Below are 87,411 nucleotides of genomic sequence, written 5' to 3'. Positions count from 1 at the left end.
GCGGGCGGCTGCGCGGGCGACGGGACGTGGGCCGGCGGCGGGACATGGGCCGGCGGCGGCGCCGCGGCCGGGGCCGGCGCCCCGGCCGGCGGGTATCCGACCGGCGCCGTGGGCGGCGCGAACGCCGCGTACGGCGACTCGGACACCGGGGTCTCGTCCGCGTACGGCGCGTAGCGGTCGTCCACCGGCTCGTCGCCGGCGGGGGCGGGTTGCCCCATGGCCGAGGAGACCGTGCGGAAGCTGCCCGTACCGAAGTCGGCCGCCTGGCGCTGCACCGGCAGGCTCGGGGCGGGTGCCGCCTCGGCGAGCCCCAATTGGTCCAGGACGAACGCGTGCACCTCCGACTCGTAGCGGTAGAGCGCGTACCGGCCGGCCGGGCCGGCGTGCGCGGCGGCGCCCAGTTCGACCCGGAACAGGATCGGCCCGTCGCCCTCGGCCGCGTTCGCCCGCAGGCGGGCCACCCACTTCGCGGGCTCGTGCACCATGACGCGCGCGTCGTGCACGGCGCCCGTGACGAACAGCGCGGGTCGCCGTCCGCGGTGCCGCCGGCCCCGGTGGGTGTTCTCATACGGCGAGTACGCCGCGAGCAGCCCGAAGATCTCCGGTACCTGCGGGTCGCCCCACTCGTCGCGCTCGTTGATCGACAGCGGCATCGTGGGGTCCAGCATCGTGTTGAGCACGTCGACGAACGGCACCTCGGCGACGACCGCGCGCCAGCGGTCGGGCCGGGTCGCGAACGCGGCGCCCTGCAACAGGCCGCCCGCGGAGCGGCCGCGGGTGACGATGCGGTCCGGGTCGACCAGCGCCGGCTGGTGCGGCTGCACGCCGGCCAGCCAGTCGGCCACCGCGGCGTGGTCGGCGAACGTGTTCGGCTTGGCGGTCAGCCGGCCGGCCTGCCACCAGCCGCGTCCGAGTTCGCCGCCGCCGCGCGGGTGGGTCAGCGCGAACACGACGCCCCGGTCGAGCAGGCTCGGCAGGGCCATGTCGAACGACGGGTCGTCGCACGACTCGTACGCGCCGTAGCCCCACATCACGCAGGGCGCGGTGCCGTTGAGCGGGGTGCCGTGCCGCCAGGCCAGCGTGACCGGCACCTGCGTGCCGTCCGGGGCTTGGGCGTGGCGGCGCTCCGTGTGGTACGCGTTCGGGTCGTACCCGGGCACGTAGGTCATCTTGCGCAGCATCCGCTGCCCGGTGCGCAGGTCCACGTCGAACCAGCGCGGCGGCTCGATCAGCGAGTCCACCTGGATCGTCACGCTCGTCGCCCGGTACTCGAACTGGGTCGCGAGCGTGAGGCGCCCCGCGGCCGTCTCCGCGTGGATCTCGCGCTCCTCGCCGGAGGCGCGGTCGACGATCCGCAGCAGGGGGAAGCCGTCGCGGCGCAGCTCCAGCAGCAGGAAGTTGGCCAGCGCGTGGCACGCGACGAGGCGCTCGCCCGGCCGCGAGGGGGCGACCTCGCGCCACTGGTTGCGGTGCGCGGCCGCGACCGGCGCGCGCATGAGGCGGAACTCGGGCGCGCCGTCGTTGGTGACGATGTAGAGGTGGTGGTCGGCGTGGTCGACCCGGTACTCGACGCCGCGGCGGCGGCCGGCGAGCAGGCGCGGTGCCCCGGTCGGGGTGTCGGCCGGCAGCAGCCATGTCTCCGTGGTGTCGCGGCTCGCCGTCTCGATGAGCAGGTACGCCCCGCTCGTGCTGGCCCGGACGGTCACCTCGAAGCGCGCGTCCGTCTCCGTGTAGACCAGCATGTCCGATGTCGACGGCGTGCCCACCTGGTGGCGCCACACCTGGTACGGGCGCATGGCGTCGTCCGGCACGACGTAGAAGAAGTGGGTCGAGTCGCTGCTCCATGCGCCGCCGTAGTACGCCCGCGGCACCTCCTCGACGGAGCCCGCCACCTCCAGGTCGTCGGCCCCGGTCAGGTCACGGTCCGGCGACAGGTCGCGGAAGCGCAGGGTGAAGATCTCGTCGCCGGTCGTGTCGAACGCGTACGCGAGCAGGCGCCCGTCCGGGCTGACCTCGCGCACGCCCAGGCTCACGTAACCGGCCGCGTCGACGTCGTGGTCGCGCTCGTCGCGGTCGCCGTCGCGCGCCAGCTCGGCCTCGTCCAGCACGACCCGGCCCGCCACGGCGGGGTTGCGGGTCGACATGAACTGCCCGTACTCCTCGCCGGCGACCGTACGGCTGTAGTAGAAGAAGGCCCCGCGCTTCCAGCTGACCGACTCGTCCGTCGGCAGGACGCGTCGGTCCACCTCGCCGAACACCGTCTCGGCCAGGTCGGCCAGGTGCGCCACGGATTCGTCGTAGAAGCGCCGCTCGGCGCGCAGATGCTCGATGACGTCGGGATTGTCGCGATCGCTGAGCCACGCGTACTCGTCCACCCAGGTCTGCCCGTGCAGCGTGCGCTGGGTCGGAATGGTGGCGGCGACGGGCGCGACGGGGCCGACCTCAGCCGGTTCCTCGGTCTGCGTTTCGGCGGCGTTGGGGGTGACGTCGTGGGGCATGGCCGGACGTTATCGTGTCGCACAGAGTTTTCCAACGGGTACCGGATCGCGCCGCCCGCCGCTGTCGGGCAGCTGACGCGTCCTACTGGCGGAGGAACTCCTGCCGGTAGGTGAAGGTGTTCTTCGAACCGTCCTCGTTGGTTGATTCGCCGCCGCCCGTGGCCGACAACTGCGCCGTGCGGCACGTCACCGTGTCGCTGGTCAGGGGGCCGCCGTCCTCGGTGGCGGACTGGTCGGTCTGCCCGGGCGTCTTCCAGGTCCGGGTGACCTGGCCCACGGCGTCGGTGTAGTCGATCCGGTCGCCGGTCCGGGCCCACCTATAGGTGATCTTGCCGGTCTGCGTGTAGGACGAGCCGCCGCCGAGGTCGAACTCCATCTGATCGGTCTGCATCGAGCCCGTGCCGTCCTCGTTGAACGTCACGATCATCGAGCCCTTGCCCGTGTACTTCACGGTCTGTGCCGGGTTGGTGTAGACGATCGTCTCGGTGGTGAGCTGCCACACACCGACCACGCAGTCGGGGTCCTTCTTGCCCAGGGTCTGCACCGCGACGAACGCTCCGGTGCCGGCCAGGAGGGCGAGCACGGGCGCGGCGATGAGCAGCACGATCAGCCAGGTGCGCCGCGGCCTGGCCGGTGCCTGCGGCGGCCAGGGCTGCGGGTACGCCGGCTGGTAGCCCTGCTGCGGCCAGCCGGGGCCGCCGGACACGGGGCCGGCCTGCCCGGGCCAGCCGGGCGCCCCCGACGCCGGGCCGGGTTGCGCGGGCCAGCCGGGCGCCGGCGGGCCCTGGTAGGCCGGCGGCCCGGACGGCACGGGCGGTGCCGACTGCGCGGGCGGTCCTGAGTGCACCGGCGGTCCCGGATGCACCGGCGGCGCGGACTGCGCGGGCGGTCCGGAGTGCACGGGCGGTGCGGCCAGCGGCGCGTCAGGCGAGGCCCACACGTTGTCGGCCCCGGTGCCGGGCGTCGCGGCGGCCGGCGGCACCGGGTCTGCCGGGGCCAGCCCCAGCGCCCGCGCGTACGTGCCGACCACCCAGTCGGCCGCACTCGGCGTCAGGGAGTACTCCTCGCTGAGGATGCGGGACACGTTGGCGACCGCGGTGGACACGGGAGTGCCCTGGCCGACCTGGGTCGTGAGCCGGCCCCCCACTCCGGCGCCCGCCGCGGCCTCGACGATGCGTCGCTCCCGCGGCAGGTCGGCGAACAGGTCGGGCAGCATGTTGTCCAGGGCCGTACGGTCGTCGAGCACGCGCGGGCCGAAGTCGTTCACGAGCGAGCGCAGGTGCTCGGCGGCGTCGCCGGAGGGGTTGGACAGCGAGTCGGTCACCGTGCAAGTCTGCGGTGCCGGACCGTGCGCCACAACGGTCAGTGATCGATCAGGAGATCACGCTCGGGTCACAAAGCGGCAACCTGCCCGCACGGCCGGTGCGGCGCGCGCTCGCGGCGGTTTACGCTTCACCCGCTCGCGCGTCCGGGCAACACCATCGATGCGACGTCGGTGGATCCCCGGCCGTGCGGCACGACGCCGCCGTCGAAGCCATCTCGGCGGACAGTCCGGCGGTCGCGATGACCGCCGGGTGGTCGGCGGCGGGAGTACGGTTCGCCAGCTCGCAGACGGGAGCGCTCCTTGGCGTGCTGGTCGTGCTCACCGCCGCCCGCCAGATCCTTCGTCCCGTGTGGCCTGACCGGTCACGCGCGGGCGCTCGCGTGGGGCCAGGGCGCCATCGGCTCGAAGTCCTCACCCCGTTCGGCGGCCACCCACCAGCCGGTGTCCTCCACGTAGTGGGTGAACCAGGCGGCCAGGCTGGGCGCGTCGACGTACCAGGCGAGGTCCGGGTCGCCCGGGTTGGGCTCGAAGAGCAGCACCGTGGCGTCGTCGCTGCGGCAGTCGACGCACGCGTACATCCCGCAGCCCCACGTCATGATCGGCAGGACTCCCTCGGGCCACGCCCACTCGGAGCCCGCGTAGGTCTCCCGGAAGTCGAGGTAGGTGCTCACCACCGATCCCTCACCGTTGAGGGGGAGCAGGCACTCCTCCGGGCCGAAGCCGCCGTCGCCCACCTGCCGGTACGCCGCGGCGAGCAGGTCGGGCAGCGCGAAGCCGAGCCGCGTCCGCGCCGTCTCGATGGCGGCCGCGTCGACGCCGGGGGGCACGTCGGGGTCGTCCTCGGCCGCGCGGTGGGCGACCCGGGTCAGTAGTTCGGTGTCGTCGGTCACGGCGACATCGTGGCACCGGGCACCGACACGAAGTGTCGGGGGACCTTTCTAGTGTGGGCGCACACGAGGGGAGCAGGGCATGGCTGGTTCGGTGGTCGTGGACATCACGATGTCCGTGGACGGGTTCGTGGCGGGACCCAACGAGGGGATGGGCCGCGGCCTGGGCGAGGGCGGCGAGCCGATCCATAACTGGATCATGGGCGGCGAGTGGTCGTACGACAACGGCCCCACGTTCCAGGCGTCCGGCGCCGACCGGGCGGCCGTCGAGGCCCTGCACACCCGGTACGGCGCCGTGATAGTGGGCCGGCGCATGTACGACGTGGTGGACGGTTGGGGCGACGAGGTCGCCTTCCCGCAGCCGGTGTTCGTGGTGACCTCGCGCCCCCATCCGCGCCGTGAGGTGGGCACGTCGTCGTACACGTTCGTGACCGACGGCATCCAGGCGGCGCTGGAGCGGGCGCGACAGGCGGCGGGGCAGCGCCCCGTGGTGATCGGCGGCGGCGCGCGGGTCGTCCAGCAGTACCTGGCGGCGGGCCTGGTCGACGAGATCGCGCTGCACATCGCGCCGGTCCTCATGGGCGCCGGACGTCGCCTGTTCGAGCACATCGGCGACCACGTGCGCCGCCTGGAGATCGTCCGGGTGGCCGAGTCGCCGAACGCCACCCACCTGCACTACCGCGTCGGTCGGCCCTGACGGGGCGGCCGGCGCGGCCATGCACACGGCCGTCAGTGGTGGAACGCGGGCGACTGGCCCTCGGTGGGCAGCGGTCCGGTCAGCGCGTCGAGATAGTCCGCTTCCATCTTCAGGTCGGCCAGGAACGCCGAGGCCAGGTCGCGACTGAATCCGTTGCGTACCACCACGCGCTGCACGGTCAGCGAGGTGAGGTCGTCGGGCATGGGGTAGGCCGGGATGAGCCATCCCTTGCCGCGCAGCCGATCGGAGAGGTGGTAGAGGTTCCACTTGTCGGTGTGGCCCTTCTTCAGGCTCCACGCGAACACCGGGATGTCGCTGCCGTCGTTCCACAGGTCGAACTGCGGCAGTTTGGCGATCTCGGCCGACAGGTAGGTCGCCACGTCGTGCGAGGCCTGCTGCACCCGTTGGTAGCCGTCGAACCCCAGCCGCAGGAACAGGTAGTACTGCAACAGCACCTGGGCGCCGGGCCGGGAGAAGTTGAGGGCGAAGGTCGGCATCTCACCGCCCAGGTAGGACACCCGGAAGATGAGGTCCTCGGGCAGCGACTTCAGGTCACGCCACACCACCCAGCCGAGACCGGGATACACCAGACCGTACTTGTGCCCGGAGGTGCTGATGGACGCCACCCGGGGGACGCGGAAGTCCCAGTTCAGGTCGGGTTGGATGAACGGCGCGACGAACCCGCCGGACGCGCCGTCGACGTGGATGGGGATGTCCAGGCCGGTGGACTCCTGGACGCGGTCGAGGGCCGCGGCGATCTCGGCCACCGGCTCGTACATGCCGGTGTAGGTGACGCCCATGATGGCCACCACGCCGATGGTGTTCTCGTCGACGTACTTCTCCAGGTCGTGACCGTCGAGCACCTTGTGCTCCAACGAGATCGGCACCTGTCGCATCTCGACGTCGAAGTAGTTGCAGAACTTCTCCCAACACACCTGCACGGCGGTGGACATCACCAGGTTGGGCTTGTCGGTGGGCTGTCCGGCGGCCCGGCGCCGTAGCTGCCAGCGCCGCTTGAGGGCCAGCCCGCCGAGCATGCAGGCTTCCGACGACCCGATGGTCGAGGTGCCGATGGTGTTCTTCGCGTCAGGCGCGTGCCACAGGTCGGCGAGGATGGTCCAGCACCGCGTCTCGACCTCAGCGGTCGCCGGGTACTCATCCTTGTCGATCATGTTCTTGTCGAACGCGTCGTTGTAGAGCTTGCGGGCGTGGTCGTCCATCCACGTGCCGACGAAGGTGGCCAGGTTGAGTCGCGAGTTGCCGTCGAGCATCGCCTCGTCGTGCACGATCTGATACGCCGTCTCCGGCAGGGACTCGCTGGCCGGCAGCGAGTACCGCGACAGTTCCGTGGCCTCGCCGGGACGCGCGAAGACCGGATTGAGTTCGACGGTCTCGCGGGCGTCGACGTTTTCCAGGTGCAGGGTTACCGCCATGTCGCACTCCCGGAATAAGGGCAGCGATGGGTTCGGACTTTCGTGCTTCTCTTGAGGCTAGACATGCCCCGGGTGGGCACGCGGAAAAATCGACCGACGTCATTCATGGGCGAGGCTGGCTCTGTGACCTGCTCAGACACCGGTACCGGCCACGCTCGACGGCGGGTGCCGGGCGGTCCGGGCCGTGGTCGGCAGGTTCGGCGAATCGCGTCCTGGCGGGGCCGGCCGCACTAGGCTCGACATGTCAATGGCACTGCCACACCCGGCCGCTCGAGAAAGCGGGTCAGTTTCTTCAGCGACCTCCCGCCGAGGGCAGGGGAGACGGCACGGGGGTAGGTCATGTCCGATGTCACCACGTCCACCGGGTCGAAAACGCCCTCGACGGCGAAGATCACCGTCATCGGGCTCGCGCTGCTCAACATCGTGGCGGTCGTGAGTCTGCGTGGTCTGCCCGCCGAGGCCGAGTACGGCCTGTCGTCGATCTTCTACTACCTTTTCGCGGCCGTGTTCTTCCTGGTCCCGGTGTCGTTGGTGGCCGCCGAACTGGCGACCGGGTGGCCGGAGAAGGGTGGCGTGTTCCGCTGGGTCGGCGAGGCGTTCGGCGGCCGGTGGGCCTTCCTGGCGATGTTCATGCTTTTCATCCAGGTCACCATGTGGTTCCCGACCACGCTGACATTCGGTGCGGTGTCGCTGGCCTATACCGGCCCCAGAACCAGCTTCGACGAGAAGCTCGCCGGCAAGCAGTTGTTCGTCCTGGTCGCCGTCCTGGCCGTCTACTGGCTGGCCACCGCGATCGCCTGGCGCGGCGTCGGCGCGTTCGCCCGCATCGCCAAGTGGGGCGGCATCATCGGCACCATCATCCCGGCGATCATCCTGATCGTGCTCGGGTTCAGCTACCTCATCGCCGGCAACAGATCCCAGATCCAACTGGGCTGGGGTGACGTGATACCGGACTTCTCCAAGTTCAGCAACGTCGTGCTCGCCGCGTCGATCTTCCTGTTCTACGCCGGTATGGAGATGAACGCCATCCACGTCAAGGAGGTCCGGGATCCCACCCGCAACTACCCGATCGCCGTCATGATCGCCGCTACGGGCACGGTGATCATCTTCGTCCTCGGCACGCTGGCCATCGCCTTCGTCGTGCCGCAGGCCGACATCAACCTGACCCAGAGTCTGCTGACCGCCTACGACGACATGTTCACCTGGGCCGGCATCTCCTGGGCCGGGCCGATCGTCGCCGCGGCGCTGGCCGTGGGCGTGCTGGCCGGCATCGTCACCTGGGTCGCCGGACCGTCCAGCGGTCTGCTCGCGGTGGCCAAGGCGGGCTACCTGCCGCGCTTCTTCCAGGTCACCAACGCCAGCGGCATGGCCACCCACATCCTGTTGTTGCAGGGCCTGGTCGTCACCCTGCTCTCGGTGCTGTTCGTGGTTCTCCCGTCAGTGCAGGCCGTCTATCAGATCCTCAGCCAGCTCACCGCGATCCTCTACCTCATCATGTACATCCTGATGTTCACCGCCGCGATCTACCTGCGGTACAGCCAGCCCAACCGGCCCCGACCGTACCGGGTGCCCGGCGGCAGTGCCGGCATGTGGATCATCGGTGGCGCCGGGCTCATCGCCTCGCTGATCGCCTTCGGGTTCAGCTTCATCCCGCCCGGCCAGATCAATGTGGGCAGCCCCGCTCTCTACGTGGGACTGCTCGTCGGGCTGACCGTGATCGCCGTGGTCATCCCGTTTGTCATCTACGCCAAACGCAAAGCCCACTGGCGCGACCCCGACGCGAACTTCGCCCCGTTCACCTGGGAGGCCGAAGGAGTCCACCCGGGCATCCCGAACGACTCGGCCACCGAAACCAGCAAGGCCGTGACCGCCACCGCACCCGACCGGCACGCCGCCGGCGCGGCCTGAGCCGGCGGGGTCAGGCCGCCTGACCCCACCGGCGAGAGGTGTGGGTCAGCTGAACGCGGCCTGCGAGTGGGATCATCCTGGCATGACGGTGGCGGAGGATTTCGTGGCGGCGGTCGCCGCCGGCCGCGCGGCGGACACACCCCAGGAGTACGCCCGCGTCCGCGATCTGGCGGCGGCCGGCCCGCAAGCCCTGTCGCTGGCCGTCGCGCACGTCGCCGACCCCGACCCGGTGGTCCGGTCCACGGCCTGCCGCCTGCTGGGCGCGGTCGCCGAGCTGCACGACGACCTGCGGGCGGACGCGGCCACGGCGCTGCTCGACCGGGCCCGCGTGGAGATCGAGCCCGCCGTGCTGTGGTCGCTGGCCCGCGCGCTGGGCGACACCCGCGACGCCCGGGCGGTGCCCGTCCTCGTGGACCTGGCCGCACACGGCGACACGGACGTGCGCTACATGGTGGCGACGGCGCTGCCGTGGGTCCTCGGCGACGACCCCGACCCGGCCGGGCTGGCCGCGCTGCTGGCGCTCTGCCGCGACGACGAGGTCAGCGTGCGCGACTGGGCCACCTACGGGCTGGGCCAGGTCAGCGCGGCCGACGGCGCCGCCGTGCGCGCCATGCTGTGGGAGCGCGTCGCCGACGAGGACGAGGACGTGCGCGCCGAGGCGGTGCGCGGGCTCGCCCACCGCCGCGATCCGCGCGCCGTGCCGCTGGTCGCCGACCTGCTGCGGGAGCCGGAGTTCAACGTGTTCAACACGATCGCGGCCGGCCTGCTCGGCGACCCGTCGCTGGCCCCGCTGCTGGTCGCCTACGCGCCGGACGAGGACAGCGTCGCCGACCACCTGCGCGAGTGCGACCCGGACCGCCGTACCCGACGGGATGATTTTGCTTTTGATCTTTTTGACGCCGTCGCCGCCGGTCGCGGCGGCGTCGCCCTCTACGGGCGGCGCTGCGAGATCGGCCTGACGCTGGCGGTCGGTGAACGGACATGGTCGGTCGAGGAGCTGCTCGACGACACCGGCGGGGACTGCGGCCGGGCGGCCCGGCTGGTGCTCGACGAGCCCGCGACTTGACGATCTTATGCGACGATTCTACCGTTGACAGTATGACGCGACGGATCAGCATCAGCCTGCCCGACGACGTCGCCGCTGAGCTGGACCACGTGGACAACGCGTCGGCCTACATCGCCGAGGCGATCCGCCAGCGCCGGCGCCGCGAATCGGTGCGCCGGGTCGTGGCCGAGGCCGGCTACGAGATCACCGAGGACGGCATCGCCCGCATGCGGGACACGGTCGCGCGGCTTGAGGCCCGTCGCCGGTGAGCGAGGTCCGCCTGGTCCTCGACACATCCGCGCTGATCGCCTACGCCACCCTCACAGGCGTGGCCGTCGGCGAGCTGCTCAGCATGGTCGGCGAGGACGGCGGAACGGTCGCCGTGCCGGCCGCCTGCGTGCTGGCCGCGCACGCCGCTCTCGACGAGGACGGGCGTGGCCGACTGGCACGCCTGGTCACGGAGACCGACGTGGTGGCCGTCGTGCCGCTGCTGGGGGCCGACGCCCTCGACGTCGCGCGGCGCACCGAGGTCGTGTCGCCGCGGGTCGGCGGGCACGCCGTGCTGGAGGCGCAGCGCCGCGACGTGTTCCTGGCCACCTGCGCGGCTGCCGAGGCCGCCAAGGTGCTCGGCGGCGACGCCATCCTGGATCTCGGGGCGACCTGACCGCCCCATGATGGTCTGCGCGGCGCTCGGAATGGGTATGACGCCGGGCATGGAACTCGGTCTTGACCTCGATGGATACCGGGTTGTCGACGATGATGACGACGACCCCATACTGTTGCGCGCCGACGGCGGGGAGGTCGACACCTGGCGCGAGAGCTACCCCTATGACGAGCGCCTTTCCCGGCCCGAGTACGACCGGCACAAGCGCCTGCTCCAGATCGAGCTGCTCAAGCTCCAGAAGTGGATACGCGCCAGTGGCGAGCGGCTCATGATCGTGTTCGAGGGCCGGGACGCCGCAGGCAAGGGCGGCACGATCAAGCGCTTCATGGAGCACCTCAACCCGCGCGGGGCCCGGGTCGTGGCGCTGGAGAAGCCCAGCGAGCGGGAGGCCACCCAGTGGTACTTCCAGCGCTACATCAAGCACCTGCCCGCCGCCGGCGAGATCGTGCTGTTCGACCGGTCCTGGTACAACCGGGCCGGCGTCGAGCGCGTCATGGGCTTCTGCGACCGCCAGGAGTACCTGGAGTTCATGCGCCAGGCGCCCGAGCTGGAACGGATGTGGGTCCGCTCGGGCATCCACCTGGTCAAGTTCTGGTTCTCCGTGTCGCACGGCGAGCAGCGCACCCGCTTCGCGATCCGCCAGGTCGACCCCGTACGGCAGTGGAAGCTGTCGGCGATCGACCTCGCCTCGCTGGAGAAGTGGAACGACTACACCGAGGCCAAGCAGGCGATGTTCTTCTACACCGACACCGCGGACGCGCCGTGGACGGTGGTGAAGAGCAACGACAAGAAGCGGGCCCGGGTGGAGGCGATGCGGTACGTGCTGAGCCGCTTCACCTACGACGACAAGGATGACGAGGTCGTCGGCACACCGGACCCGCTCATCGTCGGCGAGGCCAGCCTGGCGGTGGACGTCAACGAGGCGCCCACCGTGTTCCCCACGCTATGAGGTGTAGACCGGCGCGGGCGCGCTGTCCTCGTTCGGCATGAGCAGCCACAGGATCGGGTAGATCAGGATCTGGCTGCCCGGCACCACCATGAGGATCAGCACGAACAGCAGCCGCGCGGGCCACGGGTCGATGCCGAACCGGCGACCGAGGCCGGCGACGACGCCGGCGAGCACCCGGTCGTGGCGGGGTCGCACGAGGCCCTTGGTCCGCATGGTGGCGTGCACGTCGTTCATAGCTCTGCGCTCCTTCGTTTCGCGTACCTCTACGGTGCGCGACAGGTGCGCCGAGCGGCATCGGGGAACGCCCCTGGTAGGACCCCGAACCGGCGGCCCGGAGATCCCTCCGGGCCGCCGGGCCCGTCAGCTCAACGTCGGGTAGTCGGTGTAGCCGGTGTGGTCGCCGCCGAACGCCTTGCTCAGGTCGGGCTCGTTGAACGGCCCGCCGACCCGCAGGCGTTCGGGCAGGTCCGGGTTGGCCAGGAAGAGCGCGGCGTAGGAGACGAGGTCGGCGGCGTTGCGCTCGATCAGGCCCAGGGCCTCCGGGCTGGTGTAGCCGCCGGGCTTCGACGGGTTGAGGATGAACGTCGAGCGCCAGCGCCCCCGCAGGATCGGGGCGAACTCGGGGTCGGCGGCCGCCACGACGTGCAGGTACGCCAGACCCAGCGGATTGAGCGCGTCGACCAACGCGAGGTACGTGTCCCGGTGGTCGGCCTCGACGATGTCGTTGTACGCGTTGCCGGGCGAGACGCGCACCCCGACCCGGTCGGCGCCGACCGCGTCGGCGAGCGCCGTGCTCACCTCGACGAAGAACCGGATGCGCCCGGCCACGTCGCCGCCCCACGCGTCGTCGCGCAGGTTGGCGTTGGTGGACAGGAACTGGTGCGGCAGGTACCCGTTGGCGCCGTGCAGTTCGACCCCGTCGAAGCCCGCCTCGATCGCGTTGCGGGCCGCGGCCGCGAAGTCCGCGATGGTGGCCCGGATGCCGGCCTCGTCCAGGGGGACCGGCGTGGGCAGCTCCCGGGGCCCGTTGTGGGTGTAGATCGTGCCCGCGGCGGCGACCGGCGAGACACCCACCGGGGTGAGGCCCTCCTGCCCGTACTGGTCCGGATGGCCGATGCGGCCGGCGTGCATGAGCTGGGCGAAGATGAGCCCGCCGCGCTCGTGCACGGCCGCGGTGACCTTCTGCCACGCGGCGACCTGTTCGGGCGTGTGCAGGCCGGGGGTGTCGGGGTACCCCTGCCCGACCGCGGACGGCTGGGTGCCCTCGGTGATGATGAGGCCCGCGCCGGCGCGCTGCGCGTAGTAGGTGACCATGAGGTCGGTGGGGGTGGCGCCCGGCCCGTACGCGCGGCTGCGCGTCATGGGGGCCATCACGATCCGGTTGCGGGCGGTGTACCTGCCGACGGCGACCTGATCGAATGCGGTGGTCATGGCGACTCCTGTCCGGCTGAGCCTTTAGCTGTCCTGAACAGCTAAAGGCCGCGGGCAGTACGCTTATTGCTTGCTTTCTATGTGATAGGTAACACGATGACCGAGACAGGTATTCTCGCCAGGATGGAGGGTTCCGAGGAGCGTGGGCGCGAGCCGTGCGCGGCGCGCTACGGGCCCATCAGCCACGTGGTCTTCCGGATCGCCAAATGCCACCGGGCCCTGGCCGGCGCCCTGCTGCGCGACGTGGGCCTGCATCCCGGTCAGGAGCTGCTCATGATGTTCCTGTGGGACTCCGGCCCGCAGCGGCAGGCCGACCTGGCCGCCGAGTTCAACACCGACTCGGCGAGCATGACCCGCACGGTGCAGCGCCTGGAGCGCGCCGGCTACGTGCGCCGCGTGCCCGACCCGGAGGACGGCCGGGCCACCCGCGTGGAGCCCACGCCGGCCAGCCTCGTCCTGCGCGAGAAGGTGGAGCGCCTCTGGGCCGACCTGGAGGCGTGGACGGTGGGCGACATGTCCGGCGCCGACCGGGTCGCCGTGCTCGCCGCCCTGCAGCGCATCGAGGACAACCTCAACGCCGCACCGTGCCGCCGGTCAGCGGACCAGCAGGTTGAGCCCGACCGTCAGCAGCACGGACAGCACTAACGACACAAGAATCATCGCGAGGCACCCGAGCCCACCACCGAGGGGCCGCACTTCCATGTTCCCGATCCGCATACCCCCTGGTACCCCGCCGCTTACGCGGCTACTCCCGGCGGCGCCGTGGGTCTGAGTCCGGACGGGAACGCGCCGCCGGCTACACGAGCTGCCGGCGGCGCGTTCCTGAGCGGTTACCGGGCGAAGGTGAACCAGTTGACGTTGACGAAGTCGGCCGGCTGGCCGCTGGTGAACCGCAGGAACACCGTGTGCGTACCGGTCACCGCCGAGACGTTGCCCGGCACCGTCTGCCAGCTCTGCCAGCCGCCCGTGTTGGCGATGGCGAAGCTGCCGATGGGGGCGTTGCTGACGCTGTCGAGGCGTACCTCGACCAGGCCGCTGATGCCGCCGGCCGCCCCGGAGGCCACCCGCGCCGAGAAGGTGCGCGGCGTGGTCGACCCGAAGTTGACGTTGTCGAAGCGGACCCAGTCGCCGTTGGCGAGGTAGGCGATGTTCTGCCCGCCGCCGGTGTCGCTGGTGGCCTCCACGACCACGCCGGACTGCGCGTTGAAGCTCTCCGCCTGGATCGTGGCGTAGGCGTCGCGCCCGGTGCCGCTACCGGTCGTCACCGGGGCCGACGTGGGCGGCCGCGTGGTGGGCACGGCCGTCGTCGGCGTCCGGGGCGTCGGCGCGGCCGTCGTGGTCGGCGCGCCCGTCGTGGCCGGGCCGGTCGTCGGGCTGGTCCCGCCGCCCGCGCTGCCGCCGCTCCACGTGTACGCGCCGGAGGCCGCCGTGCGACCCGCCGGGACCGACAGGGTGGCCCCGTTGGAGAACGTCACCGTGAGCGCCGAGCTGGTGATGTTCGACGCCACGTACGTGCGGGCGCCGTTCTTGACGAACACGGCCGCGAGCGGGTGGTTCGCGGTCACGGAGGTGTCCACCGTGCCGAGCGCGGCCAGGTTGCGGATCCAGTGGAAGGTGTGCGCCTTGCTCTCGCCCTCCTCGGAGGTGAACCCGCTGTTGTTGCGGAACGCGGCCAGCGCCGCGTCGCCGTCGCCCAGCGCCCGGAACTCGCCGATGATGTCCTGCCACACGGTCGGCGCGCCGCCGTTGTTGGTGACCAGCTTGTTGTAGTTGGCCACCACGTACGACGGCGAGTACCCCAGGTAGAGGTGCCCGCCCGTGATCGGCAGCATGTTGATGCCCTGGATCATCTCCGGCTCGGCGCTGAACCAGGTGGCGTACGCCCCGCCGTCGCCCCACACCATGCCGACGGAGTTGTGCCCGAAGGCGGCCGGGAAGTTGGCGTCGCGCACGTCGAACCAGTACTCCTGGATCGCCGCCGCCTGGGTCGTGTAGAGGAAGATGCCGGCGTCGCGCACGGCCGCGTTGCCGGTGGCCTGGCCCCACTGGATGAGGGCGTTGGCGAAGTTCATGCCCTCCGAGGAGGACTCCTGGTTGTTGCCCGCGCCGAACGCCCCGTGCCCGCTGGCCCAGTCGTGGCCGGCGTAGATGTCGAAGTCGCGCAGGTACGGGAACCGGGTGTCGCCCCGGTCGTAGTTGTTGGCGTCGCGGATCAGCAGGTCGATCATCCCGCCGTACTGGCCCGACGACGCCCACGTGCGGTCGAACTTGGCCAGCGTGGCCGCCGCCGCGACGAAGTACCCGTAATGGAAGTGGTGGTCGTTGAGTTCCTGGTCGGACCCGTACGAGGCCGGGTAGCCGATCAGGGTGCCCCAGGTGCTGTTGTAGTAGAACAGCCGCGCGGTCTCGCCGGAGCTGGCCGTCAGCCAGTCGGTGAGCTTGGACCTGATCGCGCTGAGCGCCGCGTCGCGCACGGCCGTGTTGCCGACCTGGTCGGCGATCTCGGCGAGCCGGGCCGCGCGGCCCAGCGCCTTGCCGGTCCAGTACGTGTCGTCGCCGCGGATGTCGAGCGGGTTGCCCTGCGCCGCGTTGAGGTAGTTGGTGAGCGTCGTGAAGTCGGCGCCGGAGCTGTCAGCGACGGCCGGGATCTCCGGCAGCACCCCGTGGAACTTCATGACGGTCTGGAACTGTCCGACCCCGGCGAGGATCCGCATGGTGCCGCGCGGCGAGACGTAGGTGTTCGCGATCGGGGTGGCCCCGGACAGGGCGTTGGCCTGGTGCGGGTAGAGCGCCACGACCGTGCCGGTGGCGCTGCCCTCCCGGGCCGTGGTGGTGAACGCGTACGTGGTCGTGACCGTGCCCGCCGACTGGTTGTACGCGTACGACACCCGGGTGCCGGTCACGTGGGCGTGCGCGTACGCGCCGTAGGTGTTGGCCAGCGCGGCCCGGTCGGAGCCGGTGGGCAGCAGCGCGACCGAGAAGTACCCCTTGCCGGCCAGGGTGGAGGTGATCGTGGAGCCGCTGACCGTCCAGGTGGCGTTCGTCGGGGCGTACGCCACGTAGTCGTGGCCGCCCGCCGTGAAGCCGATGCGCGCGCCGGAGTTCGACCACACGCTCGGGGTGCCCGATACGGTGATCTGCGCGTTGCCGCCGGTGGCCTGGAAGTAGGCGAACGGCAGGCCGTGCCCGATGGTCGCCCTGAGCGTGCGGGTGCCGTCCGACCAGTACGGGGTGACCGTCCAGTCGCTCCAGCCGTCCACCTTGACGTCGGGGGAGTTCAGCCCGGCGACGCCGACGAGGAGGTCCTGCGTGTACGGGTAGTGGAACTCGCCCACGCCGGTGGCCGTGCCGCTGATGGCCGGCGTGGTGGTGTAGGAGAAGCCCAGCCCGCCGGGCAGCGTGTCGTACGCGGTGGGGTGCGCGTGCAGCGGCTCACCGAACGCGCAGTCGTAGCGCTTGTAGAGGATCGACGACCACCAGTCGTTCGTGGGCACCGGCCCGGCGGGCGCGTTCGCCGTGACGTACTGGCGGGGGTTGGTCGACAGCGAGCCGCAGCCGGTCGGCAGCGCCGCGCCCGCGGGCAGCGTCTCGGTGTAGCTGCCGGCGCCGACCGTGGCGGCGTCGGCGGCGCGGGCCAGGGCGACGGCGACACCGGCGGCGGCGAGGGTGGCCGCGGTGACGATCGCGAGGCCGCGCCAGCGGGCCGCGGGTCGGCGTCGGGTGGGGGAGGGGTCGCTGGCGCCGCGTCTGCCGCGGCGCCCGACGGTGAGGGCCATGATGACTCCCGGAGAGGCGGGCGGCCGGGCCCGGGAGGAACCGGGTGTCGCCCGTGGTGGACGGACGGTCGGAGCGGACGTCGGGCGCTCCGGTCGGGACGGACGACCCTGAGAGAGCGCTCTCTCAACCGCGAGAACCATAACGGTGCCCTTCGGGTTGCGTCAATGTCTCGATATGTCGATGGCGGTCCCGGCAGGGACCCGGGAGGTGCGGAAAACGGCTACGCGGATTCGCGGATGACGAGTTCGACCGGCAGGATCACCGGTTCCACCGGCCGGGTGGTCACCGCGAGCACCAGCCGTACGGTCTGGCGGCCGATCTCGACCACCCGCTGCCGCACGGTCGTCAGCGGCGGTTCGGCGTACGGGGCGGTGTCGTTGTCGTCGAAGCCCACGACGGCCACGTCGTCGGGCACGCGGCGGCCGGCCCGGCGCAGGGCGCGCAGCGCCCCCATCGCCATCATGTCCGAGGCGACGAACACCGCGTCGATGTCCGGATCGTCGGCGAGCAGCTGGCGCATGGCGTGCACGCCCGACTCCCGGGTGAAGTCGCCCACCGCGATGATCGGACGGCGGTCGTAGCCGCGCAGCGCGTCGCGGTAGCCGGCCAGCCGGTCGATGCCGGCCACCATGTCCTGCGGACCGGCCACGGTCGCGATGCGCCGCCGGCCCTGGGCCAGCAGGTACTCCACCGCCATGGCCGCCCCGCCCCGGTTGTCGCTGTCCACGTAGGGCAGATCGAGCTGCGCTGACATGGGCCGGCCGTTGAGGACCACCGGCACCCCGCTGCGGGTCAGCGCGGCCGGCATCGGGTCGGCGCCGTGGATCGACGCGATGATCACCCCGTCGACGTGCTTGGCGGTGGCGTAGCGCTCGATGCGCTCGTGGCTGGCCGTGGATCCGGCGAGCATGAGGACGAGCTGCTTGTCGTTGGCCTCCAGCTCCTGGCTGACGCCGCTGACGATGCCGGGGAAGAAGGGGTCGTCGGAGAACACCCGGGCCGCCGACTCGGGCAGCACGAGAGCGATCGAGTCGGTGCGCTGGGTGACCAGCGACCGGGCGGCGAGGTTCGGCACGTAACCCAGCTCGCGGATGGCGCGCTCCACCACGTCGCGCAGCTCGGGGGCGACCGTGGGACTGTTGTTCACCACCCGGGACACGGTGGCCCGCGACACGCCGGCCCGCTCCGCGACCATCTCCAGGGTGGGCCGAGGACCACTCACGCCGCGCAGTGTAGCCCCAAGAGCGCTCTCTCGGAGGCCGCCCGCAGGTTGGCCGCACCGGCCTCGCCCGTTGCGGTCGCCGCCGGTCTCGCCACCCGGTGGCTGTTGGCCCGGACCCGGTGACCGAGCGTCATCCGGCCCGTGGTGATCCCGTTTCCTGGTGGCCGGCCGTTGGCGCACGTCGCTAGCATGCGGGCGACGACCTTGAACGACGTGAAGGTGGACCGATGAGCCAACCCGAGCAGCCGCAGGGGATCGCCTCCCCGTACGCCGCGCCGAAGCGTGGCCTGGATCCGGCGGTTGCCCGGGTCATCGGACTGGCGCTGCTCGTGCCGGCGCTGATCGCGCTGATGCTCGCGTACGCGGCGCCGACGGTGACGTCCGTTGTGGACAGCTTCTACCGTAAGCAGCCGTTCCGTGATGTTCAGTCGGAGTTCGTCGGCCTGGACAACTACGAGCGCGTGTTCACCCAGGGGTTCGGGTCGGCGCTGGGGATCACCCTGCTGATCACACTTCCGCTGCTGTTGACGCTCCTGGTCGGCGGCCCGGTCGTCGCCTGGTTGGCGCACCGCTCCGGCGAGACGGGACGGCGGTTGACCCGCGTCGTGCTCGTGCCGCTGCTGGTGCTGTTCAGCCCGGTCGGGGTCGCCGTGGCCTGGTACGCCGACCGGCGCACCGACATGCTTCGCGACTACCCGCGGCTGGGCCTCACGTGGACCACCTGGCTGATCCTGTTCGGCGCGGTGCTCGCGGTCAGCGTCACCGTGTTCCTCGCGGTGCTGCGCCGCCGCGCTGACGAGCCCCGGTCCGTCACCGCCGCGCTTGTGGTGGGTGCCCTGCTCGGCCTCGGCGGCCTCGCGTACGGGCTGCAGTTCTTCGACCTGCCGTACATGCTGGCCCGCGGCGGACGGAACACGGCGACGCTGATGAACGTCGCGTTGCAGGGCACGTTCATGCGTGTCGACCTGGGCGCCGGAGCGGCCCTGCTGACCCTCGTCGGCATCCCGCTCGCCCTGCTCGGCGTGGCCGCCGTCCTGATCGTCGCGCTGAGCGGGCTGCGGGTGCGGTGGGTGCCGGACGCGGGCCGGCGGGCGCCGTCGGCCCTGGCCACCGTGGCCGTGATCGTGCTGCTGGTCGGCTGCCTCGCCGTCGTCGCGTACGTGCTGTGGCCCTGGTTCGGCCAGTTCGGCCAGTTCGACGAGCCCGCTGGTCCGCGCGGCCGCCTCGACACGGGCCCGATCGCCATCAACACCTGGGTGCCGCCGCTCCTGTCGGCCTTCGTCGGGGTCCTCCTCGCCGCGCTGGCCGGGTTCGGCATCGGGGCACTGCGGCCGTTGGGCCGCTTCAGCGAACTGCTGCTCCTGCCGTTCGCCCCGTGGCTGTTCGTCACGCCGACGATGCAGGCCTTCGACGCGTTCAACTCCCTGGGCGCGTCGGGCAACCTCAACACGACGGCCAGCCTGATCCCGCCGGTGTGGATCAACATTCCGGCGCTGGTGCTGTTCGCTGTGCTGTTCCGCGGGCTCAGCGAGGACTGGCGGGCGGGCCGGCGCTCGATCCACACGGCACTGCTGCCCGCGTTGCCGATGGCCGCGCTGGCCGTGCTCGTCACCTGGCTGGTCAACGCCCAGTCGTTGATGTGGCCCATGGTGTTCGCCAACAAGCCGGAACTGTTCACCGGCCCGGTCGCGCTGGTGCAGCTGTGGCAGTCGATGCGGGTGGACGGCCTGCCGGTGAACCTGGCGCTGCCCGTCGCGGCCATCGTCGGCTTCGCCCTCGCGGCGGCCGCCCTGCAGTGGTTCTACCTGGACAAGCTCTCCATCCGGGCCGGCAAGGACGAGGACCTGGCCCCCGCCGACCGGGCCGCCACCGGGTAGAGTGCCCAGCGTCGCATACATCGGAGGACATCCATGTCGCCTGGCTTCGCCCGTACTCCAGAGGATTTTGACCCCGCCGTCCGGGCGCACCGCGTCGCGGACGTGACCGTCACGGTGGTCGCGGACGGCGTGCCGCTCGCGGACGCCGAGGTGGTGCTCGCGCAGCGCAACCACCGGTTCCTGTTCGGCAACATCGGGTTCGAACAGATTCCACTGGCCAACGGGAAGCTCGACGGCGAGGCGCGCGAGCGCGCCGAGCAGATCGCGGACCGGTGGCTGGCCCTGTTCAACGCGGCGACCCTGCCGTTCTACTGGGGGCAGTTCGAGCGCGAGCGCGGCGCCCCCGCCACCGAGCCGCTGCTCGCCACGGCGAGGTGGTTCAAGGAGCGCGGCTGCGTCGTGAAGGGGCATCCGCTGGCCTGGCACACGCTCGCGCCGGCGTGGCTGCGCGACCTGCCCGTCGAGGAGGTGGCGCGCGAGCAGGTGGCGCGCATCCGCCGCGACGCGGCCGCGTTCGCCGGGGTGCTCGACGCGTGGGACGTCATCAACGAGGTCGTCATCATGCCGGTGTTCGACAAGGAGCCCAACGGGCTGACCCGGCTGTGCCGCGAGATCGGTCGCATCCCGCTCGTGCGGATGGTCTTCGACGCCGCGCGCGAGGCCGACCCGTCGGCGACGCTGCTGCTCAACGACTTCGACATGTCGACGGCCTACGAGTGCCTCATCGAGGGGGTGCTGGAGGCCGGCATCAAGATTGACGCGCTGGGCCTGCAGAGCCACATGCACCAGGGCTACTGGGGCGAGGAGCGCACGCTGGAGACGATCGACCGGTTCGCCCGCTACGGGCTGCCGCTGCACTTCACCGAGACCACGCTCGTGTCGGGGCACATCATGCCGCCGGAGATCGTCGACCTCAACGACTACCAGATCCCGTCGTGGCCGAGCACGCCCGAGGGGGAGCAGCGCCAGGCCGAGGAGGTCGTGCGGCACTACACAACGCTGCTGTCGCACCCGGCCGTCGTGTCGGCGACCTACTGGGGCCTCACCGACGGCGGGTGGCTGGGCGCGCCGGGCGGGTTCCTGCGCGCCGACGGCACCCCCAAGCCGTCGTACGACGCGCTGTACGCGCTGGTGAAGGGCGATTGGTGGACGGCGCCGACGCCGCTTCGCACCGACGCCGCCGGCCGCCTGCGGTTCGCGGGTTTTCTCGGGGCGTACGAGCTGGGTGCGGGGGGCCAGACCGCGGCGTTCGACGTCTCCTTCCCCGGTGAGACGGCCGTGACGGTCTCGATCTGACCCCCCGGTGGCACCGACTAGGTCAGGGCGTCCACCAGATGTTCGGGTTGAGCTGGCGCGTCCAGTTGAAGACGGCCATGTTGTCCCACTCGTTGCCCGTACCGTTGATGTTCGCCGGGTCCCAGCCGTTGCCCGCCATCGCGGTCCACGTCGGCTCCCAGTAGAAGACGCCGATCGCGCCCGCGTTGCGTGCGGTGTTCTGCACGTGGGTGAAGTTGGTCGCCTGACCCACCCACGTCGCGGGGTAGCCGGAGCAGGTGCTGTTCACCGAGTTGGCCTGGCCGTCCGCGTTGTTCAACGTGAACGGGTAGGCCGTCTCGGCGAGGATCACCGGCTTGTTGTAGCGGGTGCGCACGTCGACGATGACGTTGTACAGGTTCGCCAGGTCGCCGTGCCACATGCAGTAGTACGACAGCGCCGTGATGTCCCAGTTGACGCCCTTGGCCTTGATGCCGTCGTAGAACCACCGCGCGTTGGCCATGCTGTTGGCGTTCGCCGTGTGGATGATGACCTGCGTCCCGCCGTTGCACGCCTTCACCGCGTTGTACCCCTGCTTGAGCAGGAGGCTCGCGTTGGTGAAGTCGTTGTTGACGACCTTGCCCTCGTTCCAGAGCAGGCCCACGTTGATCTCATTGCCGATCTGCACGGAGTCCGGCGTGGTGCCCTGGTTCTTCAGGCTGTTGCAGACGTCGAACGTGTGGTTGTAGACATCCGTCTGCAACTGGGAAATGTTGTGACCGTTCCAGGCCGCCGGCTTGAACTGCTTGCCGGGGTCGGCCCAGGTGTCGGAGTAATGGAAGTCGACCATCAGCTTCAGACCCTTGGCCTTGATCGCCGCCGCCTGCGTCAACACCTTTGCCTTGTTGTTGTAGCCGCTGGCGGGGTTGAGCCAGACGCGAAGGCGAGCGTAGTTCACGCCCCGCGACTTGAGGATGTCGTACGGGTTCTGGGCCGTACCTGAAGCGTTGTAGTACGTCGCGCCGAGATCGAGGCTGCGCTGCAGGGACGACACATCGGCCCCCAGCATCGTCAGCGGTGCCGCCGACGCGGGGGAGGCGGTCACGAGCAGGGTCGCGACCACCGTTGCCGAGGTCAACGCAGCCAGGATTTTGGTACGTGGCATCCGGTCTCCTTCACGGGTGTACGGAGGTTCCCCCGTGGGCGGATCTCTGTGAGCGCTCACGCGCCCGGTCCAGGTTGGAGGAGACATGCGCCGATAACAAGGCCGAAACTTCCTGGCCATTCGTCATGGAAAACCGCCAAGAGGTCTGGGAGCGCTTACAGCGAGCAGCTCACCGGACGGCGAGATCGACGCTGGTGACTACCTTGCGGGGTGATCCGGTCACCTGCCGGGTGGGTACTGTGGGCGGGAGGAGGACGTCATGATCGTTGGTATCGACATCGGTGGCTCCGGCATCAAGGCCGCGCCCGTGGACCTGGACAAGGGTGCCTTCGCCGCCGATCGGCACCGGGTGGAGACGCCGCAGCCCGCCACGGTCGACGACGTCGTGGCGGCGGCCGTGACGACCGCGGCGGTCTTCGGCGACGCCGAGCGGATCGGGATCACCTTCCCCGGCGTGGTCCAGCACGGGGTCGTGCGCACGGCGGCCAACATGCACTCCTCGTGGATCGACGCGCCCGCCGAGCGGCTGTTCGCCGAGGCGCTGGGCCGGCCGGTGGTCGTGCTCAACGACGCCGACGCCGCGGGCGTGGCCGAGATGACCTACGGCGCCGGCCGCGACCACCGGGGCGTGGTCATCATGCTCACCTTCGGTACGGGCATCGGCAGCGCGGTCTTCGTCGACGGGCGGCTGCTGCCCAACACGGAGTTCGGCCACCTGCACCTGCGCGGCGGCGACGCGGAGGACTACGCCTCCGACCGGGCCCGGCAGGTGCACGATCTGGATTGGGACAAATGGGCCCACCGGGTGCAGACCTACCTTCGCCATCTCGAAGGCCTGCTCAACCCCGACCTTTTCCTCGTGGGTGGCGGGGTCAGCAAGAAGGCCGACCGGTTCCTGCCGCACATCGAGATCCGTACGCCGATCGCGCCGGCCACGCTGCGCAACGACGCGGGGATCATCGGCGCGGCACTGGCCGCGTCCCGGATACCGCTCGCGGTGCCCTGACCGGTCGTTGACATGACGGCCCGTCGCCAGGTGGCGGCGGGCCGTTCTGTGTGCCCGGGAGAGGTTGCAAAGAATTCTTTGCAAAGATATCTTTGCGATTATGTCAGCGAACGAGCGCGTTTCCCTCACCGCCAGCACCCTCAAGGGCATCGCCCACCCGCTGCGCGTGCGCCTGCTCGGGCTGCTGCGCTCCGACGGGCCCTCCACCGCCACCAGGCTCGCCCAGCGCGTCGGGCAGTCCAGCGGGGTCACCAGCTACCACCTGCGCCAGCTCGCCCTGCACGGGTTCGTCGAGGAGGACCCGGAGCGGGGCAGCGGGCGCGAACGCTGGTGGCGGGCCGCCCACCGCGTCACGGAGCTTCGAGCCGAGAGCGCCCGCCAGGCGCCCGGGGACGCCGAGGCCTACCTGCGCGCCATCGCCACCACCTACGCCGACCGGGTCTCCGCGTGGCTGGACGGCATGGCGGGCCTGCCGCGCGAATGGGACGAGGGCGCCACCCTGTCGGACTGGTCCCTGCGCCTGACCGCCGCCGAGTCCGCCGGCTTCATCAGGGAACTGGAGGCCCTGGTCGACCGGTACCGCGCCGACCGGCCCGACGCGGCGGCCCCGGCCGGCGCCGAGCGGGTGATCGCCCAGATCCAGGTCCTGCCGTTCGTGGCGGGCACCGCCGGGGACGAGGTGTCGTCATGAACCGCCGCCCCCTCATCGGTCTGCTCGTCGCGGAGACCATCTCCGTGCTCGGCAGCCGGATGACCATGGTGGCGCTGCCGTGGCTGGTGCTCGTCACCACCGGCAGCGCCGCGCGCACCGGCCTCGTCGCCGCGGTCGAGATCCTGCCGTACGTGCTGGCCAGCGCCCTGGGCGCCCCGCTCATCGACCGGCTCGGCGGCCGCCTGGTCTCGGTGGTCGCGGACGCGGGCAGCCTCGTCGTCGTGGGCGCCATCCCCCTGCTCGCCGACACCGGCCACCTGGCCTTCGGCGCCCTCCTGGCGCTCGTCCTGGTGGCCGGCGGGCTGCGCGGCTTCGGCGACTCCGCCAAGCGCGGCGCCATGTTCCCGCAGGCGGTGGCCGCCTCCGGCATGGAGATGACCCGCGCGGTGAGCCTGCACGACGGGCTGTCGCGCGGCGCGGGCCTGCTCGCCGCGCCCCTGGCCGGCGCCCTCGTGCTCGGCCTGGGCGGCGCCGCCAACGTGCTGCTCGTCGACGCGGTGTCGTTCGGGGTGTGCGCCGTGCTGGTCGGCGTGCTGGTGCGGACCGCTCCGGTCAGCGGCGAGGCACCGAAGCGGGAGCGTTACGGCGCCGCGCTGTGGGCCGGGCTGGCGTTCGTCCGCTCCGACCGGCTGATCCTGGGCCTGCTGCTCATGATCTCCGCGACCAACCTGCTCGACCACGCGTTCGGCGCCGTGCTCGTGCCGCTGTGGGCTCGCGACATCTTCGGCTCGCCCCTGGGCATCGGCCTGGTGTCGGCCGCGTTCGGCGCCGGCGCGGTGCTCGGCAACGTCGGGTTCACCTATCTCGCCCCGAAACTGCCGCGCTGGGCCCCGTACACCCTGGGTTTCCTGATCTGCGGGGCGCCGAGGTTCGTGGTGCTGGCCATGGACGGCGGCGCGTGGGCGGTCGGGGTGGTCAGCTTCGCGGCCGGCCTCGGCGCGGCCGTGCTCAACCCGATCCTGGGGGCGGTGTTCTACGAGCGCATCCCGGAGCGGCTCATGGCCCGGGTGCAGGGGCTGTCCACGGCGGTGGCGTTCGCGGGCATGCCGTTGGGCGCGCTGGCCGGCGGGTGGCTGGGGGAGTACGGGGCGCGGACCGGGCTGCTGGTGGTCGGCGGGGTGTACCTGCTGGTCACGCTCGCGCCGCTGGTCGGCCGGTTCTGGCGGGACATGGATGTGCGGCCGGCGCCGCGGGCTGAGCCCGTTCTCGTCGCAGCGCGCTGAACCCGGATTGTCAACTTGTCCACAGGGGACCGTGTTGTCCACAACCGGCCCTCCCGATCCCCATCGATGTCTATCGTCGGGTGTGGCGGTGGCGTCGGCGGCGGGGGAGCGCGATGGACGGGTGGGACAGGTACGACGAGCGGGTCACCGCGGTCGTGCGCCGGCACGGGTGGTTCGTGCAGTACGTGCTGGGGGACACCTGCGCCTCGCCGGAGTGCGGGTGCGCGAAGACCGGCCAACCCGCGTACGCCTACTCGATCGGCCTGCATGGCCTGGGCCACCCGGAGCTGCTCATCTTCGGGGTACCGCCGGAGACGGCGGGCGGCGTCATCAACGTCCTGGGCCGGCGCGTCCGCGCGGGCGAGATCCTCATCCCGGGTGAGCTCGTGACGTTCGACGAGTGGACGCACCGGGTGCGCCCGGAGGTCGTCCCGGACGCGGAGGGGATCGTGCTCGGCGCGAACCGGTACTACCGCCGCCCACCGGGGCGGTCGGTGCCGGTGCTGCAGCTCAGCTACGACGACCGTGCGGGACTGTTCCCGTGGGAGCCCGGCCACGCGGCCCCGTCCCTGCAACCCCGGCCGGGCACCTTCCCACCACCATCATCCTAGGACGCTCTAGGGGGTGTGGCGGCCTCGCGGAGTCGGGCGAACTCGGCCGCCAGGGTGCCGACGGTGAAGTGGGCGTTGAGCCCGCTCGGGTTGGGCAGTACCCACACGCGCGTGGTCCCCAGCTTGCCCGGTTGCTCGCCGAGGGCGGCCGTACGGTCGGCGAACGCGACCCGGTACGCCGTGACGCCGACGACCGCCAGCCACGCGGGCCGGTTGGCGGCGATCTTGTCGCGTAGCGCCTGGCCGCCCAGGACGAGTTCGGCGGGGGTCAGCTCGTCGGCGCGCGCTGTGCCGCGGGCGACCAGGTTGGTGATGCCGAGGCCATAGGTGAGCAGCTCGGCCTGCTCGTCGGGACGCAGTTGGCGCGGGGTGAACCCGGACCTGTGCAGCGCGGGCCAGAAACGGTTGCCGGGGCGGGCGAAGTGATGGCCGGTCGCGGCCGACCACAGGCCCGGATTGATGCCGCAGAACAGCACGCGCAGCCGCGGCGCGATGACGTCGGGAATCGCCCGCCCGTGCGCCGCGGCCAGGTCTTCCTTCGTGGGTCTGCTCATGCTGCCCTCATACCCCGTCCGACAAGCGTGATCAACATCCGGCACGGTGCGCACTTCGGCGGTTACCCGCGCCGCGATGACCGCCAAAGTGCGCACCTTATCGATCGCGGTCAGGCGCCCCCCCGCAACACCTACAACCTAGCGTCCTAGGACGGCATAGAGGTGGTGGCTTACGCCACCACAGGCAGACATTCAACGGCAAAGACGGCCGCCCGGGCGGTCAGCGACGTGGACAACCCGCAGCGGGAGGGACGTTCAGGTGACGGGCGCGGGTTCGGGGGTCTTCTCGCTGTCGTCGGCGGTCACGCGGTCGCGGGTGCGCCAGGCGCTGGCGAACACGACGACCCAGAGGGCGCCGAGGAGGGTGGAGGCGAGGATCTCGCTGGGCCAGTTCCAGCCGACATAGACGCGGCCGGCGCTGACCAGGATGACGATCGTGGCGGCGGTGACCCAGGCGGCGACGCGTACCTCCCAGCGGGGGCGGCGGCGGGTGATGAGCCAGGCGACCATGCCGAGGCTGGCGGTGACGAGGGTGACCTGGTTGGGGAAGAGGGCGTCCGTGCCGGCTTCGCCGGCGGTGCCGGGGCGTACCCAGTCGGCGGCGACGGCGAGGATGACCAGCGGGAGGAAGGCGCCGACGGTGCCCAGGACGCCGAGGACGTCGGCGCGCCACCGGTCGGGCCAGGGGCTGATGAGCAGGCCGGCGACGCCGGTGGCGATGACGAGGTAGGAGCCGCGCAGGACGGACAGGAGGGTGACGGTCGGGTCGGTCAGGGCGGGGTTGCGCAGGGTGGCGATCCAGTCGGCGATGGTGCTGTCGATGAGGGGCAGTCCGCTGGTGGCGATGAGGGCGTCGATGGCCCAGGTGAGTCCGGCGCCGACGGCGAGGACGAGGCCGACGCCGAGCAGGAGGCTGGCGGCGACCGCGCCGCCGACGCCGACGTGGGCGGTGAGCCAGCGGAAGCCGGCGTCGTAGGCGCGGTCGAGCAGGCGCAGCGGGCCCCAGTTGCCGATGCGGTCGCCGATGGCGGTGACGGGGTCGGGATGGCGGCCGAGGTAACGGCCGAAGGCGACCATGGCGCCGACGATGAGCAGGAGCAGGAGTACGGCGCCGGTGGCGCGGCCGAAGACGTGGGCGAGCTGTTCGTAGGAGGTACCGGCGAGGTAGCCGAGGGCGAGGGCGCCGCCGACCTGGGTCGCGATGCCGGCGAGGTTCCAGGGGAGCAGGCGCCGGTAGGGCAGGCCCGCGATGGCGGCGAGGCGGGGCATGAGGGTGCGGGCGAACGCGACGTGGCGGCCGAGGAGGATGGCGCGGCCGCCGTGGCGGGCGAAGAGGGCGTCGGCTTTGCTCCAGCGGTGGTCGCCGACCCACCGGCCGAGGCGGCTGGCGCGCAGGCGGGGGCCGTTGCGGCGGCCTTCGGCGTAGCCGATCGCGTCGCCGGCGACGGCGGCGGCGATGAGGACGATGGCCGTGGGGACGGGGCGTAGGACGCCGGTGTAGGCGAGGAAGCCGGCGGCGACGAGGGTGACCTCGCCGGGGAGGACGAGCCCGATGATGAGCGCGGTCTCGGCGGCGACGAGGACGGCGGCGACCGCGTAGATCGCGAGCGCGGGGAGTCCGTCGAGCCAGGCCATCACCATGTCCACGCTGAGATGTTCTCAGCGTGCGTACGGGGGCCGCATCGGGGATAAACCCGATGCGGCCCCCGTACCGTCGGTTACTGCGCGGCGGCGGAGATGATGTCCACGACGAAGCGCAGGGGGCCGGTCGGGCGGCCGCCGCTGGCGTCGTCGCCGTAGGCGAGGTTGGACGGGATGTCGAGCTGGACGCGGCTGCCGACGGGTACGCCGACGAGGCCCTGGTCCCAGCCCTGGATGACCTGGCCGACGCCGATGCCGAACGTGGCGGGTTCGTTGCGCGACCAGGAGGAGTCGAACTCCTCGCCGGTCTTGTAGGACACGCCGACGTAGTTGACCGTGATGCTCTGGCCGGCGGTGACGGCGGGGCCGGTGCCCTTCACCAGCGTCGTGACCTTGAGCTCCGTGAGGTCGCCGGTGCCCTTGGTGACCGTGGGCTTCTTGGCCAGGGCGGGGTCGAGGGAGACCTGTGGGGCCGCCGGTGCCCCGGCGCCCGCGCTGGCACCCGCGGACGCCGACGGGGAGGCGGCGCCGGTGTTGCTCTTGTCGTCGGTGAAGACGCCGGAGATGGCGGCGGCGACGAGGGCGACGGGGATCAGGGCGAGCAGCACGGCGCCGGCGGTGCGCAGCTGCTTGCGGCGGCGCTTGGCCTTGGCGCGGCGGGCGGCCGCGGCCTTGCCGAGGGCGCGGCGTTCCGACTTGGGAGGTAGGCCCAGGCCGGACGGGCCGGGGGCCTTTTTGGGATTGACGCGTGTGCTCACGGCGGGAAGCTTAGCGGCTCTCGCGGACTCGGTGCGGGGTGCGAGGTCGTGTCGGGGCTATAGTGGCTTGCGATTTGGGAGTCGCCACAGGCTGAGGAGGGTGCGGTGGCGCGTCAGCCGGGGGAGTCCGCGTCCCCTGCGCCGCAACCGCGCGGCAGCGCGGTGTGGACTGTTCCCAACCTCATCAGCTTCGCGCGCCTGTTGGGCGTTCCGCTTTTCCTGTACCTGCTGCTGGTGGCCGACGCGGATGTGGCGGCGATCGTGGTGTTGGCGATCGGTGGGACGACCGACTGGGTTGATGGTTACCTGGCGCGTCGCCTGGGGCAGGTGAGCCGGCTGGGTGAGTTGTTGGATCCGCTGGCTGACCGGTTGTACATCCTGGCGACGTTGTTGGCGTTCACGGTCGACGGGGTGGTGGGCTGGCCGTTCACGGTGGCGTTGCTGGCCCGGGAGGCGGTGTTGCTGGCGAGCCTGGGGGTGCTGCGCCGGTACGGGTACGGGCCGCCGCCGGTGCACTACGTCGGTAAGACGGCGACGTTCATCCTGCTGGTGGCGTTCCCGACGCTGTTGTTGGCGACCGTCGGTGGGACGACGGGGTCGGTGGCGCACGCGGCCGGTTGGGCGTTGGCCTGGTGGGGTCTTGTCCTGTACTGGGTGGCGGCGGCGTTGTATGTCGGTCAGGCGGCCGCGCTGGTGCGCGCGGTCAGGCGGGCTCCCGCGACGTCATGACGGGTCAGGGGCCGCGGTTTCAGCCGGATCTGTTGACGGAGATGTTCCGCAATCCGCTGGATCCGGGGTATGCCGACGCGGCGGAGCGTCGGGCGTCCGGGCCGCCGAAGCCGGCGTGGCGGTTGGCGGGGGCCCGGGGTCTGCGCCTGGTGGTGCTGGTGGCGATCGGGTTGCTGTTGGCGGTGGCGTACCGGCATGTGGTGGCGGGGGAGCCGGAGAGCGCGCGGGCGCACGCGGGCCTGGTGGACGAGGCGCGCGGGGCGCAGGAGCGTACGGACGAGTTGCAGGCGCAGGCGGACGCGTTGCGTCAGGAGGTCGCCGCGTTGCGGGCGCAGGCGCTGGGTGCCGGCAGCGGGGAGTTGCGGGCGTTGCGGGAGCAGGAGGCGGCGACGGGCCTGGCGAAGGTGGTCGGCGACGGGGTGATCGTGACGGTGTCCGACGCGCCGGCGCAGGTTGATCCGACGACGGGTAAGCAGGTGACGCCGGAGGGCGGCCGGGTGCTGGATGTGGATCTGCAGGATGTGGCGAACGGGTTGTGGGCGGCGGGCGCGGAAGCGGTCGCGGTGAACGGGCAGCGGTTGACGGCCACGTCGACGATCCGGACGGCGGGCGGGGCGATCCTGGTGGACTTCCGGCCGGTGACCAGCCCGTACCAGGTGACGGCGATCGGGCCGGAGAACATGTTGGACTCTTTTCTGAAGGGCCCGTCGGGGGCGCAGTTGCGGGGCCTGAAGGCGAAGTACGGCATTCAGTTCTCGACGTCGCAGCGCGATGACCTGACGTTGCCGGCGGCCGGTACGGACGTGCCGTTGCGGTACGCCCGCCCGGATGTGTCCCCGTCGCCCACGCCCACCGGAGGTGGCCGATGATCGCGGTGTTGTTCCTGGTCGTCGGCATCGGTCTGGGTGTCTGGTTGGAGCCGACCGTGCCGTTGGCGTTGCAGCCGTATCTGCCGATCGCGGTGGTGGCGGCGTTGGACGCGGTGTTCGGTGGGGTGCGCGCGAAGCTGGACGGGGTGTTCGACGACAAGCAGTTCGTCATTTCGTTCATTTCGAACGTGCTGGTGGCGGCGTTCATCGTGTATCTGGGTGACCAGTTGGGGGTGGGCGGTCAGCTGTCGACCGGTGTGGTCGTGGTGCTCGGGGTGCGGATCTTCGGCAATGTGGCGGCGATCCGTCGGCACCTGTTCCGGGCGTGAGTGCCGTGCCTGACGCGTACCCGCAGCTGACGCCCGCGGACGGTGAGCGGCACGTGGACAGCGGCCTGGGTTGGCCGCAGGTCCCGGAGGCTTCGGCGGTCGAGCCGGCGCCGGAGGCAACGCAGCCGGAGGAGGTGCCGGCGGAGGAGGTCGGGCCGGAGGAGGCGCCACCGGTCGGCGAGGCGAGCGGTGCCGGTCGTCGGCGGTTGTCGGCGGCCGGGGCGGTGATCGGGCTGCTGGTGGGCCTGCTGGGGTTCGCGCTCGTGGTGCAGTTGCGCAGCAACACCGGTGACGCCCAGTTGCAGAACACCCGGCCGGAGGACCTGGTGCGGATCCTGTCGGATCTCAACGCGCGGGAGGAGCGGCTGCGGTCGGAGATCGGCAACTTGCAGCTGACGCGAAGCCAGCTCGCGTCGGGTGCGCAGGGCCGGGAGGCGGCGCTGGCGGAGGCCCGTCGTCGTGCCGATGAGCTGGGCATTCTGGCCGGTACGTTGCCGGCGGTGGGGGAGGGTCTGCGCATTCAGCTGGTACCCGACCGGGATGACCCGATCAAGGCGGCGACCGTGCTGGACGCGGTGGAGGAGCTGCGCGGCGCGGGGGCGGAGGCAATGCAGATCACCGGGAACAACGGGGCGAGTGTGCGCATCGTGGCCTCCACGTACTTCGTTGACTCCTCTGCGGGGCTCACTGTGGACGGAACGACGCTGACCGCCCCGTACACGATCACGGTGATCGGTCCGGCGCAGACGATGAGCACGGCGTTGACGATTCCCGGCGGGGTCGCTGACGCTGTGCAGCGCGACGGCGGTAACGTGATCGTCGACAACTCGGGGGAGGTCCATGTGGACGCGCTGCACTCCAGCAGCCCGTTGCGGTGGGCCCAGCCGGTGTCATGAGTTGCCAGCCACGAGTTCACGAGGACGAGATACGTGATCCCTGAGGACCTTCGCTACACCGCCGAGCACGAGTGGGTCGGCGCGGTGGGCGGCGCGGACGCGCTGCGGGTGGGCATCACGGATTTTGCCCAGGATTCGCTCGGCGACATCGTCTTCGTTGACCTGCCGGAGGTCGGGACGAGTGTCGAGGCCGGTCAGCCGTTCGGTGAGGTCGAGTCGACCAAGAGTGTTTCGGAGCTGTACGCTCCCGTCACCGGCACGGTGGTGGCCCGCAACGACCAGCTCAACGAGGAGCCGGAACTGGTCAACACCGATCCGTACGGCGCCGGTTGGCTTATCGAGTTGGCCCCGGCGGCGGCGGACGACATCGATGAGCTGCTCGACGCGGTGGCGTACGCCGCGCTGACCGAGCAGTCGTAGGTCCGGGCGCCGCGGGACGTCGCACAGCGTCGTGTGGCGCGTCCGGTTGACCCTGTGTGAAAGCCATAGCTAGGCTCGCCCAGTCGACTAATGATCCGTGAGGTGGTCCGATGACGCGCCCAGACGACGAGTACCCCCCGCTCGACGTCACTTCGACGCTGCACCTCGGCGGACTCGACGAGGTCCTAGAGACGCCTGCCGACACTGATGTGGTGCCGAGCCGGGTGGCGGGTTCGTTGCCGCCCGGGATGGCGCTGCTGGTGGTTCGGCGGGGCCCGAACGCGGGGGCCCGGTTCCTGTTGGACCACGATGTGACGACGAGTGGCCGGCACCCGGACAGTGACATCTTCCTCGACGACGTGACCGTGTCGCGTCGCCACGCCGAGTTCCACCGTGACGGGGGCACGTTCACTGTTCGTGACGTGGGCAGCCTGAACGGCACGTATGTCAACCGGGAGCGGGTCGAGGCGGCCACGTTGTCCAACGGTGACGAGGTGCAGATCGGCAAGTTCCGGTTGGTGTTCATCGCGGGGCCCCGGCCAGACGACGTGGCGTGACGGCGGAGGCGGCGGCGCGCGGCCGGCCGCGCGAGCAGACGGCCACCACGGGTGCCACGGCGCCCGTGGTGGCGACGATGAGCATCGGTGAGGTGCTGTCGCGGCTGCGCCCGCAGTTCCCGGACGTCACGATCTCGAAGTTGCGGTTCCTGGAGGCCGAAGGGCTCATCGAGCCGCACCGGGCGCCGTCGGGTTACCGCAAGTACAGCGTGGCCCACCTGGACCGGTTGCGGTTCATCCTGTCGGCGCAGCGTGACCGGTACCTGCCGTTGCGGGTCATCCGGGAGCAGTTGGCGGCGTTGGACCGGGGTGAGCGGGTCGTCGGGGTGAGCGTGGCGCAGCCGTCGGACGGGCCGGCTGCGGACGTCAGCGCGGGCGCGGTGGAGGTGCGGGTCAGCCGCGCCGAACTCACCGAGCGGGCCGGCCTCGACGCCGAGTCGGTGACGGCTCTGATCGAGTACGGGTTGCTCGTGCCGGGTTCTGACGGGTCGTTCGACGCGGAGGCGCTGGCGGTGGCCCGGGCTGCGGCGCAGCTGGCGGCGTACGGCATCGGGGCGCGGCATCTGCGGGCCAGTCGTGCGGCGGCCGACCGGGAGGTGGGGCTGTTGGAGCAGATCGTGACCCCGATCGCCCGCCATGGTGGGCCGGGTGGGCGGGCGCAGGCGCTGGAGACGGTGCACGAGCTTGCGGCGTTGACGGCGCAGTTGCACGCGGCGCTGGTTCGGGCCGGGTTGCGTCGTGGGCTGGGTGTGTAGTCACAGCGGTATCGGGCGTCACACCCGTTGTCATGATCACGGCAGGACGGAAGCGGACGGCATGGTGGGCGGACGTGTACCGTGCAAAGGAGAGCAGGCGCCAGGGGGCGGAAGGGGCGGGGACTACGGTGCGCGAGCTGAGCGTCGTGGGCGTCAGGGTCGAGCTGCCGGGCAACCAACCGATCGTGCTACTGCGCGAGGTGGACGGTGATCGGTATCTGCCGATCTGGATCGGTGCTGTGGAGGCCACGGCGATCGCCTACGAGCAGCAGGGCATCAAGCCGACCCGGCCGCTTACCCATGATCTGCTGCGGGATGTGCTGGCCGCGTTGAAGGCGCCGCTGCACGCCGTGGAGATCATGGAGATGAAGGAGAACATCTTCTACGCCGAGTTGTTGATCGGGGACGGGTTGCGGATCTCGGCGCGGCCGAGTGACTCGATCGCGTTGGCGTTGCGGGTGGGTGCCCCGATCCGGTGTACGGATGAGGTGCTCACCGAGGCGGGGATCATCATTCCCGACGAGCAGGAGGACGAGGTGGAGAAGTTCCGGGAGTTCCTGGAGCAGGTCCGCCCGGAGGACTTCGCCGGCTAGCCTGCAAGAGGGCTGTGCCCGGTCGTGGGACGCTCGGCGTGTCGTGCGTGACGTTTCCCGGCAACCCTCAACGCGAGCTATAGGGTGGCCCCAAGACAGCACCGCGGCGGGAGGTAGGCACAATGCGGGAGCCTGCGAGTCCGGGCCTGACCGACGATCCTCAGGTGACTCAGTCACCGGAAGGATCGGGCGACTCCGTCGGCTACCGGGGTGTCACCGCGTGCGGTGCCGCCGGCATCAGCTACCGCCAGCTCGACTACTGGGCCCGCACCGGGTTGGTGGTTCCGGGGGTGCGCGACGCGTCCGGTTCGGGCACCCAGCGGCTGTATTCGTTTCGCGACATCGTCGTCCTGAAGGTCGTCAAGCGGCTGTTGGACGCGGGCGTGTCCCTGCAGAACATCCGCAAGGCGATCGACACGTTGCGCCAGCACGGTGTGGAGGACCTGGCGGGCATCACCCTGATCTCCGACGGCACGTCGGTGTACGAGTGCCGTTCCGCGGAGGAGGTCGTTGACCTGCTGCAGGGCGGCCAGGGGGTGTTCGGCATCGCGATCTCGGGCGCGTTCAAGGAGATCCAGGGGTCGTTGGCGCACCTGCCGGTCGCCGGTGAGGGCGCCCCGGAGCAGCCTGTCGAGGCGTCCGGGGAGCCGGCCGCGGGGCAGGGCGACGAGTTGGCCGCCCGCCGTGCCCGCCGCCGCGTCGGCTGACCCGCCCGCCGCTCAGGATTCGGTGGCGTACCTGTCGATCTCGGCCAGTTCCTCCGCGGTGAACGTCAGGTTCGTCAATGCGCCCAGGTTGGCTTCCAGCTGTGCGACGCTGGAGGCGCCGATGATGAGGCTCGTCATGCGTTCGTCGCGCAGCGCCCAGGCCAGCGCCAGCTGGGCCAGTGTCTGCCCGCGCCGGGCCGCGATGCGCCCCAGCTCCCGCACCTTGGTCATGGTCGCGTCCGTCAGCGCGCTCTCCGACAGGAACCGGCTGGTCGCGATGCGCGAGTCGGCGGGTACCCCGGTGAGGTAGCGGTCGGTGAGCAGGCCCTGCGCGAGCGGGGAGAACGCGATGCAGCCGGCGCCGACGTCGGCGAGGGTGTCGAGCAGCCCGTCGCGCTCCAACCACCGGTTGATCATCGAGTAGGAGGGTTGGTGGATGAGCAGCGGCGTGCCCAGGGAGCGCAGGATCGTGGCCGCCTCACGGGCCAATGCGGACGGGTAGTTCGAGATGCCCACGTAGAGGGCCTTGCCGGCGCGCACGGCCGCGTCCAGCGCGCCCATGGACTCCTCGAGCGGGGTGTGCGGGTCGGGGCGGTGGTGGTAGAAGACGTCGACGTAGTCGAGGCCGAGGCGGGCCAGCGACTGGTCCAGTGAAGCGAGCAGGTACTTGCGGGACCCGAAGTCGCCGTACGGGCCGGGCCACATGTCGTAGCCGGCCTTCGTGGAGATGATGAGCTCGTCACGGTACGGGCGCAGTTCGCGGCCCAGCAGCCGGCCGAAGTTCTCCTCTGCCGCCCCGGGCGGGGGCCCGTAGTTGTTGGCCAGGTCGACGTGGGTGACGCCGAGGTCGAACGCCCGGCACACGATGGCGGCCTGGGTGTCGAGGGGGCGGGCGTGACCGAAGTTGTGCCACAGGCCCAGCGAGATGGCGGGCAGGCGCACCCCGGAGCGGCCGCTGCGCCGGTAGGTCATGGTTTCGTAGCGGTCAGCAGCCGCGGCGTACGTCACGTGATCACCCTAGCGTTGCGCGGACCTTGCGCAGCATCTCCTCCCGGGCGGCGGGGTCGTTGAGCAGGTTCGCGTCGAGGCCGTGCTCGCGCAGGGAGTGCAGGACGGCGGCCACGGTCGTGGAGCGGGCCGCGAGCAGGTGCACGAGGCGGTCCACGTCGGTGGCTTCCTCCCAGGTGAGGCCGATGCGGCGCAGGGACAGGGCGAAGTCGGAGTCGGCGACCATGTTCATTCGCCGGTTGGCGTCCAGGGCCGGCACGAACGAGCCGGGCACGAGGGTGCACGCCCGGTAGGCGCAGGTGAGCAGGGGCAGCCGGTAGCGGTACATGCGGCGGGCGCGTTCGGTGAGCAGCAGGGTGTGCAGGCCCCACTGTTCGACCCGGCGCGACTGGCGGCGGATGTCACGGCCGCGCCGGTCGTCGCGTTCCACGTGGTCCATGGCGGAGGCGCGGTCCCACAGGGCGGCGAACCGGTCGGCGAGGTCGGCGTCCAGCGCCGACCAGTGCCGTACGGGGCGGCGGGTGTAGTCGTTGAGGCTCTCGGTGAAGCTGTCCTTGAGGAAGTGCCACAGGCCGCGGCGGGCGCGGCCGGTGCCGCCGTCGTAGATGCGCCGGAAGTCGCGGGAGCCGAGCCGGCCCCGGCGAAACGACAGGGCACCGAACAGGGACAGGGCCACGAGGGTGGCGCCGCCGACCAGTGCGCTGGCGGTGCCGGCCCATTGGGCCAGGCGCAGCCCGCCGCCGAACAGGGTGACCCACCCGGGTTCGACCGTGAGGTCGTCGCGCGCGTCGGAGGGTTTCATGTCGACCAGCGCGTCCAGGACGGTGACGACCGTGATGAGGGCCAGCACGACCGACAGGCGGAAGTTGGACTTCTGCAGGGCGTCGGATTCGCGTACGCGCCGCTCGTCGAACGCGTACGTGATGGCTTTGAGCAGGTCCTCGTAGTCCTGTTTGACTTCGGCGACGTCGCGCAGCGTCTGGTCGCCGAGGCGGCGGACCTGGCGGACGAGCACGGAGGAGGCGATGGCGGTGCGCAGGTTGTGGTGGCGCCGTTCGGACAGGGTCACCTCGAACGTGGCGCGGTAGGTTTCGACGAGTTCGTCGATGCTGGCGAGCGACTCGCGGGTGAACGTGCCGAGCTGGGCCAGGTCGGCGACGCCCTGCAGCAGGATCTGGTGCAGCAGTTCCACGCCGCGGTGCACGCGGCCGAGCCGGAACCAGCGGCGTACGGGCAGGTGGGTGGACAGGCCGTCCCACAGCCGGAAGCCGCGTTCGGCGACCGCCCGGTACACGCTGAGGTGGTTCTTCCAGATTTCCAGGTCGGACTGCACCTGGTTGAGGTGGGCGCCGAGGCGCGCCTCGACGTCGGTGAGCGCGGTGATGATCGTCGCGTTGGTGATCTCCTGGGCCTGGGCGGCGCTGTTGGCCCGGGGCACGCGCAGGCCGGGCCGGGCGGGCAGGATCAGGTACCGGGGGCGGAAGTCCGTGCCGGGGGCCAGTTTGCGTAGCACGAGGGAGCGGGCGTTGATGACGGTCTGGGTGACGCCGGCCTCGCGGGTGTCGTACCCCTCGAGGAACCGGTTGAGTAGCCGTCGGGTCAGGTCGGCGCGCGGCGCCGTCAGGTAGTCGTCGGGTTCGGCGGGCAGGTCGGTGGGCACGGCCACCCAGAACACGGGCAGTTCGTAGCGGGCGCCGAAGACCCGGAACTCGCGGGTGCGCAGGTGGGTGGCGAGCAGCCGGTGGGCGCGTACGGCGATGTCGTTGTCGAAGTACGCGGCTGTGCGGTCGAGGTCGAGGTCGACCGTGCCGTGTTCGGCCTCCCACCGGCGGTGCAGGTCGGGCAGGTCGGGTGGGCAGTAGCCGGGGTGGGCGGGCGGCCCGCTCCACACGGACACCCCGATCTCGCAGACGGGGGCGCCGGCCAGGTGGTCGAAGCGCAGTTCGATGACGACGTGGAAGGGCGGTACGCCGGGTGGGAGGACCGGCCGGCGGCGGGCAGGTCCGTCCGGTTCGGTGACGGCGAGGAAGCGTTGCGCGTCGAGGACGACGCGGTGGCGCAGCGCGGCCAGCCGCCGGCGGGGCTGGGCCTCCTCGCGGGGCAGTTCGGCGCGGCTGAGGGCCTGCCACGCGGCGCGCACCTGTTCCTGCAGCCATTCGAGCAGGTCGGCGGCCGCGTCGTCGCGCAGGTGACGCAGCGGGTCGGTCGGCGCGTCCGGCAGGGCGGTGTCGGGTTCGGGGTCGACGCGCAGCCACGCGTGACCGGGTCGTACGCAGCCGGGCTCCTGGTTGAGCAGGCGGCGCAGCAGCGCCCCGTGGCCGGGTTGGGTGTCGCTGGACGGCAGCCGCCACAGGGAGGTCGTCACGAGGACGAGCCGGTTGAACTCCGCGACATGTCCCCGTGGATCCATGAACGTATTCATTCATGGGTGGCATGGTCGTGTCGATCGGCCGGCAGGCCCACTGTGGAGAGTTTTGGCCGCTGACAGTACGGGTAAACGCCCTGGTGGACAGTGATGCGACTGGTGAGGAGGCGGCCATGAGCCGAAAGCGGACCAAGGAGGTGTCGCGTCTCGTCGACCACGCGTGGGGCAATCTCACGTCGGCGGCGAGCTCCGGCGGTGACAAGGCGAAGTCGTACGGTGAGAAGGTCAGCGCCGGTTCCAAGGAGGCCAAGCGGCGTGCGGACGCCGCGATGAACGCCTTGGCCGGCAGGAAGCCCAAGCCCCGGTGGGGCTGGCTCGCCGGCGCCGCGGCGCTGGGTGTGGCGTTGGGCTGGCTGGCGACCGCGGTCGGCCGTCAGGCCGTGACCACGGCGCAGCAGAAGCTGGTCGAGGAGCCGGACGACCTGCGGCTTTACGCCGACGAGGTCACTCCCGCGCACTGACCGCGCGGTCGCCGGCCGGGCGTGGGGTCCTGTGGGATCCCCAACACTCCCGGCCGGCGACCTACGGGCGTACCGCCGACGCTGGTAGCGTGACCGGTGCCGACAAACCCACACGGGAGAGTCCGGCGCGGGTGATCAAGGCCCGGGTCGGCGCCGAAGGGGCAATTCCTCCCCGGAACCTCTCAGGCACCCGGACCGTGCGGGCAGGCAGTCTGAAGCGCCGCGTGGCGTGACAGAGGGGGAGGAAGGCCACACGCCAACCTCACCCCGCCTGGAGAGTCCGTGAAGCCGTCCGAGTTCGCCGACCGTCACATCGGCACCACCACCGACGCCCAACGGCGCATGCTCGACGTCATCGGCTTCGGCGGTGTCGAGGAGCTGATGGACGCCGCGATCCCCGAGGTGATCCGCTGGCACGGGGCCCTGGACCTGCCGGGCGCCGCCAGCGAGGCGCAGGTGCTCGCCGAGCTGCGCGAGCTCGCCGCCGCCAACACGAGCGCCGTCTCCATGATCGGCCTGGGTTACTACGGCACCCACACCCCGGGCGTCATCCGCCGCAACGTGCTGGAGAACCCGGCCTGGTACACGGCCTACACCCCGTACCAGCCGGAGATCTCGCAGGGGCGGCTGGAGGCGCTGCTGAACTTCCAGACCGTCGTGGCCGACCTCACGGGGCTGGCCACGGCGAACGCGTCCATGCTCGACGAGGGCACGGCCGCGGCCGAGGCGATGACCCTGGCCCGGCGCGCCAGCAGGAGCGCGAGCAACGTGTACGTGGTGGACGCGGACACCCTGCCGCAGACCATCAACGTGATCGCGACCCGGGCCGAGCCGCTGGGCATCGACGTGCGCGTCGTCGACCTGGCCGACGACCTGCCGGAGGCGTACTTCGGCATTCACCTGCAGTACCCGGGCGCGAGCGGCGCCGTGCGCGACCACACGGGCGTGATCGACGCCGCGCACGCGGCCGGGGCCCTGGTGAGCGTGGCCGCCGACCTGCTGGCGCTGTGCCTGCTGCGCGCCCCCGGCGACATCGGGGCGGACATCGCCGTGGGCAGCGCCCAACGCTTCGGGGTCCCGATGGGGTTCGGCGGCCCGCACGCCGGCTACCTGGCGGTGCGCGCCGGGCTGGAGCGGTCCCTGCCGGGCCGGCTGGTTGGGGTGTCGCGTGACGCCGACGGGGCACCGGCGTACCGGCTGGCGTTGCAGACCCGCGAGCAGCACATCCGCCGGGAGAAGGCGACCAGCAACATCTGCACCGCGCAGGTGCTGCTGGCCGTCATGGCCAGCATGTACGCCGTGTACCACGGCCCGGACGGGCTGCGCGCCATCGCCGCGCGGGTCCACGACCGGGCGGCGACCCTCGCGGCCGGGCTGCGCGCCGGGGGTGTCGAGGTGGCGCACGACGACTTCTTCGACACCGTCCTGGCCGTGGTGCCCGGCCGGGCGGCGCAGGTCGTGGCCGCGGCCGAGGCGGCCGGGGTGAACCTGTGGCACGTCGACGACGACCGGGTCGGCATCTCCTGCGACGAGACGACCACCCGCGCGCACCTGCAGACCGTGTGGTCGGCGTTCGGGGTCGCCGGCGTCGACGACGTCGCCGGGGAGGTGGCGCTGGCCCGTACGAGCGGGTTCCTGACCCACCCGGTGTTCTCGGCGTACCGGTCGGAGACGGCGATGCTGCGCTACCTGCGCTCGCTGGCGGACAAGGACTACGCCCTGGACCGCGGCATGATCCCGCTCGGGTCGTGCACCATGAAGCTCAACGCCACCACGGAGATGGAGCCGGTGACGTGGCCGCAGTTCGCCGACGTGCACCCCTTCGCGCCCAGGAGCCAGACCCGGGGGTACGAGCGGCTCGTCGCCGATGTGGAGACGTGGCTGGCGGAGCTGACCGGGTACGACGCGGTGAGCGTGCAGCCCAACGCCGGCTCGCAGGGTGAGCTGGCCGGGCTGCTGGCCATCCGGTCCTACCACCGTTCGCGGGGCGAGGCGCACCGCGACGTGTGCCTGATCCCGTCGTCCGCGCACGGCACGAACGCGGCCTCGGCCGTCATGGCGGGCATGCGGGTCGTCGTGGTGGCGTGCGACGCCGACGGCAACGTCGACATGGCCGACCTGGACCGTCGGGTGCAGGCCCACCGCGACGACCTCGCCGCGATCATGGTGACGTACCCGTCGACGCACGGCGTGTACGAGACCGGCATCGCCGAGCTGTGCGCGAAGGTCCACGACGCGGGCGGGCAGGTGTATGTCGACGGGGCGAACCTCAACGCCCTGGTCGGGTACGCGCGGCCGGGCACGTTCGGCGCCGACGTGTCGCACCTGAACCTGCACAAGACGTTCTGCATCCCGCACGGCGGCGGCGGTCCCGGCGTCGGTCCGGTCGCGGTGCGCGCGCACCTCGCGGAGTTCCTGCCGGGCGACCCGCTGCGCGGGGACGGGCACGCGGTGTCGGCGGCCCCGCACGGGTCGGCGGGCATCCTGCCGATCCCGTGGGCGTACCTGCGGCTGATGGGCCCCGACGGGTTGGTGCGCGCGACCGGCGCGGCCGTGCTGGCGGCCAACTATGTGGCCGTACGGCTGCGTGAGCACTACCCGGTGCTGTACACGGGCGCGAAGGGCCTGGTGGCGCACGAGTGCATCCTGGACCTGCGGCCGATCAGCAGGGCCAGCGGGATCAGCGTGGAGGATGTCGCGAAGCGGCTCATCGACTACGGCTTCCACGCCCCGACGATGTCGTTCCCGGTGGCGGGCACGCTCATGGTGGAGCCTACGGAGTCGGAGGACCTGGCGGAGCTGGACCGCTTCATCGACGCGATGATCGCGATCCGCACGGAGATCGACAAGGTGGCGGCCGGCGAGTGGCCCGCCGGGGACAACCCGCTGGTCAACGCCCCGCACACGGCGGTGTCGGTCAGCGCCGACGAGTGGCGTCACCCGTACCCGCGGTCGGTCGCGGCCTACCCGGACGGGGTGGACGCGGCACGCAAGTACTGGGCACCGGTGCGGCGGGTCGATGGCGCGTACGGAGACCGGAACCTGGTCTGCGCGTGCCCGCCGCCGGAGGCGTTCGCCGAGTAGAGGATCAGGCCGCCCCGCGTCGGTGCGGGGCGCTCGGCCTGCCGTGGTGTCGCGTGTTCAGCCGATGAGCGCGTGCCGGGCGGGGCCCCGGTGGGGGGCCACCAGCTTGCCGTCGGGCAGCAGCTCACCGGTGTCCTCGAACACGATGACACCGTTGCAGAGGAGGCTCCATCCCTGCTCAGGGAAGGCAGCGATGATCCGGGCGGCGTCGTGGTCCACAGCGGCGGCGCCCGGGCATGGGGGTTGGTGCTTGCACTGTTGCATCGTCGATCTGCTCCGGGGTGGAACGGTTGTTACCTAGGTCACTTGACCAGTGATGCACGCTACTCCGAAAAGCGGTGCACACCGGAGCACGTGACCCCGGCTTGCCGGCAGAATCCACCCTTCGTAGGAATGTAGTCCGACTAAAAGGCTACTTCCGGTAGGGCGCGCCGCCGATGCGACTCGGCCGTTAGTGGGAGCGCTCCCGAAAGAAAACTTCAGATCACCTGAACGTGCGGTGGGTCGTGGCGCAGGAACTGCAGATGTGAGATGTCACGTCCGTACGCCCCGGCGCGGCCCAGCACGATCAGGTCCCCGGCCCGCACCGCGCCGAGGTCCTGGTCGCGGGCCAGCACGTCCCGCGGGGTGCACAGCTCGCCGACCACGTCCACCGGCCCGTCGGCGGCCGGGCGCGGGTACGGGTGCGGCCACTCGTCGACCGCGATCACCTGGCACGGGTGGCTGTACCCCCACGCGGCCGGTAGCCGGAAATGGTGCGTGCCACCGCGAACGACCGCGAAGCGGCGCCCGTGGGTGACCTTCACGTCGACCACCTCGGCGGCGTACCAGCCGGCGTCGGCGACCAGGAACCGGCCCGGCTCCAGCACCAGCGACGCGCCGCCGGGCAGTTCGGCCGCCGCGCGCGCCAGCCCGGCCGCGAGGACGTCGAGGTCCAGGCGCGTACCGCCGGTGTAGTCCACGCCCAGCCCACCACCCAGGTTCACGTACCGCAGGTCGATGCCCTGGCGTGCCGACCAGCGGGCGGCCTCGACGGCGAAGCGCCCGTACTCGGCCGCGTCGAGGCTGTTGGACACCGCGTGCAGGTGGAACCCGATCAGCCGCAGGCCCGGCGCGGCGCGCGCCAGGGCGACCGCGTCGGGCACGTCGGCCTCGTCGAGACCGAACGGGGTCGCCACGCCGGTCATCTGGTGGCTGCCCGACACGGCCGAGGAGGCCCGGTTGACCCGCAGCGCCACCGGCACCCCGGCCGGGCCCGCGACGGCCGGGTCCGCGACGGCCGCCAGCCGGCGCAGCTCGTGTAGCGACTCCACGTGCACGGTCACCCCGGCCGTCGCGGCGGACAGCAGCTCCGCGTCCGTCTTCGCCGGGCCGCTGAACGCCACCTCGCCGCCGCCCGCGCCGGCCACCAGGTCCAGCTCGCCGCCCGAGGCCACCTCGAAACCGTCCACCTCGCCGGCCAGCGCGGCCAGCAGGGCGGGATGGCCGTTGGCCTTCACCGCGTACAGCAGGCGCCCTCCGGGCGGCAGGGCCGCCCGGACCGAGCGGGCGGCCGCGATTGCGGCGGCGGTGTCGTACACGTAGGCGCAGCGCGGCCGGGGCAGGCCGAGCAGCGCGTCGCGGACGCGGTCCGGGATCACGCGCGGTGCAGGGGGTTGTCGACCGGCACGTACCGGTCGCCGCCGGCCGGGTCCAGCCGCATGCGCAGCAGCGCCTTGTGCGGCATCGTCGGCGCGGTCAGGAACGCGTGGTCGGCCGCCGCCGCGGCCGCGTACGGGCCGCCCGCCAGGTCCGCGTACACCTCGTCGATGACGTCGCGGACCGCCGACCAGGCCGCGCCCTCGTCGAGGCCGTGGGACAGCACCAGCCGCAGCACGACCTCGCCCAGGTGCGCCTGCAGCGCCGTGTACCCGAGCTTGGCCTGCATCGTGGTCACCTCCGGGGCCTCGATGACCGAACCCGGCCACAGGCGCAGCGGGCGACCCAAGCGCGCCGGATGCACCCGCAGGCCCGCGAAGTCGCGCAGGGCCAGCCGGTGCGGCACCCCGCCCACGAACGTCGGCACGCAGTTCTGCAGGTGGGCCTCCAACCCGATGCCGTGCCGGGTCGCCAGCCGCAACGCCGCCGGCAGCAGCAGGCGCGCGTACTCGGCAACGAAACCCCGCGCGGCCTGGGCCCGCTGGCGCAGGCCGCGCGTGACGGCGTAGCGGTCGACCAGCTCGGCGACCACGCTCGCCCCGGTCAGCGGGGACGTGGAGTACAGGGCGATGCCGGGAATCGCGACCTCGCCGGGGCCCAACCGTCCCGTCAGGCCGGTGCGCACGATCGCGGCCAGGTCACGCTCGCGGTCGCCGCCGGCCGCCATCGCCGACCCGGCCACCTCGTCGAACAGCACGATCCGCGCCGCGTCCGGGTCCTCGTCGAGCAGGGTGCGCAGCAGCGCCGAGATCGTCGGCCCGTTGCGGGTGCTCGCGACCGAGATGCTGCGCCGCGTCGAGGTGACCTGGATGTCCAGCGACAGCTTCAGGTAGCGGCGTTGGCCGGCCCGGTCGGGCGGCAGCAGCAACGTGCGCAGCGCGGCCGTCGGCAGCGCCGGCAGCCGGGCGTCCGGCAACACCACCAGCCCGCCGTCGGCGAGCAGGTCGGCGTAGCGGGCGGGCAGCAGCCGGTCGAGCTGCCACGCGTGCACCGGGGTGACCGCGTAGCGGGCCCGGTCGACCCGGTGGGCCAGTTCCGGGTACGCGTCGGCGAGCGTCTCGCCGATGTCGTCGCCCAGGTGCAGGTCGCGGCGCACCGCCACCAGGCCCAGGCCGGTGCCGGGCGACTCCAGGTCGTGGCGCAGCACGTCGGCCACGTCCCAGCCCAGCCGGGTGCGCCCGCACGGGTGCAGGTTGTGGCCCTCCGTGGCCAGCCGCTCGAAGAACACGCACTGCCCGTCCGCGTCGAGCGTCGCGGCCAGGTCGAGGCTGTCGCGGGCGCCGGTCGCGCGGGCCCGCTGCCGGGTCACCGCGTCCGACCAGGTGCGCCGCGCGTACGCGACGGCCAGGTTCGCGGTGGCGTCGGCCAGCTCGACCGCCACCCGGTCCGCGCCGTCCACCAGGGTGTACGCGAGGCGGGCCGGGTCGGGGCCCTCGGGTGACAGCGGCATCAACGCGCGACCGAACCCGAACCGTTCGGCGCGCGGATCCGGTTCGGCCAGGCCCTCGCGCCACGCGGCGGCGAGCAACCGGTCGCGCACGACGGCCATGGCGCGCGGCAGGTTCGACGGGAACCGCTCGTGCAGGTCGGGGGAGAGGGCCGCCAACTGGCGCCGCACGGCGTGGGCCGCGTCCGCCGTCGTGGCCGGCGCCGGCCGGGTCGCGGTGGCGCTGCTCATGCCGGCACCCGCGCCGCGTCACGGCGCCGCCGCGACATCCGGGGGGTCATGCGCCCGCCATGGGGTTGGGCACGTGGGTCCACACGTCGTCGAGCGGGTCGGCCGCCAGGCGCATCGTCGTCATCGCTTTCATCGGCAGCGGGTCGCGCCACACCTGCGCGGGCGCCCCGGCGGCGCGTACGGCCGCCGCGACGCGGCCCCACAGCGGCCCGGTCGGCAGGTCGTACTCGCGGGCGAGCAGCGCGATCAGCTCGCCGACGACCGTGGTGAGGAACGCGGCGACAAGCTTGGTGCGCAGCTCGTCGGCGTCGTCGGTGACGAGGTCGCCGCGCAGTTCGGGCATGGCCGCGCCGAGGCGGGCGGGGCTGACCCGCACCCCGCCGACGTCGCGGTAGAGCAGGCGCACCGGTCGGCCGTCACGCAGCACCACGAGGGTGTTCTGCCCGTGCGCCTCCAGGGCCACACCCCGGTCGAGGAGGGCGAACAGGGGTGGGCAGGCGATGTCGAGCAGGTCGGCGAGGAACCGGGCCGGGTCGTGCGGGGCGACGACGTCGCGCAGCAGCGGACGGCCGTCGGCCGGCGACGGGGCGGCCAGCGCCGCCAGCGGCACGGCGACCTCGCCGGGGGGCAGGGCGGGGAACCGGCGTACCACGTACGACAGGCCGCGCTGGGGTTCGCCGTCGACGAGCACCGCGCCGGCGGCGGTCTCGGGCAGGACGTCGAGGGTGGGCATCGCGGCGGTCAGCCGGGCCAGCAGGGCCGACATGACGGGGCCGTTGTGCACGGCGGCCGGCGACACGATGCGTACGGCGCTGGTCATCTGCACGTCCACGGCCGTCTTCACATGGATCGTCGGGTCGTCCACCAGGGCCAGGGTGCGCAGCGACATCAGCGGCCGGGCGGGCACGGTCCGGCCGGTGGGGGTGAGCCACGGGTACGCCCCGGCGGTATGGCGCGCCTGCCAGGGGTGCAGCAGCAGGCGGGGTGGCAGGCCGGCGCCCGTGGACAGCCAGCGGCTCGCCGGCACGGCCACCTCGACGAGGGCGACCGTGGGGAGGTGCTCCGGGGCGTACGCGAGGACCTCGGCGGTGGTCATGCCCAGCCGGGTGCGGCAGCACGGGTGCAGCGGATGCCCGTCGACGACCAGCTGTTCGACCGTGGCCAGGTCGGTGGTGCGCGGCGACGGCCGCGCCGGTCGGTTGGCGCGGGCCAGCGCGAGGTTGTGCACGCTGTTGTCCAGCTCGGTGGCCAGCCGGTCGACGGCGCCGGGCAGGCGCAGGGCCCGCAGCGCGGCGGCCGGGTCGGTATGGGCCACGCCGGCCACCTCGACGGCCAGCCCGGGCTGCGCCACCGCGAACGCCCGCGCGGCGGCCGGGTCGCCGGACAGGCGGGCGTGGTCCAGACCGGGCACGTTCTCGCGGTTCAGGGCGCCCCACAGGCGGGCGAGCACGCTCGCGCGGGCGCCCGGCAGGGCGGCGGTGTAGGCCGCGCGCAGGTGCTGTGGGACGTCGTCGACCGGGGCCGCCGGCCGCGGCGCGGCCGTGAGCTGTTCAGGCACCCGTCGACCTCCCCAATCGTTGCCCTGACGTCTCAGGCTAGTCGTTTCGATCACGCCCCGCCGGGCGCGGCACGCGTGGCGCGTCAGAGTGTTTAACGCTAATTGCCAGATAATCGCGCTATGTCAGAGTTAGGCCGATCTACCGGTCGCGTCATCTCCGCCGGGCGCCCCGCCACACGCAGCCACCCCGGGCCGGCGCCCCGCCGCCACTTCACCACCCCGGCCGACGCCCACCACGCCGTCCAGCAGGTCGTCACCGACACGCTGGAGCGCCGGGCGCACCCACGCGTCCTCGAGGCCGGCGCCGGCAAGCGCACCCGGTTCGACGTGCCATCCGACGCGTACGTCATCGGCGTCGACACCGACGACCTCGCCATGTCGCGCAACCCCCGCCTCGACGAACGGGTCGTGGCCGACCTGGCCGCCTACGCCGCGCCCGCCGCCAGCTTCGACCTCATCACCTGCTGGTACGTGCTCGAACACGTGCCCGACCCGGCCGCCCTCGTCGACCGCTTCGCCACCTGGATCGCGCCCGGCGGGCTCGTCGTCATCGCCGTACCCAACCTGCACAGTCTCAAGGCCCTGGTCACCAAGGCCACCCCGCACGCGTTCCACGTGTGGTTCCGCCGGCACGTGCTCGGCCACCCGCAGGCCGGGCGCCCCGGCCACGGCCCGTACCCGACAACCCTGCGCCGCGCCATCGCCCCCGCCGCGCTCGTCGGCCGGTCCGGCGCCCGCGGCCTCGTACCCGTCTTCGAGGGGTACTTCGAGGACGCCAAGCAGGTCGCGTTCCGCGAACGCATCCGCCTGACCGGCAACCGCTGGCGCGCCGCCGAACGGCTCGTGCGCCGCGCCAGCCTCGGCCGCCTCGACGCGGCGCGCAGCGAGTACGTCGTGGTGTTACGCAGGGTGTGAGCTCAAGCGCTCGTGGGCACTACCTCCACGAAGGAGGAACGTGCCATGACAGCCACCCAGATCGTGATCACCGTCATTGTTGTTCTCGTCGTCGTGGCCGCGGTCATCGCCGGTGTGCTGACGGCGACCCGTTGGTCACTGCGCCGACAGTTCGGCCCCGAGTACGACCGGCTCGTCGCCGAGCGCGGCGGTCGCGTCGAGGCCGAGCGTGAGCTGCGCGAACGTCGCCGCCGCCACGCCGCCCTGTCGCTGCGGACCCTCGACGACGAGGCCCGCGACCGCTACGCCAGCCGGTGGGCCGACATCCAGGCCCGCTTCCTCGACGAGCCGCAGGCCGCCGTCGCCGACGCGGACGCCCTCGTCGCCGACCTGCTCACCGAGCGCGGCTACCCCGAGTCCGACGTGGACGAGCGGGTCGCCCTGCTCAGCGTCGAGCACGCCGGCCGCATCGAGGACTACCGCACCGCGACCGGTGTCGCCGCCACCGAGCAGGCGACCACCGAGCAGCTGCGCCAGGCGATCGTGCACTACCGCACCGTCATCTCCGACCTCATCGGCGGCGAACCCCTCCAGCTCGCCGGCGACCCCACCGAAACCACCCCGTCCACCCGTTAAGGAGCCCACCCCATGATCTTCAAGCACGACACCCGTTCCGACGCCGAGGTCCGCGACGAGGAGCTGCGCGACGGCGACCGTCGGGTCGTCGACGGAGACGTCGTCGACGAGTACGACCGCGACGGGCGCCCCGAGGACCCCACGACCGCCGACACGATCGTCACCGACCACGACGGTCGCCTCGCGGACACCGATGGGCGGGTCACCCAGCCCGACGGCCACGAGGTGACGGACACCGACGAGCGCGTCGACGACCCGGACGGCCACCTGGTGCACGACCCGGACGACGACGTCGACGAGACCACCGACGACGACACCCCCGACGCCCCCGGCCCCGACGGCCCCGACGCGGCGACCACGTTCGACAACGCGGCCGACGATGACGACGACACCGTCGACGAGCCGACCGACGTCACCGACGACGATCTCGATGACGACGTGGACGACGACCTGGCCGACGAGCGCGACGCGCGCGCCGCCGCGGACGCCCCGTTCACCCCGGACGGGCACGTCGACGCCGACCCGGACGCCCAGCCGGCCGGCGCCTACGACACCGTCCCGGCCACCGGCGACGGCCCCGTGCCGGTCGACGAGCCCGCCGCCGCGGCCCCGGTCGACACCCCGGCCGAGCTGGTGCCCGGCGCGGTCACCTCGGAGCCGGCGTTCGCCGGCTGGCAGGACCAGGACGGGCAGGCGTTCCGCGACCGGTGGCGCGACGTGCAGCTGCGCTTCGTCGACGACCCGCGCGGCGCGGCCGCCGAGGCCGGCACCCTGGTCGGCGAGGCCGTCGACGCGTTCACCGCCGCCCTGGCCCGCCAGCGCCAGGAACTCGACGCGTGGCAGTCCACCGAGGGCGACGACACCGAGATCTTCCGCGTCGCGGTCCGTCGCTACCGCGACCTGCTCGACAAGATCCTCGCCGGTTGACCCTCCCCAGGGGAACGACAGCAGCTGCCTCCTAGAGGCGGCTGCTGTCGTATGTCGAGACACCGCTCTTGCGCGCGTTCGCCGGCAGGCGGCGGCGGGCGGCCGCGTCACCGTAGAGGGTGGCCCGCCAGAAGTCCGTCGTCGTGGCGTTCACCTGATCGAAGCCGCGGTTGCCCGGACGCAGGTAGTCCCCGTGACCCTGGCCGGTCAGCGTCAGAAACCCCTTAGGCCAGGACAACTTCTGGTACGCCGTACGCGCCCCCGACAGAGCCACCGTGCCGTCGTCGGACCCGTGCACGAACAGCACCGACGCGGCCGGTCCCGCGAACGTACCGCCCAGCGACGCGCCGGCGATCACGATCGCCGCGTCGACGCGCTCGTCGCGGGTGGGCGCCGACAGCATGCCCAGCGTCGTGAACCCGCCCGCCGAATGGCCCGCCGCCCCGACCCGCCCGGTGGCCAGGCGCCCGCGCAACGGGTCGCCCAACTTCGTGTCCAGGCCGCGCACCTTGCTGATCACGGCGGCCGCGTCCAGTGGCTGCTGGCCCACATCGGTCACGTCGAACGGGTCGGCGTGCGCGTTCGTCCCCGGGTACGCCGGGGCGGCCACCACGAAACCGGCCGCCGCCCACCGCGTCGTCAGGGCGGCGTAGTAGTCCGGCAGGCCCCGCAGCCCGTGGCTGAACACCACGATCGGGAACCGGCCCGCCGCGACGGGCACGCCGGAGCGCGCGGCACCGCCGGTGGCCCCGGTCGCCGGGTACCACAGTGTCGTCGGCAGGCGCCGTCCCTCGCGTACCACGGTGATCTTCCGGACGCCCACGGCGAACGAGCGCGCGGGCGCCGCCGTCGGCGCTACCGGCGACGGCCGGGCGGGCGCCGCGTCCGCCGACGGCCGGGTCGTACCCGCCGCCCCGCCGGCGACCGTCGGCGAACCCGGCGCGGCGCCCTGCGGCGGCGCCGCGGCCGGCCCCCCTCCGGCGGAGCACCCGCCCACCAACCCGCCGATCAGCACCCCCACGACAAGCCGGCCGAGCAGGGGGAACCGGCGTGCGACAGACATCCGCCGAGTATGGCCGCCCGCCCCGCCCTCTGCCCACCACCCACGCCCACCCCACACCGCCACCCGCCCGCAAGGCCGCCCCGCCCCGCCCACCCGCCCCGCCGCTAAGGGCCCGCCCCGCCCAGCCCCCGGCGCGAAGGGCCCGCCCCGCCCCTCCGCCCGACGTTTGGTCGATTCCGCGTGAAATCACAGGCCGGTTTGACACGCGAAACCGCCCAAACGTCGGGCGGAACGCGGCGCGCGGCGCGGAACGTGGCGCGCGGAACGTGGCGCGCGGAACGTGGCGCGTAAAACGCGGAGCGCGAGGCGCGGAGTGGAGGCGGGGAGCGCGGGGTGGGGAGGGGAGCGGGTGGGTTATGTGACGTGGCGTAGCCAGCGGCGTTGCCAGGGGGTTTCCACCGCGCGGCGGTGGTAGTGGGTGCGGACCCAGGTCACCGCCGCGGGCGCGGCCAGGCCGTCGAGGATCGCCAGCGCCGACAGGGCGGTGCCGGTGCGCCCGACCCCGCCGCCGCAGGCCACCTCGACCCGTTCGCCCGCGTGCGCGCGCCGGTGCGCCTCACGCAGCGCGGCGACGGCGTCCGCTGTGTCGCGGGGGGTACGGAAGTCCGGCCAGTCGACGCGCCGGTACGCCCACACCGGGACCGGCCCGGGTGCCAGCAACAGGGCGAAGTCCGCCGGGCAGACGGTGTCGCGCACCCGGCGCCCGCGCACGCGTACCCCGCTGGGCAGCGTCAGGACCCCCGCGTCGTCATCCCATGGTGTGCCGGTCATCCGTTCGATTATGGCGCGACGTGTTCAATGGGAGGCGTGGCTATCGAGACCGATGTCTGCGTCGTCGGGGGCGGCCCGGCGGGCCTCGTGCACGCCCTGCTGCTCGCGCGCGGCGGCATCCGCGTGACCGTGCTGGAGAAGCATCCCACGTTCCTGCGGGACTTCCGCGGCGACACCGTGCACCCGTCCACGCTCACCCTGCTCGACGAGCTGGGCCTGGGGGAGCGCGCCGAGGCGCTGCCGCACCGCAAGGTCTACGACCTGCGCGCGGCGTTCGCCGACGGCGTCTACGAGGTGGCCAGCTTCCGCGGGCTGCGCATGCCCCACCCGTACATCATGTTCGTCCCGCAGTGGGACTTCCTGGAGATGATCGCGGACGCCGCCGCCGACCACCCGACGTTCACGTTGCTGCGCGAGCGCGAGGTCACCGGGCTGTTGTGCGAGGACGGTGTCGTGCGCGGGGTCGTGGCGCGCCACGGCGACGAGCGGGTCGAGGTCCGCGCGCGGCTCACCGTCGCCGCCGACGGGCGCCATTCCGCGGTACGCCGCGAGCTCGGGTGGCAACCCCGCGAGTACGGGGCACCGATGGACGTCCTGTGGTTCCGGCTGCCCCGGCGCGAGACGGACGGCTCCGGCCTGGACCTGAAGGTCGCCGCCGGCCGGCTGATGATCCTCATCGACCGGGGGGATTACTGGCAGATCGCCTACGTCATCCCCAAGGGCGGCTACGACGCCGTGGTCGCGCGAGGGCTGCCCGCGTGGCGCGACTCCGTCGCCGCGATCACCCCGATGTTCGCCGACCGCATCGGCGAGGTCACCTCCTGGGACCAGATCGCCATGCTGACCGTGCGGGTCAACCGCCTCAACACCTGGCACGCGCCGGGCGTGCTGCTCATCGGCGACGCCGCCCACGCCATGTCCCCGATCGGCGGGGTCGGCATCAACCTCGCCGTGCAGGACGCGGTGGCCGCCGCCCGGATCCTGCTGCCGCCCCTGACGGCCGGGCGGCTGCGTGAACGCGACCTGGCCGCCGTACGCCGGCGCCGCCGCTTGCCGACCGCCGGTACCCAGCTCGTGCAGCGGGTCCTGCAGCGCGGCATCCTGGCGCCGGTGCTCGGCTCCACCGAGCCCATCCCGGCCCCGTTCTTCCTCAAGCTCATGCGCCGGGTGCCGGCCCTGCGCCGGGTCCCGGCCCGGTTCATCGGCACGGGCCTGCGCCCCGAACACGCCCCGCCCGGCTGACTCACACCCGCCAGACGGTCACGGCCTTCGTGTCCGCGTCCTCCAGGGCCCGGTCCACCGGCACCCGGTAGTCGGCCACCCGGGTGAACCGCTCGCGCGGCAGGTACGCCCGCCCCGGGTCGCCCACCAGCACCCGCGCGCCCCGGTCCCGGGCGCGTTCGAGAAAGGCCAGGAACCGCTCGGACATGGCCCGGGAGTAGAACACGTCCCCGGCGAACACCACGTCCGCGCCGCCGCCGTCCCCGTCGAGCAGGTCACCGTGCACCACGTCGACCCGCACCCCGTTCGCGTCCGCGTTGAGCGCGATCGCCGCCGCCGCGTACGCGTCGATCTCGTTGGCCACGACGGTGGCCGCGCCCGCCGCGGCGGCGGCCACCGCGACCAGGCCGGATCCGGAGGCCACGTCCAGGACGGCCCGGCCGGCCACCAGGTGCGGGTGCTCCAGCACGTAGCGGGCCAGGCCGTGGCCGCCGGCCCACGCGAACGCCCAGAACGGCGGCGGCGTGCCCGTTATCCCCTGGTGGGCCTCGGTGGTCTCCCACAGGTCGATCGCGTCATCGGCCTGGTGGAGGCTGATGGACGGCAGCCCGTCGACCGTACGCAGGGTGGTGTGCGCGCGGACGAAGTCGCCGGCGGCCAGTGTCGTACCCACGCCCCCGCACGCTACTGCCCCGCTCACGCCGGCCTCAGCCGCCCAGGGGTAGGTCGGCGGTGTAGTGGCCGATGGCCTCACCGTTGTGCCGCGTGACCCGGCCGGTGGCGGTGAACCCGTGGCGCAGGTACAGGCGCTGGGCGCGGACGTTGCTCTCGCCGGTCCACAGTTGCAGGCGCGTGTAGCCGGTCGCGGCGGCCGTGTCCGCCAGGCCGCGCAGCACCGCCCCGCCGACACCCCGGCCCCACCGGTCGGGGCGCACGAACACCATCGCGACGTGACACAGACCGGGCACGGGCGCGCCGTCGCCGTCGTCCTCGCGGGCCGGCACACCGACCGCCATCGCGACCACCTCGTCGACATCGACGGTCACGGCGACGAGGCTGTCCGCGGCGCGCAGCTTCGCGGACACGTCGGCGATCCGCGCCGGGCTCACGTGCTTCCCGCGGGCGGCGTTGGCCAGCCGCCACACATCCAGTGCGGCGGGCAGGTCGGTGTTCGTCGCGGGTCGGGTCAGCATGCGGCACACCGTACCGCGTCAACTCGGGGTTGACGGTGGCGGTTCGTCAACCTATGGTTGACGGTATGGCAGACACCGCGCAGATCCGCCTCGATGACCTCATCCAGGGGATCAAGAAGTCCCACCCCGACGTCCTCGACCAGCTCTCCGGCGCCGTCGTCGTCGCCGAACACCTCGGCGACGTCGCCGACCACCTCGTCGGCCACTTCGTCGACCAGGCCCGCCGCTCCGGCGCCTCCTGGACCGACATCGGCCGCAGCATGGGCGTCACCAAGCAGGCCGCCCAGAAACGCTTCGTACCCAAGGCCGACACCGACGCCAGCCAGGGCTTCGGCCGGTTCACCGACCGGGCCCGCCACGTCGCCTTCGCCGCCCAGGACGAGGCCCGCACCGCCGGCAACGCCACCATCGGCACCGCCCACCTCGTCCTCGGCCTCACCGCCGAACCCGACTCCCTCGCCATCAGGGTCCTCGCCGCCCAGGGCGTCACCGTCGAGGCCCTGCGCGAGGCCGCCACCGCCACGCTGCCCCCGCGCGCGGCGGACGTACCCGACGCCATCCCGTACGACGCCAACGCGCAGAAGGTCCTGGAACTTACCTTCCGCGAGTCACTGCGCCTCGGGCACAACTACGTCGGCACCGAACACATCCTGCTCGCCCTGCTCGAACTCGAAGCCGGCGACGGCCTGCTCAGCGGCCTCGGCGTCGACAAGACCCGGGTCGTCACCGACGTCGACACCGTCCTCGACGCGTACCGGAATCTGGCCGGCAACCTCGACACGATCGCCGCCGAGGCACAACGCACCGAGTAGCCGGTGGCGCGGATAGGTGCGCGTGCGGATTATCTAATCCATGAGCCGGTCCGTGACCATCGAAGACGTCGCGCGCCGGGCGGGCACCTCCCGCGCCACAGCCTCGCGGGTGCTCGCCGGGTCCGCGTCCGTGTCCGACTCCGCCCGCGACCGGGTGACCCGTGCCGCGGCCGACCTCGGCTACGTGCCCAACGCCCTCGCCCGGGCGCTGGCCAGCGGGCGCGGCGACCGCATCGTGCTCGGCATCGTCTCGCCCCAGCCCGTACTCGCGGTTGATCTCTATCTGGGGCGGGCGGTGACCGCCGCGACCCAGGCCGCCAACGCCGCCGGGGTCGGCGTCAGCGTCCGGGTCCTGCCGATCGGGGCACCCGACCCGCTCGCCGACCTCGCCACCGACCGCACCGTGTGCGGGGTCATCCTGTTCAACACGACGTACGCGCTGCTCAAGTCCGTACCGAGAGCGCTCACCGGACGGGCCGTGTCCATCGGCGTGGGCAGCGACATCGTGCCGTCCGTCGATGTCGACAACGGGGGAGCGGCCCGGAAGATCACGGACTACCTGTACGCGACGGGGCACCGCGAGATCGCCATGATCGGCGGACCGGAGTGGATGCCGTGCACGGCCCGCGCCCGGCGCGCCTACTCGGAGGTCATGGCGTCGCTCGGGCTGCCGGCCCGCATCGTCTACAGCGACTTCTCCGCCACCAGTGGGCGCGAGGGCGCCGCCCGGCTGCTGGCCACCTGGCCGGAGACGGACGCCATCTACGCCGTCTCCGACACCCTCGCGCTCGGCGTGCTGTCGCTGCTCGGGGAGCGGGGGATCGACGTGCCCGGCGCGGTCGCGGTCGTCGGCTTCGACGACATCCCGTACGCCGAGGTGGGTTGGCCGCCGTTGACCACGGCCACGCACCCGGTGGAAAGCATCGTCGAGTACGCCGTGCAGACGGTGCTCGCGGGACGCCCGGGCCGGGCGGAGGACCGCCTCTTCGACTCCCACCTGGTGCTACGCCGCAGCGCCTGATAACGCTCAACTTGACATAATGTCGATTATCGACGTCGGCGGTCCTGGATGCGTGATTGTGGGTTCTGAACCAGATGTGCGTCCACAGGCACCACACTGGTTCACGATTGATGTTGACGGCGGGAGGGTTCGTGGGCGACGCGCGGCTGCGGGCGGATTGTGCGCGGTGCTTCGGGTTGTGCTGCGTGGCGCCGGCGTTCGTCGCGTCCGCGGACTTCGCGGCCACCAAGCCGGCCGGCACGCCCTGCGCCAACCTCGGCGACGGGTTCCGCTGCGACATCCACGCCGACCTGCGCGGCCACGGCTTTCCCGGCTGCGTCGTCTATGACTGCTTCGGCGCCGGCCAGCAGGTCGCCCAGGTCACCTACGACGGTCGTGACTGGCGGGCGGCGCCGCACACGGCCGGGCAGATGTTCGCGGTGTTCGCCGTCATGCGTGACCTGCACGAGCTGCTGTACTACGCGACGGAGGCGCTCGGCCTCGACGCCGCCGCGCCGGTGCATGGCGACCTGCGCGCGGCCGTCGAGGAGCTCGACCGGCTCACCGCGGCGCCGCCGGAGGCCCTCCTCGCGGTGGACGTCGGCGAGCGCCGCGCCGCCGTGAACCCGCTGCTGTCGCGGGCCAGCGAGCTGGCGCGCTCGGCGGTGCCGAGCCGTCGGCGCGACCACCGGGGCGCGAGTCTGGTCGGTGCCCGGCTGGCCGGTCAGGACCTGCGCGGGGCGAACCTGCGCGGCGCGGTGCTCGTCGGTGCGGACCTGCGCCGGGCCGACCTGCGGCTGGCCGATGTGACCGGAGCGGATCTGCGGGGTGCGGACCTGCGCGGGGCCAATGTGAGCGACGCGCTGTTCCTGGTGCAGTCGCAGCTGACGTCCGCGCGGGGGGACGCGCGGACCGTCCTGCCGGCGGCCCTGGCCCGCCCGGCTCACTGGCGCGCGTAGTCTTCCGGTCGGGAAGGTCGCGGATGGAGGGCGGACGGCGATGGCGCGCAGGCTCGCGGTCGGCGACGTGGTGGACGACTTCGAGCTGCCCGACCAGACGGGTACGCCGCGGCGGCTGTCTGAGTTCCTCGCCACCGGGCCGGTGGTGCTGTTCTTCTACCCCGCCGCGATGACGCGTGGCTGCACCGCCGAGAGCTGTCACTTCCGCGACCTGGCCACGGAGTTCGCCGAGTTGGGCGCGGTGCGGGTGGGCATCAGCCGCGACAGCGTCGAGCGGCAGAAGCGGTTCTCCGACCGGTACGGCTTCGACTATCCGCTGCTGTCTGACGTGGACGGGGTGGTCGCCGACCGGTTCGGGGTGCGGCGGCGGATTCCGTTGGGGCCGCTGAGCATGCGCCGGCTGACGTTCGTGATCGGCACGGACCGCGCGATCCTGGGCGTCCTGGATAGTGAGTTGAACATGGCCGCGCACGCCGACGGGGCCCTCGCGGTCCTGCGTGGGCGCGCGTCGTAGCCTCCCCTGGGCGGCGCGCCCGTTCGAAAATGTCGCCGCTTCCTGATACAAAGACACAATCAAACAGGTGTACGAAAAGGAGGGCCCCATGGCGGCCACCCGCAGCCCGGCCCGCTCCCAAGGCTCGGGACTGTCCACGCAGGAGCTCGAGACGATCCGCGACACGCTCGCCAACGGCCGCAAGCCCAAGGTGGTGTTCACGGAGAACGCCGGCCAGATCGCCGGCCAGACGGGGCAGATCGTCGAGCTGACCGACCCGGAGGTGTCCGACGAGTGGGTGGTGGTCCGGTTCGGCCGCGACGAGCTGCCCTTCTCCCCCGCCGACCTGGCGATCCCGCCCAAGGCGCAGCGTGGCGCGGCCCGGTCGGCGGCGCCGGAGTTCGAGCCGGAGCAGGCTCCCCCACCGTTCATGATCACCCGTGACTCGAAGCCGGCCCCGGTGCCGGCCCCCCGCCAGGAGGAGACCGTGGCCCAGACCACCACCGCCGAGCCGGCCGCCCTCGCCAAGGGCGCCGACGTGCCGGAGCAGGGCGCCGAGGCGAAGCCGGCCGCCCGCAAGGCCGTCAAGGCGGCCAAGCCCAAGCCGATCCCGGCGCTCACGGTCACCTTGGCGTACGCGGAGGGCGAGTGGACCGTCGGGGCCAACCAGGGCACGAAGGCGGTCGCGAAGCCCTATGTGATCCGGCCCACGGAGGCGCTGAAGATGGTGGCGCTGCTCGACGTGCCGGCTGTGCACGAGGCCGTGGAGCAGATCCTGGCCGCGGAGCGGGCCGAGGCGGAGCATCAGGCGCAGCGGTTGCGGGCGGAGTTGGCGGAGGTCGAGGCGAAGCTCGCCGATCTGAACACGCGTTGACACGCCGCCGGTTTGGCGGATCGGGCTGGAGACGGTACTGTGTCGGACGTGGTTCACCGGTATTGGCGCTTTACGTTGGCTCTGGTCGGAGCCGACGGTCGCATGCGCTGACCGACACCGAACCAGAGCCAGCAGGGCAGGGAGATGACTCCCTGCCCTTTGTCATGTGAACCGGCGGGCTGGCCTGGGACAAGACGGGCGGCCTGCCACAAAAGGACAGGTGCCCGAGATGACCACACAACCCGCTCAGGCCGACGCGACCGGCAACGATACCGGCGCCGGGTCTGCCGGCCAGACCAGCGACCTGCACGTGTCCGGCTTCCAGCCGCTGATCTCCCCGCGCGAGCTGCTCGAGGAGCTGCCGCTGGGTGAGCGCCGTGCCGCGCTGGTGCGCGACTCCCGCGACGCGGTGCGCCGCGTCATGGCCGGTGAGGACGACCGCCTGCTCGTGGTGGTCGGCCCGTGTTCGGTGCACGACCCGGCCGCGGCGCTGGACTACGCGCGGCGGCTCAAGGCGTTCGCCGACGACAACCGTGACGAGCTGGTCGTGGTGATGCGGGTGTACTTCGAGAAGCCGCGTACCACGCTGGGCTGGAAGGGTCTGATCAACGACCCGGGGCTGGACGGCACCTACGACATCCACCGGGGCCTGCGCACGGCGCGGCAGTTGCTGCTGGACATTCTCGACATCGGGCTGCCGGTGGGTTGTGAGTTCCTGGACCCGACCAGCCCGCAGTACATCGCGGACACGGTGACGTGGGGGGCGATCGGGGCGCGGACCACGGAGAGCCAGGTGCACCGGCAGTTGGCGTCGGGCCTGTCGATGCCGGTGGGCTTCAAGAACGCCACCGACGGCGACGTGCAGGTCGCGGTGGACGCCAGCCGGGCCGCGCGGAGCAACCACGTGTTCTTCGGCATCGACGACGCCGGGCGGGCGGCGATCGTCACGACGACCGGCAACCCGGACTGTCACGTGATCCTGCGCGGTGGCACCCGGGGCCCCAACTACGGCGACGGTGATGTGGCCGACGCGTTGAAGCTGCTGGAGAAGCACGGCCTGGTGCAGCGGCTGGTGATCGACGCGAGCCACGCCAACAGCGGCAAGGACCACGTGCGTCAGGCGGTCGTGGCGGCCGAGGTCGCCGAGCAGGTGGCGGGCGGGCAGGCGGGCATCGGCGGGGTCATGCTCGAAAGTTTCCTGGTGCCGGGCCGGCAGGAGATCGGCCCCGACATGACGTACGGGCAGAGCGTCACCGACGCGTGCATGGGTTGGGACACCACGTCCGGTGTGCTGGACGCGCTCGCGGACAGTGTCCGCGAGCGCCGGGCGACGGCCGGCGCGTGATTCGTCGGTGCCCCCGGCGCCGGGACGCCGGGGGCACCGATCACGGGGGTTACCCACCTCCCGGCGGAGGGTATGTCGTCGATATGGCTATCGATGTGATGAGCAGATGTCCCGTATGTGAGGCCCGGGTTCACGTGAACGCGGGTTCCCCGACGCCGCCGCACCTCGCGGACGACACCGCCAAACCCTGCCCGGGCGAGGGCCAGCCGTCCCGCTGAGCACCCCACTGCCCACTCGCCGCGACCCGCCCACTCAGCGCGCGAGATTGGCCTTAGGTACGCAACTGCGTGCGGCGATGCGTACCTAAGGCCAATTTCGGAGATGGGGCGGGGCGGGTGGGGTTACGTTTCCGGGATGTCGGCGGTGCCGAGGCGCTTGCGGAAGACCCAGTACGTCCAGCCCTGGTAGATCAGGACGATCGGGGTGAAGACGACCGCCACCCAGGTCATGATCTTCAGGGTGTACGCGGTGGATGAGGCGTTGTCGATGGTCAGGCTGTTCGCGTCGGAGATCGTCGACGGCATGACGTTCGGGTAGAGGGCGGCGAACAGGCACGCGACCGCGAGCGCGATGGCCGCTGCGGTACCCAGGAACGCCCAGCCTTCGCGGCGTACCCGGTTGGCGAGCAGGCCGCCGACCAGGGCGAGGGCCGCGACGACGGCGAGCACGACGGCGGCCGGGCTGCTGCGCTGCGCCAGGGTCCAGACCAGGAAGGCCACGGCCAGCACGGCGGCGACGAGGCCGACGCGGCCGGCCAGCGCGTTGGCGCGATCGCGGACCTCTCCCCTGGTCTTGAGGGCCAGGAAGATGGCCCCGTGGGTGACGAACAGGGCGAGGGTGGTCAGGCCGCCGAGCAGCGCGTACGGGTTGAGCAGGTTGAAGAACCCGCCGACGTATTCGAACTCGGCGTTGATCGGCACGCCGCGCAGGATGTTGGCGAACGCGACGCCCCACAGCACAGCCGGCAGGAACGAGCCGACGATGATGCACCAGTCCCAGCGGCGCTTCCAGCGCGGGTCGTCGCGCTTGCCGCGGTACTCGAAGGCGACGCCCCGGATGATGAGCGCGGCGAGGATGAGCAGCAGCGGCAGGTAGAAGCCGGAGAACAGGGTGGCGTACCACTCGGGGAACGCGGCGAAGGTGGCCCCGCCGGCGGTGAGGACCCACACCTCGTTGCCGTCCCAGACGGGTCCGATGGTGTTGATGAGCACGCGGCGTTCCTTCTCGCCGCGGCCGAGGACGCCGAGCAGGATGCCGACGCCGAAGTCGAAGCCCTCGAGGACGAAGTACCCGATCCAGAGGACGGCGATGAGGACGAACCAGATGGTGGTCAGCTCCACGGTCGGCTCCTAGTAGGCGAAGGCGAGGGGGCGGTCCTCGCCCTCTTCGTCGACGGGCGGGGCGGAGACGTCGGGCAGGCCCTTGCGGATGAAGTGCAGCAGCAGGCCCACCTCGACGACGGCGAGGCCGCCGTAGAGCAGGGTGAACAGGGTCAGCGAGGTGATGACCTCGCCGGTGGTGGTGCCGGGTGACACGCCGGAGGCGGTGAGGAGCTGGCTGAACACGATCCAGGGTTGGCGGCCCATCTCGGTGAAGATCCAGCCGAAGGAGTTGGCCGCCAGCGGCATGATCGGCAGGGCGATGGCCGACCAGAGCAGCAGCTTGGAGGTGGGCGCGCGGCCGCGGCGGATGGCCCACAGAGCCCACAGCGCGACCAGGGCGGCGAGAATCCCGAAGCCGATCATGAGGCGGAAGCTCCAGTACGCGACCGGGATGTTGGGTTTGTAATCGCCGGGGCCGTAGGTGAGCTGGTACTCCTTCTGCAGGTCGTTGATGCCGCGGACCTCGCCGTTCCAGGTGCCGGTGGCCAGGAACGACAGCACGTGCGGGATCTTGATGGCCCAGACTTCCTCGCTGCCGTCGAGGGTGCCGATGGTGAGGATGGAGAACGAGGCCGGCTGTTCGTTCGTGTAGAGGGCCTCGGCGGCCGCCATCTTCATGGGCTGCACCTCGGTCATGATCTTGCCTTGGACGTCGCCGCTGATGGCGACGGCGGCCAGGCCGACGATCGTGGTCCACGCGCCGATCTTGAGGGCGGAGCGGAACGGGGCGGTGTCCACGCCGGGGCGGCGGATGAGGTGCCATACGGCGACGGCGGCCACGAGTGCGCCGGCGGTCATGAACGCGGCCGCGATGGTGTGCGGGAACGTGACGAGGGTGACCTTGTTGGTGAGGACGGCCATGAAGTCGGTGAGTTCGGCGCGGCCCCGCTCTTCGTTGTAGGTGAACCCGACCGGGTTCTGCATGAACGAGTTGGCGGCCAGGATGAAGTAGGCGCTGAGCAGGGTGCCGATCGCGGCGGCCCAGATGCACGCGAGGTGGATGCGTTTGGGCAGCCGGTCCCAGCCGAAGATCCACAGGCCGAGGAACGTGGACTCCAGGAAGAAGGCGACCAGGGCCTCGATAGCCAGCGGGGCGCCGAAGATGTCGCCGACGAAGCGGGAGTACGTGCTCCAGTTCATGCCGAACTGGAACTCCTGCACGATGCCGGTGACCACGCCCATGGCGAAGTTGATCAGGAACAGCTTGCCGTAGAACTTGGTGAGCCTGAGCCACTTCTCGTTGCCGGTACGCACCCAGGCCGTCTGTAGTGCGGCGACGATGAACGACAGGCCGATCGTCAGCGGTACGAACAGGAAGTGGTACACGGTCGTGATGCCGAACTGCCACCGCGCAATGTCTAGTGCGTCCATGCCCCTAGTCCGATGTCCAATTTAAACGTGTAGGCATACAACGTATCGCGCCGGTCACTGTGGTGCACCGTGACCCCGGTAATGTCTGCGCCCGGCGACCATGAGATCGCCTCCGACCCGGACCCCGACACGGCAGAACGGCCCCCGATGCAGAGTCCTCAGTCCCGTTGGGTGCCCCCGCTCATCTGGCGGCTGCTGTTGCGCCTGGCCAGCCTGGCCATCCCGCTGCTGTGCCGGTTGCGGGTCACCGGCGACGTGCCGGACGCCCTGCGCGCCGGGCCGATGGTCCTGGCCGGCAACCACATCGGCAACTTCGACCCGTTCGTGCACGTGGCCGCGTGCGCCAGGCGGCGGATCGCGCCGCGCATGATGGCCACCGGCGGGCTGTTCGCTCCCCCGGTCGTCGGGCACGTGATGCGGGCCAGCGGCCACATCCCCGTGTACCGGGGCCGCGCCAACGTCGGCGACGCGGTCGCCCACGCCACCGAGGCGCTGCGGCAGGGGTCGGTCGTGTTCATCTACCCCGAGGGCCGCATCGGGCTCGACCCCGCGATGTGGCCCGAACGCCCCAAGACCGGCCTGGCCCGCATGGCCCTGGCCACCGGCGCGCCGGTGGTGCCCGTGGCGGTGTGGGGAACGCACGAGGTGATCGCCTACCACGGGGCGGGCGCCATGGCCCGTACCGCGTTCACCGCGATCTTCCGGCGGCCCGTCGTGCGGGTGCACTTCGGTGAGCCGGTCGACCTGTCTGACCTGAAGTTGGGCGGTGTCGGGGCCGCCCAGCGCGCCTCCGACCGGATCATGGACGCGATCACGGCCGCGCTCACGCCGCTGCGCGCCGGCGAGCTTCGCCTGCCGCGCCACGTCGACCCGACCAGGCCCTTGAGTACGGCGCGGGTGCGCCACCCTCCGCGGCGCGGGCATACGGCCTGAAGTTCCGTACGCACGCGGCGAGGTCGGCCGCGGGCGAGTGTGTAAATAAACTTTGACACGGTGTCGGCACCGCTTTACATTTGGTGTGTCAGCTTTGTTTTACATGAGGAGCCGGACGTGGCCTTCGAGGAGAAGCGCGCCTGGGTGATGATCGTGGTCACCGTGGGCGCCTACGCGATCTATGCCGCGACCCTGCTGCGCCGGGCCGGAGAGGGCCCGCTCGCGGAGGTCGCCTACGTGGGCGCCCTGCTGTGGACCATCGGCGGCGCCATCATCGTCACGATCGTGGCGCACATCGCGATGGCCATCGCGGGCGGGCACGGCGCCGACCGTACGGACGAGCGCGACCGTGAGATCAACCAGGTCAGTGAGCGCATCGGGCAGTCGTTCGTCGTCATGGGCGGGCTCGCCGCCATGGTCATGGCCATGGCCGAGCTGCGCTACTTCTGGATCGCCAACGCCGTCTACCTGGCGTTCGTGCTGTCCTCGGTGCTCAGCTCCATCGCCAAGATCGCGGCGTACCGCAAGGGCGGCTTCCAGACGTGGTGAAGCCGACGCGGGTCACCAACGCGATCCGTGCCCTGCGGTTCGCGCACGACGAGATGACCCAGGCCGACCTGGCCGACCGGGTCGGCGTCACCCGCCAGACCATCATCGCGATCGAACAGGGTCGCTACTCCCCCTCGCTGGAAATGGCGTTCCGCATCGCCCGGGTGTTCGGGGTCGGGCTCGACGACGTCTTCCAGTACCCCGACACCGAAGGAGACCCCTCATGAAAGCGATCGTCCAGGACGAGTACGGACCGCCGGAGGTGCTGCGCCTCGACGAGGTCGAGACCCCGCGACCCGGCGCCGACGACGTGCTCATCCGGGTGCGCGCGGCCGGCGTCGACTACGGTGTGTGGCACATCATGACCGGGCTGCCGCTCGTCGGCCGTCTCGGCTTCGGCCTGCGCCGGCCCCGCCACCGGGTACCCGGCATGGACGTCGCCGGGGTCGTGGAGTCCGTCGGCGCCAACGTGACCGCGTTCCGTCCCGGCGACGAGGTGTACGGCGCGGCGACCGGAACGTACGCCCAGTTCGCGCTCGCCCGCCCGGCGAAGCTCGCCCGCAAGCCCGCCAACCTCAGCTTCACCGAGGCGGCCGCCGTGCCCGTGTCGGGCGTGACCGCGCTGCGCGCGGTCGGGCGGGTCGCCGCCGGTGAGAAGGTGCTCGTCATCGGCGCCGGCGGCGGGGTGGGCAGCTTCGCCACGCAACTCGCGGTCGCCGCCGGCGCCCACGTCACCGGTGTGTGCAGCACCGCCAAGGCCGATCTGGTCCGGTCCCTGGGCGCTGGGGCGGTCATCGACTACACGCGCGAACCGCTCACCGGCACGTACGACCTGATCATCGACATCGCCGGCAACCGGCCGCTGGCCCAGCTGCGCCACCTGCTCGCCGAGCGCGGCCGCCTCGTCCTCGTCGGCGGCGAGGGCGGCGACCGGTGGTTCGGCGGGCTGCTCGGCCGGCCACTGGCCCTCCGGTTGATCAACCCGTTCACGCGTCAGCGGCTGAGCGCGCCGATCGTGCTGACCCGCTCCGCCGACCTGGACGCGCTGCGCGACCTCATCGAGGCCGGCGCGGTGCGGCCCGCCGTCGGACGCACGTACCCCCTGGCGGAGGCCCCCGCCGCGATCGGCGACCTGGCCGCGGGCAACGCGCCCGGAAAGCTCGTCATCGCGGTCGCCTAGCCGCGGTCCTCCATGTCGCGGGCCAGTGGCGAGGCCATCCGGTCCTGCGCGTCCTCCGCGCCGTCCGATGCCCCGCCCGGATCGACCACACCGTCGTAGGTGTAGACCGCCATGCCCTCGCGGGCCTGCGTGGTCGGGATGTAGCGGTGGACCATCTCCTCGTATTCGAGTTCCACCAGGCCGGCCCCCTCGGCCTCGAACGTCGTGCCGTCGCCCGGCCCGCCCACCAGTACCGCGTCGTTGTCAGTCATGACGGCCGACTACCCGGCGGCCAGGCGGCTAAACGGATTCCTCATGCGTTCGTCGGGTTACATGATCTTGTATGTGGCTGGCATCATGCCGATCACCACTCATCCGTCGAGAGGGACGCCCGGCATGACCGCCCCCACCGCCGAGGACCAGACGAGCACCCGCAGCGAGCGCGTCGGCTGGTACATGTACGACTGGGCCAACAGCGCCTTCTCGACGACCGTCATCTCCGTGTTCCTCGGACCGTACCTGACCTCCATCGCCCAGACGGCGGCGAACTGCCCCACGAACGCCGACGGCGACGTGGAGTGCGGCGAGCGGGTGATCTCCGCGCTCGGCATCCCGATCGCCCCCGGCTCGCTGTTCTCCTACGCGCTGTCGCTGTCGGTGATCCTGCAGGTCGTCGTGCTGCCGGTCGTCGGCGCGATCGCCGACCGGTCCGGGCGCAAGAAGGAACTGCTGGCGATGTTCGCCTACATCGGCGCGGCCGCCACGGTCGGGCTGCTGTTCCTCACCGGCGACCGGTTCCTCGTCGGGACGCTGCTGTTCGTGCTCGCCAACATCGCCTTCGGCGCCAGCATCGTCGTGTACAACTCGTTCCTGCCGCAGCTCGCCCCGCCCGACAAGCGCGACGCCGTCTCGTCGCTGGGGTGGGCCATGGGTTACGTCGGCGGCGGCCTGCTCCTGCTGCTCAACCTCGTGGCCGTCATCGTGCTGGAGGACACCTACGGCAAGGGCGAGATCGCCCGGTGGAGCATCGTGTCGGCTGGCCTGTGGTGGGCCGCGTTCACGACCATCCCGCTGATTCGGCTGCGCAACCGACCGCCTGTGGCCGGCCCCGCCCGCGGCAACCCGCTCACCGACGGGTTCAAGCAGCTCTGGCACACCCTCAAGGAACTCAAGACGTACCCGCTGTCGCTGTTCTTCCTGCTCGTGTTCCTCGTCTACAACGACGGCATCCAGACGGTCATCGGCGTGGCCAGCATCTACGCCGACCAGTACCTGAAACTCGACCAGGCCGTGCAGCTGCAGACCATCCTCATCGTGCAGTTCCTCGCCTTCGGCGGGGCGCTGCTGCTGGGCCGCGTCGCCAGGACGTACGGGGCGTGGAAGACCGTGCTGGGCAGCCTCGTGCTGTGGACCATCGTGCTCGGCGTCGCGTACTTCCTGCCCGTGGGCAACGCGGGCGCGTTCATGATGCTCGGCGCCCTGCTCGGCATCGTGCTCGGCGGCAGCCAGGCGCTGAGCCGGTCCCTGTTCAGCCAGCTGATCCCGAAGGGCAAGGAGGCCGAGTACTTCGGCATCTACGAGATCTCCGACAAGGGGACGAGCTGGCTCGGGCCGCTGCTGTTCGGCATCACCTACCAGGCCACCGGCGAGTACAAGATCGCGATCATCTCGCTGATCGCGTTCTTCGTCATCGGGTTCGTCGGCCTGGCCGCCGTCCCGATGCGCCGCGCCATCGTGGAGGCCGGCAACACCCCGCCGAAGGTGCTCTAAGCTGCCTGTCCGTGACCCCAGACGAGTCCGCGCTGTCGCCCGTGTACCCGGCGGCCGGTGACCGCCGGCTGCGCGACGGCGCCCAGCTGAAGTTCTTCTACGGCCCGATGGACTGCGGCAAGTCCACCCTCGCGTTGCAGATGGACTACAACCACGCCCGGCAAGGCCGGCGCGGGCTGGTCCTCACCCGGTACGACCGGTCGATGGGCGCCCGGGTGAGCAGCCGCATCGGGCTCAGCCGCGAGGCGATCGAGGTCACCGACGACCTGGACCTGCGGGACCTCGTGCGCGAACAGTGGCGCGACGGCCAGCGGGTCGACTACCTCATCTGCGACGAGGCGTGCTTCTACACGGTCGCGCAGATCGAGCAGCTGGTCGACCTGGTCGACGTGCACGACGTCGACGTGTACGCCTTCGGGCTGGCCACGGACTTCCGCTCCGAGCTGTTCCCGGCCGCGCGGCGGCTGTTCGAACTCGCCGACGAGGTGACCCGGCTGCAGGTCGAGGTGCTGTGCTGGTGCGGGCGCGAGGGACAGCTCAACGGCCGGATCGTGGGCGGGCAACTGACCCGCGAGGGCGAACAGGTCGTCATCGGCGACACCGCCCCCGACGACGGGGACACCCACTACCAGGTGCTGTGCCGGCGCCACTACCGCGCCGGGGACCTCGGCCCACGACCGGTCGGCTAGGCCCGGCGGCGGGTGCGCGCCGTCCAGATCGCGTACGCCGGGTCGCGGTCCAGGTTGTGCCGGTCGCGGTCGTAGCGGCGGGTGGTGCGCGGATCGGCGTGACCCATGGCGTCCTGCACATCCTCCAGCGGCACACCCTCCTGGCGGGCCGTCGTGGCGAACGCGTGACGCAGCGAGTGCGGCGACAACCGCGCCCAACTCTGCACCCCCGCATCCCGGGCCAGGTGGCGGACCAGCCGGAACACGGCGTGGCGGTCCAGCCGGGCGCCCGAGGCGGTCACGAACAGCGGGCCATCGTCCGGATCGCCGCGTTCGGCCAGGTACGCGTCGAGCGCCGCCACGCACGCCGGGCTCAGCGCCCGCCGCCGGGCGACGCCGCCCTTGCCGGTGAACCTCAGGCTGCGGTGCCCGCGCTCGGCGCCCAGATCGGTGACATCGAGGCCGACCAGCTCGCCGACGCGCAGGCCCAGATCGGCCAGGACGGTGACGACCGCGAGGTTGCGCGCCGCGAGCGGACCCGTCGCAGCGGTCGCGGCGGCCAGCAGCGCGTCGACCTCCTCCGGGCGCAGGCCGACCGTGGCGGAGTGGTCGCGCGACACCCGGGGCCGGTCGGCGCCGTCGACCGGGTTGGCGCGGATCGCGGCCAGCCGCACCAGGAACGCGTACCAACTGGACAGGCCCGACAGCTTGCGGGCCACCGTCGCGGCGCTCAGCGTCCTGCCGGTACGCGCGTCCACCGTGGCGTCCAGCTCACGCGCGTACGCGTTGACGTGCACGAACGTCGCCGCGAGCGGGTCGAGGCCACGCTCGGCGCACCACGACAACCACGCCGTCACGTCCCGGCGGTACGCGTCGCGGGTGTGCGCCGACAGGCGCCGGTTGGCCAGCCACGCCTCCGTGACGTCGAGCGGGTCGGCCGCCACCGGCGCGCCGGCGGCCGTACGCGAGACCAACTCCGCACCATGCAGCCCGGACAACGGCCCTCCCCAGGTCGTACGCTCGCGCGATGCGGCGTTCGGTCAAGTATCGCGTGGTGAGCACCGCGGAGCGCGCCAACAACCGGCTGACCCGTGCCGACGTCTTGACCAGGGCAGATAGAGTGGGGCTAGCCGATATCGGAGTGCGATAGTAAGGCGGGGCCGATGGACGCTGGGCTGTTACGCGGCAACCTCGAACTGATCCTGCTCGCCGCGATCGGCGACCGGGAGGCGTACGGGTTGGAGATCGCCAACCGCGCCCGCATGCGCTCGGCCGGCTACTTCACCTTCTCGGTCGGCAGCCTGTACCCCGCGCTGCACCGCATGGAACGCGACGGCCTGGTCACCATCCGCACGGGTCCGGCGCCCGCGGGCGGCGGGGTGGTGAAGTTCTACCGGCTCACCGACGCGGGCCGCCGGGCGCTGGCGCTGCGGCGGCGCGAGTTCCGCCGGTTCAGCAAAGCGCTGCTCGCCCTCGCCACGGACGCCGCGCCCTAAACATCGACGGCGCACCCTCCTCGGGGGTCCTCCGTTTCGCGTGAAGTTCGTCATATAGTCCACCGCATGGGCGAAGGAAGCGAGGACGCGCCACCACGGCCGCGCCGGTCGAGCCTGCTCGCCTCCATCGGCGAGGTGGAGAACCCCGCCGAGGCACGCCCCCGCGGCGAGTCGCGCAATGTGGCCCAGGAGGCTGCGCCAGCCGCAGAGGCGGGCGGCAAAGCGCGCGCGAAGCCCGAGCTGATGAACGACGGCGAGCGGCTCGTCGCGTTCGACCCCGTCGACGCCGACGATCGGCCCGCCACCGGTGAGCCCGGCGAACGCAAGCCGCCCACGGACCCGTTCGCGGAGTTCGAGGCGGCGCTCGCACAGGCCTTCCCGCCGCCGGTCGCCCCGACCCCGCCGCGGCGCGCCGCGATCAGCGGCCGCCAGGCGAAATGGATCGCGGGAGGGGCCGCGCTGATCCTGGTGGTGGCCGCGCTGATCGTGGTCGGCTGGCCGGGCCGGGCCTGCTGCGGCCGGCTCGACGCGCCGCCCGCCGCCCGACCGACCGGCGCCCCCGGCATCGGTCCCGGCGCACCCGGCGCCGGTAACGCCGGGCCGAGCAACCCGCCGACCAACGCGTCCGGCCAGCCGACCGGTGCTCCGCAGGCCAGCCCCCCGCCCGCTGCCGGGGCGCCCGCTGCGCCCCAGCCGTCGAGCGCCCGCGGAGGAGCGGCCGGCACGGCGGCGGCGCCGACGTCCGGCGCCGCCCCGCAGGCCGACACGGGCGGGCTGACCGCCACCTACCGCACGAGCAAACCGTCGCTGCTCGGGCTCCTCGGCTACCAGGGCGAGATCACCGTACGAAACCCGACGTCCGCTCCGCGGGGCTCGTGGACGGTCGTCGTCGAACTCGCCGGCGACAACCAGGTACGTCGTGCCTACGGTTCGGTGCAGTGGCGCACGTACGGCGACGGGCGGTACTGGTTCGGCCCCCTGGACGAGGGCACCATCGAACCCGGCGGGTCGTACACGTTCGCGTTCGACGTCGAAGGCCTGTTCACCGGCCGGCCGGTGTCGTGCACGGTCGACGATTCGCCCTGCGGTTAGGACACCGCGCTACGGGGCGGCGACGCGAGCGCGCTGATGAGCGACAGCAGTGCCACGCCGAGCAGGATGAGCACCACGCCGATGCCGGCCGCCATCGCGGCGACGCCGAACGCGACGACCGAGGTGAACAGCGACGCGCGCAGGAACGATCCCGTCATCGCGGTCTGGCGCGCCGGGTCGTCGCGGCCGAGTTCGGCGTAGGTCTTGCCGCCCGTCGCGTCGAGGGCATGCTTCTCGATGACATTGGCCTCGGTGTACGCGGTGAGTGGCCCGTCAACGGGCTGCCCCGCGAAGCGTTCCGCGTCGTCGGAGACCGTGATCTTCTCGTTGGCGAGCTGACCCTGGACGGAGAACCACGTGACAGCGCCGGCCACGATCATGATGGCGCCGGCGACGATGACGATGATGGACAGCACGCGTGCGGTGGTCGTCGAGGCGGACCTAGCCATGGGACAGCCCTCCTGATCTTGGCATCCCCCTGACCGTATACCCACTACAGCCCTTTATGGTGGCAAAACCGGCAAACGGCCGAAGGGTTGAACTCAACCGTCCAGCAGGGACCCGAACCGGTCGTCGGCCCCGGCCAGACCCTTCGGCGAGTCGGGATCGCGGGCCCCCTCCGGGCCACCCTCCAGCTGGTCGGCGAAGGAGACACGGCTGTGCTCGCTGGCGAAATCCGGCTCGAACTCGGCGGCGCTGTCCGCCACCAGCTCCACGACGAGCCCGAAGTCCGCCGGCGGCGGATCGATGGTCTGGGACATGTCGCCTCACCCCCCGGTCAGCCCGACTGTACCCGGCCCAACCCCCGCAAATCCCGCCGTCGCGTAACGCGGGTGCCCGCCAGCGCGGCGAGCAACCCCGCCACCGCGTCCAGCGAATGGGCGCTGACCACCTCGTCGCAGTACGGCCACGCCGCGGCCATCCCGCGCACCTTCGGCTCGTAGCGCGGGCTCCTCGTCCGCGGATTCGCCCACACGATCCGGTACGCCAGGCGCGACAACCGCGCCATCTGCGCCTCGACGAGCGCCGGGTCACCCGTGTCCCAACCGTCGGAGACGATCAGGACCACCGCGCCGCGCGCCACCCCCCGGGCCGCGAAGTCGCGGTTGAACCGGGCCAGCGCCGACCCCAGCCGGGTACCGCCCGACCAGTCCGGCGCCGCCCGCCCCGCCCGCTCCAGCGCAACCTCCGGACGCACCCGGGCCAACGCCCGCGTCAGGCGCGTCAGCCGGGTCGCGAACGTGAACACCTCCGCGCCCTTCGCCCCGGCGGCGCAGTACACCAGTTGCAGCAGCGCCCGGGCGTACGGCTCCATCGAGCCCGAGATGTCGCAGAGCACCACCAGCCGGCGCGGCCGGTCGCGGCGCCGCCGGGTCACCAGCCGCACCGGGTACCCGCCGCCGCGCAGCGCCGCCCGCAACGTGGCGCGCAGGTCGACGTGGGTACCGCCCGCCCCGGCGCGCAGCCGGCGGCCGCGCCGCAGTGGGGTGGCCACCGCGAGCTGTCGCATGAGGACCGACAGCCGCGCCAAATCAGCGGCGTCCAGCGCGCCGAAGTCGCGACCCGCGAGCCGCTCCACGTCGGCGGCCAGCGCGGCCACCGGCCGCTGCTGGTCCGGTTCGTCGGAGTCCGCGGTACGCGGCCGGGTCGACCATGACCCGCCCGCCATGACGCCCGCCGACGGCGGCGTGACCCCGACGCCCTGACCCGACGTGCGCGGCGGCCCGGACGCCAGGTCGAGCGGCGCGTTGGCCTGGTCGCCCCGGAACGCGGCCGGGTCGGCCATCCCGCCGAACACCAGCGCGAGGATCCGGTCGAGCCGGGCGATGTCCGCCGGGTCCGCGATCAGCGTGGCCAGGGCCAGATCGCGCAGCTGCCGGATGGTCTCCGGCCGGGTGAGCGTCACCGCCGCGGCGAACCGGGCCGTGCGATCGGGCCCGACGGCCAGGCCGGACTCGCGGGCCAGGGCGCTCAGGCGGGCCGCGACGGCGGCGAGGTCGGCCGTCATCGCGGCGCGTCCCGCGTCATTCGGCCAGCAGCGAGCCCAGGCCCGCGGTCACCGCCACCGCGCGGTCCTCGTCGTACTTGAGGACCGCGCCCAGCGTCGGGGCGACCGTTTCCTCGGTCAGCTCCGTGATGCCGAGGACCTCCAGGGCGCCCGCCCAGCTGATCGCCTCCGCCACCCCCGGCGGCTTGGTCAGGTCCAGCGCCCGCAGCCGGGACACCCCGACGGCCACCCGTCGGGCCAGGTAGTCGGCCACGCCCGGCACCCGCCGGCGCACGATCTCCGCCACCCGGTCGGCGTCCGGGTAGCCGATCCAGTGGTACAGGCACCGGCGCTTGAGCGCGTCGTGCAGGTCGCGGGTTCGGTTCGACGTCAGGATCGCCACCGGCGGCACGACCGCGTGCCGGGTGCCCAGCTCCGGGATCGTCACCGAACCCTCGGCGAGCAGCTCGAACAGGTACGCCTCGAACTCGTCGTCGGCCCGGTCCACCTCGTCGATGAGCAGTACCGCCGGGGCCGGCCCCGGATGCTGCAACGCGGCGAGCAGCGGCCGGGGCAGCAGGAAGTCCGGGCCGAACAGGTCGGCCTCGGCGAGTTTCTCGCCCCGCGCCTCAGCCAGCCGGATCGCCAGCAGCTGCCGGGGATAGTTCCACTCGTACAGCGCCTCGGCCGAGGTCAGGCCCTCGTAGCACTGCAGCCGGATCAGCCGCGTGTCCAGGGCCGCGGCCAGGGCCTTCGCGGCGGCGGTCTTGCCGACGCCCGGCTCGCCCTCCAGCAGCAGCGGCTGCCTCATCCGCACGGCGAGAAACAGCGCGGTGGCGAGGGTGTCATCGGCCAGGTAGCCCGCGCCGGCGAGCCCGCCACGCAGATCCGAGATCGTCACGCCGTCACCCCGCGAGCGGCACCCAGGTACCGCCCCGGGTCGGCCTCGAAGCGCTTCTTGCAGCCGGGCGCGCAGAAGTAGTACGTCTGACCCTCGTACTCGGTGTGCAGGCTGGACGGCACCGCCGGCACCTCCATGTGACAGATCGGGTCGATCGCCACCGACGGGGCGACCGTGGGCAGCAACAGGCCACCGTCCGAGGGCACGGTCGTCAGCGCGGGCAGGCGGCCGGCCCGGGCCGCGACCAGCTCCGCCAGGATCGTCACGGCGACCTCCATGGGCGTACGGGCGCCGAGGTCCAGCCCCGCGGGGGTCTTCACGCGGGCGCGCTGCCCCGCCGGTACGGGAAGGTCGGCGACCACCGCGCGGCCGCGCTTGGGGCTGGCCACCAGCGCCACGTACGGTACGCCCGCCGACAGCGCCGCGACCAGCACCCGCTCCTCGTCGCGGCCGTGCGCGGCGACCACCACCCCGGCCGCGTCGTCGGCGACCTCGCCGTCCGTGGCGACCTCGTACCCGGCCGCCCGGGCCAGGCCGGCCAGCGCCGTCGCGATCGGCGCGTCCCCGTGCACGTGCAGCAGCGCGGCGGGCAGCACGGGTTCGAGGAAGATGTCCAGCGTCCCGCCGGACAGGCACGGGTTGGCGACCACGACCAGGCCGTCCTCGTCGGTCATCGCCGTCTCCACCGCCCCGTCAGTCGGGGTGATGCGCAGCAGCGTCGACTCGCCCGAGCCGAGCAGCGCCAAACCCTGCGCCCGCACGGTCGTCTCCGCGCAGACGCCGCCGACGAAGCCCTCGATGGACCCGTCGGCCAGCACGATCGCCCGGTCGCCCGCCTTGGCGCTCGTGGGACGCCGCGCGCGGACAACGGTGGCGAGGACGAACGGCGTGCGCTGGTCGCGCAGCCGGTCCGCCCTCGCCAACACGTCGGTCTGGTTCATCGAGCTACAGGGCCAGGTCCGTACGCAGCGGACGACCCTGCGTCAGCGACCACACGTTCGCCGGGGTGAGCGGCATGTCGGCGTGCGTGACGTCCCAGGGCTTGAGGGCGTCGAGCACCGCGTTGACGATCGCCGCCGGCGACCCGACCGTGGCCGACTCCCCGACACCCTTGGCGCCGATCGGGTGGTGCGGTGACGGGGTCACCGTCTCGCCGAGCTCCCACGACGGGCACTCCAGCGAGGTCGGCAGCAGGTAGTCCATGAAGGACGAACCCAGGTGGTTGCCGTCCGTGTCGAACGCCATGACCTGCATGAGCGCCATGCCGATGCCGTCGGCCAGGCCGCCGTGGATCTGACCCTCGACGATCATCGGGTTGATCCGGGTGCCGCAGTCGTCGACCGCGATGAACCGGCGCACCTTCACCACGCCCGTACCCGGGTCGACGTCGACGACCGCGATGTACGCCCCGAACGGGTACGTCAGGTCCGGCGGGTTGTACACGCAGGTCGCGTCGAGGTGACCCTCCACGCCCTCGGGCAGCTCCAGCGCCCCGTGCGCGGCCATCGCGATCTCCGCGATCGTCTTGCCCTGCTCCGGGTCGCCCTTGACGAACCAGCGGCCCTGCTCCCACTCCAGGTCCTCGTGGCTGACCTCGAGCATCGCCGCCGCGACCAGCTTGGCCCGGTCGCGGACCTTGCGGGCCACCACGGCCGTCGCCCCGCCGGAGACCGGCGTGGACCGCGAACCGTAGGTGCCCAACCCGAACGGGGTCTGGTCGGTGTCGCCGTGCACGACCTCGATGTCGAGGGTCGGGATGCCCAGCTCGTGCGAGACGATCTGCGCGAACGTCGTCTCGTGACCCTGGCCCTGGCTCTGGCAGCTCAGCCGCAGCACCGCCTTGCCGGTGGGGTGCACCCGCAGCTCGGCGCCGTCGGCCATGCCCAGGCCGAGGATGTCCATGTGCTTGCGGGGGCCCGCGCCCACACCCTCGGTGAAGAAGCTGATGCCGACACCCGTCAGGGTGCCGCTGCGGTCGCCGGCCGCCCACCGCTCCCGCTGGGCGCGCTGCTCCTCGCGCAGCTTCTCGTACCCGGCGATCTCCATCGCCTTGCGCATCGTCACCGGGTAGTTGCCCGAGTCGTACGTCCAGCCCGTCGGCGTGGTGTACGGGAACTGGTCTTCCTGGATGAAGTTGCGCAGCCGCAGCTCCGCCGGGTCCATGTCCAGCTTCGCGGCCAGCGCGTCGATCATCCGCTCCACCAGGTACACGGCCTCGGTGATGCGGAACGAGCACGCGTACGCCACGCCGCCCGGCGCCTTGTTCGTGTACACGGCCGTGACGTTGCACCACGCGGCGCCGTAGTCGTACGAGCCGGTGAAGATGTGGAAGAAGCCGGCCGGGTACTTGGTCGGCTGCGCCACCCCGTTGAACGCGCCGTGGTCGGCCAGCACGTTCACCTTCAGGCCGAGGATCTTGCCGTCGGCGGTGGCCGCGATCTCCCCGGTCATGTGGTAGTCCCGCGCGAAGGCCGTACTCACGAGGTTCTCGGAACGGTCCTCCATCCACTTCACCGGCTTGCCGGTGACGATCGTGCCCACGACGGCGAGCACGTACCCGGGGTAGATGCCGACCTTGCCGCCGAAGCCGCCGCCGATGTCCGGCGAGATGATGCGGATCTTCTGCTCGGGCAGCCCGGCGACGATCGCGTAGAGGGTGCGGTGGGCGTGCGGAGCCTGGGTGGTGGTCCAGACGGTGAGCTTGCCGGTCGCCTTGTCCAGGTGCGCCACCGAACCGCAGGTCTCCAGCGGGGCCGGGTGCACCCGGGGGTAGAGGATCTCCTCCGAGACGACCACGTCGGCGGCGGCGAACGCGGCGTCGGTCTTGTCCTTGTCGCCGGCCTGCCAGTCGTAGATGTGGTTGTCGGCCTTGCCCTCCTTGTCGTCGCGGATGACCGGGGCGCCGGGGTCCAGCGCGGTCTTCGCGTCGGCGATGACCGGCAGCGGCTCGTACTCCACCTCGATCAGTTCGAGGGCGTCGCGGGCGGAGTACCGGTCCTCGGCGACGACGAACGCGACCTCCTGGCCCTGGAAGCGCACCTTGTCGGTGGCGAGCACGGCCTGCGTGTCGTAGGAGATGGTGGGCATCCAGGCCAGGCCGAGCGAGTCGAGGGTGGCGCCGGTGACGACGGCCTTGACCTTCGGGTGCGCCTCGGCGGCGCTCGTGTCGATGGACACGATCTTCGCGTGCGCGTACGGGCTGCGCAGGATCGCCAGGTGCAGCATGCCGGGCAGCTGCACGTCGTCGACGTAGGTGCCCCGGCCACGGATGAACCGCGCGTCCTCGACGCGCCGCATCCGCCCGAAGCCGACCTTGACGTCTTCCTCAACGGGCGCCGTCATGCCTTTACCTCCTGCTGCTCGGCGGTCTGCTCGGCGGCCCAGCGCACCGAGCGCACGATGTTCTCATAGCCGGTGCAGCGGCACAGGTTGCCCGAGATCGCCTCGCGGATCTCCGCCTCGGTCGGGTCCGGGTTCTGCTTGAGCAGCGCCTTCGTGGTCATCAGCATGCCGGGGGTGCAGAAGCCGCACTGCAGGCCGTGGCAGTTGATGAAGCCCTGCTGGACGGGGTCCAGCTGGCCGTCCTGCTCGAGGCCCTCGACCGTGGTGACCTCACGGCCGTCGACCATGACCGCCAGGGTCGTGCACGACTTCACGGGCGTACCGTCCACCTGGACCGTACAGACACCGCAGTTGGAGGTGTCGCAGCCCCAGTGGGTACCGGTCAGGCCCAGCTCGTCGCGGAGGAAGTGGACCAGCAGCAGCCGCGGCTCGACGTCGCGGGTGTACTCGTCGCCGTTGACACGTACAGTGATCTGCATCAGGCCTCCTCGACCCTGGCGCGCGAGGCCGCGCGGCGCAGCGCGCGCACGGTCAGCTCCTTGGCCAGGTGTCGCTTGTAGTCAACCGGCCCGCGCTGGTCGGCGGCCGGGTTGCAGGTGCGCGCGGCGATCTCGCCGGCCTCGGCGAAGTTCTCCTCCGTGGCGAGCTTGCCGCGCAGGAACTCCTCGGCTTCCGGCACGATGTAGTGCTCCGCGCCCACCGCGGTCAGGCCCAGGCCGACCTCGTCGATCGAGTACCCGGCCACGCCGCTGGTCAGCCACAACGCGGCCGCGGCCGCCGCGGCGCCCCAGTCGCCCGCCCGGCGCTCCACCTTCTCGTACGCCGACGAGCCGCCGGGGCGGAGTGGGATGCGCACCTCGGTGAGCAGCTCACCGGGCCCGACGACGGTCTCATAGGGACCGACGTGCAGCGCCCGCACCGGCACGGTACGCGAACCGTCGCGGTTGCGGATCACCGCCGTGGCGTTCAGGGCCACGAGGGCTGCGGGCAGGTCCTCGGCCGGGTCCGCCTGGCACAGCGAGCCACCGACGGTGCCCCAGTTGCGCACGATCGGGTCCGCGATGACGCGCTCCGCCTCGTGCAGGACGGTGAAGTGTTCGCCGACCACCGGCGAGGAGAGCACGTCGACATGACGGGTCAGCGCGCCGACGGCGAGCTCGTCGCCCTCCACGCGCAGATACGCCAGGTCGGTGAGCCCGTTGATGTCGATGAGCGCGTCCGGGCGGGCCAGGCGGAGCTTCATCATGGGAATCAGGCTGTGCCCGCCGGCGACGACCCTGGCCTCGGGTCCGTGCTCGGCGAGCAGCGTCAACGCGTGGTCGACACTTGTCGCCTTCGCGTAGTCAAAAGGTGCAGGCACCTGCATGCGCCCTCCAGGTGGGGAAGAGTTGCCGGCTCGCACCGGCATGGGAAGGCCAAACTCAGTTGGAGAGTCTGACGAAGGGCGCCGGAACAATCAATGGCCCGCGATCATCTGTGTGCGGACTGTGAGGGACAGTAATTGTCTACTGGTGACAAATCAGCTGAGTCCCGCGACGAGAAGCGCCGACACGAGCAGCGCGCCCTGGTGCAGCGCCTGGTCGGCGACGTACATGCCGCACACCGGCGTGGTCACCTCGGCGAAGCCCGGTGAGCCCGTGGCGCGCAGCAGGGCCCGCACCGGCCAGCGCCGGTCCAGGAAACCGTGCGTGGCGGCGGAGAACGCCAACCCGGCCGTCACGCCGGCGACGCTGAGCGGCAGCCCGAGGACGGCCGCCGTCCCCACGAGCACCACGGCCGCGGTCAGGTGGTAACCCAGCAGGTGCCGCGCCAGAGCGGCGGCGCCGGCCCGCCCGGCCGACGCCTTGTTCAGCGCCTGCCGGTCGGTCTGGAACACGTGGTCGCCCAGTTGGTGGCCCACGAGGAGCGCGACGAGCGCCACCGCGAAGATCACGGAGCGGTACAGCACTTCGGGGTCGACATCGGAGGGCATGGTTCCATGGTTCCCGCGCCGGGCCGCGCGGTCTGCGTCGAAGGCGACAAAATGGGCGTGGTCGTGCTCACCGCGTTCCGGCGGCGACCACGCGTCTGGCCAGGTCAACCACATCAGGCGTACGGCGGTGTGACAGCCGTCGCGGCCACACCAGATACACCGGTACGGGTGCCACGCCGGTCAGCGGAACGAACCGTACCCCCGGATGGGTGTGCGTGTGTGCCGTCCCGGCCGGCGTCACCCCGACCGCCCCGCCCGCCGCGATGAGGGTGAGCCACTCGTCGACGTTGTTCGTCTCCACAAAGGCTTGTGGCCGCACCTCGGCGGGCCACAGGTCCGGACTGGTCGTCGCGGTTTCCGTCTCCACGAGCCCGATCGTCTCGTGGCGCAGGTCGGCCAGGTCCAGCTCGGAGCGGTCGGCCAGCGGGTGACCGGCGGGCAGCACCGCGTGGCGCCGTTCGTGGTAGAGCACCTCCACGTGCAGCCGCTCGTCGTCGGGCACCGTGCGCAGCACGGCCACGTCCACGTCGCCGCGGGTCAGCCCGGCCGTACGGTCGTCGATGCGGTGCACGTGCAGGGGCACCTGCGGGTACGCGGCACGCCAGGCGCGCAGCAGCGGGGTGGTGTGCTCCCCCAACGCCGCCCACACGTACCCCAGCCGCAGCGGTCGCGGGCTGGCCGCCGCCTCGGCGAGCGCCTCGTCGACGGCGGCGAGAATGGTGACCGCCCGCCCGTGGAACACCTCCCCGGCCGGGGTGAGCCGCAGGTGCCGCGTGGACCGTTCGACCAGGTGCGCGCCGACGCGCTGCTCCAGCTGGCGCAGGGTCCGCGACAGGGCGGGCTGCGTCATCCGCAGCCGGGCAGCGGCACCGGTGATCGTCCCCTCGGCCGCGATCGCGACCAGGGCCCGGAAGTGCCGCAACTCCACATCCATGCCCGTAGAGCATAATCGGGCGCATGGATGCGCTGGTCGGTCTCGCCGTGGCGCACCCTCCTCATCAGGAGTCCAGCCGCGCGCCCAGGGCCAGGAACACCACGCCGACGAGAGCGAACAGCACCCCGAGCCCGGCGACCAGGGCGGTGATGTGCCAGGCCTGGTACGCGCCGAGCAGGGCACCGCGCAGCGCATTGCCCATGAATGCCATTTCCCGCAGCTTGCGCAGGCCGTCGTCGGTACGCCCGCCCGCCTGCCACTCATCGGTGATCTGCGCGTACGTGCGGCCCTTCGTCGCAGCGGTCACGTGCGTGGCGATGATGTCGGAGAAGGCTCTCGCCTGCGGGCCGGTGCTGACCCGCGCTCCGGCGTAGCGGGCCAGGTCGGCTGGCAGGTCCTCCGTCGGGAAGCCGATGTGCTGCTCGGACAGTTCCCGCCTGACCTGGCCGCGGCCCATCCACCCGGCCACGATCATGATTGCTCCGGCGACCACCAGGACGGCCCCGACCATATACAGCAGCACTGATATCACGGTGGCGAGCCTTCGGCATGCCACCCGTGCCGGCACAGGGCAGAACGCCACCGTGCGCCCGTGCCGAAGGTCCCGTCGAGCGGTCATGCGCGTGCGGCATGACCGTGTCACCGTCGGCATTTCCGTCGCGCCCGCCCGCTACCTAGCGTCATCACCATGACGACCGCGACGCTCAGCGAGCCCGCCACCGACCTGCGCCGTGGACTGCAGGGGGTCGGGCTGATCCTGGTCGGCGTCTCGTCGCTGCAGTTCGGGGCCGCGCTCGCCGCCACGCTGTTCCCGCAGGTCGGCCCGCTCGGCGTGGTGACTCTCCGGCTCCTGGCCGCCGGGGCCGCCCTGCTGGCCGCGGGTCGCCCGCGCATCAGGGGTCGCAGCGGCGCCGCCTGGCGTACGGTCCTGATCTTCGGGGTTGTCACCGCGGCCATGAACGCGTCGCTGTACGTGGCGATCGACCGGCTGCCGTTGGGCGCGGTCATCACCTTCGAGTTCCTCGGACCCCTGACGCTCGCGTTGGCGCTGTCGCGGCGCTGGCTCGACGTGATGTGGGCGGCGTGCGCGGGTGGCGGGGTGCTGCTGCTCGCCGAAGGACTGCGCGACCTCGACCTGGTCGGTGTCGTGTTCGCGCTGGTCGCGGCGGCCTGCTGGGCAGGCTACATCGTGCTCAACCGGCGGCTGGGCGGCGCCGGCCGCGGTGGTGTGGCCGACCTGGCCCTCGCGGTGGCGTTCGCTGGTGTACTCGTCGCGCCGCTGGGCATCGTGCAGGGCGGCGCCGGGCTGCTCGACCCGCACGTACTCCTGCTCGGGGTGCTCGTCGGGGTGCTCAGCTCCGCGGTGCCCTACAGCTTCGACCTGCTGGCGCTGCGCCGGCTGCCGGCGCGGGTGTTCGGGGTGCTGTGCAGCGTGCACCCCGCCGTCGCGGCCCTGGCCGGCCTCGTCGTCCTGCACCAGCACCTGTCCGGCAGCCAGTGGCTGGCGATCGGCCTGGTCATCGTGGCGAGCGCCGGGGTCACCCTGACCGCGCGGCCCGCCTGACGAGGCTGGCGCGGGGTTATGGATTCCTTGGCCGCTATGGCGACCCATTGAATCCACAACCCCGCCCGACACCTAGCCCTTGACGCAGACGACCTGCTTGAGGTGGGCCACCACCTCCACCAGGTCGGACTGGCGCTCGATGACCTCGCCGATGTCCTTGTACGCGCCAGGGATCTCGTCGACCACGCCGGGGTCCTTGCGGCACTCGACCCCGGCCGTCTGCTCCTTGAGATCATCGACCGAGAACGTCTTCTTCGCCTTCGCCCGCGACATCTTGCGGCCCGCGCCGTGGCTGGCCGAGTTGTACGCGTCGTCGTTGCCGAGGCCACGCACGATGTACGACCCGGTGCCCATCGAGCCCGGGATGATGCCCAGGTCGCCGCGGCCGGCCCGGATCGCGCCCTTGCGGGTGACCAGCAGCTCCACGCCGCCGTACGTCTCCTCGGCCACGTAGTTGTGGTGGCACGAGATCGGCTCGTCGAACGCGACCTGCGGGCTGATCTCGCGGATGACGCCGCACAGCAGCGCCATCATGAGGGCCCGGTTGCGCCGCGCGTACTCCTGGGCCCACCACAGGTCGTGCCGGTAGGCCGCCATCTCCGGCGTGCCGGACAGGAACACCGCGAGGTCCCGGTCGGGCAGGTCGGCGTTGTGCGGCAGCCGCCGCGCCACGCCGATGTGCCGCTCCGCCAGTTCCTTGCCGATGTTGCGCGACCCCGAGTGCAGCATGAGCCACACCTGGCTGTGCGTGTCCAGGCAGACCTCGATGAAGTGGTTGCCGCCGCCCAGCGTGCCGAGCTGCCGCGACGCCCGGTTGGACAGCTGCCCCACCTTGGCGGTGAGGTCGTCGAAGCCGTCCCAGAACGCCTTCCAGCCCCGCTGGTCCAGGCCCGGCACCCGCTTCGGATTGACCGGCTCGTCGTGCATGGTGAACCCGACCGGGATCGCGTCCTCGATCGCCCGGCGCAGGCCGCCGAGGTCGTCGGGCAGGTCCTCGGCGCGCAGCGACGTGCGCACCGCGCTCATGCCGCAGCCGATGTCCACCCCCACGGCCGCGGGCGCCAGCGCCTGGCGCATCGCGATGACCGACCCGACCGTCGCGCCCATGCCGTAGTGCACGTCCGGCATCACCGCGACGCCGTCCACCCACGGCAGGGCCCCGATGTTGCGCAGCTGCCTGGCAGCCTCGGGCTCGATGCCCCACGGGTCCGTCCACACCCGTACGGGCGCCTTCGTCCCGGCCAGCAGCTCGTAGCCGCCCATAGTTCAGTCCTCCGTCAGAAAAAGTCTAGCTTGAGCACGAAAAAGCCGCCCTGTCCCGGTCCGGGAGGGCGGCGAGGCGAGCGCGAAAGGACGCGTCAGCGCAGCCGGTGACACCGGAGGCGGAACAGTTTGCCGAGTTGACGGGGCACGTCGTCCGCCTCCCTTCGCATGATCGTGTGTGGTCACGGTAGATGAGCCGAATAGAGCCGGACAACTGAATTCGCGGCACTAGCGTTGACCTTGTCCCTGGGGCAGGGCCCAGCATCAAGGCCAGCCGGGCGCATCCGCGCCGGCGCGAGGAGGGCGGCATGGCGCTGCTGACGATCGGGGCGTTCGCCAGGGCGGCGCGCCTGTCGCCGAAGGCGCTGCGCCTCTACGACGAGCTCGGCCTGCTGCGGCCCGCCGCGGTGGACCCGGCCACCGGGTACCGGTTCTACGACCCGGCCCAGCTGGACCGGGCCCGGCTGGTGGCGTGGCTGCGCCGGCTGGGCATGCCGCTGGCCGACATCCGCGAGGTCTGCGACCTGCCCGGCCCGGCCGCCGCCGAACGTATCGGCGCGTACTGGGCGCAGGTCGTCGCCGAGACCGCCGCACGCGGACAGCTCGCCTCCTTCCTCGTCGACTACCTGTCAGGGAAGGGCAGCTCCATGTCCGACACCACCCCCACGCTGGGCATCCGCTACGCGGCGCGCACCGACGCCGGCAAGTCCCGCCCCCGCAACCAGGACACCGCGTACGCCGGCAGCCGGCTCCTGGCCGTCGCCGACGGGATGGGCGCCGACGGCGGCGAGCGGGCCAGCGCCGCCGCCGTCGAGGCGCTCAAGTCACTGGAGGACGCCGCCGTCGCGGCCGGCGACCTGCTCAACGTGCTCGCCGAGGCGGCCACCGCCGCCGAGGGCGCGGTACGCGACGCCGCCGACGGCGACGCGGGCACGACCCTGACCGCCCTGGTCTGGTCGGGCGCCCAGCTCGGCCTCGTGCACATCGGCGACAGTCGGGCGTACGTGCTGCGCGACGGCGAGCTGTTCCAGATCACCACCGACCACACGTACGTGCAGTCGCTGGTCGAGTCCGGCCAGCTGAGCGCCGACGAGGCCGCCTCGCATCCGCAGCGGGCCCTGCTCGTGCAGGCGCTGACCGGTACGGGCGCCATCGGGGCGCCCGACCTGTCGCTGCACGAGGCGCTCGCCGGCGACCGGTACCTGCTCTGCTCCGACGGGGTGTCCGCCGTCGTGCCCGGCGAGGCGCTGCGCGGCGCGCTCGCCGGCGGCGCCAGCCCGGATGACGTCGCCGACGAACTGGTCCGGCTCGCGTACGAGTTCGGCGCGCCCGACAACATCGCCTGCGTCGTCGCCGACGTGGTCACCCTGTGAGGGCGGGGTCCTACACCGTCGACCGTCGCCCGCTGGCCATCCCGGCGTTTCGCCGGCTGTGGCTCGCGTCCGTGGTCACGGCCGTCGGCGGCTCGTTCAGCCTCATCGCGATCCCCACCCAGCTGTTCACCATCACCGGCTCGTCGGCCACGATCGGGGTCTCGGCGATCGTCACGTTCATGGCGCTCACGGTGTCGGCGCTGTGGTGCGGCGCGCTGGCCGACCGGATGGACCGGCGCCGGTTGCTGCTGTTCGGGCAGTGCGGCCTCGCTGGCACGTACCTGCTGCTGTGGGCCCAGGCCGCCGTCGGGCTGGGGTCCGTGGCGGTGCTCATGGTCCTCATCGGGTTTCAAGGCGTGTCGTACGGGGCGACGATGGCCACGATGGGCGCGGCGGTGCCCCGGGTCGTGCCCGCCGAGCTCCTGGCCGCGGCGAACAGCCTCAGCTCGCTCGTGCGCTACCTCGGTGCCGTCCTCGGGCCGCTGCTGGCCGGCGTCCTGCTGCCGCTGGTAGGCCTGAGCACCCTGTACCTGTTCGACTCCGTGGCCCTGGCCGCGGTCATCTGGGCGGTGTGGCGGCTGCCGTCCATCGAGCCGCCGCCCCGCGCGGCGACGCGAACGAGCGCGCGGGCGACCGTCCGGGAGATCGTCGACGGCTTCCGGTACCTGCGGACCCGGCCGGTCCTCGTCGCGGTGCTCGGCGTCGACCTGGCCGCGATGGTGTTCGGGCTGCCCGTGGCGCTGTTCCCGGAACTGGCGGAGCGCACCTTCGGCGGCCCGCCCGGCGGAGGGGCGGTCCTCGGCCTGCTCTACGCCGCGTACCCGGCCGGGGTGTTCCTCGCGGGCCTGTTGTCGGGCACGTTCACCCGGGCCCGCCGGCACGGCGTCATGCTGACCGGCGCCGCGCTGGTGTGGGGTGTCACGGTGGTCGCGCTCGGGGTCGCGCCCGGCGTGGCGGTCGCGGTCGCCGCGCTGGTCGCCGGCGGCGCGGTCAACTTCGTGCTCAGCACCTTCCGCAACACGATCACCCAGGCGCACAGCGACGACGCGCTGCGCGGCCGGGTGCAGGGCACGCTCACGGTCGTCCTGCTGGGCGGCCCGCAGGTGTCGGTACTGGTGCATGGGCTGCTGTCCGCCGCCGTCGGGCCGCGCTGGACCATCGTCGCGGGGGGCCTGCTCACGGTGGCGACAGTGGCTCTCATCGCGGGTCGGGTGCCGAGCCTGTGGCAGTACACGGTGCGGTCGCCGGCCGTGGCGCGCCAGCCGGCGTGACCTGGGCCCACCGGGTCGGTCGTTAGCCGTACAAGCATGGTTTTATCGGATTTATGCTGGCACCGATACGACCAGAGGAGGCAGCGATGAACGCACGAATGATCAAGGCGGTTGCCGGCAGCGTCCTGGTCGCCGGCACACTCACCGTGGCCCAGAGCCCGGCCAACGCCACCACGACCACGGCGCCCGCGCCGGCCACCGCGACCACCAGCGTGGCTGTCGGGCAGCCGTTGACCAGCCCGCGCGACTACCGGCAGGGTTACCGGGACGGCTTCCGCGACGGCTGGCGTATGGCCCGCGAGGACTGCAACCGAGGCTGGCGGACGTTCCGCGGCGGCTCAGGCAACCGTGACTACGAACGCGGCTACAACCGTGGCTTCTCGTCCGGGTTCGCGGCGGGCTTCCGCGAGTACTGCCGGTAGGTCACCCGGCGAGGCGACGGTCCAACTCGGCCTCGTCCGCCACGAACCACAGCTGCCGGCCGCGGTTGGCCTCGGTGACGAAGTCGCGCAGCGCGTCGCTGCGAGCGACCTGCGCGGCGATGTCACCCACGATGACCAACCGCAGCCGGTAGTTCACGAACTTCTGCGTGACCTCCCCTGCGAAGCCGGTGCGCAGGACGAAGAAGTCGTCCGCCAGCCGGTCAGCCGGGATCACCACCGCCTCGACCTCGGTGCCGTACGTCTCGCCGATCAGGTCGATGACCGCAGGGACGGTGGACAGTACCGGCCCGTCCGACGGATAGGTGAAGATCTTCACGCGGGGTGATGCTACGCGGGCCGCGCGACCCGGTCGCCTGGGTTTCGGTCATAGTGGTGGCGTGCCTAACGTGATCATCCGGCCGGCGCGGGCCGACGACGCGGACTTTCTCGCCGACATGGTGGTGGCCGCGGTGAACTGGTCACCGTCGGACGCGCACTGGACCCGCGAACGGGTCCTCGCGACCCGCGAGCTGGCGCACTACGTCGTCGGGTGGCCCCGCCCGGGCGACTTCGGCGTGGTGGCGCTCGCCGACGGCGAGCGGGCCGGGGCCGCCTGGTTCCGCGAGTTCCCCGCCGACGACCCGGGCTACGGCTTCGTGCGCCCCGGCGTACCCGAACTCACCCTCGCCGTGACCGAACCGTGGCGCGGGCGCGGCGTGGGCCGGAAGCTGCTGCACGGCCTGCTCGCCGAGGCCCGCGCCCGTGGCCTGAGCGCCGTCTCGCTGAGCGTCGCGTCCGGCAACCGCGCCGCACGCCTCTACGTCCAGGCCGGCTTCCGCGTCGTCGGTGCCTGTGGTGACTCCGACACCATGCTGCTGACCTGGCCGGACAACGCGCCCGGGCGCGGCGCGGGCCCGGACTGAACCGGTCGGCCACCCGCCCACTTCGGACGGACCTCCATCCGCCCGTAATCCGCACCCGCAACGGCCGGTCCGGGTACGGTGGCGTTTATCGCCGATCTCATGGGATTTGTCATAGTCCCATGCCTGGAAGGACACTCATGAACACGCGCGTGATCAAGGCGGCGGCCGGCTGCCTGGTGGTGGCGGCCGCACTGCTGGCCACCCAGGACCCGGGCGCGGCGGCGCCCCTGCCGGCATCAGCACCCGTGGTGACCACCGTGGACATCAACCAACCGGTGGCCTCGCGGGGCGACTACCGCCGCGGCTACCGTGCGGGTTACACCTACGGCTACAACCACGCCCGGGCGGAGAACTGCGGCGGCTCCTGGCGTCGCGTCGGTAACCCGCCCGATGCTGGAGTCGACGATCATCAATATGGCTTCCAGGCCGGCTACAACGAGGGTTACGCCGCCGGCGAACGGTGCCGGTGAAGCCGTAGGACCACCGTAATGCGCTCGCGGCACGGCCGGCCGACCCGCGAGACTGCACGGTATGACCCCGACCGAAAGCTGGTTGCCCGCCGAGTTCCCGCCCGGTAACTGAGCACTGTGGCCGACGCCTGGCGCGCCGACTTCCGGCGGCTGTGGCTCGGCACCGCTGTGTCCACCGTGGGCAACCAGGTCAGCCTCCTGGCCCTGCCGCTCACCGCGGCCGTCGTGCTGGGCGCCGGGCCCGTCGAGATGGGCGTGCTCACCGCCCTCAACCGGGCGCCCTACCTCGCGCTGGGCCTCGTCGTCGGCGTGTGGGTCGACCGGATCCCCCGGCGTACCGTCCTCGTCGCGGCCGCTCTGGGGCTCGCCGCCACGCTCGGCGCGATCCCGACCGCAGCCGCCCTCGGCCGGCTGAGCCTGCCCCTGCTGTACGCCACGGCCCTGCTCGCCGGCACGCAGATCATCTTCCTGGAGGTCGCGAGCCTCGCCGCCGTGCCCATGGTGGTGCCGCCCGAGCACCGGCCGGCCACCCAACGCGACATCGAACTGACCATGTCGGGCGCCCAGCTCCTCGGCCCGGCACTGGGCGGGGCGCTCGTGCAGGCCCTCACCGCCCCGATCGCGATCGCCTTCGACGCGGTGACGTACCTCGTCGCCGCGCTCGCCGCCACCCGCCTGCGGGCCGGACGGACCGTGGCCGCCCGGCCCGCAGGCAGGGCGGGCCTGCTCGCGCAGATCAGCGAGGGCGTCCGGCTCGTCACCGGCGAGCGGGTGCTGCGGGCGGTCACCCTCGCCACCGCGACGTTCGTGTTCTGGACCACGGCGTACACCGCGATCCTGGTGCTGTTCCTCGTCCGCGACGTCGGACTCGGCGCCGGGGTCCTCGGCGCCGTCCTCGCGTGCGGCGCGGTCGGCGGCATCACCGGCGCCGCGCTGGCCGGCCCGCTCGGGCGCCGGCTCGGCAGCGGCCGCGCCATGGCCACCGGGCTCATCACCGGCGGCCTCGGCGCCGCACTCGCCCCGCTTAGCCTCACCGTCCCGCCCCCGGCTGCCGCGTTCGTCGTCGCCCTGTCACAAGCGCTCATGTGGGGCGGCCAGCAGGCCCACACCGTGCACCAGGTGCCCGTCCGGTACGCCCTGTGCCCCGACCACCTGCACGGCCGAGTCAACGCGACCATCCGTACCACCGTGTGGGGTTCGTCCACCGTGGGCGCCCTGCTCGGCGGCGTCCTCGGCGCCACGATCGGGCTGCCCGCGACGCTCGCGGCCACCGGCGTCGCCGCCGCTCTCGCGGCCGGCTGGATCGTCGCCTCACCAGCCCGCCGCCTGCGTAGCAGCACCGACCTGATCAGCGTCGATACACTGCCCGCCATGGTGCGCATCCTGCTCGTTCCCGGCCTCGGCCAGATGCTGCCCGAACACTGGATGAGCCGGTGGGCGCGCGAACACCCCGAGTACGAGCCGGTGCCCCGCGACGACGACCCCGGCTTGGACATCGACCTGCGGGTCGCGGCCCTACACAAAGCGGTGACGGCGGCCGACCAGCCCGTGGTGCTGGTCGCGCACAGCGGCGGATGTATCACCGTGACCGAATGGGCCGCTCAACACACCGGACCCGTCGCGGCCGCACTCATCGTCGCGCCGCCCTACCTCGACCCCGACTGGGACGAACCAGACCCGACGGTGCGCCTTCCGCCCGTCAACCGGCTCGACCCACTGCCGTTCCCGACCGTCGTCGTCGCCAGCCGCACCGACCCGATCTGCCCGTACGAGCGCGCCGAGGAGATGGCCGCCGCCTGGGGCGCGCGTCTCGTCGACGCCGGCGACGCCGGCCACCTCAACACCGCCGCCGGGTACGGCCCGTGGCCCGCCGGCGAGCGCCTCCTCGCCGACCTGCTCGACCGCGTGCGCTGACATACCAGGCCCGCCGACGTTGGTCGTCGTGCGGCACGCCATGCCCCTCATCGACCCGGACACC

At 72.1% G+C, this 87,411-nt stretch carries 89 protein-coding genes and 1 riboswitch (1 of these 90 running past the window's edge); of the genes, 50 read left to right on the top strand and 39 right to left on the bottom strand.

The features are described 5' to 3' along the window. The 3 genes from ABD191_RS11940 to ABD191_RS11930 form a co-directional block, all read right to left on the bottom strand. A partial coding sequence (locus tag ABD191_RS11940) for a S9 family peptidase (RefSeq protein WP_344080149.1) occupies positions 1-2,498 on the bottom strand: 2,498 nt, incomplete at its 3' end. Positions 2,499-2,580: 82 nt separating this feature from the next. Then, complete coding sequence (locus ABD191_RS11935) at positions 2,581-3,822, bottom strand: lipocalin-like domain-containing protein (RefSeq protein ID WP_344080147.1); 1,242 nt, start codon at positions 3,820-3,822, stop codon at positions 2,581-2,583. Positions 3,823-4,184: 362 nt separating this feature from the next. Beyond that, entirely contained in the window at positions 4,185-4,712 is a 528-nt protein-coding gene (locus ABD191_RS11930) for an SMI1/KNR4 family protein (RefSeq protein WP_344080144.1), read from the bottom strand. 79 nt (positions 4,713-4,791) lie between these two features. On the opposite strand from ABD191_RS11930, the gene ABD191_RS11925 reads away from it, so the two are divergent. Continuing rightward, positions 4,792-5,406 carry a dihydrofolate reductase family protein gene (locus ABD191_RS11925; RefSeq protein ID WP_344080141.1) on the top strand — a complete coding sequence of 205 codons (615 nt, stop codon included), beginning with the start codon at positions 4,792-4,794 and terminating at the stop codon, positions 5,404-5,406. 32 nt (positions 5,407-5,438) lie between these two features. Here the strand turns inward: ABD191_RS11925 and gad are convergent, their stop codons facing one another. Next, positions 5,439-6,839, bottom strand: a complete 1,401-nt coding sequence (gene gad, locus ABD191_RS11920; protein ID WP_344080138.1) for a glutamate decarboxylase — start codon at positions 6,837-6,839, stop codon at positions 5,439-5,441. 339 nt (positions 6,840-7,178) lie between these two features. On the opposite strand from gad, the gene gadC reads away from it, so the two are divergent. The 5 genes from gadC to ppk2 all read left to right on the top strand — a co-directional run bounded on the left by gadC (position 7,179) and on the right by ppk2 (position 11,405). Beyond that, a complete protein-coding gene (gadC, locus tag ABD191_RS11915) occupies positions 7,179-8,747 on the top strand; it encodes a glutamine/gamma-aminobutyrate antiporter GadC (protein WP_344080135.1) in 1,569 nt (522 codons plus the stop codon). An 82-nt stretch (positions 8,748-8,829) separates the two neighbouring features. Next, a complete protein-coding gene (locus tag ABD191_RS11910) occupies positions 8,830-9,813 on the top strand; it encodes a HEAT repeat domain-containing protein (RefSeq protein ID WP_344080133.1) in 984 nt (327 codons plus the stop codon). Positions 9,814-9,845: 32 nt separating this feature from the next. Continuing rightward, positions 9,846-10,061 (top strand): hypothetical protein, encoded by a 216-nt coding sequence (locus ABD191_RS11905; RefSeq protein ID WP_344080130.1) that lies wholly within the window; start codon positions 9,846-9,848, stop codon positions 10,059-10,061. Then, positions 10,058-10,456, top strand: coding sequence for a hypothetical protein (locus ABD191_RS11900; protein ID WP_344080127.1), 399 nt, complete (start codon positions 10,058-10,060; stop codon positions 10,454-10,456). The genes ABD191_RS11905 and ABD191_RS11900 overlap by 4 nt, the downstream gene beginning before the upstream one ends. A 49-nt stretch (positions 10,457-10,505) precedes the next feature. Continuing rightward, positions 10,506-11,405 carry a polyphosphate kinase 2 gene (gene ppk2, locus ABD191_RS11895; RefSeq protein WP_344080124.1) on the top strand — a complete coding sequence of 300 codons (900 nt, stop codon included), beginning with the start codon at positions 10,506-10,508 and terminating at the stop codon, positions 11,403-11,405. On the opposite strand, the gene ABD191_RS11890 is transcribed toward ppk2, so the two are convergent. Together ABD191_RS11890 and ABD191_RS11885 are read right to left on the bottom strand one after the other, a co-directional pair. Continuing rightward, a complete protein-coding gene (locus ABD191_RS11890) occupies positions 11,400-11,639 on the bottom strand; it encodes a PspC domain-containing protein (protein WP_344080121.1) in 240 nt (79 codons plus the stop codon). The genes ppk2 and ABD191_RS11890 overlap by 6 nt on opposite strands. A 126-nt stretch (positions 11,640-11,765) precedes the next feature. Then, positions 11,766-12,836 (bottom strand): alkene reductase, encoded by a 1,071-nt coding sequence (locus tag ABD191_RS11885; RefSeq protein WP_344080118.1) that lies wholly within the window; start codon positions 12,834-12,836, stop codon positions 11,766-11,768. A gap of 96 nt (positions 12,837-12,932) precedes the next feature. On the opposite strand from ABD191_RS11885, the gene ABD191_RS11880 reads away from it, so the two are divergent. Further along, positions 12,933-13,481, top strand: a complete 549-nt coding sequence (locus ABD191_RS11880) for a MarR family winged helix-turn-helix transcriptional regulator (protein WP_344080115.1) — start codon at positions 12,933-12,935, stop codon at positions 13,479-13,481. A gap of 185 nt (positions 13,482-13,666) precedes the next feature. On the opposite strand, the gene ABD191_RS29235 is transcribed toward ABD191_RS11880, so the two are convergent. Then, complete coding sequence (locus ABD191_RS29235) at positions 13,667-16,612, bottom strand: glycosyl hydrolase (RefSeq protein WP_425560707.1); 2,946 nt, start codon at positions 16,610-16,612, stop codon at positions 13,667-13,669. 221 nt (positions 16,613-16,833) lie between these two features. Further along, positions 16,834-17,808 (bottom strand): LacI family DNA-binding transcriptional regulator, encoded by a 975-nt coding sequence (locus tag ABD191_RS11865; protein ID WP_344080200.1) that lies wholly within the window; start codon positions 17,806-17,808, stop codon positions 16,834-16,836. 254 nt (positions 17,809-18,062) lie between these two features. On the opposite strand from ABD191_RS11865, the gene ABD191_RS11860 reads away from it, so the two are divergent. Next, the gene (locus ABD191_RS11860; protein ID WP_344080113.1) at positions 18,063-19,712 is read left to right on the top strand and encodes a sugar ABC transporter permease; all 1,650 of its coding nucleotides are present in this window, start codon (positions 18,063-18,065) and stop codon (positions 19,710-19,712) included. Between the two features lie 33 nt (positions 19,713-19,745). Continuing rightward, on the top strand, positions 19,746-21,008 hold the full coding sequence (locus ABD191_RS11855) for an endo-1,4-beta-xylanase (RefSeq protein ID WP_344080111.1): 1,263 nt from the start codon (positions 19,746-19,748) through the stop codon (positions 21,006-21,008). A gap of 22 nt (positions 21,009-21,030) precedes the next feature. Here the strand turns inward: ABD191_RS11855 and ABD191_RS11850 are convergent, their stop codons facing one another. Continuing rightward, complete coding sequence (locus tag ABD191_RS11850; protein WP_344080109.1) at positions 21,031-22,131, bottom strand: glycoside hydrolase family 53 protein; 1,101 nt, start codon at positions 22,129-22,131, stop codon at positions 21,031-21,033. 259 nt (positions 22,132-22,390) lie between these two features. Between ABD191_RS11850 and ppgK the strand changes: the two genes are divergently transcribed. The 4 genes from ppgK (at position 22,391) to ABD191_RS11830 (ending at position 25,683) form a co-directional block, all read left to right on the top strand. Next, positions 22,391-23,137, top strand: coding sequence for a polyphosphate--glucose phosphotransferase (gene ppgK, locus ABD191_RS11845; protein WP_344080106.1), 747 nt, complete (start codon positions 22,391-22,393; stop codon positions 23,135-23,137). A gap of 100 nt (positions 23,138-23,237) precedes the next feature. Next, on the top strand, positions 23,238-23,828 hold the full coding sequence (locus ABD191_RS11840) for a winged helix-turn-helix domain-containing protein (protein ID WP_344080104.1): 591 nt from the start codon (positions 23,238-23,240) through the stop codon (positions 23,826-23,828). After that, entirely contained in the window at positions 23,825-25,072 is a 1,248-nt protein-coding gene (locus tag ABD191_RS11835; protein WP_344080101.1) for an MFS transporter, read from the top strand. The genes ABD191_RS11840 and ABD191_RS11835 overlap by 4 nt, the downstream gene beginning before the upstream one ends. 113 nt (positions 25,073-25,185) lie before the next feature. Continuing rightward, positions 25,186-25,683, top strand: a complete 498-nt coding sequence (locus ABD191_RS11830) for a DUF4262 domain-containing protein (protein ID WP_344080098.1) — start codon at positions 25,186-25,188, stop codon at positions 25,681-25,683. On the opposite strand, the gene mug is transcribed toward ABD191_RS11830, so the two are convergent. The 3 genes from mug to ABD191_RS11815 all read right to left on the bottom strand — a co-directional run bounded on the left by mug (position 25,680) and on the right by ABD191_RS11815 (position 28,636). Further along, positions 25,680-26,237 carry a G/U mismatch-specific DNA glycosylase gene (gene mug, locus ABD191_RS11825; RefSeq protein ID WP_344080095.1) on the bottom strand — a complete coding sequence of 186 codons (558 nt, stop codon included), beginning with the start codon at positions 26,235-26,237 and terminating at the stop codon, positions 25,680-25,682. The genes ABD191_RS11830 and mug overlap by 4 nt on opposite strands. A gap of 255 nt (positions 26,238-26,492) precedes the next feature. Continuing rightward, entirely contained in the window at positions 26,493-27,878 is a 1,386-nt protein-coding gene (locus ABD191_RS11820; RefSeq protein ID WP_344080197.1) for a VTT domain-containing protein, read from the bottom strand. 77 nt (positions 27,879-27,955) lie between these two features. After that, entirely contained in the window at positions 27,956-28,636 is a 681-nt protein-coding gene (locus tag ABD191_RS11815; protein WP_344080092.1) for an FKBP-type peptidyl-prolyl cis-trans isomerase, read from the bottom strand. A 105-nt stretch (positions 28,637-28,741) separates the two neighbouring features. Here ABD191_RS11815 and clsA point away from each other — a divergent pair, with 105 nt between their 5' ends. The 9 genes from clsA (at position 28,742) to ABD191_RS11770 (ending at position 34,491) form a co-directional block, all read left to right on the top strand. Then, positions 28,742-29,365 carry a cardiolipin synthase ClsA gene (gene clsA, locus ABD191_RS11810; protein WP_425560706.1) on the top strand — a complete coding sequence of 208 codons (624 nt, stop codon included), beginning with the start codon at positions 28,742-28,744 and terminating at the stop codon, positions 29,363-29,365. Positions 29,366-29,406: 41 nt separating this feature from the next. Beyond that, positions 29,407-30,234, top strand: a complete 828-nt coding sequence (locus tag ABD191_RS11805; protein ID WP_344080089.1) for a DUF881 domain-containing protein — start codon at positions 29,407-29,409, stop codon at positions 30,232-30,234. Further along, on the top strand, positions 30,231-30,563 hold the full coding sequence (locus ABD191_RS11800; protein ID WP_344080086.1) for a small basic family protein: 333 nt from the start codon (positions 30,231-30,233) through the stop codon (positions 30,561-30,563). Before ABD191_RS11805 ends, ABD191_RS11800 begins: the two co-directional genes overlap by 4 nt. Then, positions 30,560-31,459 (top strand): DUF881 domain-containing protein, encoded by a 900-nt coding sequence (locus tag ABD191_RS11795; protein WP_344080083.1) that lies wholly within the window; start codon positions 30,560-30,562, stop codon positions 31,457-31,459. The genes ABD191_RS11800 and ABD191_RS11795 overlap by 4 nt, the downstream gene beginning before the upstream one ends. Before the next feature lie 33 nt (positions 31,460-31,492). Next, complete coding sequence (gene gcvH / locus ABD191_RS11790; protein ID WP_344080080.1) at positions 31,493-31,879, top strand: glycine cleavage system protein GcvH; 387 nt, start codon at positions 31,493-31,495, stop codon at positions 31,877-31,879. Positions 31,880-31,989: 110 nt separating this feature from the next. Next, positions 31,990-32,436, top strand: coding sequence for an oxoglutarate dehydrogenase inhibitor Odhl (gene odhI / locus ABD191_RS11785; RefSeq protein WP_344080077.1), 447 nt, complete (start codon positions 31,990-31,992; stop codon positions 32,434-32,436). A gap of 77 nt (positions 32,437-32,513) precedes the next feature. Beyond that, a complete protein-coding gene (ftsR, locus tag ABD191_RS11780) occupies positions 32,514-33,191 on the top strand; it encodes a transcriptional regulator FtsR (protein ID WP_344080191.1) in 678 nt (225 codons plus the stop codon). Between the two features lie 128 nt (positions 33,192-33,319). Beyond that, positions 33,320-33,784 (top strand): bifunctional nuclease family protein, encoded by a 465-nt coding sequence (locus tag ABD191_RS11775; protein WP_344080074.1) that lies wholly within the window; start codon positions 33,320-33,322, stop codon positions 33,782-33,784. Between the two features lie 122 nt (positions 33,785-33,906). Next, complete coding sequence (locus ABD191_RS11770; RefSeq protein ID WP_425560705.1) at positions 33,907-34,491, top strand: MerR family transcriptional regulator; 585 nt, start codon at positions 33,907-33,909, stop codon at positions 34,489-34,491. 12 nt (positions 34,492-34,503) lie between these two features. Here ABD191_RS11770 and mgrA read toward each other — a convergent pair whose 3' ends face one another. Next, on the bottom strand, positions 34,504-35,499 hold the full coding sequence (mgrA, locus tag ABD191_RS11765) for an L-glyceraldehyde 3-phosphate reductase (protein WP_344080068.1): 996 nt from the start codon (positions 35,497-35,499) through the stop codon (positions 34,504-34,506). A gap of 4 nt (positions 35,500-35,503) precedes the next feature. Then, positions 35,504-37,909: a hypothetical protein gene (locus ABD191_RS11760; protein ID WP_344080065.1), complete on the bottom strand. Its 2,406-nt coding sequence runs from the start codon at positions 37,907-37,909 to the stop codon at positions 35,504-35,506. Positions 37,910-38,037: 128 nt separating this feature from the next. On the opposite strand from ABD191_RS11760, the gene ABD191_RS11755 reads away from it, so the two are divergent. Next, complete coding sequence (locus tag ABD191_RS11755) at positions 38,038-38,385, top strand: hypothetical protein (protein ID WP_344080062.1); 348 nt, start codon at positions 38,038-38,040, stop codon at positions 38,383-38,385. Between the two features lie 103 nt (positions 38,386-38,488). After that, positions 38,489-38,593: riboswitch (glycine riboswitch) on the top strand. A 74-nt stretch (positions 38,594-38,667) separates the two neighbouring features. Further along, complete coding sequence (gene gcvP, locus ABD191_RS11750; RefSeq protein WP_344080059.1) at positions 38,668-41,469, top strand: aminomethyl-transferring glycine dehydrogenase; 2,802 nt, start codon at positions 38,668-38,670, stop codon at positions 41,467-41,469. A gap of 57 nt (positions 41,470-41,526) precedes the next feature. Here the strand turns inward: gcvP and ABD191_RS11745 are convergent, their stop codons facing one another. The 4 genes from ABD191_RS11745 to ABD191_RS11730 all read right to left on the bottom strand — a co-directional run bounded on the left by ABD191_RS11745 (position 41,527) and on the right by ABD191_RS11730 (position 46,403). Continuing rightward, a complete protein-coding gene (locus ABD191_RS11745) occupies positions 41,527-41,733 on the bottom strand; it encodes a DUF5999 family protein (RefSeq protein ID WP_344080052.1) in 207 nt (68 codons plus the stop codon). Positions 41,734-41,948: 215 nt separating this feature from the next. Continuing rightward, on the bottom strand, positions 41,949-43,109 hold the full coding sequence (locus ABD191_RS11740) for an alanine racemase (RefSeq protein WP_344080047.1): 1,161 nt from the start codon (positions 43,107-43,109) through the stop codon (positions 41,949-41,951). Further along, complete coding sequence (locus ABD191_RS11735) at positions 43,106-44,845, bottom strand: IucA/IucC family protein (protein ID WP_344080044.1); 1,740 nt, start codon at positions 44,843-44,845, stop codon at positions 43,106-43,108. Before ABD191_RS11735 ends, ABD191_RS11740 begins: the two co-directional genes overlap by 4 nt. Positions 44,846-44,891: 46 nt before the next feature. Continuing rightward, the gene (locus ABD191_RS11730; protein ID WP_344080041.1) at positions 44,892-46,403 is read right to left on the bottom strand and encodes an IucA/IucC family protein; all 1,512 of its coding nucleotides are present in this window, start codon (positions 46,401-46,403) and stop codon (positions 44,892-44,894) included. A gap of 120 nt (positions 46,404-46,523) precedes the next feature. Between ABD191_RS11730 and ABD191_RS11725 the strand changes: the two genes are divergently transcribed. Genes ABD191_RS11725 through ABD191_RS11715 form a run of 3 tightly spaced genes read left to right on the top strand, consistent with a single transcriptional unit; the run spans position 46,524 to position 48,860 of the window. Continuing rightward, positions 46,524-47,318 (top strand): class I SAM-dependent methyltransferase, encoded by a 795-nt coding sequence (locus tag ABD191_RS11725; protein WP_344080038.1) that lies wholly within the window; start codon positions 46,524-46,526, stop codon positions 47,316-47,318. 45 nt (positions 47,319-47,363) lie between these two features. Next, positions 47,364-47,933 (top strand): hypothetical protein, encoded by a 570-nt coding sequence (locus tag ABD191_RS11720; RefSeq protein ID WP_344080035.1) that lies wholly within the window; start codon positions 47,364-47,366, stop codon positions 47,931-47,933. Between the two features lie 12 nt (positions 47,934-47,945). Continuing rightward, the gene (locus ABD191_RS11715; protein ID WP_344080033.1) at positions 47,946-48,860 is read left to right on the top strand and encodes a hypothetical protein; all 915 of its coding nucleotides are present in this window, start codon (positions 47,946-47,948) and stop codon (positions 48,858-48,860) included. Between the two features lie 31 nt (positions 48,861-48,891). On the opposite strand, the gene ABD191_RS11710 is transcribed toward ABD191_RS11715, so the two are convergent. Further along, the gene (locus tag ABD191_RS11710) at positions 48,892-49,923 is read right to left on the bottom strand and encodes an alpha/beta hydrolase family protein (RefSeq protein ID WP_344080030.1); all 1,032 of its coding nucleotides are present in this window, start codon (positions 49,921-49,923) and stop codon (positions 48,892-48,894) included. 354 nt (positions 49,924-50,277) lie between these two features. Further along, positions 50,278-50,694, bottom strand: coding sequence for a protein-tyrosine phosphatase family protein (locus tag ABD191_RS11705; protein WP_344080027.1), 417 nt, complete (start codon positions 50,692-50,694; stop codon positions 50,278-50,280). Positions 50,695-50,736: 42 nt separating this feature from the next. Between ABD191_RS11705 and ABD191_RS11700 the strand changes: the two genes are divergently transcribed. Next, positions 50,737-51,936: an FAD-dependent oxidoreductase gene (locus ABD191_RS11700; protein ID WP_344080188.1), complete on the top strand. Its 1,200-nt coding sequence runs from the start codon at positions 50,737-50,739 to the stop codon at positions 51,934-51,936. Between the two features lies 1 nt (position 51,937). On the opposite strand, the gene ABD191_RS11695 is transcribed toward ABD191_RS11700, so the two are convergent. Both ABD191_RS11695 and ABD191_RS11690 read right to left on the bottom strand, forming a co-directional pair. Next, positions 51,938-52,588, bottom strand: a complete 651-nt coding sequence (locus ABD191_RS11695; RefSeq protein ID WP_425560704.1) for a class I SAM-dependent methyltransferase — start codon at positions 52,586-52,588, stop codon at positions 51,938-51,940. Between the two features lie 34 nt (positions 52,589-52,622). Then, a complete protein-coding gene (locus ABD191_RS11690) occupies positions 52,623-53,108 on the bottom strand; it encodes a GNAT family N-acetyltransferase (RefSeq protein ID WP_344080024.1) in 486 nt (161 codons plus the stop codon). A 53-nt stretch (positions 53,109-53,161) separates the two neighbouring features. Here ABD191_RS11690 and ABD191_RS11685 point away from each other — a divergent pair, with 53 nt between their 5' ends. The 6 genes from ABD191_RS11685 to ABD191_RS11660 all read left to right on the top strand — a co-directional run bounded on the left by ABD191_RS11685 (position 53,162) and on the right by ABD191_RS11660 (position 58,591). Then, entirely contained in the window at positions 53,162-53,920 is a 759-nt protein-coding gene (locus tag ABD191_RS11685; protein WP_425560703.1) for a Clp protease N-terminal domain-containing protein, read from the top strand. A gap of 52 nt (positions 53,921-53,972) precedes the next feature. Next, complete coding sequence (locus ABD191_RS11680; protein WP_344080018.1) at positions 53,973-54,941, top strand: LacI family DNA-binding transcriptional regulator; 969 nt, start codon at positions 53,973-53,975, stop codon at positions 54,939-54,941. A 110-nt stretch (positions 54,942-55,051) separates the two neighbouring features. Further along, the gene (locus ABD191_RS11675; RefSeq protein WP_344080015.1) at positions 55,052-55,879 is read left to right on the top strand and encodes a pentapeptide repeat-containing protein; all 828 of its coding nucleotides are present in this window, start codon (positions 55,052-55,054) and stop codon (positions 55,877-55,879) included. Between the two features lie 40 nt (positions 55,880-55,919). Continuing rightward, the gene (locus tag ABD191_RS11670; protein WP_344080012.1) at positions 55,920-56,393 is read left to right on the top strand and encodes a peroxiredoxin; all 474 of its coding nucleotides are present in this window, start codon (positions 55,920-55,922) and stop codon (positions 56,391-56,393) included. Positions 56,394-56,481: 88 nt separating this feature from the next. Continuing rightward, entirely contained in the window at positions 56,482-57,246 is a 765-nt protein-coding gene (locus ABD191_RS11665) for a hypothetical protein (RefSeq protein WP_344080182.1), read from the top strand. Between the two features lie 229 nt (positions 57,247-57,475). Then, complete coding sequence (locus ABD191_RS11660; RefSeq protein ID WP_344080009.1) at positions 57,476-58,591, top strand: 3-deoxy-7-phosphoheptulonate synthase; 1,116 nt, start codon at positions 57,476-57,478, stop codon at positions 58,589-58,591. A gap of 341 nt (positions 58,592-58,932) precedes the next feature. Here ABD191_RS11660 and cydB read toward each other — a convergent pair whose 3' ends face one another. Both cydB and ABD191_RS11650 read right to left on the bottom strand, forming a co-directional pair. Then, positions 58,933-59,931, bottom strand: a complete 999-nt coding sequence (cydB, locus tag ABD191_RS11655; protein WP_344080006.1) for a cytochrome d ubiquinol oxidase subunit II — start codon at positions 59,929-59,931, stop codon at positions 58,933-58,935. 9 nt (positions 59,932-59,940) lie between these two features. Beyond that, a complete protein-coding gene (locus ABD191_RS11650) occupies positions 59,941-61,344 on the bottom strand; it encodes a cytochrome ubiquinol oxidase subunit I (protein ID WP_344080003.1) in 1,404 nt (467 codons plus the stop codon). A 147-nt stretch (positions 61,345-61,491) separates the two neighbouring features. Between ABD191_RS11650 and ABD191_RS11645 the strand changes: the two genes are divergently transcribed. From ABD191_RS11645 to ABD191_RS11630, 4 genes are all read left to right on the top strand, one after another. Further along, positions 61,492-62,277: a lysophospholipid acyltransferase family protein gene (locus tag ABD191_RS11645; RefSeq protein ID WP_344080000.1), complete on the top strand. Its 786-nt coding sequence runs from the start codon at positions 61,492-61,494 to the stop codon at positions 62,275-62,277. Between the two features lie 117 nt (positions 62,278-62,394). Further along, the gene (locus ABD191_RS11640; RefSeq protein WP_344079997.1) at positions 62,395-62,826 is read left to right on the top strand and encodes a hypothetical protein; all 432 of its coding nucleotides are present in this window, start codon (positions 62,395-62,397) and stop codon (positions 62,824-62,826) included. Beyond that, positions 62,820-63,053: a helix-turn-helix transcriptional regulator gene (locus tag ABD191_RS11635; RefSeq protein ID WP_344079994.1), complete on the top strand. Its 234-nt coding sequence runs from the start codon at positions 62,820-62,822 to the stop codon at positions 63,051-63,053. Before ABD191_RS11640 ends, ABD191_RS11635 begins: the two co-directional genes overlap by 7 nt. Next, positions 63,050-64,006, top strand: coding sequence for an NAD(P)-dependent alcohol dehydrogenase (locus ABD191_RS11630; RefSeq protein ID WP_344079991.1), 957 nt, complete (start codon positions 63,050-63,052; stop codon positions 64,004-64,006). The genes ABD191_RS11635 and ABD191_RS11630 overlap by 4 nt, the downstream gene beginning before the upstream one ends. On the opposite strand, the gene ABD191_RS11625 is transcribed toward ABD191_RS11630, so the two are convergent. After that, complete coding sequence (locus ABD191_RS11625) at positions 64,003-64,257, bottom strand: hypothetical protein (protein WP_344079988.1); 255 nt, start codon at positions 64,255-64,257, stop codon at positions 64,003-64,005. The genes ABD191_RS11630 and ABD191_RS11625 overlap by 4 nt on opposite strands. Before the next feature lie 124 nt (positions 64,258-64,381). Here ABD191_RS11625 and ABD191_RS11620 point away from each other — a divergent pair, with 124 nt between their 5' ends. After that, positions 64,382-65,755, top strand: coding sequence for an MFS transporter (locus ABD191_RS11620; RefSeq protein ID WP_344079985.1), 1,374 nt, complete (start codon positions 64,382-64,384; stop codon positions 65,753-65,755). 32 nt (positions 65,756-65,787) lie between these two features. Further along, positions 65,788-66,444: a thymidine kinase gene (locus ABD191_RS11615; protein WP_344080179.1), complete on the top strand. Its 657-nt coding sequence runs from the start codon at positions 65,788-65,790 to the stop codon at positions 66,442-66,444. Here ABD191_RS11615 and ABD191_RS11610 read toward each other — a convergent pair. Further along, positions 66,441-67,397, bottom strand: coding sequence for a tyrosine-type recombinase/integrase (locus tag ABD191_RS11610; RefSeq protein ID WP_344080176.1), 957 nt, complete (start codon positions 67,395-67,397; stop codon positions 66,441-66,443). The genes ABD191_RS11615 and ABD191_RS11610 overlap by 4 nt on opposite strands. Positions 67,398-67,586: 189 nt before the next feature. Between ABD191_RS11610 and ABD191_RS11605 the strand changes: the two genes are divergently transcribed. Both ABD191_RS11605 and ABD191_RS11600 read left to right on the top strand, forming a co-directional pair. Next, positions 67,587-67,919, top strand: coding sequence for a PadR family transcriptional regulator (locus ABD191_RS11605; RefSeq protein ID WP_344079982.1), 333 nt, complete (start codon positions 67,587-67,589; stop codon positions 67,917-67,919). A 66-nt stretch (positions 67,920-67,985) separates the two neighbouring features. Further along, complete coding sequence (locus ABD191_RS11600) at positions 67,986-69,011, top strand: hypothetical protein (protein ID WP_344079980.1); 1,026 nt, start codon at positions 67,986-67,988, stop codon at positions 69,009-69,011. Here the strand turns inward: ABD191_RS11600 and ABD191_RS11595 are convergent. The 11 genes from ABD191_RS11595 to ABD191_RS11545 all read right to left on the bottom strand — a co-directional run bounded on the left by ABD191_RS11595 (position 69,008) and on the right by ABD191_RS11545 (position 78,670). Beyond that, entirely contained in the window at positions 69,008-69,460 is a 453-nt protein-coding gene (locus tag ABD191_RS11595; RefSeq protein WP_344079977.1) for an aromatic ring-opening dioxygenase LigA, read from the bottom strand. The genes ABD191_RS11600 and ABD191_RS11595 overlap by 4 nt on opposite strands. A 93-nt stretch (positions 69,461-69,553) precedes the next feature. Then, on the bottom strand, positions 69,554-69,772 hold the full coding sequence (locus ABD191_RS11590) for a hypothetical protein (protein ID WP_344079975.1): 219 nt from the start codon (positions 69,770-69,772) through the stop codon (positions 69,554-69,556). Between the two features lie 17 nt (positions 69,773-69,789). Further along, on the bottom strand, positions 69,790-71,019 hold the full coding sequence (locus tag ABD191_RS11585) for a vWA domain-containing protein (RefSeq protein ID WP_344079972.1): 1,230 nt from the start codon (positions 71,017-71,019) through the stop codon (positions 69,790-69,792). Positions 71,020-71,035: 16 nt separating this feature from the next. Beyond that, on the bottom strand, positions 71,036-71,899 hold the full coding sequence (locus tag ABD191_RS11580) for an AAA family ATPase (RefSeq protein ID WP_344079970.1): 864 nt from the start codon (positions 71,897-71,899) through the stop codon (positions 71,036-71,038). Beyond that, entirely contained in the window at positions 71,896-72,840 is a 945-nt protein-coding gene (locus tag ABD191_RS11575; protein ID WP_344079968.1) for an XdhC family protein, read from the bottom strand. The genes ABD191_RS11580 and ABD191_RS11575 overlap by 4 nt, the downstream gene beginning before the upstream one ends. Before the next feature lie 4 nt (positions 72,841-72,844). After that, the gene (locus tag ABD191_RS11570) at positions 72,845-75,241 is read right to left on the bottom strand and encodes an aerobic carbon-monoxide dehydrogenase large subunit (RefSeq protein WP_344079965.1); all 2,397 of its coding nucleotides are present in this window, start codon (positions 75,239-75,241) and stop codon (positions 72,845-72,847) included. Beyond that, a complete protein-coding gene (locus tag ABD191_RS11565; RefSeq protein WP_344079962.1) occupies positions 75,238-75,720 on the bottom strand; it encodes a (2Fe-2S)-binding protein in 483 nt (160 codons plus the stop codon). Before ABD191_RS11565 ends, ABD191_RS11570 begins: the two co-directional genes overlap by 4 nt. Then, positions 75,720-76,607 carry an FAD binding domain-containing protein gene (locus ABD191_RS11560; RefSeq protein WP_344079959.1) on the bottom strand — a complete coding sequence of 296 codons (888 nt, stop codon included), beginning with the start codon at positions 76,605-76,607 and terminating at the stop codon, positions 75,720-75,722. The genes ABD191_RS11565 and ABD191_RS11560 overlap by 1 nt, the downstream gene beginning before the upstream one ends. Before the next feature lie 153 nt (positions 76,608-76,760). Next, positions 76,761-77,213: a DUF3307 domain-containing protein gene (locus tag ABD191_RS11555; RefSeq protein WP_344079956.1), complete on the bottom strand. Its 453-nt coding sequence runs from the start codon at positions 77,211-77,213 to the stop codon at positions 76,761-76,763. A gap of 67 nt (positions 77,214-77,280) precedes the next feature. After that, positions 77,281-78,147, bottom strand: coding sequence for a LysR family transcriptional regulator (locus tag ABD191_RS11550; protein ID WP_344079953.1), 867 nt, complete (start codon positions 78,145-78,147; stop codon positions 77,281-77,283). A gap of 64 nt (positions 78,148-78,211) precedes the next feature. Further along, positions 78,212-78,670 (bottom strand): hypothetical protein, encoded by a 459-nt coding sequence (locus ABD191_RS11545; protein ID WP_344079950.1) that lies wholly within the window; start codon positions 78,668-78,670, stop codon positions 78,212-78,214. Between the two features lie 165 nt (positions 78,671-78,835). On the opposite strand from ABD191_RS11545, the gene ABD191_RS11540 reads away from it, so the two are divergent. Then, positions 78,836-79,711, top strand: coding sequence for an EamA family transporter (locus ABD191_RS11540; protein ID WP_344079948.1), 876 nt, complete (start codon positions 78,836-78,838; stop codon positions 79,709-79,711). A 72-nt stretch (positions 79,712-79,783) separates the two neighbouring features. On the opposite strand, the gene ABD191_RS11535 is transcribed toward ABD191_RS11540, so the two are convergent. After that, complete coding sequence (locus ABD191_RS11535; RefSeq protein ID WP_344079945.1) at positions 79,784-80,974, bottom strand: RtcB family protein; 1,191 nt, start codon at positions 80,972-80,974, stop codon at positions 79,784-79,786. Positions 80,975-81,282: 308 nt separating this feature from the next. Between ABD191_RS11535 and ABD191_RS11530 the strand changes: the two genes are divergently transcribed. The 3 genes from ABD191_RS11530 (at position 81,283) to ABD191_RS11520 (ending at position 84,040) form a co-directional block, all read left to right on the top strand. Continuing rightward, positions 81,283-82,347, top strand: a complete 1,065-nt coding sequence (locus ABD191_RS11530) for a MerR family transcriptional regulator (RefSeq protein WP_344079942.1) — start codon at positions 81,283-81,285, stop codon at positions 82,345-82,347. Further along, positions 82,344-83,618 (top strand): MFS transporter, encoded by a 1,275-nt coding sequence (locus ABD191_RS11525; RefSeq protein ID WP_344079940.1) that lies wholly within the window; start codon positions 82,344-82,346, stop codon positions 83,616-83,618. Before ABD191_RS11530 ends, ABD191_RS11525 begins: the two co-directional genes overlap by 4 nt. An 86-nt stretch (positions 83,619-83,704) precedes the next feature. Beyond that, the gene (locus tag ABD191_RS11520) at positions 83,705-84,040 is read left to right on the top strand and encodes a hypothetical protein (RefSeq protein ID WP_344079937.1); all 336 of its coding nucleotides are present in this window, start codon (positions 83,705-83,707) and stop codon (positions 84,038-84,040) included. Between the two features lies 1 nt (position 84,041). On the opposite strand, the gene ABD191_RS11515 is transcribed toward ABD191_RS11520, so the two are convergent. Continuing rightward, entirely contained in the window at positions 84,042-84,377 is a 336-nt protein-coding gene (locus tag ABD191_RS11515; RefSeq protein ID WP_344079934.1) for a DUF4180 domain-containing protein, read from the bottom strand. A 61-nt stretch (positions 84,378-84,438) separates the two neighbouring features. Here ABD191_RS11515 and ABD191_RS11510 point away from each other — a divergent pair, with 61 nt between their 5' ends. The 4 genes from ABD191_RS11510 to ABD191_RS11495 all read left to right on the top strand — a co-directional run. Beyond that, positions 84,439-84,963: a GNAT family N-acetyltransferase gene (locus ABD191_RS11510; RefSeq protein ID WP_344079931.1), complete on the top strand. Its 525-nt coding sequence runs from the start codon at positions 84,439-84,441 to the stop codon at positions 84,961-84,963. 137 nt (positions 84,964-85,100) lie between these two features. Beyond that, a complete protein-coding gene (locus ABD191_RS11505; protein WP_344079928.1) occupies positions 85,101-85,433 on the top strand; it encodes a hypothetical protein in 333 nt (110 codons plus the stop codon). A 117-nt stretch (positions 85,434-85,550) separates the two neighbouring features. After that, a complete protein-coding gene (locus tag ABD191_RS11500; RefSeq protein WP_344079926.1) occupies positions 85,551-87,347 on the top strand; it encodes an MFS transporter in 1,797 nt (598 codons plus the stop codon). A gap of 28 nt (positions 87,348-87,375) precedes the next feature. Next, positions 87,376-87,411 carry the beginning of a histidine phosphatase family protein gene (locus ABD191_RS11495; protein ID WP_344079923.1) on the top strand. It continues 471 nt past the right edge of the window, so 36 of the gene's 507 nt are visible here — the first part of the coding sequence; the start codon lies at positions 87,376-87,378; the stop codon falls past the right edge of the window.

This window comes from Luedemannella helvata (assembly GCF_039528415.1).
In the GTDB taxonomy this organism is placed as follows: domain Bacteria; phylum Actinomycetota; class Actinomycetes; order Mycobacteriales; family Micromonosporaceae; genus Luedemannella; species Luedemannella helvata.
Note: the sequence above shows the minus strand (reverse complement) of the source record. Positions and strands in the feature narration are given on the sequence as shown.

Excerpts from the sequence above, each read along its gene's own strand:
- ABD191_RS11925 (WP_344080141.1), top strand. The coding sequence starts at position 4,792 with ATGGCTGGTTCGGTGGTCGTGGACATCACGATGTCCGTGGACGGGTTC.
- gad (WP_344080138.1), bottom strand. The coding sequence starts at position 6,839 with ATGGCGGTAACCCTGCACCTGGAAAACGTCGACGCCCGCGAGACCGTC.
- gadC (WP_344080135.1), top strand. The coding sequence starts at position 7,179 with ATGTCCGATGTCACCACGTCCACCGGGTCGAAAACGCCCTCGACGGCG.
- ABD191_RS11910 (WP_344080133.1), top strand. The coding sequence starts at position 8,830 with ATGACGGTGGCGGAGGATTTCGTGGCGGCGGTCGCCGCCGGCCGCGCG.
- ABD191_RS11905 (WP_344080130.1), top strand. The coding sequence starts at position 9,846 with ATGACGCGACGGATCAGCATCAGCCTGCCCGACGACGTCGCCGCTGAG.
- ppk2 (WP_344080124.1), top strand. The coding sequence starts at position 10,506 with ATGGAACTCGGTCTTGACCTCGATGGATACCGGGTTGTCGACGATGAT.
- ABD191_RS11890 (WP_344080121.1), bottom strand. The coding sequence starts at position 11,639 with ATGAACGACGTGCACGCCACCATGCGGACCAAGGGCCTCGTGCGACCC.
- ABD191_RS11885 (WP_344080118.1), bottom strand. The coding sequence starts at position 12,836 with ATGACCACCGCATTCGATCAGGTCGCCGTCGGCAGGTACACCGCCCGC.
- ABD191_RS11880 (WP_344080115.1), top strand. The coding sequence starts at position 12,933 with ATGACCGAGACAGGTATTCTCGCCAGGATGGAGGGTTCCGAGGAGCGT.
- ABD191_RS29235 (WP_425560707.1), bottom strand. The coding sequence starts at position 16,612 with ATGGCCCTCACCGTCGGGCGCCGCGGCAGACGCGGCGCCAGCGACCCC.
- ABD191_RS11865 (WP_344080200.1), bottom strand. The coding sequence starts at position 17,808 with ATGGTCGCGGAGCGGGCCGGCGTGTCGCGGGCCACCGTGTCCCGGGTG.
- ABD191_RS11860 (WP_344080113.1), top strand. The coding sequence starts at position 18,063 with ATGAGCCAACCCGAGCAGCCGCAGGGGATCGCCTCCCCGTACGCCGCG.
- ABD191_RS11855 (WP_344080111.1), top strand. The coding sequence starts at position 19,746 with ATGTCGCCTGGCTTCGCCCGTACTCCAGAGGATTTTGACCCCGCCGTC.
- ABD191_RS11850 (WP_344080109.1), bottom strand. The coding sequence starts at position 22,131 with ATGCCACGTACCAAAATCCTGGCTGCGTTGACCTCGGCAACGGTGGTC.
- ppgK (WP_344080106.1), top strand. The coding sequence starts at position 22,391 with ATGATCGTTGGTATCGACATCGGTGGCTCCGGCATCAAGGCCGCGCCC.
- ABD191_RS11840 (WP_344080104.1), top strand. The coding sequence starts at position 23,238 with ATGTCAGCGAACGAGCGCGTTTCCCTCACCGCCAGCACCCTCAAGGGC.
- ABD191_RS11835 (WP_344080101.1), top strand. The coding sequence starts at position 23,825 with ATGAACCGCCGCCCCCTCATCGGTCTGCTCGTCGCGGAGACCATCTCC.
- ABD191_RS11830 (WP_344080098.1), top strand. The coding sequence starts at position 25,186 with ATGGACGGGTGGGACAGGTACGACGAGCGGGTCACCGCGGTCGTGCGC.
- mug (WP_344080095.1), bottom strand. The coding sequence starts at position 26,237 with ATGAGCAGACCCACGAAGGAAGACCTGGCCGCGGCGCACGGGCGGGCG.
- ABD191_RS11820 (WP_344080197.1), bottom strand. The coding sequence starts at position 27,878 with ATGGTGATGGCCTGGCTCGACGGACTCCCCGCGCTCGCGATCTACGCG.
- ABD191_RS11805 (WP_344080089.1), top strand. The coding sequence starts at position 29,407 with ATGTTCCGCAATCCGCTGGATCCGGGGTATGCCGACGCGGCGGAGCGT.
- ABD191_RS11800 (WP_344080086.1), top strand. The coding sequence starts at position 30,231 with ATGATCGCGGTGTTGTTCCTGGTCGTCGGCATCGGTCTGGGTGTCTGG.
- odhI (WP_344080077.1), top strand. The coding sequence starts at position 31,990 with ATGACGCGCCCAGACGACGAGTACCCCCCGCTCGACGTCACTTCGACG.
- ftsR (WP_344080191.1), top strand. The coding sequence starts at position 32,514 with ATGAGCATCGGTGAGGTGCTGTCGCGGCTGCGCCCGCAGTTCCCGGAC.
- ABD191_RS11770 (WP_425560705.1), top strand. The coding sequence starts at position 33,907 with ATGCGGGAGCCTGCGAGTCCGGGCCTGACCGACGATCCTCAGGTGACT.
- ABD191_RS11760 (WP_344080065.1), bottom strand. The coding sequence starts at position 37,909 with ATGGATCCACGGGGACATGTCGCGGAGTTCAACCGGCTCGTCCTCGTG.
- ABD191_RS11755 (WP_344080062.1), top strand. The coding sequence starts at position 38,038 with ATGAGCCGAAAGCGGACCAAGGAGGTGTCGCGTCTCGTCGACCACGCG.
- ABD191_RS11745 (WP_344080052.1), bottom strand. The coding sequence starts at position 41,733 with ATGCAACAGTGCAAGCACCAACCCCCATGCCCGGGCGCCGCCGCTGTG.
- ABD191_RS11735 (WP_344080044.1), bottom strand. The coding sequence starts at position 44,845 with ATGAGCAGCGCCACCGCGACCCGGCCGGCGCCGGCCACGACGGCGGAC.
- ABD191_RS11725 (WP_344080038.1), top strand. The coding sequence starts at position 46,524 with ATGTCAGAGTTAGGCCGATCTACCGGTCGCGTCATCTCCGCCGGGCGC.
- ABD191_RS11720 (WP_344080035.1), top strand. The coding sequence starts at position 47,364 with ATGACAGCCACCCAGATCGTGATCACCGTCATTGTTGTTCTCGTCGTC.
- ABD191_RS11715 (WP_344080033.1), top strand. The coding sequence starts at position 47,946 with ATGATCTTCAAGCACGACACCCGTTCCGACGCCGAGGTCCGCGACGAG.
- ABD191_RS11710 (WP_344080030.1), bottom strand. The coding sequence starts at position 49,923 with ATGTCTGTCGCACGCCGGTTCCCCCTGCTCGGCCGGCTTGTCGTGGGG.
- ABD191_RS11705 (WP_344080027.1), bottom strand. The coding sequence starts at position 50,694 with ATGACCGGCACACCATGGGATGACGACGCGGGGGTCCTGACGCTGCCC.
- ABD191_RS11690 (WP_344080024.1), bottom strand. The coding sequence starts at position 53,108 with ATGCTGACCCGACCCGCGACGAACACCGACCTGCCCGCCGCACTGGAT.
- ABD191_RS11685 (WP_425560703.1), top strand. The coding sequence starts at position 53,162 with ATGGTTGACGGTATGGCAGACACCGCGCAGATCCGCCTCGATGACCTC.
- ABD191_RS11675 (WP_344080015.1), top strand. The coding sequence starts at position 55,052 with ATGTTGACGGCGGGAGGGTTCGTGGGCGACGCGCGGCTGCGGGCGGAT.
- ABD191_RS11670 (WP_344080012.1), top strand. The coding sequence starts at position 55,920 with ATGGCGCGCAGGCTCGCGGTCGGCGACGTGGTGGACGACTTCGAGCTG.
- ABD191_RS11665 (WP_344080182.1), top strand. The coding sequence starts at position 56,482 with ATGGCGGCCACCCGCAGCCCGGCCCGCTCCCAAGGCTCGGGACTGTCC.
- ABD191_RS11660 (WP_344080009.1), top strand. The coding sequence starts at position 57,476 with ATGACCACACAACCCGCTCAGGCCGACGCGACCGGCAACGATACCGGC.
- ABD191_RS11650 (WP_344080003.1), bottom strand. The coding sequence starts at position 61,344 with ATGGACGCACTAGACATTGCGCGGTGGCAGTTCGGCATCACGACCGTG.
- ABD191_RS11645 (WP_344080000.1), top strand. The coding sequence starts at position 61,492 with ATGCAGAGTCCTCAGTCCCGTTGGGTGCCCCCGCTCATCTGGCGGCTG.
- ABD191_RS11630 (WP_344079991.1), top strand. The coding sequence starts at position 63,050 with ATGAAAGCGATCGTCCAGGACGAGTACGGACCGCCGGAGGTGCTGCGC.
- ABD191_RS11625 (WP_344079988.1), bottom strand. The coding sequence starts at position 64,257 with ATGACTGACAACGACGCGGTACTGGTGGGCGGGCCGGGCGACGGCACG.
- ABD191_RS11620 (WP_344079985.1), top strand. The coding sequence starts at position 64,382 with ATGACCGCCCCCACCGCCGAGGACCAGACGAGCACCCGCAGCGAGCGC.
- ABD191_RS11605 (WP_344079982.1), top strand. The coding sequence starts at position 67,587 with ATGGACGCTGGGCTGTTACGCGGCAACCTCGAACTGATCCTGCTCGCC.
- ABD191_RS11600 (WP_344079980.1), top strand. The coding sequence starts at position 67,986 with ATGGGCGAAGGAAGCGAGGACGCGCCACCACGGCCGCGCCGGTCGAGC.
- ABD191_RS11595 (WP_344079977.1), bottom strand. The coding sequence starts at position 69,460 with ATGGCTAGGTCCGCCTCGACGACCACCGCACGCGTGCTGTCCATCATC.
- ABD191_RS11590 (WP_344079975.1), bottom strand. The coding sequence starts at position 69,772 with ATGTCCCAGACCATCGATCCGCCGCCGGCGGACTTCGGGCTCGTCGTG.
- ABD191_RS11585 (WP_344079972.1), bottom strand. The coding sequence starts at position 71,019 with ATGACGGCCGACCTCGCCGCCGTCGCGGCCCGCCTGAGCGCCCTGGCC.
- ABD191_RS11575 (WP_344079968.1), bottom strand. The coding sequence starts at position 72,840 with ATGAACCAGACCGACGTGTTGGCGAGGGCGGACCGGCTGCGCGACCAG.
- ABD191_RS11570 (WP_344079965.1), bottom strand. The coding sequence starts at position 75,241 with ATGACGGCGCCCGTTGAGGAAGACGTCAAGGTCGGCTTCGGGCGGATG.
- ABD191_RS11565 (WP_344079962.1), bottom strand. The coding sequence starts at position 75,720 with ATGCAGATCACTGTACGTGTCAACGGCGACGAGTACACCCGCGACGTC.
- ABD191_RS11560 (WP_344079959.1), bottom strand. The coding sequence starts at position 76,607 with ATGCAGGTGCCTGCACCTTTTGACTACGCGAAGGCGACAAGTGTCGAC.
- ABD191_RS11555 (WP_344079956.1), bottom strand. The coding sequence starts at position 77,213 with ATGCCCTCCGATGTCGACCCCGAAGTGCTGTACCGCTCCGTGATCTTC.
- ABD191_RS11550 (WP_344079953.1), bottom strand. The coding sequence starts at position 78,147 with ATGGATGTGGAGTTGCGGCACTTCCGGGCCCTGGTCGCGATCGCGGCC.
- ABD191_RS11540 (WP_344079948.1), top strand. The coding sequence starts at position 78,836 with ATGACGACCGCGACGCTCAGCGAGCCCGCCACCGACCTGCGCCGTGGA.
- ABD191_RS11535 (WP_344079945.1), bottom strand. The coding sequence starts at position 80,974 with ATGGGCGGCTACGAGCTGCTGGCCGGGACGAAGGCGCCCGTACGGGTG.
- ABD191_RS11530 (WP_344079942.1), top strand. The coding sequence starts at position 81,283 with ATGGCGCTGCTGACGATCGGGGCGTTCGCCAGGGCGGCGCGCCTGTCG.
- ABD191_RS11520 (WP_344079937.1), top strand. The coding sequence starts at position 83,705 with ATGAACGCACGAATGATCAAGGCGGTTGCCGGCAGCGTCCTGGTCGCC.
- ABD191_RS11505 (WP_344079928.1), top strand. The coding sequence starts at position 85,101 with ATGAACACGCGCGTGATCAAGGCGGCGGCCGGCTGCCTGGTGGTGGCG.